Annotated in this window: 106 protein-coding genes, 1 tRNA gene and 1 pseudogene (2 of these 108 only partly in view); 45 read left to right on the forward strand and 63 right to left on the reverse strand. The window is 49.1% G+C overall.

Going from position 1 to position 115,343, the window contains the following annotated elements; genetic code table 11:
- Together IDAT_RS12915 and IDAT_RS01435 are read right to left on the reverse strand one after the other, a co-directional pair.
- Window positions 1-107, reverse strand: partial view of an RNA polymerase sigma factor gene (locus IDAT_RS12915; protein WP_051986496.1) — the 5' end (the start) only. Its footprint begins 394 nt before the window's first position; 107 of the gene's 501 nt are visible here — the first part of the coding sequence; its start codon is at window positions 105-107; its stop codon lies beyond the left edge, outside the window.
- 84 nt (window positions 108-191) lie between these two features.
- Window positions 192-2,018: an ABC transporter ATP-binding protein gene (locus IDAT_RS01435; protein WP_034729536.1), complete on the reverse strand. Its 1,827-nt coding sequence runs from the start codon at window positions 2,016-2,018 to the stop codon at window positions 192-194.
- A 113-nt stretch (window positions 2,019-2,131) separates the two neighbouring features.
- Between IDAT_RS01435 and IDAT_RS01440 the strand changes: the two genes are divergently transcribed.
- Genes IDAT_RS01440 through IDAT_RS01450 form a run of 3 tightly spaced genes read left to right on the forward strand, consistent with a single transcriptional unit; the run spans window position 2,132 to window position 5,090 of the window.
- Window positions 2,132-3,799, forward strand: coding sequence for a carbon starvation CstA family protein (locus IDAT_RS01440; RefSeq protein ID WP_034729539.1), 1,668 nt, complete (start codon window positions 2,132-2,134; stop codon window positions 3,797-3,799).
- On the forward strand, window positions 3,796-4,068 hold the full coding sequence (locus tag IDAT_RS01445) for a cory-CC-star protein (protein WP_034729542.1): 273 nt from the start codon (window positions 3,796-3,798) through the stop codon (window positions 4,066-4,068). Before IDAT_RS01440 ends, IDAT_RS01445 begins: the two co-directional genes overlap by 4 nt.
- Window positions 4,068-5,090, forward strand: a complete 1,023-nt coding sequence (locus tag IDAT_RS01450; RefSeq protein WP_034729545.1) for an ArsA family ATPase — start codon at window positions 4,068-4,070, stop codon at window positions 5,088-5,090. The genes IDAT_RS01445 and IDAT_RS01450 overlap by 1 nt, the downstream gene beginning before the upstream one ends.
- A 17-nt stretch (window positions 5,091-5,107) precedes the next feature.
- On the opposite strand, the gene IDAT_RS01455 is transcribed toward IDAT_RS01450, so the two are convergent.
- From IDAT_RS01455 to IDAT_RS01465, 3 genes are read right to left on the reverse strand one after another with little or no spacing between them, the layout of a single operon-like run.
- A complete protein-coding gene (locus IDAT_RS01455; RefSeq protein WP_034729548.1) occupies window positions 5,108-5,695 on the reverse strand; it encodes a YqaA family protein in 588 nt (195 codons plus the stop codon).
- Between the two features lie 6 nt (window positions 5,696-5,701).
- Window positions 5,702-7,039, reverse strand: a complete 1,338-nt coding sequence (locus tag IDAT_RS01460; protein ID WP_244441588.1) for a M28 family metallopeptidase — start codon at window positions 7,037-7,039, stop codon at window positions 5,702-5,704.
- A 47-nt stretch (window positions 7,040-7,086) separates the two neighbouring features.
- Complete coding sequence (locus tag IDAT_RS01465; RefSeq protein WP_034729554.1) at window positions 7,087-7,521, reverse strand: hypothetical protein; 435 nt, start codon at window positions 7,519-7,521, stop codon at window positions 7,087-7,089.
- Between the two features lie 139 nt (window positions 7,522-7,660).
- Between IDAT_RS01465 and IDAT_RS01470 the strand changes: the two genes are divergently transcribed.
- From IDAT_RS01470 to IDAT_RS01480, 3 genes are read left to right on the forward strand one after another with little or no spacing between them, the layout of a single operon-like run.
- Window positions 7,661-8,806: an efflux RND transporter periplasmic adaptor subunit gene (locus IDAT_RS01470; RefSeq protein WP_034729557.1), complete on the forward strand. Its 1,146-nt coding sequence runs from the start codon at window positions 7,661-7,663 to the stop codon at window positions 8,804-8,806.
- A gap of 3 nt (window positions 8,807-8,809) precedes the next feature.
- Window positions 8,810-11,917, forward strand: a complete 3,108-nt coding sequence (locus IDAT_RS01475) for an efflux RND transporter permease subunit (RefSeq protein WP_034729560.1) — start codon at window positions 8,810-8,812, stop codon at window positions 11,915-11,917.
- A gap of 55 nt (window positions 11,918-11,972) precedes the next feature.
- Complete coding sequence (locus IDAT_RS01480) at window positions 11,973-12,500, forward strand: DUF2937 family protein (RefSeq protein WP_034729563.1); 528 nt, start codon at window positions 11,973-11,975, stop codon at window positions 12,498-12,500.
- Here the strand turns inward: IDAT_RS01480 and IDAT_RS01485 are convergent.
- The 5 genes from IDAT_RS01485 to IDAT_RS01505 form a co-directional block, all read right to left on the reverse strand.
- A complete protein-coding gene (locus tag IDAT_RS01485) occupies window positions 12,484-12,816 on the reverse strand; it encodes a hypothetical protein (protein WP_034729566.1) in 333 nt (110 codons plus the stop codon). The genes IDAT_RS01480 and IDAT_RS01485 overlap by 17 nt on opposite strands.
- A gap of 53 nt (window positions 12,817-12,869) precedes the next feature.
- Window positions 12,870-13,430 (reverse strand): YgjV family protein, encoded by a 561-nt coding sequence (locus tag IDAT_RS01490; protein ID WP_034729569.1) that lies wholly within the window; start codon window positions 13,428-13,430, stop codon window positions 12,870-12,872.
- Between the two features lie 95 nt (window positions 13,431-13,525).
- Window positions 13,526-15,190 (reverse strand): M28 family metallopeptidase, encoded by a 1,665-nt coding sequence (locus IDAT_RS01495; protein ID WP_034729571.1) that lies wholly within the window; start codon window positions 15,188-15,190, stop codon window positions 13,526-13,528.
- A gap of 6 nt (window positions 15,191-15,196) precedes the next feature.
- Window positions 15,197-15,682, reverse strand: coding sequence for a DUF192 domain-containing protein (locus tag IDAT_RS01500; RefSeq protein WP_034729573.1), 486 nt, complete (start codon window positions 15,680-15,682; stop codon window positions 15,197-15,199).
- Window positions 15,683-15,821: 139 nt separating this feature from the next.
- Window positions 15,822-16,799: a DUF4382 domain-containing protein gene (locus IDAT_RS01505; RefSeq protein ID WP_051986497.1), complete on the reverse strand. Its 978-nt coding sequence runs from the start codon at window positions 16,797-16,799 to the stop codon at window positions 15,822-15,824.
- 225 nt (window positions 16,800-17,024) lie between these two features.
- Between IDAT_RS01505 and IDAT_RS01510 the strand changes: the two genes are divergently transcribed.
- Window positions 17,025-17,933, forward strand: coding sequence for a gluconeogenesis factor YvcK family protein (locus IDAT_RS01510; RefSeq protein ID WP_244441578.1), 909 nt, complete (start codon window positions 17,025-17,027; stop codon window positions 17,931-17,933).
- A 24-nt stretch (window positions 17,934-17,957) separates the two neighbouring features.
- Window positions 17,958-20,618, forward strand: a complete 2,661-nt coding sequence (locus IDAT_RS01515) for a M14 family zinc carboxypeptidase (RefSeq protein WP_034729576.1) — start codon at window positions 17,958-17,960, stop codon at window positions 20,616-20,618.
- Window positions 20,619-20,689: 71 nt separating this feature from the next.
- On the opposite strand, the gene dcd is transcribed toward IDAT_RS01515, so the two are convergent.
- Window positions 20,690-21,289: a dCTP deaminase gene (dcd, locus tag IDAT_RS01520; protein ID WP_034729578.1), complete on the reverse strand. Its 600-nt coding sequence runs from the start codon at window positions 21,287-21,289 to the stop codon at window positions 20,690-20,692.
- The gene (gene apbC / locus IDAT_RS01525) at window positions 21,280-22,341 is read right to left on the reverse strand and encodes an iron-sulfur cluster carrier protein ApbC (protein ID WP_081909708.1); all 1,062 of its coding nucleotides are present in this window, start codon (window positions 22,339-22,341) and stop codon (window positions 21,280-21,282) included. Before apbC ends, dcd begins: the two co-directional genes overlap by 10 nt.
- Before the next feature lie 136 nt (window positions 22,342-22,477).
- Here apbC and metG point away from each other — a divergent pair, with 136 nt between their 5' ends.
- The 4 genes from metG to IDAT_RS01545 are packed head-to-tail and all read left to right on the forward strand — an operon-like array spanning window position 22,478 to window position 26,985.
- Complete coding sequence (metG, locus tag IDAT_RS01530; RefSeq protein WP_034729580.1) at window positions 22,478-24,508, forward strand: methionine--tRNA ligase; 2,031 nt, start codon at window positions 22,478-22,480, stop codon at window positions 24,506-24,508.
- 3 nt (window positions 24,509-24,511) lie between these two features.
- Window positions 24,512-25,702: a class I SAM-dependent rRNA methyltransferase gene (locus IDAT_RS01535; RefSeq protein ID WP_034729582.1), complete on the forward strand. Its 1,191-nt coding sequence runs from the start codon at window positions 24,512-24,514 to the stop codon at window positions 25,700-25,702.
- A 59-nt stretch (window positions 25,703-25,761) separates the two neighbouring features.
- Entirely contained in the window at window positions 25,762-26,133 is a 372-nt protein-coding gene (locus tag IDAT_RS01540; protein WP_034729583.1) for a histidine triad nucleotide-binding protein, read from the forward strand.
- A 6-nt stretch (window positions 26,134-26,139) separates the two neighbouring features.
- Window positions 26,140-26,985: a sterol desaturase family protein gene (locus tag IDAT_RS01545; RefSeq protein WP_034729585.1), complete on the forward strand. Its 846-nt coding sequence runs from the start codon at window positions 26,140-26,142 to the stop codon at window positions 26,983-26,985.
- Here the strand turns inward: IDAT_RS01545 and IDAT_RS13090 are convergent.
- The 4 genes from IDAT_RS13090 to IDAT_RS01560 are packed head-to-tail and all read right to left on the reverse strand — an operon-like array spanning window position 26,894 to window position 30,913.
- On the reverse strand, window positions 26,894-27,544 hold the full coding sequence (locus IDAT_RS13090; protein WP_081909709.1) for a CDP-alcohol phosphatidyltransferase family protein: 651 nt from the start codon (window positions 27,542-27,544) through the stop codon (window positions 26,894-26,896). The two genes, IDAT_RS01545 and IDAT_RS13090, sit on opposite strands and share 92 nt — an antisense overlap.
- The gene (locus IDAT_RS01550; RefSeq protein WP_051986498.1) at window positions 27,544-28,203 is read right to left on the reverse strand and encodes an ATP-binding cassette domain-containing protein; all 660 of its coding nucleotides are present in this window, start codon (window positions 28,201-28,203) and stop codon (window positions 27,544-27,546) included. Before IDAT_RS01550 ends, IDAT_RS13090 begins: the two co-directional genes overlap by 1 nt.
- On the reverse strand, window positions 28,194-29,810 hold the full coding sequence (locus IDAT_RS01555) for an ABC transporter permease family protein (RefSeq protein WP_034729587.1): 1,617 nt from the start codon (window positions 29,808-29,810) through the stop codon (window positions 28,194-28,196). The genes IDAT_RS01550 and IDAT_RS01555 overlap by 10 nt, the downstream gene beginning before the upstream one ends.
- Complete coding sequence (locus tag IDAT_RS01560; protein ID WP_034729590.1) at window positions 29,807-30,913, reverse strand: ABC transporter substrate-binding protein; 1,107 nt, start codon at window positions 30,911-30,913, stop codon at window positions 29,807-29,809. The genes IDAT_RS01555 and IDAT_RS01560 overlap by 4 nt, the downstream gene beginning before the upstream one ends.
- Window positions 30,914-30,997: 84 nt before the next feature.
- On the opposite strand from IDAT_RS01560, the gene IDAT_RS01565 reads away from it, so the two are divergent.
- Together IDAT_RS01565 and msrB are read left to right on the forward strand one after the other, a co-directional pair.
- Window positions 30,998-31,720: a DUF1499 domain-containing protein gene (locus IDAT_RS01565; RefSeq protein WP_034729593.1), complete on the forward strand. Its 723-nt coding sequence runs from the start codon at window positions 30,998-31,000 to the stop codon at window positions 31,718-31,720.
- Window positions 31,721-31,735: 15 nt separating this feature from the next.
- The gene (gene msrB, locus IDAT_RS01570; protein ID WP_034729596.1) at window positions 31,736-32,866 is read left to right on the forward strand and encodes a peptide-methionine (R)-S-oxide reductase MsrB; all 1,131 of its coding nucleotides are present in this window, start codon (window positions 31,736-31,738) and stop codon (window positions 32,864-32,866) included.
- Window positions 32,867-32,885: 19 nt separating this feature from the next.
- On the opposite strand, the gene ggt is transcribed toward msrB, so the two are convergent.
- Window positions 32,886-34,652, reverse strand: a complete 1,767-nt coding sequence (ggt, locus tag IDAT_RS01575) for a gamma-glutamyltransferase (protein ID WP_034729599.1) — start codon at window positions 34,650-34,652, stop codon at window positions 32,886-32,888.
- A 106-nt stretch (window positions 34,653-34,758) separates the two neighbouring features.
- On the opposite strand from ggt, the gene IDAT_RS01580 reads away from it, so the two are divergent.
- The gene (locus tag IDAT_RS01580; protein ID WP_034729601.1) at window positions 34,759-35,352 is read left to right on the forward strand and encodes a rhomboid family intramembrane serine protease; all 594 of its coding nucleotides are present in this window, start codon (window positions 34,759-34,761) and stop codon (window positions 35,350-35,352) included.
- 4 nt (window positions 35,353-35,356) lie between these two features.
- Here IDAT_RS01580 and IDAT_RS01585 read toward each other — a convergent pair whose 3' ends face one another.
- The 11 genes and pseudogenes from IDAT_RS01585 to gyrA form a co-directional block, all read right to left on the reverse strand.
- Window positions 35,357-35,662 (reverse strand): ComEA family DNA-binding protein, encoded by a 306-nt coding sequence (locus IDAT_RS01585; protein WP_034729602.1) that lies wholly within the window; start codon window positions 35,660-35,662, stop codon window positions 35,357-35,359.
- An 83-nt stretch (window positions 35,663-35,745) separates the two neighbouring features.
- On the reverse strand, window positions 35,746-36,444 hold the full coding sequence (pyrF, locus tag IDAT_RS01590; RefSeq protein ID WP_034729604.1) for an orotidine-5'-phosphate decarboxylase: 699 nt from the start codon (window positions 36,442-36,444) through the stop codon (window positions 35,746-35,748).
- A 63-nt stretch (window positions 36,445-36,507) separates the two neighbouring features.
- Window positions 36,508-37,602, reverse strand: a pseudogene (lapB, locus tag IDAT_RS01595) (lipopolysaccharide assembly protein LapB); the annotation flags it as partial.
- Window positions 37,595-37,858 (reverse strand): LapA family protein, encoded by a 264-nt coding sequence (locus IDAT_RS01600; protein WP_034729612.1) that lies wholly within the window; start codon window positions 37,856-37,858, stop codon window positions 37,595-37,597. The pseudogene lapB and the gene IDAT_RS01600, both read right to left, overlap by 8 nt.
- A 99-nt stretch (window positions 37,859-37,957) precedes the next feature.
- Window positions 37,958-38,242, reverse strand: a complete 285-nt coding sequence (locus IDAT_RS01605) for an integration host factor subunit beta (RefSeq protein WP_034729615.1) — start codon at window positions 38,240-38,242, stop codon at window positions 37,958-37,960.
- 47 nt (window positions 38,243-38,289) lie between these two features.
- On the reverse strand, window positions 38,290-39,966 hold the full coding sequence (gene rpsA, locus IDAT_RS01610) for a 30S ribosomal protein S1 (RefSeq protein ID WP_034729618.1): 1,677 nt from the start codon (window positions 39,964-39,966) through the stop codon (window positions 38,290-38,292).
- 107 nt (window positions 39,967-40,073) lie between these two features.
- Window positions 40,074-40,778, reverse strand: coding sequence for a (d)CMP kinase (cmk, locus tag IDAT_RS01615; protein WP_034729620.1), 705 nt, complete (start codon window positions 40,776-40,778; stop codon window positions 40,074-40,076).
- Between the two features lie 96 nt (window positions 40,779-40,874).
- Window positions 40,875-42,155 carry a 3-phosphoshikimate 1-carboxyvinyltransferase gene (gene aroA / locus IDAT_RS01620; RefSeq protein ID WP_034729622.1) on the reverse strand — a complete coding sequence of 427 codons (1,281 nt, stop codon included), beginning with the start codon at window positions 42,153-42,155 and terminating at the stop codon, window positions 40,875-40,877.
- Entirely contained in the window at window positions 42,137-43,261 is a 1,125-nt protein-coding gene (gene hisC / locus IDAT_RS01625) for a histidinol-phosphate transaminase (RefSeq protein ID WP_034729625.1), read from the reverse strand. The genes aroA and hisC overlap by 19 nt, the downstream gene beginning before the upstream one ends.
- A 21-nt stretch (window positions 43,262-43,282) precedes the next feature.
- Complete coding sequence (gene serC, locus IDAT_RS01630; protein WP_034729628.1) at window positions 43,283-44,371, reverse strand: 3-phosphoserine/phosphohydroxythreonine transaminase; 1,089 nt, start codon at window positions 44,369-44,371, stop codon at window positions 43,283-43,285.
- A 9-nt stretch (window positions 44,372-44,380) separates the two neighbouring features.
- On the reverse strand, window positions 44,381-47,023 hold the full coding sequence (gyrA, locus tag IDAT_RS01635; protein ID WP_034729630.1) for a DNA topoisomerase (ATP-hydrolyzing) subunit A: 2,643 nt from the start codon (window positions 47,021-47,023) through the stop codon (window positions 44,381-44,383).
- Window positions 47,024-47,191: 168 nt separating this feature from the next.
- Here gyrA and ubiG point away from each other — a divergent pair, with 168 nt between their 5' ends.
- The 6 genes from ubiG (at window position 47,192) to IDAT_RS01665 (ending at window position 53,068) form a co-directional block, all read left to right on the forward strand.
- Complete coding sequence (ubiG, locus tag IDAT_RS01640) at window positions 47,192-47,902, forward strand: bifunctional 2-polyprenyl-6-hydroxyphenol methylase/3-demethylubiquinol 3-O-methyltransferase UbiG (RefSeq protein WP_034729633.1); 711 nt, start codon at window positions 47,192-47,194, stop codon at window positions 47,900-47,902.
- 11 nt (window positions 47,903-47,913) lie between these two features.
- Window positions 47,914-48,567 carry a phosphoglycolate phosphatase gene (gene gph / locus IDAT_RS01645; protein WP_244441579.1) on the forward strand — a complete coding sequence of 218 codons (654 nt, stop codon included), beginning with the start codon at window positions 47,914-47,916 and terminating at the stop codon, window positions 48,565-48,567.
- A gap of 370 nt (window positions 48,568-48,937) precedes the next feature.
- Window positions 48,938-51,277: a class 1a ribonucleoside-diphosphate reductase subunit alpha gene (gene nrdA, locus IDAT_RS01650; protein ID WP_034729639.1), complete on the forward strand. Its 2,340-nt coding sequence runs from the start codon at window positions 48,938-48,940 to the stop codon at window positions 51,275-51,277.
- A gap of 18 nt (window positions 51,278-51,295) precedes the next feature.
- Window positions 51,296-52,426, forward strand: a complete 1,131-nt coding sequence (gene nrdB, locus IDAT_RS01655; protein ID WP_034729642.1) for a class Ia ribonucleoside-diphosphate reductase subunit beta — start codon at window positions 51,296-51,298, stop codon at window positions 52,424-52,426.
- A gap of 5 nt (window positions 52,427-52,431) precedes the next feature.
- On the forward strand, window positions 52,432-52,692 hold the full coding sequence (yfaE, locus tag IDAT_RS01660; RefSeq protein WP_034729645.1) for a class I ribonucleotide reductase maintenance protein YfaE: 261 nt from the start codon (window positions 52,432-52,434) through the stop codon (window positions 52,690-52,692).
- A gap of 109 nt (window positions 52,693-52,801) precedes the next feature.
- Complete coding sequence (locus tag IDAT_RS01665) at window positions 52,802-53,068, forward strand: GrxA family glutaredoxin (protein ID WP_034729648.1); 267 nt, start codon at window positions 52,802-52,804, stop codon at window positions 53,066-53,068.
- Here the strand turns inward: IDAT_RS01665 and hrpA are convergent.
- The 4 genes from hrpA to IDAT_RS01685 form a co-directional block, all read right to left on the reverse strand.
- A complete protein-coding gene (hrpA, locus tag IDAT_RS01670) occupies window positions 53,048-56,773 on the reverse strand; it encodes an ATP-dependent RNA helicase HrpA (protein ID WP_244441580.1) in 3,726 nt (1,241 codons plus the stop codon). The two genes, IDAT_RS01665 and hrpA, sit on opposite strands and share 21 nt — an antisense overlap.
- Window positions 56,774-56,831: 58 nt before the next feature.
- A complete protein-coding gene (locus IDAT_RS01675) occupies window positions 56,832-57,254 on the reverse strand; it encodes a CBS domain-containing protein (protein ID WP_034729653.1) in 423 nt (140 codons plus the stop codon).
- 41 nt (window positions 57,255-57,295) lie between these two features.
- The gene (locus IDAT_RS01680; protein ID WP_034729656.1) at window positions 57,296-58,324 is read right to left on the reverse strand and encodes an isoaspartyl peptidase/L-asparaginase family protein; all 1,029 of its coding nucleotides are present in this window, start codon (window positions 58,322-58,324) and stop codon (window positions 57,296-57,298) included.
- A gap of 88 nt (window positions 58,325-58,412) precedes the next feature.
- Window positions 58,413-59,330: a hypothetical protein gene (locus tag IDAT_RS01685; protein WP_034729658.1), complete on the reverse strand. Its 918-nt coding sequence runs from the start codon at window positions 59,328-59,330 to the stop codon at window positions 58,413-58,415.
- A gap of 163 nt (window positions 59,331-59,493) precedes the next feature.
- On the opposite strand from IDAT_RS01685, the gene sbcB reads away from it, so the two are divergent.
- Both sbcB and IDAT_RS01695 read left to right on the forward strand, forming a co-directional pair.
- Complete coding sequence (sbcB, locus tag IDAT_RS01690; RefSeq protein ID WP_034729661.1) at window positions 59,494-60,927, forward strand: exodeoxyribonuclease I; 1,434 nt, start codon at window positions 59,494-59,496, stop codon at window positions 60,925-60,927.
- 15 nt (window positions 60,928-60,942) lie between these two features.
- Entirely contained in the window at window positions 60,943-62,562 is a 1,620-nt protein-coding gene (locus IDAT_RS01695) for a GMC family oxidoreductase (protein WP_034729664.1), read from the forward strand.
- Between the two features lie 4 nt (window positions 62,563-62,566).
- Here the strand turns inward: IDAT_RS01695 and IDAT_RS01700 are convergent, their stop codons facing one another.
- Together IDAT_RS01700 and IDAT_RS01705 are read right to left on the reverse strand one after the other, a co-directional pair.
- A complete protein-coding gene (locus IDAT_RS01700) occupies window positions 62,567-64,906 on the reverse strand; it encodes an efflux RND transporter permease subunit (RefSeq protein WP_034729666.1) in 2,340 nt (779 codons plus the stop codon).
- A gap of 7 nt (window positions 64,907-64,913) precedes the next feature.
- A complete protein-coding gene (locus tag IDAT_RS01705) occupies window positions 64,914-66,059 on the reverse strand; it encodes a WD40/YVTN/BNR-like repeat-containing protein (RefSeq protein ID WP_051986499.1) in 1,146 nt (381 codons plus the stop codon).
- Window positions 66,060-66,275: 216 nt separating this feature from the next.
- Here IDAT_RS01705 and IDAT_RS01710 point away from each other — a divergent pair, with 216 nt between their 5' ends.
- Complete coding sequence (locus tag IDAT_RS01710; protein WP_034729669.1) at window positions 66,276-67,631, forward strand: DUF1329 domain-containing protein; 1,356 nt, start codon at window positions 66,276-66,278, stop codon at window positions 67,629-67,631.
- Window positions 67,632-67,722: 91 nt separating this feature from the next.
- Here IDAT_RS01710 and IDAT_RS01715 read toward each other — a convergent pair whose 3' ends face one another.
- The 4 genes from IDAT_RS01715 to IDAT_RS01730 are packed head-to-tail and all read right to left on the reverse strand — an operon-like array spanning window position 67,723 to window position 71,033.
- The gene (locus IDAT_RS01715) at window positions 67,723-68,586 is read right to left on the reverse strand and encodes an NAD(P)-dependent oxidoreductase (protein WP_034729672.1); all 864 of its coding nucleotides are present in this window, start codon (window positions 68,584-68,586) and stop codon (window positions 67,723-67,725) included.
- Window positions 68,587-68,618: 32 nt separating this feature from the next.
- Entirely contained in the window at window positions 68,619-69,512 is an 894-nt protein-coding gene (locus tag IDAT_RS01720) for a diacylglycerol/lipid kinase family protein (protein ID WP_034729674.1), read from the reverse strand.
- Window positions 69,502-70,281, reverse strand: coding sequence for a methyltransferase domain-containing protein (locus IDAT_RS01725; RefSeq protein WP_034729677.1), 780 nt, complete (start codon window positions 70,279-70,281; stop codon window positions 69,502-69,504). Before IDAT_RS01725 ends, IDAT_RS01720 begins: the two co-directional genes overlap by 11 nt.
- Window positions 70,278-71,033: a Nif3-like dinuclear metal center hexameric protein gene (locus IDAT_RS01730; protein ID WP_034729680.1), complete on the reverse strand. Its 756-nt coding sequence runs from the start codon at window positions 71,031-71,033 to the stop codon at window positions 70,278-70,280. The genes IDAT_RS01725 and IDAT_RS01730 overlap by 4 nt, the downstream gene beginning before the upstream one ends.
- A 105-nt stretch (window positions 71,034-71,138) precedes the next feature.
- Here IDAT_RS01730 and IDAT_RS01735 point away from each other — a divergent pair, with 105 nt between their 5' ends.
- On the forward strand, window positions 71,139-71,489 hold the full coding sequence (locus tag IDAT_RS01735; protein ID WP_034729683.1) for a hypothetical protein: 351 nt from the start codon (window positions 71,139-71,141) through the stop codon (window positions 71,487-71,489).
- 76 nt (window positions 71,490-71,565) lie between these two features.
- Here IDAT_RS01735 and IDAT_RS01740 read toward each other — a convergent pair whose 3' ends face one another.
- From IDAT_RS01740 to IDAT_RS01785, 10 genes are read right to left on the reverse strand one after another with little or no spacing between them, the layout of a single operon-like run.
- A complete protein-coding gene (locus IDAT_RS01740) occupies window positions 71,566-72,093 on the reverse strand; it encodes a DUF3833 domain-containing protein (RefSeq protein ID WP_034729686.1) in 528 nt (175 codons plus the stop codon).
- Window positions 72,093-72,611, reverse strand: a complete 519-nt coding sequence (locus IDAT_RS01745) for a chalcone isomerase family protein (protein WP_034729689.1) — start codon at window positions 72,609-72,611, stop codon at window positions 72,093-72,095. Before IDAT_RS01745 ends, IDAT_RS01740 begins: the two co-directional genes overlap by 1 nt.
- Entirely contained in the window at window positions 72,604-73,146 is a 543-nt protein-coding gene (locus IDAT_RS01750; RefSeq protein ID WP_034729691.1) for a DUF2878 domain-containing protein, read from the reverse strand. The genes IDAT_RS01745 and IDAT_RS01750 overlap by 8 nt, the downstream gene beginning before the upstream one ends.
- Window positions 73,146-74,381, reverse strand: coding sequence for an SAM-dependent methyltransferase (locus tag IDAT_RS01755; RefSeq protein WP_051986500.1), 1,236 nt, complete (start codon window positions 74,379-74,381; stop codon window positions 73,146-73,148). Before IDAT_RS01755 ends, IDAT_RS01750 begins: the two co-directional genes overlap by 1 nt.
- A gap of 27 nt (window positions 74,382-74,408) precedes the next feature.
- Entirely contained in the window at window positions 74,409-75,140 is a 732-nt protein-coding gene (locus tag IDAT_RS01760; RefSeq protein WP_341871916.1) for a DUF1365 domain-containing protein, read from the reverse strand.
- The gene (locus tag IDAT_RS01765) at window positions 75,130-76,410 is read right to left on the reverse strand and encodes an NAD(P)/FAD-dependent oxidoreductase (RefSeq protein WP_034729693.1); all 1,281 of its coding nucleotides are present in this window, start codon (window positions 76,408-76,410) and stop codon (window positions 75,130-75,132) included. The genes IDAT_RS01760 and IDAT_RS01765 overlap by 11 nt, the downstream gene beginning before the upstream one ends.
- 25 nt (window positions 76,411-76,435) lie before the next feature.
- On the reverse strand, window positions 76,436-77,155 hold the full coding sequence (locus IDAT_RS01770; RefSeq protein WP_034729695.1) for an SDR family NAD(P)-dependent oxidoreductase: 720 nt from the start codon (window positions 77,153-77,155) through the stop codon (window positions 76,436-76,438).
- On the reverse strand, window positions 77,152-77,601 hold the full coding sequence (locus tag IDAT_RS01775) for a nuclear transport factor 2 family protein (RefSeq protein WP_034729697.1): 450 nt from the start codon (window positions 77,599-77,601) through the stop codon (window positions 77,152-77,154). Before IDAT_RS01775 ends, IDAT_RS01770 begins: the two co-directional genes overlap by 4 nt.
- Window positions 77,602-77,654: 53 nt before the next feature.
- A complete protein-coding gene (gene phrB, locus IDAT_RS01780; RefSeq protein ID WP_034729699.1) occupies window positions 77,655-79,058 on the reverse strand; it encodes a deoxyribodipyrimidine photo-lyase in 1,404 nt (467 codons plus the stop codon).
- Window positions 79,058-79,996: a YbgA family protein gene (locus tag IDAT_RS01785; protein ID WP_034729701.1), complete on the reverse strand. Its 939-nt coding sequence runs from the start codon at window positions 79,994-79,996 to the stop codon at window positions 79,058-79,060. The genes phrB and IDAT_RS01785 overlap by 1 nt, the downstream gene beginning before the upstream one ends.
- A gap of 139 nt (window positions 79,997-80,135) precedes the next feature.
- On the opposite strand from IDAT_RS01785, the gene IDAT_RS01790 reads away from it, so the two are divergent.
- The 3 genes from IDAT_RS01790 to IDAT_RS01800 all read left to right on the forward strand — a co-directional run bounded on the left by IDAT_RS01790 (window position 80,136) and on the right by IDAT_RS01800 (window position 82,105).
- Window positions 80,136-80,732, forward strand: coding sequence for an LON peptidase substrate-binding domain-containing protein (locus tag IDAT_RS01790; RefSeq protein WP_034729703.1), 597 nt, complete (start codon window positions 80,136-80,138; stop codon window positions 80,730-80,732).
- Window positions 80,733-80,802: 70 nt separating this feature from the next.
- Window positions 80,803-81,423, forward strand: a complete 621-nt coding sequence (locus tag IDAT_RS01795) for a sigma-70 family RNA polymerase sigma factor (RefSeq protein ID WP_034729706.1) — start codon at window positions 80,803-80,805, stop codon at window positions 81,421-81,423.
- The gene (locus IDAT_RS01800; protein WP_034729710.1) at window positions 81,416-82,105 is read left to right on the forward strand and encodes a ChrR family anti-sigma-E factor; all 690 of its coding nucleotides are present in this window, start codon (window positions 81,416-81,418) and stop codon (window positions 82,103-82,105) included. The genes IDAT_RS01795 and IDAT_RS01800 overlap by 8 nt, the downstream gene beginning before the upstream one ends.
- 62 nt (window positions 82,106-82,167) lie before the next feature.
- On the opposite strand, the gene IDAT_RS01805 is transcribed toward IDAT_RS01800, so the two are convergent.
- The 7 genes from IDAT_RS01805 to thrS all read right to left on the reverse strand — a co-directional run bounded on the left by IDAT_RS01805 (window position 82,168) and on the right by thrS (window position 89,065).
- Window positions 82,168-82,461, reverse strand: coding sequence for an integration host factor subunit alpha (locus tag IDAT_RS01805; protein ID WP_034729714.1), 294 nt, complete (start codon window positions 82,459-82,461; stop codon window positions 82,168-82,170).
- Between the two features lie 3 nt (window positions 82,462-82,464).
- Window positions 82,465-84,852, reverse strand: coding sequence for a phenylalanine--tRNA ligase subunit beta (pheT, locus tag IDAT_RS01810; RefSeq protein ID WP_034729717.1), 2,388 nt, complete (start codon window positions 84,850-84,852; stop codon window positions 82,465-82,467).
- Window positions 84,853-84,866: 14 nt separating this feature from the next.
- A complete protein-coding gene (gene pheS, locus IDAT_RS01815) occupies window positions 84,867-85,847 on the reverse strand; it encodes a phenylalanine--tRNA ligase subunit alpha (RefSeq protein ID WP_034729720.1) in 981 nt (326 codons plus the stop codon).
- A gap of 95 nt (window positions 85,848-85,942) precedes the next feature.
- On the reverse strand, window positions 85,943-86,296 hold the full coding sequence (rplT, locus tag IDAT_RS01820; RefSeq protein ID WP_034729722.1) for a 50S ribosomal protein L20: 354 nt from the start codon (window positions 86,294-86,296) through the stop codon (window positions 85,943-85,945).
- Between the two features lie 16 nt (window positions 86,297-86,312).
- A complete protein-coding gene (gene rpmI / locus IDAT_RS01825) occupies window positions 86,313-86,510 on the reverse strand; it encodes a 50S ribosomal protein L35 (protein WP_034729724.1) in 198 nt (65 codons plus the stop codon).
- A 76-nt stretch (window positions 86,511-86,586) separates the two neighbouring features.
- The gene (gene infC, locus IDAT_RS01830; RefSeq protein ID WP_034729726.1) at window positions 86,587-87,129 is read right to left on the reverse strand and encodes a translation initiation factor IF-3; all 543 of its coding nucleotides are present in this window, start codon (window positions 87,127-87,129) and stop codon (window positions 86,587-86,589) included.
- Window positions 87,130-87,148: 19 nt separating this feature from the next.
- Window positions 87,149-89,065 carry a threonine--tRNA ligase gene (gene thrS, locus IDAT_RS01835; RefSeq protein WP_034729728.1) on the reverse strand — a complete coding sequence of 639 codons (1,917 nt, stop codon included), beginning with the start codon at window positions 89,063-89,065 and terminating at the stop codon, window positions 87,149-87,151.
- A gap of 142 nt (window positions 89,066-89,207) precedes the next feature.
- Between thrS and IDAT_RS01840 the strand changes: the two genes are divergently transcribed.
- Window positions 89,208-90,098 carry a DMT family transporter gene (locus IDAT_RS01840; RefSeq protein WP_034729730.1) on the forward strand — a complete coding sequence of 297 codons (891 nt, stop codon included), beginning with the start codon at window positions 89,208-89,210 and terminating at the stop codon, window positions 90,096-90,098.
- A gap of 50 nt (window positions 90,099-90,148) precedes the next feature.
- Window positions 90,149-90,346: a CPXCG motif-containing cysteine-rich protein gene (locus IDAT_RS01845; RefSeq protein ID WP_034729733.1), complete on the forward strand. Its 198-nt coding sequence runs from the start codon at window positions 90,149-90,151 to the stop codon at window positions 90,344-90,346.
- Between the two features lie 66 nt (window positions 90,347-90,412).
- Here the strand turns inward: IDAT_RS01845 and IDAT_RS01850 are convergent, their stop codons facing one another.
- Complete coding sequence (locus IDAT_RS01850; RefSeq protein WP_034729735.1) at window positions 90,413-91,024, reverse strand: riboflavin synthase; 612 nt, start codon at window positions 91,022-91,024, stop codon at window positions 90,413-90,415.
- A 25-nt stretch (window positions 91,025-91,049) separates the two neighbouring features.
- Between IDAT_RS01850 and IDAT_RS12920 the strand changes: the two genes are divergently transcribed.
- The 4 genes from IDAT_RS12920 (at window position 91,050) to IDAT_RS01870 (ending at window position 94,601) form a co-directional block, all read left to right on the forward strand.
- The gene (locus IDAT_RS12920) at window positions 91,050-92,078 is read left to right on the forward strand and encodes a DUF3080 family protein (RefSeq protein WP_162178383.1); all 1,029 of its coding nucleotides are present in this window, start codon (window positions 91,050-91,052) and stop codon (window positions 92,076-92,078) included.
- A 97-nt stretch (window positions 92,079-92,175) separates the two neighbouring features.
- Window positions 92,176-92,556 carry a DUF6746 family protein gene (locus tag IDAT_RS01860; protein WP_034729739.1) on the forward strand — a complete coding sequence of 127 codons (381 nt, stop codon included), beginning with the start codon at window positions 92,176-92,178 and terminating at the stop codon, window positions 92,554-92,556.
- A 9-nt stretch (window positions 92,557-92,565) separates the two neighbouring features.
- Entirely contained in the window at window positions 92,566-93,402 is an 837-nt protein-coding gene (locus IDAT_RS01865) for an AAA family ATPase (protein WP_034729742.1), read from the forward strand.
- Window positions 93,402-94,601, forward strand: a complete 1,200-nt coding sequence (locus tag IDAT_RS01870; RefSeq protein ID WP_034729744.1) for a vWA domain-containing protein — start codon at window positions 93,402-93,404, stop codon at window positions 94,599-94,601. Before IDAT_RS01865 ends, IDAT_RS01870 begins: the two co-directional genes overlap by 1 nt.
- Here the strand turns inward: IDAT_RS01870 and IDAT_RS01875 are convergent.
- Entirely contained in the window at window positions 94,555-95,022 is a 468-nt protein-coding gene (locus IDAT_RS01875) for an RrF2 family transcriptional regulator (protein WP_034729746.1), read from the reverse strand. The genes IDAT_RS01870 and IDAT_RS01875 overlap by 47 nt on opposite strands.
- Window positions 95,023-95,123: 101 nt before the next feature.
- Between IDAT_RS01875 and IDAT_RS01880 the strand changes: the two genes are divergently transcribed.
- The 6 genes from IDAT_RS01880 to IDAT_RS01905 all read left to right on the forward strand — a co-directional run bounded on the left by IDAT_RS01880 (window position 95,124) and on the right by IDAT_RS01905 (window position 100,799).
- On the forward strand, window positions 95,124-95,345 hold the full coding sequence (locus tag IDAT_RS01880) for a hypothetical protein (protein WP_034729748.1): 222 nt from the start codon (window positions 95,124-95,126) through the stop codon (window positions 95,343-95,345).
- A gap of 336 nt (window positions 95,346-95,681) precedes the next feature.
- On the forward strand, window positions 95,682-96,653 hold the full coding sequence (locus IDAT_RS01885; protein WP_051986502.1) for a cytochrome P450: 972 nt from the start codon (window positions 95,682-95,684) through the stop codon (window positions 96,651-96,653).
- A 79-nt stretch (window positions 96,654-96,732) separates the two neighbouring features.
- Window positions 96,733-97,353, forward strand: coding sequence for a TetR/AcrR family transcriptional regulator (locus IDAT_RS01890; protein ID WP_034729751.1), 621 nt, complete (start codon window positions 96,733-96,735; stop codon window positions 97,351-97,353).
- A 58-nt stretch (window positions 97,354-97,411) separates the two neighbouring features.
- Complete coding sequence (locus tag IDAT_RS01895) at window positions 97,412-99,070, forward strand: isovaleryl-CoA dehydrogenase (RefSeq protein ID WP_034729754.1); 1,659 nt, start codon at window positions 97,412-97,414, stop codon at window positions 99,068-99,070.
- 9 nt (window positions 99,071-99,079) lie between these two features.
- On the forward strand, window positions 99,080-100,570 hold the full coding sequence (locus IDAT_RS01900) for a class I adenylate-forming enzyme family protein (RefSeq protein WP_034729757.1): 1,491 nt from the start codon (window positions 99,080-99,082) through the stop codon (window positions 100,568-100,570).
- Window positions 100,571-100,722: 152 nt separating this feature from the next.
- Window positions 100,723-100,799: transfer RNA gene (locus IDAT_RS01905), tRNA-Val, on the forward strand.
- Here IDAT_RS01905 and IDAT_RS12925 read toward each other — a convergent pair.
- A complete protein-coding gene (locus tag IDAT_RS12925) occupies window positions 100,784-101,644 on the reverse strand; it encodes a patatin-like phospholipase family protein (protein ID WP_051986523.1) in 861 nt (286 codons plus the stop codon). The two genes, IDAT_RS01905 and IDAT_RS12925, sit on opposite strands and share 16 nt — an antisense overlap.
- A gap of 214 nt (window positions 101,645-101,858) precedes the next feature.
- Here IDAT_RS12925 and IDAT_RS01910 point away from each other — a divergent pair, with 214 nt between their 5' ends.
- A complete protein-coding gene (locus tag IDAT_RS01910) occupies window positions 101,859-102,068 on the forward strand; it encodes a cold-shock protein (RefSeq protein ID WP_034729760.1) in 210 nt (69 codons plus the stop codon).
- A gap of 59 nt (window positions 102,069-102,127) precedes the next feature.
- On the opposite strand, the gene IDAT_RS01915 is transcribed toward IDAT_RS01910, so the two are convergent.
- The 5 genes from IDAT_RS01915 to zwf are packed head-to-tail and all read right to left on the reverse strand — an operon-like array spanning window position 102,128 to window position 107,802.
- Window positions 102,128-102,775 carry a bifunctional 4-hydroxy-2-oxoglutarate aldolase/2-dehydro-3-deoxy-phosphogluconate aldolase gene (locus IDAT_RS01915; protein WP_034729762.1) on the reverse strand — a complete coding sequence of 216 codons (648 nt, stop codon included), beginning with the start codon at window positions 102,773-102,775 and terminating at the stop codon, window positions 102,128-102,130.
- A gap of 9 nt (window positions 102,776-102,784) precedes the next feature.
- Window positions 102,785-103,789 (reverse strand): glucokinase, encoded by a 1,005-nt coding sequence (gene glk, locus IDAT_RS01920; RefSeq protein ID WP_244441582.1) that lies wholly within the window; start codon window positions 103,787-103,789, stop codon window positions 102,785-102,787.
- Between the two features lie 21 nt (window positions 103,790-103,810).
- Window positions 103,811-105,628, reverse strand: a complete 1,818-nt coding sequence (edd, locus tag IDAT_RS01925) for a phosphogluconate dehydratase (RefSeq protein WP_034730247.1) — start codon at window positions 105,626-105,628, stop codon at window positions 103,811-103,813.
- Between the two features lie 21 nt (window positions 105,629-105,649).
- Window positions 105,650-106,330, reverse strand: a complete 681-nt coding sequence (pgl, locus tag IDAT_RS01930; RefSeq protein ID WP_034729765.1) for a 6-phosphogluconolactonase — start codon at window positions 106,328-106,330, stop codon at window positions 105,650-105,652.
- Entirely contained in the window at window positions 106,327-107,802 is a 1,476-nt protein-coding gene (gene zwf, locus IDAT_RS01935; RefSeq protein ID WP_034729767.1) for a glucose-6-phosphate dehydrogenase, read from the reverse strand. The genes pgl and zwf overlap by 4 nt, the downstream gene beginning before the upstream one ends.
- A 150-nt stretch (window positions 107,803-107,952) precedes the next feature.
- Here zwf and hexR point away from each other — a divergent pair, with 150 nt between their 5' ends.
- The 4 genes from hexR to IDAT_RS01955 form a co-directional block, all read left to right on the forward strand.
- Window positions 107,953-108,825, forward strand: coding sequence for a transcriptional regulator HexR (gene hexR / locus IDAT_RS01940; protein ID WP_034729771.1), 873 nt, complete (start codon window positions 107,953-107,955; stop codon window positions 108,823-108,825).
- 33 nt (window positions 108,826-108,858) lie between these two features.
- Window positions 108,859-109,863, forward strand: a complete 1,005-nt coding sequence (gene gap, locus IDAT_RS01945; RefSeq protein ID WP_034729773.1) for a type I glyceraldehyde-3-phosphate dehydrogenase — start codon at window positions 108,859-108,861, stop codon at window positions 109,861-109,863.
- A 109-nt stretch (window positions 109,864-109,972) separates the two neighbouring features.
- Window positions 109,973-112,612, forward strand: coding sequence for a glycoside hydrolase family 16 protein (locus IDAT_RS01950; RefSeq protein WP_034729776.1), 2,640 nt, complete (start codon window positions 109,973-109,975; stop codon window positions 112,610-112,612).
- A 28-nt stretch (window positions 112,613-112,640) separates the two neighbouring features.
- A protein-coding gene (locus IDAT_RS01955) for a TonB-dependent receptor (RefSeq protein WP_034729779.1) crosses the window boundary here: on the forward strand, window positions 112,641-115,343 show its 5' portion. Its footprint extends 261 nt past the window's final position; 2,703 of the gene's 2,964 nt are visible here — the first part of the coding sequence; it begins with the start codon at window positions 112,641-112,643; its stop codon lies beyond the right edge, outside the window.

A 115,343-nucleotide genomic window follows, 5' to 3' on the forward strand; every position in this document is an offset into this window, starting at 1 on the left:
CAATCTTCCGCTGAACTTTGGCATTGCAACAATTGCTGTGCCAACAGCTGCGCCCCGCGTAAGTGCGGTTGTAAAAGCTGATAGCGTTGTTGTTGCAGTGTTTGCATGAATCCAGTGCCCTGTTAAGTGGTACGTTCCTCAATAAGACGAAGCAGTGTTAGAGTTTATTCCATTATTGATTCGGCCAGCAGTTATTCCGCAATGAAACCACCCGACTGCCGTGCCCATAATTGTGCGTAAAGCCCGCCCTGCTCGAGTAGTTCGGCATGAGAGCCCTGCTCAACAATACGTCCCTCATCCATAACCACCAAACGGTCCATAGCCGCAATGGTCGACAACCGGTGGGCGATGGCAATCACGGTTTTACCTTCCATCAAGCGATACAGGTTCTCTTGAATTGCCGCTTCAACTTCAGAATCGAGCGCCGAGGTTGCTTCATCAAGGATCAATATAGGTGCGTCTTTTAGCATGACACGTGCAATAGCGATACGTTGCCGTTGGCCACCCGACAATTTCACGCCGCGTTCACCAACGTGCGCGTCAAGGCCACGGCGACCGTGGTTATCTTCAAGCTCTGCAATAAAGTCCGTGGCCTCAGCGCGCGCTGCAGCTTGCTGTATCATCGCTTCGGTGGCATCAGGACGACCATAGGCGATGTTACCGCGCACTGATCGATGCAGCAGCGAGGTATCCTGCGTAACCATGCCAATATTAGCGCGCAGACTGTCTTGCGTGACTTCGGCAATGTTTTGTCCGTCAATTAAAATACTGCCCTGATTTAATTCGTAAAAGCGTAAGAGTACGTTGACTAGGGTTGATTTACCTGCCCCCGAACGACCGACTAAGCCAATTTTTTCTCCCGGTGCAATGTGTAAATCTAAATCGCGCAAAATCGGTTTGTCGTTACTGTAATGAAAATTAACATTGTTGAAAGTGACACCACCTTGTCGCACGACCAGTGGCTTGGCATCAGGTTTATCTTGAATCACTTGCGGTACAGCGATAGATTTGATGCCGTCTTGCACGGTACCAATGTTTTCAAACAACGCGGAAACCTCCCACATAATCCATTGGCTCATCCCCCACAAGCGCAGTACCAACGAGAGCGCCACCGCTATAGCACCGACACTGATAAGCTCACCAAGCCACAACCAAATAGCGAGCGCGGCAATGCCAAACAAGAGTAAAGAATTCAGTAAATAAAGACAGGTATAAAGCTTTGTTACCAAGCGCATTTGAGTATGTACGGTAGCCAAAAATTGCTCCATACCTTCGCGCGCAAATGCACTTTCGCGCTGCGCATGTGAGAACAGCTTCACTGTTTGGATGTTGGTGTAACTGTCGACAATGCGGCCGGTCATGACCGATCGCGCGTCCGCTTGGGCCGCTGCTACTTTTCCGAGACGGGGCACAAAATAGCGTAACAAAATGATGTAACAACCCAGCCAAGCTAATAGCGGCAGGGCTAAGCGCCAATCAGCGCTGGCGACAATCACTACGGTACCGATGAAGTAAACCGCTACGTAGTTGAGCACGTCGAACAGTTTGATCACACTCTCACGGACCGCCAAGGCGGTTTGCATGACCTTAGTCGCAATACGACCGGCAAATTCATCTTGGTAAAACGCCATCGACTGCTGCAGCAAATAATTGTGCACCAACCAACGGATGCGCATTGGGTAATTACCCAGCAATGATTGATAAGTGATTAATGAATGCAGAATCACCAGCGTTGGTAAACCTAACAACACGACTGCCGCCATGCCGATTAACCAGAGTCCTTGCTCAGCCATAAAGGTTTCGCGCGATTGCTCGCTCAACCAATCAACAATGCTACCGATGAAACTGAACAGCCACACTTCGGTAATGGCAATCGCCATCATCAGCAAACCTGCCATAAAAATATAGGGCCAGGCACCGCGACTAAAGTACAAACAAAAGGCCACCAAACCTTTCGGCGGTTGATTGTAGGTCGGCGGTGGGAATGGGTTTAAGCGGTTTTCAAACCAACGAAACATAAGAATCCTTACAGCAAGCTATACTTTGGTCGAATGTCAGTTTTACATCATTTTGCTTTATCATAAGGGCTGACAATAAAGCATTACGCCATCATAAACGAAAAAGGTGTCTTATGAACGCTATTTTACTGATGTTGCTAGGCCTCGGAGGGATGCTCCTCGGTTATTTATTTTACTCCAAATTTGTGGCCGAAAAGATCTACAAATTGGACCCGAATTTCCGCACCCCGGCGCATGAGTTTGAGGATGGCGTTGATTTTGTTCCGACCAATAAATACGTTCTTTGGGGCCACCACTTTACCTCTGTTGCCGGCGCTGCACCTATTATCGGACCGGCAATTGCGGTAATTTGGGGTTGGGTCCCGGCCTTTTTATGGGTCATTTTCGGCACCATTTTCTTCGCTGGTGTGCATGACGCCGGCGCTATTTGGGCGTCAAACCGAAATCGCGCACGGTCCATTGGCGCGCTCACCGGCGACGTTGTTGGTAAGCGTTCGCAATCGTTGTTCATGATTGTGATTTTTCTGGTGTTACTGATGGTAAACGCGGTCTTCGCAACCGCCATTTCTGGTCTACTCATAAACTTCCCGAGCTCAGTGATTCCGGTGTGGGGCGCAATTTTCGTAGCATTGATCATTGGTCAGGTCATTTTTCGCAAATGGATGAATCTTGGTACTGTCTCTATACTCGGTGTGATTGCGCTTTATGCGCTCATTTTTGCCGGTCCGTCAGCGCCACTTAGCCTGCCTGAGACAGTCATGGGGGTATCGGATAACGCCACTTGGATACTCATTCTGTTCTTTTATGCTGCTATCGCGTCCTTGCTTCCGGTTTGGATGCTGTTGCAGCCGCGTGATTACATCAATGGCTTGCAACTCTTTATCGGCTTATTCTTGCTTTACGGTGCAGTGTTATTGAGTGGTCCAGAACTAGTAGCTCCAGCATTCAATACCAACACCCCCGAAGGAACGCCATCAATCGTACCACTGTTATTTGTGACCATCGCCTGTGGCGCAATTTCTGGCTTCCACGGTTTAGTGGCTTCGGGTACCACCTCGAAGCAGCTCGATAAAGAGACCGATGCACGTTTTGTCGGTTATTTTGGTGCCATTGGAGAAGGTTCATTGTCTCTTGCTACTATTATTGCGGTAACCGCAGGCTTCGCAACTTTGGCAGATTGGCAAGCGGTGTATCACAGTTTTGGTCAAGGTGGCGTTACCGCCTTTGTCAGCGGCGGTGCGCGAATTCTACAAGAAGGCTTGAGTCTTGATATAGAGCTATCAGAAACACTCTTGACGGTCATGGCGGTGTTGTTCGCCGGCACGACCATGGACACGGGCCTACGCTTACAGCGTTATATTTTCCAAGAATGGGGCGCCATTTATAACCTCCGCTGGATGCAAAAAGCAGCACCTGCTACCCTGCTCTCGGTTGGCTCGTGTCTCATCTTGGCATTTGGTGCCGGCGGCGCGGACGGTTCCGGTGGCTTGGCGATTTGGCCATTATTTGGCACCACCAATCAACTGCTCGCGGGTCTCACGTTGTTGGTGATCACCGTCATGTTGGTAAAGCTAAAACGCCCGATGTACGTCACCCTTATCCCGCTGGTGTTTCTCTTGGTGATGACCATTTTTGCGCTACTAATACAACTCAAAGGTTTTTACGATACTGCTGACTGGTTCTTGTTTAGTCTTGATTTGTTGGTGCTAGTAGCAGCTATTTGGATTGCCCTTGAAGCTACAGCTGCACTGAATCGTGCGCGAAATTCTGTAAACGAATGAAGATACAAGCAATAAAAAGTTGGCTCGCCAATGCGAGTCAGCTTGCCAATCAATATTACAATGCTCCCTATCGTGCTGCGGTAGCGCGCGCTAAACGCGAGCAAGACGATTTGTTCATGCTGTATGTCTACAGTGAGCTGATGGGAATACCCAACCCAGCAAGTTATTACACGCTAGAGTTACAGCCGCTGCTACTTGAACAATTCCATCAATGGCATTTACGCATGGGCATGGAACACTCACCCTTTGACGAATTTAGGTGTTGCTGATGAAGGATTCATGGCTCAAGCAACTGCCGCCCATTATTTTCTTGGGCGGCAAAGGCGGTGTCGGCAAAACTTCAGTGAGTAGCGCCCTCGCCTTGTTACTTGGGCAACAAGGTAAGCGTGTGTTGTTGGTCTCGACGGATCCGGCGCATAGCCTTGCTGATGCTTTTGGCCGCCCCATAGGGGCGCAGCCAACCGCCATCAATGCGCAAGTCGACGCCTTAGAGTTAGATCCTGATGCTCAAGTCAAAGCGCACATCGATGAGGTGCTGCGTGCCATGAAAGACTTCGCCAAACCAACGATGTACCCGCAAATTGAGCGGCAACTGAAGCTCTCTGCACAATCTCCGGGAACTCAAGAAGCGGCTTTATTGGAGAGCATGGCGAAGTGGATCGACAGTGCTCAGCAACAAGGTTATGACCATTTAATCTTCGATACCGCACCAACCGGTCATACCCTGCGTTTATTGATCCTACCGGAGGCAATGGCAGCTTGGACGCAAGGTTTACTGCAAGCGAGTGAAAAGTCGGCGCAGTTGCAAGGCATGGTTGATCACTTAAGTGCCTCGCGCCAACGCAGTCCGAATCACCCGTTAGCGGAGCCGCAACAGCACGGCACTTCGCAACTTGGCGATCGGCAGGCCAAAATTGCGGCACGGCTGCGTCAACGGCAACAGTTATTCCAGCGTGCGCGCGAGCGAATAAAAGATCCCCAGCAAACAGCTATCGCCTTTGTGTTGACCCCAGAAAAGCTGCCGATGTTGGAAACAGAGCGCGCTGTGCAGCAGTTGCGTGAGGCGAAATTACCCATTGCAGCATTATTTATTAATCGTAATTTGCCAAATAATGCGGATGGCGCGTTTCTCGCGCAACGGCGGCAACAAGAACAAGTTTATCGAGCGCAGATCAACCAGTTGTTCGATGATCTACCAAAGTGTTTTTTGCCATTATTTGCTACAGATTTACAGGAGCTTGCTGGCCTAGAAGCCTTTGCCCAAGTCATTGCGACGGGTCAGTGGTGTTGAACCTGATGAGTCTGAGGTTACGAAAATACCACGATTAAATAGATAGCTAAGCCCGCTACCAAAATCCCTAGTCCGAGACGATTTTGATGGCGCTGCCACCAACCAAGAACACGCTCACCAAACCAATACACCAATAGCGCCAAGCCATAGTAACGCAGACCTCTAGCAATAAAAGCGGCAGCAAGAAATAACAAGTATGGGTACTCGGTGCTACCGGCTGCTAACATGCCCACCTGAAATGGGATAGGTGTAATACCAACGAGCAACAAGGTCGCAAAACCGTTATCTTTGAAATCGGCAGTGAACTCGGAGAATGCCTGCTGATAGCCGAAATAATCAATCAACCACTGGCCACCGGTATCAAAGAAGAACAAACCGAGGTTGTAACCAATCGTGGCCCCTACTAGACAGCCGGCGAGTGTTGCCGTAGCAATTGCAAACCAGCGCTCGCGCTCATGAATAAGTAGCGGGATCAGCACCAGTTCTAATGGGATTGGAATGATGATTGACTCGAGCAATGAGGCAACAAAGATCATCCATAATAGGTGGTTAGATTCAAGAATACGTGCCAACCAACGGTTGGCACGTGCATCATTTAATTTCATGCAAAGTTATTCGCCAAAAGCTCCTGCTGGTCCCGGAAACACTACCGGACTCTCGTAGCCATCTTTACTGATACTTGCGACGCCGAAAAAGTAGTTATCAATGACAATGTTTTCTAGCGTGTATTCAGTGACATTACCGACGTCGCGGCTGAATTCCCAATTTGGCGCATCGGTATGACGCCAGTAAACGCGGTAGCCAGCTACATGGTCCGCTTCGGCCGCGCTTGGTGCCTGCCATTTTAACGTAGTATCGGCACTGACTGCACCGGAAATCTGCACCTGCGCGGGTGGACTTGGAGCCCAGGCCATGCCCGCGAGTGAGACAGCATTCAAAGCGGTCAGTTTAGCGGCATAATCGAAGTCAACGCCATCGAGGGTGTCACCATAGGCAATCCCGTCTTCAACACGCAAATCTTGGTGCTGGCGATTGTAGTTTTCGTTGGTTTCCATGATCCGAACGCCCGGGAAGCCAAGGTCATTGAACGGCCGATGATGACCACCACGAGCAAAGCGGTCGAGACGATAAATCACCATAGTATCTAAGTTTTCGATATAACGATCGGCCATCCAATCGATGTAACGTGCCAGATTACGACTTGGTGAATCGACTTCACCACCGGTAAAACGGCGACGACGCGCATCATCTGCGGTCTCATCCATGCGCGTGCCTTCAGCAAAAATACGTGCGGTGGTGTTATCGATAACACCGTTGATGCCCTCGGTATTACCAATCATATCGTTGTTGAGGACTGCTTTGATACGCCAACCGTCCTGCTGTGCTTGTTTTGCCATGATCCGGCCGCCGAACAAGCCCTGCTCTTCTCCGGCAAGTGCGGCGTAAACGATAGTCCCAGCAAATTCGTATTGACTCAGCACCCGTGCAGCTTCCAGAGTACCGGCCACGCCAGAAGCGTTATCGTTGGCACCGGGTGCATCAGATTCAAAGTCCATAACATCAGTGACACGGGAATCAATGTCGCCCGACATGATGACATAACGACTCGGATCAATTTTACCACGTTGTACCGCTATCACACTGACCACTTCAGTCGCGTCAGGGATACGTGCCTCACCACTTATCACTTCACTTTGGTAATACACCTCGAGACAACCACCGCAAGCGGCAGAAATCTTATCAAATTCAGCCTTAATCCAGCGTCGTGCAGCACCAATGCCGCGGGTGTCAGATTCGGTCTCTGACAAAGTGTGGCGGGTGCCAAAACTCACCAACTTGGTGATGTCTTGCTCGATACGCTCAGCAGAAACTGCCGCGGCGATATCATGCAAGTCGGCTTGGTCTTTATAGGTAATACTTTGCCCTTGCGCAGCAGCAGCAAAACTCATGCCCAGCGCAACAGCAAGAACAGTCAGTTTAGTCATGTGGTGTCCTATCAACAGTCATTTGGTTCAAAGCGTAAGGTAAACAGCCCTAATTCATTTTGATCAAGATAGCGAAATTCGACAAAGTCAGCGCGCTCCCGATAAAACGCTAAAGCCTCGCCCTGACAATACTCTCGCAGCATCTGCGGATAAATTTCAGCTTCGATAGCATCTTCGTCATGAACGAAACGATCAACGCGAACCAAGGTGTAGATAAAACGCATACCATAATTCACAACTTCGGCGCGCTCAAAACGCGTTTGTTCATCGAGTAGACGCGGTAAATCACGGTTCATAATCCCAGAACGCTCTAAAAGATCAGTGTAAAGCTGATTGCGTGCACTTGAACTCGTGCGGTCCGATTGTTGCAGTAAATTAAATACTAACACCGCAAGCAAAACCACCACGGCGGCGAGAATAAGGCTTAAACGAAAACTTTTTGACATAAACTTTTACCTTATTCTTTGCGTAACCCTAATAAATTCGCCATTCGTACTTACAAACATTCATGTATGTATGTATAATTATCAGCGATTGTAAAACGATTCTCTTTACGCAGAAAAACAAATTACGAGGTAGTCCTTAATGCGTCAACGTACCCTATCACCGATTGCCGCTGCTGTCTTTACTGGCGTGCTGTTGCTAGCTGGTTGTAGCGACCAAGAACAAGCACAAGCGCAACCCCAACAACAGCAGCAACAAACGGTCGGTGTTGTCACCTTGCAACCACAAAATGTTGACTTGAACGTGACCTTACCTGGTCGTGCAACCGCTTATCGCACGGCAGAAGTGCGTCCACAGGTCGGTGGTATCCTGCAAGCGCAGTTATTCACCGAAGGCAGTGAGGTTGAGCAAGGTCAATCGCTGTACCAAATTGATCCGGCTAATTACGAAGCAGATGTGGCGTCGGCAAAAGCCTCAGTTGCGCAAGCAAAAGCAACTTTAAGCGCCGCCACCGCACGCTTCGACCGCTTTGCAGGTTTACTTGCCGAAAAAGCAGTAAGCCAACAGGAGTTTGATGAAGCTGAAGCCAGCTACTTGCAAGCTCAAGCGCAACTCAAAGTTGCCGAAGCAGCACTGGAGCGCGCAGAATTAAACCTCGGCTACACCAAGGTGTACGCGCCTATTAGTGGTCGCATCGGGCGTTCGATGCTTACCGAGGGTGCCCTAGTTAGTGCGGGTCAAGCACAAGCTTTAGCAACGATTCATCAATTAGATCCCATCTATGTGGATGTCCAACAGGCCAGCGAAGCTTATTTTCAATTGCAACGTGCCATCGCCAGCGGTCAAGTGACAACAGACGCCGATAACCGCCCTAGCGTGCGCTTGTTTGCGAACGGCAGCGACCAAGTCATTGCCGAAGGTAAGCTGTTATTCAATGAAGTCACCGTTGACCCGAGCACCAGCACCATCACCTTACGGGCGCAGTTTGCAAATCCGGATCGCGCTATTTTGCCAGGCATGTATGTAACCGCTGAAGTTGACACCGGTTCACTGCAAAATGCTTTACTTGCACCGCAAGCAGGTGTGACACGTGATCCTCGTGGACGTGCGGTGGCCTTAGTCGTCAACAGTGAAGGTGAAGTCGAACAACGTTACCTTACTGTCGATGGTACCTCTGGGGACTCTTGGATTGTCCGCGACGGCTTAAGTGCAGGTGACAAAGTGATCGTAGAGGGCTTACAAAAAGTCCAGCCTGGAGCCAAAGTTCAAACCGAAGAAGTGAAGTAAACCATGGCAAAATTCTTTATTGATCGCCCCATCTTTGCGTGGGTTATCGCGATTATTATCATGCTTGCTGGTGGCCTTGCGGTCACCCAGCTGCCCGTTGAGCAGTATCCAGAAATTGCGCCGCCTTCGGTGCAAATTAACGCGTCCTACCCAGGTGCTACTGCCGAAACTCTTGAAGAGAGCGTCACCCAGGTCATTGAGCAAAACCTCAATGGTATTGATAATCTGGTGTACTTTTCATCCACCAGTGACTCTGCCGGTAATGCGAGTATTACCCTAACCTTCGAGGCGGGTACTGACCCTGATATCGCGCAAGTGCAGGTGCAGAACAAATTGCAGCTGGTGGTGCCATTACTGCCACAAGCGGTGCAAGATCAGGGCTTAGTTGTTGCCAAAGCGAACAATTCGTTTCTGATGGTGTTAGCATTGATTTCGAATAATGACGAAATCAACCAAATTGACTTGGGCGACTATATTGCGAGTAACATTCAAGACCCTATCGCACGGACGCCTGGGGTGGGTAATGTACGCTTGTTTGGTGCGCCCTATGCCATGCGTATTTGGCTCGACCCGCAAAAACTCACGCGCTACAACCTAACCACCACGGATGTCGTGCTAGCGCTGCGTGAACAAAACAATCAGGTTGCTGCCGGTCAATTAGGCGGTACTCCTGCCGTTGCAGGTCAACGACTGACATCATCTATCATCGCGCAAACGCGGCTCGAAACGGTCGATCAGTTTGAAGACATTCTGCTGCGCGTTAATGAAGATGGTTCGGCCGTTAAAGTCAGCGACGTGGCACATGTTGAGCTCGGTGGCGAAAACTATTCCACCATCGCACGTTACAACCGCCAAGCAGCCTCAGGCCTTGCGGTTAACCTTGCGACCGGCGCCAACGCACTGGAAACTGCCGCAGCAGTAAAAGAGCGAGTTGCTGAGTTAGAGCAATTCTTCCCGCCGGGCGTTGAGTTGGTGATTCCGTATGACACCACTCCGTTTGTCGAAACCTCCATTACCGAGGTTGTGAAGATTCTTTTCGAAGCCTTCGTGTTGGTGTTCTTGCTCATGCTGCTGTTCTTGCAAAACTTGCGTGCCACACTGATCCCCACACTCGCCATTCCGGTGGTCGTGTTGGGTACCTTTGGCATCATGTCGGCGCTGGGCTTCAGTATCAACACCCTGACCATGTTTGGTTTAGTGCTTGCCATCGGCTTGTTGGTGGATGACGCCATCGTAGTCGTGGAGAACGTTGAGCGCTTAATGCATGACGAAAAGCTCTCGCCACGCAAGGCGACCATTAAGTCAATGCAGCAAATTACTGGCGCGTTGATTGCTATCGGTTTGGTCATGGCAGCGGTATTCGTACCCATGGCGTTCTTTGGCGGCTCAACCGGTGCCGTTTATCGTCAATTCTCGATCACCATTATTTCCGCAATGAGCTTATCGGTGATGGTCGCCATCATCTTTAGCCCATCTTTGTGTGCCACCTTGCTGAAACCGATCGATGACGAGAAAAAGAACAAAGGCATCATGGGCGCGTTCAACCGTGGCCTGAACCGTGTTACCGAAAAATACACAGGTTCCGTGCAGAGCATTATCAAACGCAGCGCACGTTTTATTGTCATTTACTTTGTGTTAGTTGCCGTATTAGCATTTTTATTCCTGCGTATGCCAAGCTCATTCATTCCGAATGAAGACCGCGGTGTATTTTTGACGCAAATGCAGCTGCCTGCCGGAGCGACCCAAGAACAGTCGTTCGAAACCATGCAAAAGATCGAGAACTACTACCTAGACGAAGCGGCCGGCATTCGCTCAGTATTTTCGGTCGTGGGTTTCAGTTTCAGTGGTCAAGGTCAAAACGCCGGACTCGCGTTCGTGCGCATGACGGATTGGTCAGAACGGACGACGCCAGATCTGCAAATCGAGGCCATCATTGGCCGGGCGATGGGTTACTTCAGCCAAGTTCGTGAAGCGATGATCTTCGCCTTCAACCTCCCCTCTATCCCAGAACTCGGCAACGCCAGTGGTTTTAACCTCTACTTGCAAGATCGCGGCGGATTAGGCCATGAGGGCCTATTACAAGCACGCAATCAATTGCTCGGCATGGCGGCGCAAAATAGCACCGTTGTTGGCGTGCGTCCGAACGGCTTAGAGGACACTTCGCAGTTCAAAATCGAAGTGGATTTCCAAAAAGCCAAAGCACTCGGGTTATCCATTGATCAAATCAATGCGACGCTAGCCAACGGTTTCGGCTCGACCTACATCAATGACTTTATCGACCGTGGTCGCGTGAAGAAAGTCTATGTGCAAGGCGTACCTGAGAGCCGGATGACACCTGAGGATCTGAGTCAGTGGTTTGTTCGCAATGACAGTGGCGAAATGGTCCCCTTCTCGTCGTTTACGAGCACCAGTTGGACCTTCGGTCCGCAACGACTCGAGCGTTACAATGGTGTGCCGGCAATGAATATACAGGGTGAAGCTGCACCGGGCTTTGCTTCGGGCGATGCCATGATGGCCATGGAAGAGATGATTAGCCAGTTGCCAGAAGGCATTGGTTACGAATGGTCAGGCATCTCACTAGAGGAAAAAGTCTCTGGTGACCAAGCGCCTATGCTCTACGCCTTATCACTCCTTATCGTCTTTTTGTGTTTGGCGGCCTTGTACGAGAGCTGGTCCATTCCGTTCTCGGTCATGCTCGTGGTGCCACTTGGTATTCTCGGCGCCGTTATCGCTGCCACCATGCGTGGTCTTGAAAACGACGTGTACTTCCAAGTTGGCCTGTTGACTACGGTGGGTGTTTCGGCGCGTAACGCTATCTTGATTGTCGAATTTGCCAAAGATTTACAAGCACAGGGTAAAGAGTTGTTAGCGGCCACCCTCGAGGCTGTAAAACTACGTCTACGCCCGATTCTGATGACGTCACTTGCGTTCACTTTTGGTGTCTTGCCACTAGCGCTTTCCAGTGGTGCGGGTGCGGTAAGTCGGCAAGCCATCGGTACCGGCGTCATCGGCGGTATGATTGGCGGCACGATTCTGGCTATCTTCTTCGTACCCTTACTGTTCTATGTGGTACGTCGGACCTTCCCACCGAAGGTTCGCGCCGAAGACTAGTCGCTGTTCCAACTGCATGCTAAGGTTATCTCTGGTCTCAGAGGTAACCTTACGCATGATCTATCGTTATTTTATTCTTTGTGTCGCCGCTTCAGCCCTGCTATTGGGTATTCAAGCGCCTAATCTATTGACCCAATATCAACAACGCTTGGCTGCACAATATGCCGAAGCCATGGTTTACTATAGAGACTATCAAACCATTGCTGAAACTCATTTTGACGGCGATATACAAGCGCTGATCCGCGCCCATCAAACAAGTGATGAGGCGGCCTTTCGTGATGAGGCACCGATTATTGAAAAACTAGTGGCACGGGTGAACGCGTTCGAGCAACAGTTGCAGCTACAACAACAGAGCTATCCCAATCAATTGTGGGCTCTCGTTTGGCAACATGATGAGGAATTGCTCGCTGGAACTATGGAGCAGTACAGTTTTAACGTACCCTTGACGCAGCAAGCGATAGCTACGGGCGCACTGATTGCACTAGCGATTGTGGTTTTGATCGATTTTATGTGGCTGGTGTTAAAACGTCTATTTCGCCGCCGCGGTGATAAGCCCGGCTTTCGGGCTAATCATCGTTTTTAACTTTGTATTCACCCTCAATCACCGAATCATCGCTGCGATTACGGGTCTGCTCACGCTGCTGCTGATAGCGTTGCTGCGCATCTCGCTGTGCTTGGCGCGCGGCTTTGTTAAATTGCCATACCTGTTTCAATTCGCGGCGTTTGCGCCACATCACCGGTAGTAGCAGTATCCAGCCGACCAGCAAGAAAATAAGACCTAAGCCCAACGCTAATAGCAAAAATAGGCCAAACACGAACCAGCTCAATAGCACCACAAGCGGATTTGCATTGGGCTGCGGCTTCATTTTTTCTTGCCATTGGCGAATATAAATTAACATTACATCGTCTCGTTTAACTGAGTTACTAATACTATTGTGGCGCAAGCATACAATTACAAGTGCTGCGCCTTGCGATCCTGTAACAATTTAAGAATGATACTGCTCAGATTCACGATATTGAAAACAGTTCCCGAAACACTGCCAACAATAATTGCGTAGACCAAGCCCAAGAACTCCGCGAGCAAAAACCAACGCCGAATCAATGTAGGGTCGTTTAATTTGATCGAGCCGACCGTGAAAATTATCGATGAAGCATAAGCAATCCAGATCGACCAATGACTCGGCTGGTCTGAAAACCCGATCGCAACTCCACTTAGCGAGAAATCAAGGGTTGCAATTGGGAATCGCCATTCAATAATGAGAAACACAATATTTAGCGCGACAAAGCCCCACAACACCAGCGGTCCTTGCCAACGCAGCGCGATAAAATTTCGCAATACTGCAATGCCGGTGACGATGCCACCAGCGATGGCATCCAGCATGAAAAAATGGATAGATAATGAACCGAGTGCTATTGCGGATACAATACGATAGCGATTCGCCGTACCTTGACGATAGGCGATAAAATTAAGAATGAGTGCGATAACACCAAAAACTTCTGCAACAGAAAACAACTGGAATCCTCAATACAACTTAGTTTTACTACAACAATAAAAACGGCGGCGACCGCACAGTGTCACCGCCGTCTACCAGGTGTTACCACCGGAGATTATTGGCGTTCGGCCGCAGTTTCTTCACGAATACCACGGAATTCGTTTCCGGCATACCAATTTGGCCACGCATCAGAATTGGCCAGTTCATCACCAATCCAGTAGTACAACCACATGTCTTGCTGCACACCCCGTAAATCCCATTCTGGATCGTACTCATCTGCTGGCTTGTGATACGCCTCTTGCACGTATTGCGCACGTTGTTCTTTACCGTATGCTTCACCGAACTCAATGTGGTCATTGCCACCTTTTGCATAAAGCATAGGGACGCCACGCTTAGCTAGGTTGAAGTGATCTGAGCGATAGAACGAGCCAACTTCTGGAGTCGGTTCCGGCGCTACGTAACGGTCTTGTTTCTCAACATAACGCGCTAAATACTCTTCAAGTTCTGAATTACCATGTCCAACCACGACCATGTCTTTCATCGGTCCATAAACGTTCATCACGTCCATGTTGATGCCGGCAACCGCTTTACTAAGCGGTAACATTGGATGATCAGCGTACCAATCGGAACCCAGCAAGCCACGCTCCTCGGCGGTTACTAAAACAAACACTACCGAACGCTCCGGTTGTGGTTGCGAGGCAAAGAATTCAGCAATTGCCATGACTCCAGCGGTACCCGATGCATTGTCTTGCGCACCGTTGTAGATTTGGTCATCACTCGCAATTGGATTCATACCCATGTGATCCCAATGCGCCATGTAAATCACATGCTCTTCCGGATTGACGCTACCTTCAATATAACCAATCAAGTTCGGTGAGTTGAGGTATTCAAAATCGGTCTGTACGGTCAAAGATACCGACGCATTCAGAGCAACTGGTTCAAACTCAGGTTGTTGTGCCTGCGCGCGCATTTCAGCATAGCTAGAGCCGATGCGTGCAAATAACTTGTCCGCCGCCTCTTGTGTAAGCCAACCTTCAATTTCAGCACGATCCATATTTTTATTGTCACGCGCCAAATCAAAACGGACGGGCGAGCCGCCTGCAACCACGCCCCAACCGTAGCCAGCAGGTCCTGTCTCGTGAATAACGAGGATACCCGCAGCACCTTGGCGCGCTGCTTCTTCAAACTTATAAGTCCAACGACCGTAATAGGTCATGGCTTTGCCGTTAAAAACCTCTGGATCACCACTGTCGTAACCTGGATCGTTTACTAATACCACGACTGTTTTGCCGGCAACATCGAGACCTTCATAATCATTCCAGCCATATTCTGGCGCCACGATACCGTAACCGGCGAACACCATTTCACTGTCCTTGAGTGATACTTCTTCTTGTACCCGCGGTGACCACGCCATCATGTCTTGTTTATAAGCAAAATCAGCTAACTCAGCAGCGCCAAAACTCATATCTGAAACACTGTAGGGCGTCATTTTTACCAAAGGCACTTCTTGGCGATAGCTATTTGATTCTGCGTCATAGGGTTTTAACCCCCACGCGCGGAATTTTTCTTCGACAAAGGCGACGGTCAATTCTTCACCTTTGCTCGCCGGCGCACGCCCTTCGAATTCATCCGAACTTAAGGTCTGCAGATAATCGCGATAGTTTTCGTTAAAACTGTAAGGGTCGACCTCAACCTGCGGGGTTGCAGTCGATTCAGGTTCACTGGCTGGCGAACATGCGACAATCAGCATGCTGGCGGCCAGCACCGAAAGCTTTTTCATCGGTTGTTACTCCTTGTTTTCACATTGTTGTAGTTGGACGCCTTCACGAATACCATGCTCGGCAAAATAGCCTGCTGGCATTTCGAGCGCACTTTTATAATTGGTACCCGGTCGATAACTCGGACAATTACGTGAATTTACACTGGTGCAAGGACGCATGGTGAACGTTTTGACAACGCGCATCTGTGCATCTAAATAAGCAATATCGAGCGCGATTTTAGTGTTGTACATCCAAAATCCGGAGTAGCCAGGACGCTCCTCGTTGTAAACAAACCACATCCCGTGATGCGGTGCTAACTCAGTACGGTGCATCAAACCACGCGCTCGCTTATCAAAATTATCTGCAATTTCAACTTGCATGGGCGGTTGTCCGCTGACCCCAACCTGACAAAGTTGTGTGGTGTCATAACTACACACGTCCTCTGCAGCTGTTGAGCAGGAATCTTGCGCAGTAAATCCAGCAAGTAGCAAAGTAAGTATTGATAGTGTCATAGCTGTCAGCTCGATAGAAAACAAACGAGCTCAAGTATGGCGTGAATTGGACGGAAAAAAAAGCCAAAAAAGCCCCTTACGGGGCTTTAAATTGGAGAACATTTGATAAACACGTACTAACGTATGAACGTCAGGTTGTTTATCCGGAGATATCCACAGTAGTAACCGTTTCATCCCCACTGACGCTCACGTCTACAACTCCTTGAAACGTGATGTCATCATCTGCCTCGGGATCGTCATCCGTCTGGCAGGTCCACGCTGCAGAGTAATCACCTGCCGCAACGTAACCGACAGAAAAGGTGTAGGCAGAGACGTTATCAAAGTACACCGCTGCAACGGCATACGGCTGATGTGTCTCTGCCCCACCTACATCTGCCAGGGCAGTTATCTCTAAATCACTTCCCTCATAGAGATAAACTGCAGCCACTGGCTCTGTCGTGTCGCTTGGTGCGACCGAACAAGAATTCTCAATGAGTAAGGCCTCGGCAATAGTGCCTTCAACGTGCCCCACTTCTAAATTATTCACTAACCGTACACCACGGGGCTTCAAGAAGTAGACATCTTGTCCCACCGGGTTCACCAGCGCCTGACGCAAATCAAACTCAACGGTATAAGCGGCATTACCACCGGCATCGAGCGTAATGCTATCGAATTTCAGTTCATTCGACGGTACTTGGAGTGCAATTTGCTGCTCCCCTACTTGTACATAAGAGCCTTCGCTCATGACCAGCCGCAATTGACCGTAAGTACCTGCTGCGACTTCAACGCCGGCTACTAAATCCAGCGCCTCGCTGCCGGTGTAACTCATCAGATCAACACCATAAGTGTTGGGGATGGTTTCACCGTCGCTATCTTTACAAACATCATTACTTGCTAAGGTGTTATCAGACTCGCCAATGACGAAAGTTTGCTGGCCATCGCCATTACCGACCAGCTCAACGGCATTAAAGCAAGCAATTACAGCGTCTGCCTCGTCAACTGGTGCGTCGCTAATTGCAAGCGTGAAGGTCGCGGTGTCAGCCACCTTGGGCTCATCATCGGAACCACCACACGCAGCTAGAGACAAAGCTGCAACAGAAATTACAAAAGCTTTACACGATTGATGTTTTAGTAACATGTTAATATACCTCTCGATATATGAGTTTAGTGTAAACAATATTTAGCACAGCTTGCAACCCCTGTCTTGCTGTTTACGCTGGCTTTACAAAGAAAAACATGCGCTCATTTATTCGCCAAATTTTTAATTCATGCTTAGTTTGTTGTTATGTTGTTTAAAAATAACAGGATTGATCGCGTCAGCAACTCAGCATAAAGTAGCATTACGATTAAAATGGAGTCGCAAATGACGACCACTGCAGGTGAAATGGACTGTCAATTAACCGAACTTAAATGTGTCACCGCGCTAGGTGGCGGTCACGGGCTTGGACGGGTGTTGTCTAGCTTACAATTTCTACAGCATCGCCTAGTAGGTATCGTCGCCACAACTGACAACGGTGGCGCGAGCGGCCTCCTACGCCGTGCCCATCAAACCATCGCTTGGGGTGACATTCGTAACTGTCTGTCACAGCTTACGGAACAACCGCTTGCAGCTGACGTACTCAATTATCGTTTTAACGAAGAATCTGCATTGCAGGGGCATAATTTAGGCAACCTGCTGCTGTATACACTTGACCAGCTCAGCGCTCGCCCTCTCGATGGCATTCAACTGTTAAGTCGTTTGTTGAATATCAACACACGATTATTACCAATGTCTGAAGTTCCTGTTGATTTAATTGCCGATACCCATGAAGGGCTTGAATGTTTTGGTGAATTGCTGGTTGATCAGCTCCACCACATGCCCAAAAGTTTGCGTCTATCTGCAACAGCGCAACCCACTCCCGAAGCACTCAAACATTTACGCCGAAGTGATTTGATTATCATTGGCCCCGGAAGTTTCTTGACTTCACTCATGCCGCCGTTATTGGTGGACAAAATTGTGGAAACTATCGCTTCGCAGAGCGCACCGGTTATTTTTATTGATAATCTACTCGCTGAACAAAGTCCCGCCGGACAATTGCCGGTGAGTGCAAGAATTCGCTGGCTGGAAGAGAAAGTCGGTTTTCAACTTATCGATATGGTAATCACCAACCATGCTGATAAGGATTTAACTTTGCCACACGTGAATGGCATCGAAGCGGATCGTAATGCGCCGCAAAGACATGACAAAGTAAGCCTGCGGAACACGCTAAATAAAGCACTCGCAGCTTTATAACAACGACAAAAAAGGGGAACTTTAATGAAACGTACCGTACTCGCTGCACTCATTGCTGTAGCGACCTTAGGCTCGACTTCCGTCATCGCCGACACGCTCGGGCTAAACACCGAATACCGCTCAGCAACACCAACGGTCGAGCAAGTCTTAGGCTACCCAATGGGATCGCGGATCTCTAGTCCCGAAGCCATTTATGACTATTTTCAAGCGCTCGCTGAGCGTCATCCTGAGCAAGTGCGCATTATCACGTATGGAGAAACGTGGGAACAACGTCCACTCTATTATGTTGCAATTTCAAGTGCTACCAATATCAGCCAACTGGCTGAATATCGCGCTGGCATGCAAGCTTTAGCCAACCCACAAGCAACAGATAGTGATGAAGCCGAGCGATTACTAGCTGAGTTGCCAAGTAGCATTTGGCTTTCGTATGGGGTACACGGCAACGAGATTTCTTCACCAGAAGCGGCAATGTTGACAGCTTGGCACTTGCTCGCGGCGAACGACGATGCCACCCGTTCGATGCTCGAAAACACCATGGTATTCATCGACCCGGTGCAAAATCCCGATGGCCGCGGTCGCTTTGTTAGCCGTTACTACATGACTGCAGGCCTTGAGCATAGTAGTGACCGCATTTCTGCCGAGCACAACGAGCCTTGGCCAAACGGTCGTAGCAATCATTATTTGTTTGACCTCAATCGTGATTGGTTGGCGTTAACACAGCCCGAAGTTGCCGGACAAGTGGATGCTCTGCTCGAAACCTACCCGCTTATTTTTGTCGATTTGCATGAAATGGGTGGCGATCAAAGCTACTACTTTACTCCTGAGGCGCGTCCTTATAACCCGTTGATTGCTGAGAGCCAACGCGAGTCACTGTGGACAATTGGTGAGAACAACGGTAAATGGTTCGACCGTCACGGCTACGACTACTTTACCCGTGAAATCTTCGATGCTTTCTATCCTGGTTACGGAGCGAGCTGGCCGCTGTATCACGGTACCCTCGCGATGACCTACGAAATGGCGTCTGCTCGTGGGCATCACTTCCGCACTAAAGACGGCGACATTCTCACTTACGGTGATGGTGTCCAACGCCATTTTGTCGCATCGTTAGCCACTATTGAAACAGCCAGTCGCGAACGCGAGCGGTTGTTAACAAACTTCTGGAATTACCGTAAACAAGCTATTGCCGATGGTCGTGATAGCGATGAGCGTTATGTTTTCATCAATGCTGACCGCGATGCTGCTGGTGTGCAGCGCTTAGCTGGTTTGTTGACGCGTCATGGCGTCACCGTACAGCAAAGTAACGCGGCGTTCGAAGCTTGTGGTGAAGATTTCGCTGCGGGAAGCTTGATCATCGATAGCGCGCAACCGGCACACTATATGATCCGCACACTGCTCGATGAGCAAGTGAACATGGCACAAGACTTCCTCGATGAACAGGAACGCTTGCGCGCGAATAACCTGCCGGACCAAATTTATGATGTAACTGCATGGTCACTGCCGTTGATGTTTAACTTAGAGCAGCAACGTTGCGAACGTGCGCCACGCGTTGATACGCGAATTGCCAGTAGCGACATCATTAAACCTGGTACGCTCAATAATGCTGACGCAAAAGTTGCGTTTATAGCAGCATGGGGCGACATGAATAGTGCCCGTTTGCTAGCTGCAGCTTTGCGTGAAGGTTTAGCGGTCAAACAAAGCGACCTCGCTTTCACCTTAAAATCCGGTGAGCGCTACCCTGCAGGTTCGCTTATTTTTACCCTCGCGGAAAATGGTGATGATGTTGCCGCACGGTTGACAACATTAGCGCAGAGTACCGGTGCTACCATAAATGGAGTTGATTCAAGTTGGATTACCGAGGGTCCGAACTTCGGTTCGAATAATGTACAAAAGGTTCATGCGCCGCGTATAGCGATGGCATGGGACGAGCCTTTTAGCAGCCTCAACGCAGGTCACACACGCTTTGTGCTAGAGCGCCAAATTGGTTATCCGGTAACCGCCATTCGTGCTGATCAACTGCGACGCGCTGATTTGAGCCACTACAATGTACTGCTACTACCTTCGAGCTACGGCAGTCTTGCTGGTGCTTTTGGTGACGATGGTGCAGCGAACCTGAAGCAATGGGTAGAACGTGGCGGTGTGTTGATTACTATGGGTAATTCAACTGCTTGGGCGGTAGAACAGCAATTGTTAGCGAGCGCGCTAGAAAGCGAAGCAAAAGAGCAAACAGTTGAAGTGCACCAACAACCTAAAGTCGAAGGCTTATTGTTAGAAACGACCGAACATCTGCACAATTATGTGAATGGTGCCGATACTGACCCCTATTGGACTTCTGGCGTGATCACTAAGCTCGATGTTGACCAAGAGCATTGGCTGACTGCCGGAGTACCAGCGACGGTCAACAGCATTACCGTGGGCAACCAAATTTATCGTCCACTGACTATTAACAACGGTCGCAATCTATTGACCTACGCCAGCGCAGACGAGTTACTCGCAAGTGGCTATTTGTGGGCTGAAAACAAGCAGCAGCTTGCGCATAAGCCTTACTTGATGTGGCAGCCGCGTGGTCGTGGAATGGTGATCAGCTTCGCTCAAGAGCCGACCTATCGTGCCTACTTAGATGGTCTAAACATCACGCTAATGAACGCTATTTTCGGTGGTGCGTCGCACGCGCGCCCCTTGCGCTAATTAACTAACAGGAAGCAAAAAGCCCGCTGCGCGTTATCACCAGCGGGCTTTTTTATTGGGCGCGCAAAAACTCAGCGCGATGAATTGGTTTCGTCGGCACTAATACGCGACGCCACGGCGCCACGTTGATCTTTGTACTTCGCATCTTTGCGCTTGCTATAGGGTTTTTCACAAGGCTCATCAAGCAACTCAAAACTCAGTGCGCCAATTTTCATATGTGGCCGCAAGGCTAAAGGTAGTTTACCGCTGTTGAAAAATTCCAACACGATTTGACCTGACCAACCCGGATCAATACGGTGCGCTGTAACGTGCACCATTAACCCCAAACGTGCCAATGAAGAACGACCATCCAACCAACCGACCATATCAGCGGGTAAAGTAACACTTTCATGCGTTACCGCGAGGGCAAACTCGCCCGGATGAATAAAAAAGGCTTGCTCCGGTTTAAGGACGATCGGATCGCTCATGATCTGATGAATCGCACTCTCGATGGCCTCACGCGGACCACTAATGTCGATATAGGGAGCGGCGTGATCTTCTAACACGCGAAATTCATTACCAAGATGGATATCAACTGTCACGCCACTGATATCCTCTGCCTTAGGGCGAGGTTCAATGCCAATACGCTGAGCATCTAGGTATTGTACAATTTGACCATCGGTTAACCGCATTTTGCTTTCTCCTGCAAATAAAGTTGCCCAGCTACAGCTGCAGCCAAAGCACGAATCGGCTGATTCAGTTCATGTTCGGGCGCGCTTGCTAACAGCGGTTCGCCTTCATCTAAGGCTTCACGTAACGCACTGGCCAGGGGCAGCTGTGCCAATAACGGCACAGTATATTCGGTCGCGACTTTTTGCCCGCCATCACGACCAAAGATAGCTTCTTCGAAACCACATTTAGGGCAATGGTAATAACTCATATTTTCAACCAAACCAATAATCGGAATACCCACCTTACGAAACATCGCAATGCCTTTTTCAGCATCCGCGAGCGCAACATTTTGTGGTGTTGTGACAACAATAGCTCCGGTCACCGGAAGCTTCTGCGCCAAAGTGAGCTGAATATCGCCCGTGCCAGGAGGCATATCGATAATTAAATAGTCTAGGCGCGGCCATTGAGTGTCGCGAAATAATTGTTGTAACGCGGCACTGGCCATCGGCCCACGCCAAATGGCGGCTTCTTTGGCATCTGCTAGATACCCCATGGAGCTTACATAAACGCCATGGCGGTGATGAGGGATGAGTTTGTTCTGCGCTGAGGTAGATTGCTTCTCGTCCGCGCCACCGAGCATGGTCGGTAACGACGGTCCATAAACGTCCGCATCTAATAAGCCGACCGTGGCGCCCGCTTCAGCAAGGGCAACCGCTAATTGCACTGCTACTGATGATTTACCAACGCCGCCTTTACCCGACGAGACCACAATGACATTGCCGTAAACCAAGGGCAAATCCGGTTGTGAATTAGGAAGTTTTTCGACCTGACAATCTACCTGCAGGTTGAAATCGGCGAAACAGGGCAGCGCGCGCAGCGAATCAAGTAATGAGGTGTGCACAGAAAATGGCAATTTTAGGCTGATTTCATGTTCATTCAATTGCCACCAATCAAGGGGCAGCGCTTGCTGCCAACCCGGTAAACGAAATGCAATCAGCGCTTGTTGTTGGGCATCGCTGAACGAGGCTGCGTTGCTGCTAGTTGTCCGTGAGGTTTTCTTGTTCCAGAACATCAACCGCTCCGAGCTGTTTTGAGGCATTAAAATATCGTGGTTATGCCGCATGATACGGTGACTGCAGGTGGATTGCTAGCACTGATTCAGGTACACTTTTACGACTTTCTTAATGGTAGTTAAATGGACGAATTAGATGACCACAGCAACGCGTAAGATTCTGGTGACAAATGCGCTTCCGTATGCCAACGGCCCGATTCATATTGGCCATATGCTTGGCTACATTCAAGCTGATATCTGGGTGCGCTTTCAAAAAATGCGCGGCCATGAGTGCCATTACATGTGTGCTGACGATGCACACGGCACGCCTATTATGTTGAAGGCACAACAATTAGGTATTGCACCAGAGCAAATGATTGAAGAAATGAATCGCGCGCATCAAGCGGACTTTGGCGATTTTCACGTTGCTTTTGATCACTATTACTCCACCCATAGCCCTGAGAACCGTGAACTCGCAGAATTAATTTACACGCGTTTACGTGATGCAGGACACATTAAAACGAAAACGATCAAACAGTTATTTGACCCGCAAAAAGAAATGTTTTTGCCAGATCGTTTCGTCAAAGGTGAGTGTCCAAAATGTGGCGCGGCCGATCAATATGGCGATAACTGCGACGTGTGCGGCGCAACTTATGCACCAACCGAGCTGAAAAATCCAACTTCAGCAGTTTCAGGAGCAACGCCAGAGCTACGTGAGTCTGAACACTACTTTTTTGATTTGCCCGCGTTTGAAGACATGCTCAAGGCTTGGACACGTTCAGGTTCGCTACAAGAGGAAATGGCAAACAAGCTTAACGAGTGGTTCGAAGCTGGATTACAACGTTGGGATATTAGCCGAGACGCGCCCTACTTTGGTTTTGAAATCCCCGATGCACCGGGCAAATATTTTTATGTCTGGCTGGATGCCCCCATCGGTTACATGAGTAGCTTTAAACATTACTGTGCAACTACGGGAAACGCCGATTTTGATAGTTATTGGAAAGCCGATAGCGATGCCGAGGTTTATCACTTTATCGGTAAAGATATTATCTACTTCCACAGTCTATTCTGGCCAGCGATGCTCAAGGGTGCCAACTTCCGCCAACCGACCAATGTGTGGGCGCATGGTTTCATTACGGTCAACGGCACTAAGATGTCAAAATCCAAAGGTACCTTCATTATGGCGCGTACCTATCTTGACCATCTCGACCCAGATTACCTGCGTTACTATTTCGCCGCAAAGCTAACCAGTCGGATTGATGACCTTGATCTCAACCTAACTGACTTCGCGCAACGAGTGAACAGTGATTTGGTTGGCAAAGTGGTGAACATTGCTAGCCGCTGTGCTGGTTTCATTCAGAAAAAGTTTGACGGAAAACTAGCCAATGATTTGGGTGAACATCCACTGTTAGCAGAATTCCAGCAAGCAGGCGAAACCATTGCCGATGCCTATGAAAAGCGTGAATTTTCGCGCGCTATGCGTGACATCATGGCGTTGGCCGATAAAGCGAATTTTTATATTGCTGAAGCCGAGCCATGGCAGCTCATCAAAGATCCGGCAAACAGTGCGCAGGTGCACCAAATCTGCTCAATTGGTATCAACTTGTTCCGCTTGCTGATGATTTATCTCAAACCAGCGGTGCCCGCGTTAACCGAACGAGTTGAAGCATTCCTCAATGAGGAACTCAGCTGGAATAGCCATCAACACTTACTCACTGACCACGCAATTGAGCCGTTTAAGGCTTTGTTGCAGCGTATCGAAATGGAAAAAGTAGAACAAATGATTGACGACTCCAAAGCTGCTAACGCAGAAGCAACTGCGAAACCTGATAATGGTGAATTAAAGAAAGACCCAATTAGTGCCGAAATTAGCTACGAGGATTTTGCCAAAGTTGACCTACGCATCGTGCGTATTGCCAACGCTGAGCATGTTGAAGGTGCAGATAAATTACTTAAATTGACCCTCGATTTGGGCAGTGAAACACGGCAAGTCTTCGCCGGCATCAAATCTGCTTATGATCCGGCCAAACTGATTGGTCAACACACAGTGATGGTGGCCAATCTAGCACCCCGTAAGATGCGTTTTGGTATGTCAGAAGGCATGGTACTGGCAGCGGGGCCTGGCGGTGCGGACTTGTACATTCTTAACCCACACGATGGTGCTAAGCCAGGCATGCGAGTTAAGTAACTGATGCCGGCAACCGTTCATCTAAAACCCGCAAAATGTAAATCTTTGCGCCGCTTGCACCCTTGGGTGTTTAGCGGCGCGATTGCCAAAGTCAAAGGTCAACCGGAAGCGGGAGACACTGTGAGTGTTCACAGTGCCGAGGGCGATTGGCTTGGCTACGCAGCTTGGTCACCCCACTCGCAGATTCGCGCGCGCATCTGGAGTTTCCAGCAAAGCGATGTCATTGATGCTCGGTTTTTCTATCAGCGGATCAGGGCCGCTGTCGAGCTACGGGCAAGTCTGGCGATTGACAGTAACGCCTGGCGCGTGGTTGCCGCTGAAGCCGATGAACTGCCCGGGATTACCATTGATAAATACGACAACTGGTTGGTTTGTCAGTTGTTAAGCGCCGGTGCAGAGCGTTGGCGGGATGCCATCGTTGCAGCATTGCGCGCGTTATTTCCCGAGTGTTCTATCTATGAGCGCTCCGATGTGGATGTGCGTCAAAAAGAGGGACTCACCAGCGTGACCCAAGTGCTCTACGCGGCGAACAACGAGTTGCCCCCAGAAGTCCTTTGGATTAATGAGAATGGCATAGCGCTTGGGGTCGATATCCAACATGGGCATAAAACCGGTTACTACCTCGACCAACGCGATAGCCGCCACGCCATGCTCCGTTACTGCAAAGGTAAACGCGTGTTGAACGCTTTTAGTTACACTGGCGGCTTTGGTCTGTTTGCGGCCCAAGCAGGTGCAACTGAAGTGGTCAATTTAGACGTTTCAGCGCCAGCGCTTACGCAAGCAGCGCAAAATCATTTGCGCAATGGCTTTGCTGAGGAACAACAAAGCAATTTGCAGTTAGATGTGTTTCAAGCGCTGCGAGACTTTCATCATACCGGCGAGCGCTTCGATGTGATCATTCTCGATCCACCCAAATTTGTCGATAGCAAAGCGAATTTGATGAGTGCTTGTCGGGGCTATAAAGATATTAACCGCATGGCCTGTAAACTACTGAACCCAGGCGGTACCTTATTGACTTTTTCATGCTCGGGCTTATTAAGTGGTGAATTATTTCAAAAAGTCGTCGCCGATGCCTGCCTTGATGCCAAGCGCCCTTTACACATTATCGAGCGCTTATTCCAAGCGGCCGATCATCCAGTGCGAACCAATTTCCCAGAATCTTTGTATCTGAAAGGACTGGTTCTAAGAGGTTGAGTTCTCTAGTATGAATGCCATTGGAAACATTTGCGAAAAACGCTAAGGAAGACAGCACCATGAGTACTGAAACTATTTTCGATAAAATCATTTCGCGTGAAATTCCAGCGGAAATTGTGTACGAAGATGAACACAGCTTGGCCTTTAAAGATATCAATCCGCAAGCGCCTGTCCATTTGTTGATTATCCCGAAAAAACCTATCGCAACCATTAACGACATCGAAGAAGACGAACGTGAGCTCGTCGGCCACCTGTTTGTGGTCGCTAAAAAAATTGCGTTGCAACATGGTTTCGCGAAAAACGGCTATCGTGTGGTGATGAACTGTAACGAAGACGGCGGTCAATCGGTCTATCATATTCATTTACACTTGCTAGCGGGCAAAACCCTCGGCTGGCCACCTTATGCTAACGAACGCGCTAAACAAGGGTAAGCGATCATGACCGCAGAAGTGTGGTGGCGTTTAGGCTGCTTTATCGGCATTCTTGCTATCATGCTGCTGTGGGAACGGCTCGCGCCGAAACGCCAAGCGCAACTGAGCCCGAAAAAACGCTGGCCAGCAAATCTTGGCATTGTAGTCATCGATAGTATTGTGTTACGACTACTAATTCCGGCTGGGGCCGTAGGCGCGGCACTGTGGGCTGAACAACAGTCAGTTGGCTTACTCCAGCAGTTTGACTGGCCAATATGGCTCACTGGGATCTTAGGTTTCTTAGTGCTTGACTGCGCTATCTATTGGCAACATCGACTCTTCCATCGAGTTCCCATTTTGTGGCGCATCCACCGCATGCATCATGCCGATACCGACTTTGATACCACCACAGGTTTGCGTTTTCACCCCATCGAAATTGTCCTGAGCATGCTCATCAAAATCGCCGTGGTCGCGGTGTTTGGCATTGGTGCACTTACTGTTTTAGTGTTCGAAATCATTCTCAATGCGACGTCTTTGTTTAATCATGGCAATGTTGCCTTACCACGGCGTCTCGAAGGTCCGGTGCGCGCGCTCATTGTTACGCAAGAAATGCATCGTATTCATCACAGTCAAGTGCAACGAGAAACCGATAGTAACTTCAGCTTCAACTTGTCGCTTTGGGACCGCTTATTTGGTAGTTATACTGCCAAGCCAACAGCTGGCTCAGATGGTATCGCGATTGGTTTGAACGAGTACCCTGCGACGCCACAGAGTACCAAACTCACCTATCTGTTGATGATTCCCTTTCGGCAGCCACAGCATTCAGCCCATGCAAAGTCTGATACCCAAGATAAAGACGTGTCAAAGCAGTAAACCAACACAGACCGGCGAAACTAAACGCGAGTACGACGAAATGCTGCGGCCATAAACAGAACAAGATAAAAGCAACGATGGTTTCAAAGCCCTCGGTAATACCACCCATATAATATAAAGATTTGGTTGGATAACGCGGATTTTCTATCCCATGCTTACTGGCGAATACAGCGAAGGCTAAGAATGATGCTGCGGTTGCCATAAAACTCAGCATTAAAAAGCCTGCCGCCACTGCGTTACTGGCGGGGTCTGCTAACAGGAAACCAAATGGCACACTACTGTAAAAGATAAAGTCAAAAACACTGTCAATAAACCCACCGGCATCGGTGCTATGATTTTGCCGTGCAATGGCACCATCTAAGCCATCACAAAAACGGTTCAACACAATCGCTAGTAAGGCCCACAGATACGCTTGAAAATACAGCGCCGGAAGCACGCCAAGACCGCAAATAAAGCCAATCATCGTAACTTGATCTGCCTTAATGCCCAACTTCACCAACGGCCGCGCCAAAGCGCCAAGCAGTGGGCTCAAGCGTCGATACAACACCGCGTCTATCATCATGTTTCCTTTTGCATAGCTGGCCAATCCCAATGTTGATGTGCACGCTCTAAATCAGCCGCGTAATGACTGACAATAATGGCGGGTATCTGATGCTTCGCCAAAAAATCAAAGGTCCAGTCACGCACCTGTGTCCGGCGCTCACTATCTAAGGCGTTAAAAGGTTCATCGAGAAGTATCAGCTTTGGCGCAGCAAGTACGGCGCGTAATAAACCTATGCGCGCGCGCTCGCCACCACTCAGTTGGTCCGGGTACTTGTGCTTGGTATGCGCCAAACCCACAGCCGTTAGGGCCTCCTCCAATACCTCACACGCTTGCTGAGCTGAGTGGCGACGTAAAGCAAAGGCTAAGTTGTCAGCAACGCTGTAATGTGGGAACAAAGCTTGGTCTTGCATTAGCAGACCGATCCCCCGCTGCTCTATCGGTAATTGCTGTACTTCTTGACCTGATAAACGAATAGTTCCACTGATTTCGACATGCGGTTGTGGAACGCCGAGCAACCAACGCAACCAAGTTGACTTACCACAACCACTGGGTCCCATGACCGCAAGACTCTCACCTGCGCTGAGCGTCACCGCAGGTAAGTCAGTGTACTGTTGAGCAGTCCAAGTTAGACGACATGAAGTTAATTGAACTGCTGCTGTTGTGGTTAACGCCATTTTTCGACCACCTTTACTTTTGTACTCAAAACAATGGCGATACTCGCCAATAACCAAATGACGCTGGCCCAGACTGCCGGAGCCATCCGCTCTGCACCACTACTTAACACTACTAATTCGGTGGTCAAGGTTTGCCATAGACCCGAGCTCAATAACAATGTCGGCACATACTGCGCAACACTGACCAAAAATGTAATGAGCACACAATAACTTATGGCGCTTTGCAGTCCCGGCCGCTTAAACCGCCACCAACTGCGCCAATAACCGTAGCCTAAGCTCTGTCCACTGATGAGATGTTGCTGGCTAACATTGCGTTCGCTTGGAGCATAAACCAAATAACCATAGGCAAATGCAAACCATACATGGGCCCAGAGCACGGCGACACCCAACCAGGTTTCCGAGAGTTGATTTGACCAAGAGAGCCAAGCCAGTACCAACACCAGCTGCGGTACAAACAATCCAGCCAAAAACCAACTATCCGCAAAACGCTGGTTGCGGCTGCGCTGCCACTCACAGAGTAACACTACCATCGCAGTTGCCAACAATGCCGTTAATGCTCCCAGAGCAACGGTCAATACCAGCGCATCGAGTAAGGCTTCACCATTTATCGACCACGCCTCGAGAGATACGCGCTGCGGCCACAGTGCTGGGTAAAACCAACTGTGACTTACTGACAGCGTCAATAATGTCAGTAGACTCAGTAGCGTAAGCCAGACAAATAATTGTCGAGTTAGGAGTGTTACTCCCTTCACCATCAGCTGTTGCCGTTTTTTTGCTGTTTCACGGCCAAGTCTACGAAGGCGCTGCCGTAGCCATTTACATGCGATTCCTTCTTGTATACGTACCCAAACCAGACCCAATAAACCGAGCGTTAGTAATAACCAAAAACCTTGCGCGGCTAACAATTGCGCCGCTTCAGTGAAATCTAATTGCCATTGCAATACTAATGGCGCTAACAAGGGTGGATTCATCGGCCCTGCGACCAGAGCTAAATCAACCACCGCCACACTGTAAATTGCTACCACATAAAGTGCCGGACGCATTGCCCGTAACCAAGCTGGGTAAACGAATAACCACCAAGCGCGCCATGGTGACTCGGCCAGTGATTGTGCCTGTAATAACCAATTTCGCTGCGGTAGCTGGCGTAGTTGCAAAACACCAAAGACCAGTAAAAACGGGGTTTCTTTGAGGATCAAAATCATACTCAAGGTAAACCAGGATTGTTGCTCAAACCAACTGAAGGAAAACGGTAACAAACGATCGAGCCAACCAAATGGCGTCAACAACCATAAAAAAGCGATTGCGAATGCCAAGTGTGGCGCGGCAAAGGTCGCACCGATGCTAGCGTCAATCGGCGTTGGCCGCTGCTGTGTGAGGTCTCGGTTGGCAAAGCTCGCGATCAAGCAACTCGCCAACAGTGTACTGATTAGGGTAGCGAAGACACCAACACTTAGGCTCTGTAATAATGCTTGAAAAATGCCGGGATACTGCCAAACACCTGCATCGATGAGCGGCAACGACAGCGGCATGCCGGGCACTGCCATGAGCCATGGCAACACGAGTAACAATAGTGCTACGGCAACAAGCCAGTGCCATGCTCTATTCATCGTTGGTACCTTGCTAACCATTGTGCTTCGAGTAACTCCGTCCACGCCACATGGGGCTCTGGATGAGCAGGAAAAATAACTGTCGTCGCGGCATCCGCGGTTTCGACAACGGGCGGATCCCCCCAAACATCGAGCGCGGCTTTTTGTGATTGAGCCTCTGGACTAAGGAAGAAGTTGATAACCTTAAGGGCAGCTTGCTGACGCTCGCTCTGCGCAGGAATCGCAAGGTAATGAAAATTACTCAATGCGGCAGCGCCAAGACTGGCGGCTTGCGCGTCAGGTCGTAGCTTACCTTGTTGTTGCAGCGCTGGCACTTCGCTTGGATTAAAGCTGACGCTATTCAGCAAAACGCCTTGATTAAATAGTAAGCGTTGGCGCTCTGCTGAAGTAGGAAATTCATCACCGGCGCGCCACAAATACGGATGTAGCTGGTCCAAGTATGCCCACAGTGGAGCCAACACCTGCTCCACCTCAACAGTTGCGGGCGCTTGCTGCAGCAGTTGTGGCTGTTCGCTCAAATGATAAGCCAAAGTTTTTAACCAACTGGTGCCGTGAAATGATGGCGGTTTTGGATAACTCAAACGTCCCGGATAGCGTTGGGCTAAGGCAAGTAACGCCGCTGGGCTGACCTGCTGCTGTGCGTTATCGTCTGTTTGCTCAGCACCCACCTCGGCGGCCAACAGCAATTGAAATTGCGCCATACCCCAGGGCAGTTCATAGCCATCTACAGCCACTCCAAAGTCGTATTGCCACTGTAAATCACGACGAATCAACGCACTATTTGCAACTTTCTGCGGTAGGTCGCCGAGTAATTTATTTTGCTGCTTCAAGATATGAAAGTTTTCTCCGTTAACCCATAGCAAGTCAATCGGTGTACTGTCTTCAGTTGCCAATATCAGCGCCACAGCTTCGCTGATATCGGCGACCTTAACATGTTGCAAGCGAATCCCGTGCTGTTCAGCAAGTTCCGCACTGGCCCACTCAAGATAACGATTGACCGCATCAGAACCACCCCAAGCATAAAAATTGACGCGTTCTTCGGCAGCAAGGGGGCTTACAAGCAAAGAGCCCAGCAGCGATAGCCAGCAGAGTAAAACTTTCATCGTGACTCATTAGAGGTTGCGCGTATGATGATCTAGAGTATAAACAATTACGTACCCTGACAAACCACTTTCTCGGAGCCTATCATGTTGAAAAAACTCGCAAGCGTTCTTATTGTGCTCGGATTTGCAGCACTTCTTCTACTCCTCGTTGCAGGACCTCTTTATCGTTGGCAGGTCGTCGAGCTAGGGCTAGCTTTCAGCCTTTTGCGTTGGGCGGCTTATCTCGGCATTGCTGCAGTAGTACTCATTATCGTTTATCTAATCTGGCAACGCCCACGCGGTGGCAAGTTAGCCTTGCTGACAGTTGCCGCTTTGGCCGCGTTCACAAGTTTCTACTTACCTTATCAGCAACTGCAAACCGCCCAATCGGTGCCGGCAATTCATGATATCAGCACCGACTTAGACAACCCACCTCCGTTCGTCGCCGTGGCACCATTACGCGCAGATGCGCCAAACCCCGTAGAATATGCGGGTGCGGAAACAGCTGAGCAACAACGCAAGGCCTACCCTGACCTGCAACCTAAATATTTCGTACAAGACCGCGAACGCGTTTTTCAAGCCGTGCTAAGCACAGTGAACGATATGGGCTGGCAATTAGTCGCTAGTGATTTACCAGAAGGTCGTATCGAAGCTACTGACACCACGTTTTGGTTTGGTTTCAAAGATGATGTGGTCGTGCGTTTACAACAAGAAAACGATCAAATTCGCGTCGATGTACGTAGTAAATCTAGATTGGGTCGTAGTGATGTTGGTAAAAACGCTGCTCGGATTGAAGCCTTCTTTGAAGCTTTGGAGCAGCGCCTATAAATAATGGAGGTTGTAATGCGTTTTCTCATTTGGTTAGTTCCGCTAACGGGACTGTTGTTACCACTTTCTGCTGTGGCGGAAGAACGCGTTGCAACCTTTGCTGGAGGTTGCTTTTGGTGTGTTGAGAAAGCCTTTGAAGAGGTCCCGGGAGTGCGTCAAGCTGTATCCGGCTACGCTGGCGGTACAGAGGTTGACCCAAGCTACGAAGAAGTCGCAAGTGGGCGCACCAGTCACACTGAAGCCGTGCAAGTTTATTATGATCCTGAAGTGGTCAGTTACACCGGCCTTTTACAAGCTTTCTGGCGGATGATGGATCCGACCGACCTTGACGGTCAATTTGTCGATCGCGGTCAGCAATACCGTCCTGCTATTTTTTATCACAATGAACAACAGCGCCAGATTGCCGAGCGCGAGAAAGCGACTTTGCAAGCGAAAAAGATTTACGCTGAACCCGTCACAGTGCCAATAGAGCCGTTTACCACTTTTTATAAGGCTGAGAGTTATCATCAGGATTATTATCGCAAGAATCCAGTAAGGTACTTCATTTACACCTCTAACTCAGGCCGTTTTCAATTTACCGAAGCGGCTTGGGGCGATGAATACCAAGTTGATTTTACTCAGTTTAAGGATAAGCAACCCATGACAAAGTCGGAGCCCAACACAAAGATAACCGCAGCTAGTTTTAGTAATTTTGAAAAGCCTGCAGAGAGTGAACTTAAAGAACGTTTGTCGCCATTACAATTTGCAGTCACACAAAAAGCAAAAACCGAGCGAGCTTTTGCCAATGAATATTGGGATGAGCATCGCGCAGGCATTTATGTCGATATCGTCAGTGGTGAACCGTTATTTTCATCGGCAGATAAGTTCGAATCAGGAACCGGTTGGCCAAGTTTTACCAAACCAATCGATGAGGACTTCGTGGTGACCAAAACTGACCGGTCTTGGTTTATGACGCGGACTGAAGTATTAAGCCGCTTTGCCGGCTCCCATTTGGGCCATGTTTTTGAAGATGGTCCTGCGCCTACCGGTCTGCGCTACTGTATGAATTCAGCTGCGATGCGCTTTATTCCTCTTGAGGAGATGGCGGCAGAGGGCTACGAAGACTATATTCCGCTGGTGCAACAAGGCTCGAGTGAGCGCGATTAGCGCTCACTCGTCTGTGACTTTAATTACGTTCGCCCAACGCAACACCTTCTCGACGCGGATCCGCCCCACCAAGAAGAGTCCCATCAGCCTCGATGGTGATGCCGTGTAGGCCACTGTTCAACCCTGTCACGCGCGCATCATGCCCCTTGCGTTTGAGTTTTGAAACCAGTTCAGCCATCGGCGTGTCTGCCTCTAACGCAGTGTAATTATTAAGGTTAGTAAAATGTGGCTGATCAATTGCTTGCTGCATGTTCATATTCCAATCCAGCAGTCCTATAAGTGTTTGCGCCACATAGTTGATAATACGTGCGCCGCCGGGTGAACCTACAACATGAATGAGTTGTTCACCAGAACGATCAAAGACCATGGTTGGCGACATCGAGCTACGCGGGCGCTTGCCGCCTTCGACACGGTTCGCTACTAAGGTACCGTTAACTTCAGGTACCAGCGAAAAGTCCGTCAACTGGTTATTGAGTAAGAAGCCACTTGCCATAACTGCAGAGCCAAAGCCCATTTCAATACTTGTTGTCATCGAAACAGCGTTACCCTGTGCATCAACGATAGAAATATGGCTAGTGTTTGGAAATTCAGGCGACTGATCATCAGCATAGCTATAACTTGCAAACACGCCTGGTTGTGCCTGTGTTAAGTCGCTGGTTCCGATCAAGCGCGAACGCTCGGCCAAATAACTCTTTTCGAGTAAGTTTATCACCGGCACATCGACATAATCACTGTCGGCAATATAACGATTGCGATCAGCAAAAGCCAAGCGCGAAGCTTGCGTGAAGTGATGGACAGTTTCGATACTTTGCGGCTCCCATTGCGCAACTGGGAAATTTTCTAGTATTCCGAGAATCTGCAATACCGTTAGACCGCCAGAGCTTGGTGGACCCATACCGCAAACTTTATAGGAGCGATAGCCATTACAAACAGGCTCGCGCACAACAGCTTCGTAGTTGGCAAGGTCTTCGGTGGTCAACAAACCAGGTGATACTTCACTGGACTGTACCGCTGCCACGATTTTTTCACCAACCGGACCACGATAGAAAGCATCTGTGCCTTGCTCCGCAATCAAGCGCAGCGCCCACGCTAACTCAGGATTTTGTTTAACTTCTCCCGCCTGCAAGGCTTGACCATTAGGATAAAAGTAGTCCGCGCTCGCTTGTAGCTTACGTAAGCCAGGGTTCAAATCCATCTCAAGTAGTTGCTCTAAGCGAGGTGACACTTCAAAGCCCGCTTCGGCAAGCTCGATCGTGCTCGTGAACAGTTCCTGCCATGGCCGTTCACCCCAACGTTTATGTGCAAGTTCTAGACCTTTTAAGACACCGGGTGTCCCCACTGAGCGACCGCCTACGACCGCATCCCAAAATTGTTCTGGAGGTTGACCATTGGCATCCAAGAATAAATCGGGTCCCGCCGCGGTTGGCGCTTTTTCGCGCGCATCAATGGTGTATAGCGTTTGACTTGCGTTATCCCAGTACAAAATAAACGCGCCACCACCGATCCCCGATGACTGCGGCTCGGTCAAGGTTAACATCGCCTGAACCGCAACTGCGGCGTCGATTGCATCACCACCCTTGGCTAATATTTCACGGCCCGCAGCGGCTGCTTGCGGGGTTGCCGCTGCCACCATATATTCACTGGCGCGAACGGCTTGTTTAGCGATGATACCGGTTGCCGCTTCTGGTTCACGCTTATCGCGTTGCTGCTGATCACTAGGTTCACTACCACAAGCACTAAGGAGAGCTGTACTGAGCAGTGCGATTGCCCATGCATTGCGTGTCATATCGGGGTCCTTTACTTCGACTCGGTGTGTTTACAGTATTAACGTATCACCCTATCATAATGCTCACGCTCATGAATCACAATGTAGGAATCAATAAGTTAGACCTATGTCGAATCGCTATCAAACACTGATTACCGCCTTGCTACTCGCCATTATTTCGATATGGGCGTATTTCTATCAGTTCGAAACTACCGGGCTACTAGATCGATTCGACTTTCATTATCCAGTCATCTGGCAAGAACCATGGCGTCTTGTGACTTCACACTTTATGCATCTGAGCCAGCCACATGTGCTGGCAAACGCTATTGCATTGGTGTTTATCACTTGGCTGTTTGTGCGCTTTTTTAGTGTGCGTACCTATTTAAACGCGCTGTTGGTGATAACGGTAACGACCAGTGTGCTGGTGTGGCTAAGTGGTTTTGAAGAACGTTTTGTGGGGCTATCTGCAGTTAATCACGGTATGCTGGCTATGGGCTTACTGTTGGAGTGGTTTGACCGCGAGCAACCGCGCTCAGGTTACTTGGTGATTGCTGCGGCGGCCATCTTAGTACTGAAGCTCGTGTTTGAACTGCTTGGTTGGTGGCAAAACACTTTGGTCGCAACGACTGACAAAGTTTGGCTACTACACAGCGCCGGAACGTTGAGCGGCATCCTTGCCTGGTGGCTACACCAACGACGTCTCGCCAAACTTGCCAGTTGATAACTTAGAGTTTCATTTTTGCTTTATTGATTTCAAGCATTCGCGGGCCAATTCCTTTGACTTGCATAAGTTGATTGATATCACTAAAGCCTCCTAACTTTTCACGCAACGCAATAATCGCTTCGGCTCTTTTCGTACCGACCCCCGTCAGTGCTGCCGAAAGTTCGGCGACCGATGCGGTATTTAAATTAACAGTGACTTCTTGTGTTTGCGCGGCGGTTTGTTGACTCTGGTTCGGTACGGCGTGTGCTACCGGAAGCGTCGACAGAGCGCCAATAAAAAGACTAAGTACTGCGGTTTTCCGTAACATAACTAAGCTCCTTTAAAATCCTGCATGTGCAGTATCTGAAGCTTAGCTGGCGACACTATAAAGTGATAGTGTCGCCGCTCGGATTATGTTGTAAGAGAAGCTTGAATTGCAGTGAGCGCAGCAGCTGGATCAGGTGCTTGCGTAATCGGCCGACCAATCACAAGCACTTGAATACCTTGCTGTGCCGCTTGCTCAGGTGTCATAACTCGGCGCTGATCACCTTGTTCACTACCGCTTGGCCGGATGCCCGGGGTGACTAAGACGAAATCTTTGCCGCACGCCTGTTGAATCATTGCTGCTTCTTGCGCTGAACAAACCACACCATCAAGACCTGCTGCTTGGGTCATTTTTGCAAGATGTAAGACATGTTCTGCTGGCGTTACGGTAATCCCTACTTCGGCTAGATCTTCTGCATTCATGCTGGTAAGCACAGTTACCGCAATCAATAACGGCGGATGCTCTAAATCGCTCAACGCTTGTTTTGCTGCTTCCAACATGCGACGACCACCGCTGGCGTGAACGTTGACCATCCATACGCCGAGTTCAGCAGCTGCACGTACAGCTTTTGCAACTGTGTTCGGAATATCATGGAATTTTAAATCCAAAAAGACTTTAAAACCCAAGCCAATGACTTCACGAACAAACTCAGGGCCCGCTGCGGTAAACAGCTCTTTGCCAATTTTCAAACCACACTGTCGCGGGTCTAATTGGTGAATCAGTGGCCATGCGTGCGCAGCGTCAGGGTAATCAAGAGCTACAAAAATAATCGATGACTGCTTCATTTAATCTCCATCGAGTCCGGTGATCGGTTTAATTTCACCCCAAGTGCGGCATGACGGGCAATGCCAATACAATGTAGAACCAGCAAAGCCACAGTGGCGACAGCGATATTTCGGACGTTGCTGCATCTGCTGCTGCACCAACCTTTGCAGCATTAACAGGCTGTCTCGCGCTTTACCTACATCAGCCGCACGAATATGAAAGTCCATCAATTTATGAAAGCCTTTCATCGTTGGGTTTCGCAATAGCGCCGCTTGCATAAAGCGTTCTGCTTCTTCAATGGTACCCGCGGCGGCAACAGCTTCAGACAACAGCATGGCAGCTGAGGTTGAATTGGCCTCACTCACACACTGATGTAAATACTGCACAAAACCAGCTTCATCGCCTTGCGCTTTGTAACACGCTTGCAATGTCGGCAAAGCTTCAGAAATAAAAGCGGGGTCTGCGTCCTTAATGGTTTTCAAGATGCGTTGCGCTTTCTCGTAGTCGCCCTGCTCAAACCACATACGGCCTAATGACAGCGCCGCACGAATATTATCAGGGTCATGCTTGCGGGCTTTTTGATAAAACTTTTCTGTGATTGTCGGATCATCCTGTAAACTAGCTAGCTCACAATACAGTTGCGCAACTACCGGCTGGGCATTAGCGTCAATACGCGCTAACTTGAGAGCCACTTTTATCGCTTTATCCCACTCATGAGTCGCTTCATAGAGTTCTAATAAATGGCGCTGACAGGGCTCAGCAAACTCTTTGTCAGTTTGCAAAGCTAACAGCATTTCTTCAGCTCGATCGAAAATACCCGCAGCGAGATAATCCAAACCCAATTCAAACATCGCATGTCGACGTTGCTGTTCACTTATAGCAGGCCGCGATGTCAGGTTTTGGTGAATTTTAATCGCGCGATCAAATTCGCCTCGGCGGCGAAATAATTTTCCCAGCGCCCAATGCGTTTCGAGCGTATCAGAATCAACGTCTAATAGTTGAATAAAGAGGTCAACCGCCTTATCGGGTTGATCAGACAGCAGTAAATTTAAACCCGTAACATATTGTTTTGAAAACTCTTCCTGTTCACGCCGTTCTTCATTACGGACGCTATTACGCCCCATAAACCAGCCGTAAGCGGCGGCTACCGGCAATAACAGGAACAACAATTCAAGCATTAGGCGTTTCTCGTGCGCTTAGCTCTTTACGTAGTTTACGGTTCTCCGTTCGCAAACTGAGTTGCTTTCCAAGCATACTCAGAAGGCCGAGTAGAAATCCGATAAAAATAAATAAACCGGTAAGAACAGCGACTGGAAGTGTGACTTCACCAACCAGAAAATCAAACGGGATCGCTTGCTTGTTCAGAGCACCGAAGGCTACGGCGATGAGAAAAAGAATCAGTAAAGGGAGACCAATTAATAAGAATCGCAACATCGCATTTCCTTTTTGCTGTTCGCATGCGTAGCTATAAAAAAACGGCATGCCATAACTATAGCATGCCGTTTTGCTGAACTCGACGCGAAAATCGTTCCGTTAACTTAGGTTATCTACGCGCTCACGTAGTTCCTTACCAGGTTTGAAATGGGGCACATGTTTGCCTTCAAGTTCAACCTTTTCACCTGTCTTCGGATTACGACCTATACGTGGTGCTCGATAGTGCAGTGAAAAACTTCCAAACCCCCGGATCTCGATACGATCTCCGCTGGCCAATTGCTGAGCCATTTGTTCGATAAGTTCTTTCACCGCATCCTCAACTTGACGCGGAGAAAGCTCTGGATACAACTTCGCTAACTGTAAAATCAGCTCCGATTTTGTCATCTTAAGCTCCTCTTTGTTTGCGTCGCTACCGAGCACACCAATAGTTCTTAGTCGTCGTTCTTAGCCGCTTTGAAGGCTTCTGCCATCGCGTTGCTGAAGTCAGCTTCGTCTTGCTGCTTGTTCACGCTTTCGATAGCTTCTTTCTCTTCAACTTCGTCTTTAGCACGAATCGACAGGCTCAACGTACGGTTCTTACGGTCAACGCCCATGAAGCGCGCTTCAACTTCGTCACCTACGTTCAGAACAGTTGTTGCATCTTCAATGCGATCGCGTGAGATATCAGCTACACGGATGTAACCTTCTACGCTGTCAGCTAGTTCAACTTTAGCGCCCTTGGCATCGACTTCGATGACCTTACCAGTAACAATAGCACCTTTTTTGTTAGCTGCTAGGTAATTGTTGAACGGATCTTCTTCTAGCTGTTTAACACCTAGAGAAATACGCTCACGCTCAGCATCGACTTGCAGAACTACAGCAGTAATTTCTTCGCCTTTCTTGAAGTCACGTACCGCTTCTTCGCCTGGAGCATTCCAGCTAAGGTCTGACAAGTGAACCAAACCATCGATACCGCCATCAAGACCGATGAAGATGCCGAAGTCAGTGATTGACTTGATCTTACCTGATACTTTCTCGCCTTTGTTGAAGTTCTTCGCGAACTCTTCCCAAGGGTTAGGTTTGCACTGTTTCAGGCCAAGTGAAATACGACGACGTTCTTCGTCAATTTCGAGCACCATAACTTCAACCACGTCATCCAAGTTAACAACTTTAGATGGGTGAACGTTCTTGTTGGTCCAATCCATTTCAGATACGTGTACCAGACCTTCAACGCCTTCTTCGATTTCAACGAAGCAGCCGTAATCAGTTAAGTTAGTAACACGACCTTGCAGGCGGTGACCTTCAGGGTAACGCGCTGCGATATCTGACCATGGATCTTCGCCCAGCTGTTTCAAGCCAAGAGAAACACGAGTACGGTCACGGTCAAACTTCAATACTTTAACGTTGATTTCGTCACCAACATTAACGACTTCGCTAGGATGCTTCACGCGCTTCCAAGCCATGTCAGTGATGTGCAATAGACCGTCTACGCCGCCCAAGTCAACGAACGCACCGTAGTCAGTAAGGTTCTTAACGATACCCTTAACTTCTTGGCCTTCTTGCAAGTTCTCAAGCAATTCTTCGCGCTCTGCACTGTTTTCAGTTTCGATAACAGCACGACGTGAAACCACAACGTTGTTGCGCTTCTGGTCAAGCTTGATAACTTTGAATTCGAGATCTTTGTTTTCGAGGTGGGTCGTTTCACGAACTGGACGAACGTCTACCAATGAACCTGGTAAGAACGCACGTACGCCACCTAAATCAACTGTGAAACCGCCTTTAACTTTACCGCTAATGATACCGGTAACAGTTTCTTGGTCTTCGTACGCTTTTTCGAGCACCAACCAAGCTTCGTGACGCTTCGCTTTCTCACGAGAAAGGATGGTCTCACCAAAGCCGTCTTCAACTGCGTCAAGTGCTACGTCAACTTCGTCACCGACGTTGATTTCGATTTCACCTTCAGCGTTACGGAATTGCTCGACTGGGATTGCGCTTTCAGATTTCAGGCCGGCATCAACCAATACTACGTCACGGTTAATCGCAACTACAGTACCTTTAACAATCGAACCTGGGCGGGTTTCTACCTCTTTGAGGCTTTCTTCAAACAGCTGTGCAAAATTTTCTGTCATATGAGTTAACTTACTTCAGTTAAGTACATCCACCAAACTTCCCGTGAGATGGGGTTGTGAATATTCATCTGCAAGCATCCTTACTGCAGACCGCTAAGCTAGCAAACTTAAGTGTTTGCTTTCTCAGAATGAGTTAGCTTGCCATGGGCAAACCGGAGAATCTGGTCAACGACTTCGTCAATGGCCAGATTCGTTGAATCTAGTACCAGCGCATCGGCCGCTGGTTTCATCGGCGCTACCGCACGATTCGCATCGCGTTCATCACGTTCTTCGATTTCGGCGATTAATTGGTCGATTTTAGCAGTAAAACCCTTCTCGAGCAATTGTTTGTAGCGGCGTTGCGCGCGTTCCTCGGCACTCGCGGTCAAAAATACTTTTACTGCTGCCGACGGAAACACGACTGTGCCCATATCACGACCATCAGCAATCAACCCTGGAAGCTCACGAAAAGCGCGTTGGCGGCGCAACAAAGCCTCGCGAACCCGCGGCAATGCTGCAATTTTGGATGCCATATTGCCTACTTCTTCGGTGCGAATTGTCATAGTGACATCTTCACCCTCAAGTATGATGTGGGTCAGTTGTTGTTCCTGCTCTACCTCGAACTTAACGTCAAGGTTCTGGGCCAGTGCTACAAGGCTTTCTTCGTCTTCAGCAGAAAAATCGTGATGAATTGCTGCCAACGCAAGTACACGATAAATCGCACCGCTATCGAGTAAATGCCAGCCTAAGTTTTCTGCCAAAATGCGACTGACAGTACCTTTGCCAGCTCCACCTGGGCCATCAATAGTGATCACTGGAATCGTTTCGGTCATAGCATCCTCTAGCCAATAAAAGCGCCGCAATTATACGGATCTGGCAGAAAATTGCATCTTTATTAAGTGAATGTTTGACGACGTGTTACTGACAATTCAGCGACAGAGCTGTTGCAGCACCGTGAAATATTCCGGATAAGTTTTCGCACAACAGTCAGGATCTTCGATGCTGACGCCGGTTTCCGTGAACGCCAGCAACGAAAAACACATGGCCATACGGTGGTCATCATAGGTCGCTATTTGCGCATGCTGCAGATGCTGTGGCGGATCAATCACGAGATAATCGTCGCCCTCTTCAACCGTTGCCCCAGTTTTTCTCAGCTCGGTCGCCATCGCGTGCAGGCGATCGGTTTCTTTGATACGCCAGTTCGCGACGTTGCGGATACAGGTTCGACCTTGCGCGAACAACGCCAGTGGTGCGAAAGTCATGGCCGCATCGGGAATCGCATTGAAGTCTGCATCTATGCCCTGCAAGCTGCCGCCTTCGACCACTGCAGATTCGTCATGCAAGGTAACCTTAGCTCCCATCTGCTGCAAAAAGTCAATAAACTCGATATCGCCCTGAATACTGCTTTTGCCGATACCGTTGATGCGCAGTGGACCACCGCCTAACACGCCCGCCGCAAGCCAATAACTAGCTGCACTAGCATCACCCTCAATCCAATAGCGTCCAGGTGAGCGATACAACTGTCCACCTTTAATACTAAAGCTTTGCCGGCCGTGGACTTGGATGTCGATACCAAAACTCGCCAGCATTGCTAGGGTAAGCTCTATGTACGGCCATGAGACCACCTCACCAACCAGCTCCAGCGTTGAGTCCTGCTGACACAGTGGTAACGCCATCAACAACGCCGAGATATACTGACTGGAAGCACTGCCGTTCACCTGCACTGTGCCGCCAAGTAAAGAGGCTTCGATGGTGAGCGGTGGGAATCCGGCTTGCTGTTCATAGCGAATTTGAGCACCACCGGATTGCAGCGCACTGACCAGATCACCAATGGGCCGTTCTTGCATACGTGCATCGCCCGTTAACCGCACTGGTTCCGACAAAGTTGCAGCCAACACTGCCGTCAACGGCCGCATTGCTGTGCCTGCATTGCCTAAGTACAACTCTTGCGGGTGCTGCGACCAAACTCCGCCGTTGCCCTTCACGTGCAAGGTTTCACGATCGATTTCTGTAATTTCAACGCCGAGCGCGCGCAATGCCTCGAGCATGCGGGCAGTGTCATCACTGCGTAGCATGTGGGTCAGTTCAGTGACTTGCCCTTGTGTGCACAAGGCTGCCATCAGTAAAGCACGATTCGCAATACTCTTTGAGCCCGGCAAATCGACCGTACCAGCGCACTGTTTAAAGCCTTTTAGCGAGAGGACTTGCATAAGTTGGCGATTATCTCTTTCATGGCTTGAATGAAGGCTTCATTTTCTTCTGGTAGGCCAATACTGACACGCAAATGGCGCGGCAGTTCATAACCTGCCACCGGCCTAACAATAATACCGGCATGCAGTAATTGCTGATAAATTTCACCAGCATTTTCGCCTACTTCTATGGTCAAAAAGTTACCGCGACTTGGTATGTAGGGAAGCCCGTGTTGCTCGCAAAAATTGACCAACTGTTGCATCCCTGCTTCGTTGACCGCGACTGATTGTTGCAGATAATCGTCATCATCGAGTGCAACTTCTGCAGCACGCAAACTCAGGCTATTCATATTGAATGGCTGGCGAGCACGATTCATTAAATCGGCAATCGCTGGATGTGAGACCATATATCCCGCGCGCAAACCCGCAAGCCCATAAGCTTTTGAAAAAGTTCGGCTCACTACCAAGTTAGGATACTGTTGCACCCATCGAAACGATGGCGCACGCTCCGCTTCAGACACATATTCAGAGTAAGCCTCGTCGAGCACGATCAACACGTTTTCCGGCACTTTGGCTAAAAACGCAGCAATCGCCTCAGTGGTTAAAAAGGTACCCGTTGGATTGTTTGGGTTAGCAATAAATATCATCCGCGTTTTCGCAGTGATAGCGGCCAACATTGCGTCTAAATCATGGCCATAATCTCGTGCCGGAACCGCAACTCCTTTGGCGCCGATGGCTTGGGTCACCAGTGGATACACAACAAACGCGTGTTGCGAGTAAATAACTTCATGTTCCGCGTTTACAAAAGTACGAGCAATCAGCTCCAATACATCATTCGAGCCGTTACCTAGGGTGATTTGCGCAGTATCTAGAGCAAATTTTTTCGCCAGTTTACTCTTCAGGTAAAAGCCGTTTGCATCAGGATAACGGGCTAATCCCGCCAGCGTATCTTGTAACGCAGCCCGAACCTTCGAGCTCAATCCCAGTGGATTTTCGTTAGATGCAAGCTTAATAATGTCGCGAATACCAAGCTCGCGTTCAAGCTCTTCAATTGGCTTGCCGGCTTGATAAGGTTGTAAATTGCGCACGCCGACATTGGCGAGTTGCATCGGGTCAAATGTTGTCATAACGGATTACTTCACTTGTTGTTACGTATGTTTTTGTTCGAATTCTTGCATAAAGCTGACCAGCGCTTGCACGCCTTCCAGCGGCATTGCGTTATAGATGCTCGCACGCATACCACCGACAAATCGGTGGCCTTTCAAACCAAGCAAACCTTGTGCTTCGGCGAGTTGCAAGAACTTACCATCTAAGGCGCTGTCTGCAAGCAAGAATGGTACGTTCATTTTGGAACGATAGTCAGGGTGAACAGGGTTTGAATAAAATGCTGAACTGTCAATGTAACGGTACAATAGGTCAGCCTTTTGTTGATTGATAGCGCCCATTGCGGCTACACCACCCTGCTCCTTCAGCCACTCAAACACCAGCCCAGACAGATACCAGGCCCAAGTATTGGGGGTGTTATACATTGAGCGGTCTTGTGCTTGAACGGTGTAGTCCATAATGGTCGAAGTGCTGCCCTGTGCATGCCCCAGCAAGTCTTCACGTACAATCGCAATGGCAAAACCCGATGGACCGATATTCTTCTGTGCACCAGCATAAATAATGCCGAACTGCTCGACAGCCAGAGGTTCTGAGAGAATCGTTGAGGACATATCAGCAACTAACGGTGCTTTAATATGACTGGGAATTTGATGTAAAGCTAAACCGTCAACCGTTTCATTGGGGCAATAATGAAAATAAGCGGCGTCTTCGCTGACCTGCCAACTATTAGCTGGGGCAATCGCGCGACCTTGATCGGTATCTATGACACCTGCCACCACGTTTACCTTGGCGACATATTTTTGCGCTTCACGAATGGCAAAATCTGACCAGATACCACAATTTAGATAGTCGACTGTGGCGTTTGGCGCGGCAATATTTTGTGGCACTGCGGAGAACTGCCCGCGGCCACCACCATGCATAAACAAGACTTGGTAATTTTGCGGAATCGCCATTAAATCACGCAAGTCTTGCTCGGCCTGAAAGGCCATTTGCATAAAGGCTGGATCGCGGTGACTGATTTCCATCACCGATATCCCCGAGCCCCGCCAACTTCTCAATTCTTCTTGCGCACGTTCAAGTACTGCACGCGGTAACATCGCTGGACCAGCGGAAAAATTAAACGGGGCTGTCATGTGCCTTACTTACTCCTCAACTGTACCTTCGCCATCGGCGCTATTGTCCATTTCATTATCAACTTTACCGTCGTTCTCTCCGTCCATAAGAACGTCGTCTAATTCTTCGTGTTCATCAATATCGTCGATGCGTTGCATACCGACCACTTTCTCGTCACTTCCAGTTCGGATCAAGCGTACCCCCTGCGTATTACGACCGACAACAGAGACTTCGTTGACGCGTGTACGCACCAAGGTGCCCTTATTACTGATGAGCATGATTTGGTTGCTATTGACGACTTCCATCGCGCCGACTACGGCACCGTTACGCTCACTTACCTTGATCGAGACAACACCCTTGGTGGCGCGGCTCTTCGCCGGATAATCAGTGATAGGCGTGCGTTTGCCGTAACCATTTTCCGTAACTGTCAGCACGCATGGAACTTCTTCCTCGATCAGCCGCGGCACAATCAACGACACCACGCGCTGTCCGGGTTCTAAGCGAATACCCCGAACGCCGGTCGCGGTGCGGCCCATCGAGCGAACTTGATCTTCGCTGAAACGAACCACTTTGCCCGCATCTGAGAACAACATGACTTCGTCACCAGCAGAGGTCATATCAACCCCGATAAGCTCGTCGCCATCGTTAAGGTTCAAGGCAATGATACCGCCGTTACGCGGGCGTGAGTAATCGACCATTGGCGTTTTCTTCACCGTGCCATTCTTGGTCGCCATTAAGATAAACTTATCTTCTGGGTAATCACGGGTCGGTAAGATGGCGGTGATGCGCTCGTCAGCCTCTAGCGGTAACAGGTTCACAATAGGTCGTCCACGCGCAGTGCGCGTCGCTAACGGTAATTGATACACCTTCATCCAATAAATGCGACCACGGGTCGAGAAACATAAAATAGTGTCATGAGTGTTGGCAACCCAAAGTCGCTCAATGAAATCTTCATCTTTCATTTTGGTCGCTGACTTACCCTTGCCACCGCGGCGCTGTGCTTCGTATTCGGTCAATGGTTGATACTTGACGTAGCCGTGATGCGACAGAGTCACCACCACGTCTTCTTCGTTGATCAAATCTTCCATTGAGATGTCATGCGCTGCTGCGGTGATCTCTGTGCGACGTTCATCACCGTATTCGGCTTTGATTTTTTCCAGTTCTTCACGAATCACTTCCATCAAGCGCTCAGAACTGCTCAAAATCAACAAGAGTTCTTCGATTTGGCTCAATAGGGCCTTGTATTCATCAAGAATTTTTTCATGCTCTAAGCCGGTCAACTTATGTAGACGCAAATCGAGAATTGCTTGCGCTTGTTCTTCGGTGAGATGGTATTGACCGTCGCGAATACCGTATTGCTTATCCAAATGATCAGGGCGCGCGGCATCAACCCCTGCCCGTTCGAGCATTGCCGCTACATCACCTAACACCCAAGCGCGACTGATTAAACCAGCTTTCGCTTCAGCTGCAGTTTGCGAGCGACGGATGAGTTCAATGACTTCATCGATATTTGCCAATGCAATGGCAAGACCTTCAAGGATATGAGCCCGTTCACGCGCCTTGCGCAGCTCATAGACTGAGCGGCGTGTGACCACTTCACGGCGGTGCAAGATAAAGCAATCGAGCATATCGCGCAGATTGAATAGGCGCGGTTGGTTTTTATCGAGCGCCACCATATTGATGCCGAACACTACTTGCATTTGGGTGTTCGCGTACAGGTGGTTGAGCACTACTTCGCCAACTTCGCCACGCTTCAGTTCAATAACGATGCGCATACCGTCTTTGTCAGACTCGTCGCGCAGCGCGCTAATGCCTTCAAGACGTTTTTCTTTCACCAGTTCAGCGATTTTTTCGATCAGCTTGGCTTTATTGACCTGGTACGGAATCTCATTAACGATAATGGTTTCACGACCATTGCTGTCGGTTTCGATTTCCGCTTTAGCGCGCAAATGAATGCGGCCACGGCCCGTTTTATAGGCTTCGACGATACCTGAACGCCCTGAAATGCTTGCTGCCGTCGGAAAGTCAGGCCCCGGGATATACTCCATCAGTTCTTCAACTTGGATATCCGGGTTGTCGATCATAGCTAAACAACCATTCACGACTTCAGTTAGGTTATGCGGTGGAATGTTAGTTGCCATACCCACCGCGATGCCCGAAGAACCATTCACTAGCAAATTCGGTACGCGGGTCGGCAGCACATCAGGAATTTGTTCAGTGCCGTCGTAGTTCGGCACAAAATCGACCGTTTCTTTGTCGAGGTCTGAGAGTAATTCGCCAGCAATTTTAGCCATACGAATTTCGGTGTAACGCATTGCTGCTGCAGAGTCGCCGTCAACCGAACCGAAGTTACCTTGACCATCGACCAGCATGTAGCGCAGCGAGAACGGTTGCGCCATACGCACGATAGTGTCATAGACCGCGCTGTCACCATGGGGGTGATATTTACCGATCACGTCACCGACGATACGCGCCGACTTTTTATATGGTTTATTGAAATCATTGCGCAATTCATTCATCGCGAATAACACACGACGATGCACAGGTTTTAAGCCGTCACGAACATCGGGTAACGCACGCCCGACGATAACGCTCATTGCGTAATCGAGATAAGAGCTTTTCAGCTCATCTTCAATATTGACTGGAACGACTTCTCTGGCGAGATCACTCATAGTTATATCCCTAAACGATCTGTCTTTCTTATAATTGTCTGAGTGGCACCATTGTACCCTTAGCGCTACGCCCTCGCATCCTTTTTTCCGCCGCTTTTACGCGGCTGCTTTTTTTATCAGCGCAGCTTGAGTACACTGTACCGAGTTTTTCCGCCGAGCAGAAGTACCATGCAGCAAACTAATAATGTAGATCCACAAGAAATCGAGAAATTTAGCGCCCTTGCCGCACGTTGGTGGGATCCAGAAGGCGAATTCAAACCCTTGCACCAGATCAATCCTCTGCGACTCGATTTTATTCAGCGCCAAACCGCTGGTGTGTTTGGTAAACAAACCTTAGATATCGGCTGTGGCGGTGGCCTGGTCACCGAAGAACTTGCCAAGGCTGGGGCTAAGGTTACTGGCATTGACCTTGCAGAGAAATCGCTGAAGGTCGCGCGGTTGCATGCGCTTGAGAGTGGTCTGAATATCGATTACCAATGCGTTGCTGCAGAAACCTTTGCCGAGCAACATGCGGGACAATTTGATCTAGTAACCTGCCTAGAAATGCTGGAACACGTGCCGGACCCTAAGAGCATCGTTCGCGCCGCTGCAAAATGTGTAAAGCCAGGCGGCACTTTGGTATTCTCTACACTCAATCGTAATTTCAAGTCATGGTTACTCGGGATTGTTGCCGCTGAGTATGTATTGCGCTGGGTGCCCAAAGGCACGCATGAACACGCGAAGTTCATTCAGCCCGCTGAACTTTTGCAAATGACCGATGCAGTCGGTGCCAAACCCCTAGCAATCACTGGTATTCACTATCTACCGTGGCGTGGATTTTACCTTGACCACACCAATGTCGATGTGAACTACATCGTTGCCTTGCGTATGCCAGCATGAGCAATACCCACATGAACCAAGTCAAAGCCGTATTGTTTGATCTCGATGGTACTCTACTAGACACCGCACCAGATATGGGCGCTGCACTGAATGCTGTGTTGCGCGAAGAAGGACGCCCTCCGGTTGGCCCAGAAGTCGCAAAGAGTTTTTCTTCGCACGGCTCTCGTGGTCTTCTGGAATACGCTTATGCGGCTGAGTTTCATGCCAGACGTGAAGAATTACGCGACAAGTTTTTACGCTACTACGCCGCTAACATTGCCGCTGATACACAACTCTATAACGGTATTTCGCAGCTGTTAGCGCAATTATCTGCCAATGGCATTGCCACCGCCATCGTCACCAACAAACCACAAGCGATGACCGAGCAGCTCATGCCCTATTTTCCTGAGTTGGCCGCTTTACCGGTGCGCGTCAGCGGTGATACCTTGGCCGTTGCTAAGCCACACCCCGATCCAATCTTATATGCCGCAGAGCAGTTGGCGATCGACCCGACGCACTGTTGGTACGTGGGTGATGCGGAGCGGGATATTCAGGCAGGCCGCGCGGCGGGTATGAAAACAGTGCTAGCGCGCTACGGTTATATAGCTGCACATGAGCAACCAGAACATTGGGGTGCAGACTATAGCATCGAGCATCCATTGCAACTGCTTGAATTATTACGTTAACACTACATCTAGTGCCTGCAATTTTACATTCGCACTAGATGTTGTGAGACTCCTTTGTTTACCTCTTAGATTTTTGCAGCATTAAATAGCTATTTTAAAGAGCAAAAAATTATTTAAAAAAAATTTGTACCGCTTGCTTTTTCTAAGTCGCTAGTGGGACAAGGCTTTTCGCTTTGTCGACCCTATTGAGTCGTTCAATTGCCACAAATTTTTCATCTCTTCGCGCTTGATCAACGTAGGATAAGTGCTAGCATACAAACAATCTTACCAACCCAAGATATTGTGTAGTTTTCGCGCAGAAAACCCTATCAATACCCATATCTTGTGGTGCCATATAAAAAACAAAACGATAAATGGATGGGTGCGCCGCATGAATCAAAAGCTCTTCGTAACGAAACGTAGTGGTGAACGTGAACCACTCGATCTCGACAAAATCCATCGTGTAATTAGCTGGGCCTCTGAAGGTTTAGATAACGTTTCAGTCTCGGAGGTTGAAATTCGCTCACGAATTCAATTCTACGATGGCATTAAGACTGAAGATATTCACGAAACCATCATCAAAGCTGCGGCAGATCTCATTTCAGAAGACGCGCCTGATTACCAGTATTTGGCTGCGCGCCTCGCTGTATTCCATCTGCGTAAACTCGCTTACGGCCAGTTTGAACCGCCTCATCTCTATGACCAAGTGAAAAGCATGGTTGCAGCAGGCCGTTACGACAAGCATTTACTTGATGATTACACTGCGGAAGAATTCGAAGAGATGAATAGCTTCATCGATCACGGTCGTGATTTAAACTTCTCATACGCTGCAGTCAAACAGCTTGAAGGCAAGTACTTGGTGCAAAACCGCGTCACCGGAGAAATCTTTGAAAGCGCGCAGTTTTTATATGTCCTCGTTGCCGCTTGTTTGTTTGCAAATTATCCGCGCGAAACGCGCATGAGCTACGTGAAGCGCTTCTATGATGCGACTTCATTGTTCAAGATCTCTCTGCCTACCCCGATTATGTCGGGCGTACGTACCCCTACTCGCCAGTTCAGTTCATGTGTTCTGATTGAAGCGGGTGATAGTCTTGACTCTATCAACGCGACCGCAAGCGCTATTGTTAAATATGTATCACAGCGCGCCGGTATTGGTATCAACGCAGGTCGTATCCGCGCCTTGGGCAGCCCGATTCGTGGCGGCGAAGCTTTCCATACCGGTTGTATTCCGTTTTACAAGTACTTTCAAACTGCCGTAAAAAGCTGTTCACAAGGCGGCGTCCGCGGCGGTGCAGCGACATTATTCTATCCGCTTTGGCATCTTGAAGTTGAAAGCCTGCTAGTGCTGAAAAATAACCGTGGTGTTGAAGAAAACCGCGTGCGTCACCTCGATTACGGCGTGCAATTTAACCGCTTGATGTATCAGCGCTTGGTTAAAGACGACTTTATTACCCTGTTCAGTCCATCCGATGTACCTGGGCTTTACGACGCGTTCTTTGCCGACCAAGCAGAATTCGAACGGTTGTATGTACAGTATGAGAACGACGACTCGATCCGTAAGAAACGGATCAAAGCTATCGAGCTGTTCAGCCTGTTCATGCAAGAACGCGCAAGTACTGGCCGGATTTATTTACAGAACGTCGACCACTGTAATACGCATAGTCCGTTTGATCCAAAGGTTGCACCGATTCGACAAAGTAACCTATGCCTAGAAATCGCATTACCAACTAAGCCTCTTGCGCACGTCAACGACGAAGAGGGGGAAATTGCACTCTGTACACTTTCCGCCTTCAACCTTGGCGCGATTGAGAAACTAGAGGATTTAGAAGAAATGGCAGACCTCGCCGTGCGGGCGCTCGATAGTCTACTGGACTACCAGGAATATCCTGTACCGGCGGCACGCAATGCCACCATGGGCCGTCGTACGCTGGGAATTGGTGTTATCAACTTCGCGTATTACCTTGCGAAAAACGGAGTTCGTTATTCTGATGGTTCAGCGAATGGTCTGGTGCACCGCACCTTCGAAGCCATTCAATATTACCTGATGAAAGCATCGATGCAGCTCGCCCGCGAATTGGGTGCGTGTCCGAAATTCAATGAAACTACGTATGCACAAGGCATTATGCCAACCGATACCTACAAAAAGGATTTGGATGCCGTCTGCAATGAGCCGTTGCACCTCGATTGGGATCAATTGCGTGCCGATATCAAAAAATATGGCATGCGCAATTCAACCTTGTCGGCGTTGATGCCTTCGGAAACATCCTCGCAGATATCAAATGCGACCAATGGTATTGAACCACCGCGCGGTCATATCAGTATAAAAGCATCGAAGGATGGCGTTACTAAACAAGTTGTCCCCGACTACGAACACCTCAAAGATGCTTACGAGTTGTTGTGGACCATTCCAAACAATAAAGGCTACTTAGAGTTGGTGGGAATCATGCAGAAGTTTGTGGACCAGACAATTTCTGCCAACACCAACTACGACCCGAGCAAATTTGAAGCCGGCAAAGTGCCAATGAAGCAGCTGCTACAAGACCTGCTCTATGCATACAAGCTAGGTGTAAAAACGTTGTATTACCACAACACGCGCGATGGCGCTTCTGACAACCAAGTCGACTTACGCGACAAAGTTGATGCCAAACAACGTGAACAAGAAAATCAGCAGGCAACTGTAGCAATCACAGAAGAAGACGACGATTGCGCCGGTGGTGCGTGTAAAATCTAAACTAAAGGCAAGAAAGCTATGAGTTATTCAACCTTTAACAAAAATCAGATTAATCCGTTGCACGAACCTATGTTCTTCGGCAATTCGGTCAACGTAGCACGTTACGATCAGCAAAAACATAATGTGTTTGAGAAGCTCATCGAGAAACAAATCAGCTTTTTCTGGCGCCCAGAGGAAGTTGATGTGAGTCGCGACCGCGTTGACTTCCAGAATCTGACCGATAGTGAAAAGCATATTTTCATTTCGAATTTGAAATATCAGACATTGCTTGATTCGGTGCAGGGTCGTAGTCCAAACATTGCCCTGCTCCCTATTGTTTCTATTCCTGAATTAGAAACTTGGATCGAAACTTGGTCATTCTTCGAAACCATCCACTCGCGCTCGTATACGCACATTTTGCGTAACCTGTTTACCGATCCGAGCCAAGTTTTCGAAGATATTGTCATCAATGAAGAGATACAAAAGCGCGCAATTGATATTTCACAATATTACGACGACCTGATCTTCTACACTCAGTTATGGCAAACCCATGGCGAAGGTGACGTTGAGATTGATGGTGAGACACATACAGTCACCATGCGTGAGTTGAAGAAGAAACTCTTCCTCTGCATTAACTCGGTCAACGCGCTAGAAGCCATTCGTTTCTATGTAAGTTTCGCCTGCACCTTTGCCTTCGCTGAGCGTGATTTAATGGAAGGTAATTCTAAGATTATTCGCTTGATTGCCCGTGATGAGAATTTGCACTTAGTTTCAACGCAAAACATTCTCAATCTTTGGCAATACGGCAAAGACGATCCAGAAATGAAGGAAATTGCCGAAGAACTACGCGAGGAAGCGCTGGCGATCTTCATGAAAGCGGTCGAACAAGAAAAGGAATGGGCACATTACCTGTTTCGCCACGGCTCAATGATCGGTCTAAACGAAGAAATCTTGTGCCAGTATGTTGAGTACATTGCCAACATGCGAATGGAAGCGATTGGGTTTGACGCCCCCTTCAAGCAACGTAGTAACCCACTGCCGTGGATGAACAAATATTTGGTCTCTGACAACGTGCAAGTGGCACCGCAAGAAGCTGAAATCAGTTCTTATCTGGTCGGTCAAATCGATAGTGCAGTAAGTGCTTCCGATTTAGGAGACTTTGAGCTGTAAGCGACATGAGCAAAACGTTCAAAGTAATCGTCAACGGTCAGCACACGCTGACCGTTGATCCATCTAAAGGCTCGTTGCTGGAGGCAATGGAAGCAGCTGGCATCGAAACTCGTTACCATTGTCGCGACGGCTTTTGCGGTGCCTGCCGAACACAAGTCACAAGCGGCGATGTCGATTATATTAATGAACCTCTCGCAATTGTGCGGCCCGGTGAGTGTCTTGCCTGCTGCTGCATCCCAGCATCCGATTTAGAGATAGACCATTAATCGATATTGTCGATTGCGACTATAGACTCAGATCATTAGCGCTGAAAGTCTTTTTCAGGCAAAATATTGAGCAATTATTCATTTCAAATACCTAGATGTGGGAGTCACTATGTTTACAGTTATTTTTGGCCGTCCTGGCTGTCCATTTTGTGTACGTGCCGAGCAAATCGCAGAAAAGCTCAGCAATGATCGCGATGATTTTGAATATCGCTACATCGACATGCACGCAGAAGGTATTACCAAAGCCGATCTAGAGAAAACAGTCGGCGCGCCTGTACTGACTGTGCCACAGATTTTTATTGATGAAAAACACATTGGCGGCTGCACTGAATTTGAAGCCTATGCCCGTGCGAACTTAGGCCTTTACGCTGCTTAAAGCTTGTTGGACCCGCTTTTCCGAAATGGGATAGCGGGTTCCTAATGTTTGAGCAAAGAAACTCACCCGCAATTCCTCTAGCATCCACCGTATCTCCGCAACTTCCTCAGTTAATGGCATATGCTTGGGCCACTTCGCGAGTAATTCTTGATACGCGCCTTGAAGTTTTTGCAAAGTAATGACATGCAAACGATCGCGATTGGGATCAACTGGCAGCTTCTCAAGACGCCGCTCAATGGCTTGGAGATAGCGCTCGATATCAGCTAGACGGCCACTGCCACTGACACTTACAAAACCCGGAAAAACTAAAGCATCTAACTGCTCTTTGATATCTGCGTGAGCTTGAATTTGATCGAGCGGTACGTTTTTTCCTTTCAACTTTTTGCGTATGCTCTGGGTTCGCACTAAACAGGGTTCAACTTGCTGCGCGATTGCGGTAACACGCTCGTTTAATTCGCCACGGGCATGCTCAACCAAAGTGCGGAAGCTTGCTTCGTCACGCACCTCTTGCTGGCGAATGAACTCATCGAGTGCCGCATGAATACAATCTTCGATCAGTGCATCGACTTTGCCCCACGGATTGTAATACATCGCCAACTTGGCTTTATTTGACAGGTGCTGCTGTAGGTAACGCACCGGTGATGGCAATTGTAACTGGAGCAGTTTACGCAGTGCCTGATGATGCGCCCTAGCCGCTTGTTCCGGTTGATCAAACAAACTTTCTTTAACGCCGTCGTCGCTCACTTCCAAAGCTGGATAAGCTTTCACTGCATAACCACGTTGCTTGCGTTCACGAATTTCAGGTAAACGACCAAATTGCCAGTCGGTCGCACTTTTTTGCTCTGGAGCTTGGGCCACCGCTTGTCTTAATGCGTGCTGAACACGTCCCTGCAACTGTTGTTGAAGCTGCTCAAGGTCACGCCCATCCGCAATTGGCTTTCCATGCTCGTCTTCAATCACAAAACGCATACGTAAGTGGTTAGGTAGCTGCGTGACATCCCAGGCTTCGGCTGGAACCGTAACACCTGACATTTTCCGCAACTTCTCAGTAAGCATCGTAAGCAAGGCTTTGGTTCCTACTTCATTCGCTGTGAGCGCTTGCAGAAACGCCTGCGCATAATTAGGTGCCGGCACAAAGTGACGTCGCCAGCTTTTCGGTAGCGACTTAATCCACGCCACCACCAGAGGTTCCCGCAGAGCCGGAACTTGCCAATCAAAGCCTTCTGCCGTGACCTGATTCACCAACGTAAGGGGTATGTGCACTGCCACACCATCTTGCGGGTCATTGGGCTCAAAGTGGTAGCTAAGCGGTAACCGCAGGTTGCCTTGCTGCCAAATATCGGGGTAATCCAACGCCGTGATATGATCAGCTTCTTGCGCCATCAAATCACCGCGCTCAAACATCAACAAATTGGGTTGCGTTTGTCGGGCTTTATGCCACCAACCGGCCAATAGCTGCTCGTTATAAATACCTGCCGGAATATGTTGATCGTAGGCTTGATAAAGCGCTTCGTCATCTATCAATAGATCACGCCGACGCGCTTTGTCTTCTAAATCACGAATCGCCGTGATTAATGCAGTATTGTGCTTGATAAAGGGCAACTGGCGTTTTAGTTGCGCGCCAACCAAACCTTCACGGATAAAAATTTCACGTGCCACGACAGGATCAACTGGACCGTACTGTACTCGACGGCGCGGAACTATTATCAAGCCATACAAGGTTACCTGCTCATCCGCTAACACCGAGCCTGACTTTTTACTGAAGTGCGGATCAAAATAGTTACGCTTCACCAAATGCTCTGCCGCTGGCTCAACCCACTCTGGTTCGATGCGCGCATTGACCCGCGCAAAGAGTCGGCTGGTTTCAACTAACTCTGCTGCCATGACCCACTTCGGTGGCTTTTTAAATAAACCTGAGCCGGGGAAAACGTAAAACTTGCGGTTGCGAGCACCAAGAAACTCATGCCCTTCTTGTTTATTACCTAAATGCGATAGCAATCCGGTCAATAGCGCGCGGTGAACGGCTTCGTAAGGTGCAGGTTCTTGGTTAATTCGGTAACCCAAAGTGCGGACGGTTTGCCGCAGCTGACTGTAGACATCTTGCCATTCACGAACCCTCAAAAAATGCAGAAACTCTGCTTTCAATTGCTTGCGAAATTGCGATTTCGAAAGCTCTTTTTGACGTTCTTGCAGGTAATCCCACAACTTTAAATAGGCGGCAAAATCAGAATCTTTATCGTGAAATCGTTGATGCAGCTCATCGGCTTTTTGTTGCGCTTGTTGCGGGCGTTCACGCGGATCTTGAATGCTCAAGGCGGCAGTGATGATCATCACCTCTTGCATGCAACCAAACTCATTGGCAGCCAGCACCATCCGCGCCAAGCGTGGATCGATCGGCAACTGCGCCAGCTGCCGACCCAGAGTGGTCAATTGCGGGCCATTGCTACCCTTACGTTTACGCTTAGTAGAAGCTGATTTAAGCGCATGCAATTCCTGCAATAAATTCATCCCGTCTTTGATAAAACGCTCGTCGGGACGATCAATAAACGGAAACTTACGAATATCACCTAACTTCGCAGCGGTCATTTGCAGGATGACAGCGGCTAAATTAGTGCGCAATATTTCTGGCTCGGTATACTCCGGGCGTTGCAAAAAATCTTCTTCGCTGTAAAGACGAATACAGATGCCCGGTGCGACTCGTCCACAGCGGCCCATGCGCTGATTAGCGCTGGCTTGTGATATCTTTTCTATGGGTAGCCGTTGAACTTTGGTGCGATAGCTATAGCGACTAATCCTTGCCGTACCTGGGTCAATGACATAACGGATGCCCGGAACGGTAAGTGAAGTTTCCGCCACGTTAGTGGCAATCACGATGCGGCGCTGCCCATGCACCTGAAATACACGATTTTGCTCCGCGGCTGACAACCGCGCAAATAGTGGAAGAAGCTCGGTATTGGGTAAGTCTAATTCGCCAATAGCCTCAGCAAAGTCACGAATTTCACGTTCACCAGAGGCGAAAATCAAGATATCCCCACTGGCTTCCTGATAGAGTTCTTGTACCGCATCGCACACACCCTGCACCGTATCACCACTATCATCGTCGGTCTCTAGCGGCCGATAACGCAACTCGACAGGATAGGTACGGCCACTGACCTCAATAATTGGAGCATCGTGAAAATGTTTAGCAAAACGCTCCGTTTCGATGGTGGCTGACGTAATGATCAGCTTCAGCTCAGGACGTTTCGGTAATAACGTTGCGAGTACACCAAGAAGAAAATCGATGTTAAGACTACGCTCGTGTGCCTCATCGATAATAAGCGCATCATATTGACGCAACATACGGTCGTTTTGTAACTCGGCGAGCAACATTCCATCAGTGACCAACTTGATCGCAGTAGATGGCGCTGTTTGATCTTGAAAGCGGACTTTATATCCTACTTTGTCGCCAAGCTGGGTATTTAACTCTTCGGCAATACGCTGCGCTACACTTCGAGCGGCCAGTCTGCGCGGCTGGGTGTGACCAATAAGCGTACCTTCAGTATGGCGGCCGTAACCCAGTTCCAGTAGCATTTTCGGTAACTGCGTGGTTTTCCCTGAACCCGTTTCACCAGCTACGATCACCACCTGATGTTGGCGAATCGCTTGCTGGATTTCTTGTTTGGCTTGAACGACCGGTAGGTCTTGAGGAAACTGAATGCTGTGCACGCGCAATCCTGCTTAACAACTTGAGAAGCGCTGATTTTAACAGTGTGGCGTCTGCTTGTTAACGACGACGGTAGGAATCTTGAAAATAACTATCGATCGCGCCTAACACATCTGTTCGTGAAATCACGCCAACGAGTTGTTTGGTATCCATGTCGATGACTGGATAAATCTTTGGCTTGCCGATTTCCATGCGTTGCGCAAGGTCCGCAATGGCTTCATCAGCGCCTACACACAACACTTCACCGCGATACATACAATCACTCACTGTGGCGGTTTGCTCCTTGTGATAGGTGTCTCGCAGCATTGCTGCGAGACAATCTTGCTCCGACAAAAAACCTATCACTTTGCGGTGTTCATCTAGTACAGGACCACCCCGTTGCTGAGTTTGCAACAAACGTTCAACCGCCGATTCAATGCTTTCATTCGGTGTGAACGCGACTGGATGACGACTCATAAAATCGCTAATCTTCATTCCTTGCATAGTGATTACCTCAGGTTTCAGCCAAGCTTTTATCAGTATAGTCAATCTCGATAAATGGCAACTTCTGCTTGTCCATCACCAACTTTACTCGCACGGTACATGCCTTCAGTGTTAAATGGCATGTGCACGTTACCATCCGCATCAACAATGATGACACCGCCAGTACCGCCTTGTGGTAGAAGGACGTCGTGGATCACAGTATCACCTGCGACTTGTATCGATTCACCAAGATATTTCACGCGACTACAAATATCTGCAGCAACGTGGTAACGGATAAAATATTCACCGTGCCCAGTAGCTGAAATGGCGCAACTTTCATTATCTGCCCAAGTGCCTGCGCCAATGATGGGTGAATCGCCGATACGACCATAACGCTTAGCAGTCATTCCACCGGTCGATGTCGCGGCCGCAAGGTTGCCGTGCTTGTCGACGGCAACAGCACCAACGGTACCGTATTTGAATTTTTCATCCAGTGCTAAATAGGCTTGCTTATCTGCTTCACCTAGTTGTTCACGCGCGCGCTGCAACTGTTGGTGACGATGTTCGGTATTAAAGTAGTCATTCGTAACCTGCTCTAAGCCCTGCTCTTGCGCAAATTGTTCCGCACCGGTACCGCTCAGCATTACATGTACCGACTTTTCCATAACTGCGCGTGCTAGCGCGATGGGACTTTTCACGGTCTTCACACCGGCGACAGCGCCAGCTTCACGGGTTTTACCGTCCATAATAGAAGCATCAAGCTCATGTTCACCATCAAAGGTGTAGACCGCACCGATACCGGCATTGAATAATGGCGATGCCTCCATAATCTGCACTGCAGCGATGACGGCATCCATACTTGAACCGCCATTCGCTAAGATTGCGTGGCCGGCATCAATCGCCTCAGTAAGCTTGGCGCGGTAGGCTTGTTCTTGCTCGGGGTTTAAATTAGCGCGGGTAATGGTTCCGGCACCACCATGAATGGCGATGGCAATAGGGTTGTCGTTGGCGGCGTGATCATCGAAGGCAAAACTCGCACTGCTGGTACAAAATGCGAGCAGTGCGAGTAATCTGGTAACAGAACGAGACATAGCAATATTCCTTGTTGTTTAAAACCATGTCTCAATCCTGCCATGCAAAGTTCCAACTGACCAGTCCGTTGATCGCAGAATATAAGCACTAGCCCCCAAAACTCGGATCAGGTAGCAGACGACAGTTGCGATCCATAAAGTAATAGCCGCCTTCACCGTTCGGGAAACGCCATGTTTCACAAATTTGAATGTAACGAATACCATTCGCCCACACCCAACCATTGGCTAAGTCGCCCACATGATACCAATTGCGGGTACCCGACATGCATTCTAGCCATGAATCGTCTTTGCCTTCACAGAACGAAGCATAAGCGGAATCATCGCTGGAAATAATGCCGTAGAGCGCTTTTGCTTTGTACTCAAGAAACTCTTCCATGATGTAACCTGCAACCAGCCCTTGTAGACTCAAATAACTTTGTACCTCAAAGCTCTCTAGGTCATTCATCATCTCGATGAAAAACCATTCATCACAGGCTTTTTTGGTTAGTTCACCATCGGCATAGCAACGGGCATGCACATCACAGGCCTCATAAAAAGGAAAATTAATTGAGTTAATCAGCCAAAACTCAGAAAAGGTTTCGGCATGACAACCATCACCTGTGATCCCTTCGGTGGGTTGCCCCAAAAAGTTGGTACTGGTAAACGTCAGCATACCAGCAATGACACTTTGAAATGCTTGATCAAGTTCTACCAGTTTTTCCTGCGCCTGGGCGGCAGAGGTCGGTAAGCTAACGTTGAACGCATACTTAACACGTTGGCCAGAACCCGACTTATCAAAGCCATAAACGACCTGAAAAGCTTTTACTTCAGTTCTCACCATGTTGAAAATGACATGTTTACCCGGCTCGAGTGTCAACGCGTAGTTCTGATACATCGTTGAACTATCGCATTGGTCGCAAAAGGAGATGGCGTAATCTCCGGCATCGTATTGTTGTGCTGTTGTCTTAGTACTTATCGTGCTGAGTACGATAAATAGTACTACCGCAAGTAAACGTAGGTGGTTCATGAGTCTTCCTTAGTTGTGCTTATTATCTGATGTAATATTACAGCTTTGATATTAAAGCGTTTTTACAGAATTAAAACAAACGTTTTCTAAACCTCGACCACCGCAGACGATTCGTATATCGTGGATACTAAGATTTTTATAAACAAGACACATAGATAACGACATGGCAGAAGCTACTTTTTATTGGCACGATTACGAGACTTGGGGCGCTCATCCGCAGGTTGATCGCCCCGCTCAATTTGCAGGTTTAAGAACAGATCTAGAATTGAATCCCATAGGTCGTCCACTGACAATTTTTAGTCAGCCAACTCCAGATTTTTTACCGCATCCGCAAGCGGTATTGATTACCGGCATTACGCCACAGCAGGCATTGCAACAAGGTATGCAAGAATGCGTATTTGCTGAAAAAATCGCCGAACAATTTAGTCAGCCGCATACCACTATTATTGGTTACAACAACCTTGCCTTTGACGACGAGGTGACGCGCCATTTATTCTACCGAAACTTTATTGACCCATATGCGCATACTTGGCAACAACAAAACTCACGCTGGGATTTAATTGATGTCGTGCGCGCCTGCTATGCGCTGCGCCCCGATGGCATTGTTTGGCCGGAAAATGACGCCGGAACAGTTAGTATGCGCCTAGAGCATCTCACGCAAGCTAATGGCATTGACCATGGCCAAGCTCATGATGCAACCGCAGATGTCTACGCTACCATTGCATTAGCGCGCTTGTTAAAAACGCAGCAGCCAAAGTTGTTTGACTACGCCTATTCAATTCGACAAAAACAGCGCTTACGCGACATGATTGACTTGGTTAATTTTAAACCTTTGGTGCATGTCGCCGGTTTTTATGGAGCTTTGCAAGGCTATCTATCCCTTATAATGCCTATCGGCTTTGCTGATGATAACCCAAATGCTTTGATTTATTGGAACCTACGCGAAGACCCCGCAGAGTTACAGGAACTCAGTGACGAAGAATTACAACAACGCCGTTTTGCCAAGCGCGATGAGCGTAACGCGAAGGGTTGGCCAGTATTTGGTGCACAACAACTTGCGCTCAATCGTTGCCCCTTTTTAGCACCAATGGCCGTCCTTACTGATGAGGTACAACAACGCTGGCAATTAGCCACCGAGCAAATGCTGCAACGGGCGCAATGGTTAGTTGAACATCCTGAATTACGTGAACGCCTGTGTTTAGCATTGCGCTATCAAAACGCTACCGATGGGCCACAAGATCCTGAATTACAGCTTTATAGCGGCGCGTTTTTCTCAGACCAAGATCGCTCCAACATGGCGATCATTCGGCAAACTCCACCGGATCAACTCGCGGGATTAGAACTCAATTTCGTCGATGAACGCTTACCTGAAATGCTCTTTCGCTATCGCGCCCGCAATTATCCGGCGACACTAAATGATGCAGAACTGCAACGTTGGCGCGCTTTCTGTCAACAGCGGTTGTTAGACCCACTGCCAAAAGCACTATCAGCAGAAGACTTTTTGTTTGAACTCGAACAAACCGCAAGCTTAGTTGGCGAGGATACCCACAAACAGCGCTTGCTAAAGGATTTATACCGTTACGCGCAGAGCCTTTGAGTAGGATAGTTGTCTATGATCAATCGAGAAACATTCGATTTTATTATTGTAGGTGCTGGTAGTGCCGGGTGTGTACTAGCAGAAAAACTAAGTCGTTGCGGTCGATACCAAGTCGCATTGTTAGAAGCTGGCGGCCACAATAATTCACCACTTATCAATATGCCCGGCGCCGTTGCCGGTCTGATGCATTTGCCTACCTATAACTGGATGTTACGAAGCCAAGATCCGGCGCCTTTACGCGCCGGCCGAGGTATGTATACGCCGCGTGGTAAAGGCCTTGGTGGTAGTAGCGCCATCAATGCAATGATATACACCCGTGGCGCGGCTTCTGATTATGATGGTTGGGCGCGCAATAGCACTGACGATTGGGCCTGGCATGCTATTCTGCAACGGTTTCGTGCGCTCGAAAATAATCAGCGCGGTGCGAATGATTTTCATGGTGCTGACGGTCCATTGTATGTCAGCGATATCGAACCCTATTACGAAGTTTCAAAGCAATTTATCACTGCTGGCGTGCAAGCGGGAATACCCCATAACGAAGATTTCAATGGTGCTGAACTCTACGGTGTCGGCGCGTTTCAATTTACTATTCACCAAGGCCAGCGCTGGAGTGTACGTCGAGCATTTTTACAGCCCGCACTTGACCGCCACAATTTGACCGTTTTCACGCATACCCAAGCGGCCAAGATTTTATTTAATGATCAACGAGCAACAGCTGTAAAAGCCTATCGTCGTGGTCGTGAACTTGAACTCACGGCGAATCATGAAATCATTTTAAGCGCCGGTTCATTTCACTCCGCCCAGTTGCTTCTGCTGTCAGGTGTTGGGCCACGTGAAGAATTGCAAAAGCATCATATCCAAGTTATCGCAGAACGTGATGAGGTGGGCGCCAATTTACAGGAGCATGTCGACGTCATGGTGCATTATCGCAATGCTCAAAAAGACAGCTTAAGTCTTAATCCTCGTGGCTTATGGCGCTTGAGTAAAGCAAGTTTCAGCTACCTGAAAGCTCGTGACGGGGCACTGGCCCATCCGCCAGCAGAGGTTGGCGGATTCTTACGTAGTAACGCTGATATCGACACGCCAGACTTGCAGTTGCATCTGGTCCCGACACGCTTTGACGACAGCGGATATGATTTACGCGGAGCCTTCAGCGATGGCTATGCCTGTCATGTCTGTATCTTGCGGCCACAAGCGACCGGACGTTTGTTTTTACAGTCCGCAAACCACCGTGACAGGCCGGGCTTTGTTTATGACTTTCTCAACAATAGCGATGATGAACAAAAAATCCTCTCTGGTGTAAAACAAGTACGCGAGATCATGAACCAGTCTGCGCTGCATCAGCATAATGGTGGTGAACTGCTACCTGGAGAAAGTGTCGATGACGATGAGTTACTGGCACGTATCCGGCAACACTGCGGTTTAATTTATCATCCTACATCCACTTGCCGTATGGGGAACGATAACGATGCTGTGGTCGATGCACGATTGCGAGTGAATGGTGTGCGAGGTTTGCGGGTGGTGGACGCATCCATCATGCCGAAAGTGATTAGCGGCAACACCAATGCGCCAACCATGGTCATTGCAGATCTCGGTGCCGACTTTATTCTTGCCGACACCGAAACTACAGTTTAATCGCTTAATGAATACGCTTACCAAAGCGCGCGAACAGGCGCGCTAAGGCTGGTATGAGAATCAACGCACCTAGCATATTCCAGATGAACATAAAGGTCAGCAAAATGCCCATATCCGCTTGGAACTTAATCGGTGAGAAGATCCACGTGGCAACGCCTATAGCCAGTGTCAAACCAGTAAAACCAACCGCTTTACCAGTATTGTCCAGCGCATACTTGTAGCACTCGTTCAGGTGCATACCACGCTCTAAACCTTCCTTCATCTTCGCGTAGATATAAATACCGTAGTCGACACCGATACCGACCCCAAGCGCGATAACTGGCAAGGTCGCGACTTTAACGCCGATACCAAGCATTGCCATCAAGCCTTGACTCATGATCGTCGTGAGCATCAACGGTAAGACAATACATGCAACCGTGCGCAAGCTACGGAAAGTGATGAAGACCAACACGATGACGACGCCATAAACCCACATCAGCATTTTGTACTGCGCGGATTCGATGACCGAGTTAGTAGCAGCTTCAATCCCTGAGTTACCACTTGCCATCAATAAATCGAGACCTTCTTGCTGATACTCTCTATTAAATTCTTCGACTGCTGCAACTACGGTTTTCAGCGTTTCCGCTTTGTGATCATTCAAGTACACAATGATCGGTGCCATAGAACAATCAGGATTAATTAACCCCGGCGGAGTACGACCTGTATTTGCATTAAGTACATATTGGTTGCGGTTGAGACTGAACCACTTGAGGTTGCCCTCGTTCAAGCCAAAGCCGCCCATTTTTGCCACATAAACCACTGATTTCACGTCTTGCACACCTGGCGTATTTTCCATGTGCCAGCTGAAGCGATCCATGATTTCTAAGTTATCATAAGCAATACATTGCGATGGCTCAGTTGCCGCCATCACGACAAAAATGTCGGTACTTGAACTGTAGTTATCGACAATGAATTGATTATCCAAGTTGTAGCGACTATCAGGACGTAACTCAGGTGCACCAGCGTCAAGGTCGCCGATTTTCATCTGTTGACCTTGCACAAGGCCCCAACTTAGCCCAATGACCCCGACAATAAGCGCACTATAAGCCCACTTGGGTTCTGAAAAACGCTCAAAGAAAGTCAGAATTGGATGACGTTCATTTTGAATCTTAGCGGTGTATTTACGACCCCGCTCAGACACACCGATGTACGACATCACAATAGGTAGCAAACCAAGATTTGTCAGTACAACGACGGCTACACCAATACTCGCTGCGATGGCGAGCTCCTGAATCACCGCGATGTCAATCACCATCAAGGTAGTGAAACCAATCGCATCAGAAATTAGTGCAGTCAATCCAGCGATATACAATGAGCGAAATGCCAGTCGCGAAGACATCAACTTGTCATGACCGTCCACCCGATTGTGCACCATCGCATTGATGATTTGTACACCATGGCTCACACCAATAGCGAATACCAGAAAGGGTACCAACATCGAATATGGGTTAATACCACTGCCAATCAATTTAATGATACCTAACTGCCAAACCACCGCGATGATTGAACATGCCAGCACCGCAAACGAACTACGCCAGCAGCGGCTGTACGCAAAGAGCATGACCAAGGTGATAACAATAGCAATCAAGAAGAACATGCCAACTTGAATGGCACCCTCGATCAAGTCACCGATGATTTTAGCGAAGCCTGTAATATGAATTTTGACATTTTCTGACTGGTATTTGTCGCGAATCCGCTCTTCTAACTGTTCTGAAAACGCTTGATAATCCAGTGGCTCGCCGGTGTCTGGATTGATTTCGTTAAGCGGTACATAGATAAGCGCCGACTTAAAATTGTTGGCGACGAGATTACCTACTTCGCCTGAACGTAAAACGTTTTCTCGCAATTTATCGAGAGCCTCTTGCGAAGCATCCCAGTTGTCGGGAATCACCGGTCCACCCACGAAGCCCTCTTCGGTTACTTCACTCCAGCGAACATTGGGGGTCCATAAACTTTTCAAGCCAGAACGGTCGACCCCCGGAATGAAAAATACTTCATCGGTGATCTTTTGTAATTGCTCTTGGAAGTCAGCAGTGAAAATAGTCTCGTCGGTGGTTTCCACGGCAATCCGTACCACGTTTCCTAGACTTGCCAAATCATCCTGATATTCAAAATAATTCTGAATAAATGGGTGATTGGTCGGGATCATTTTTGCCAGACTTGCTTCGGGTCGAACTTGACTCGCATGCCAGGCCAAAAAGACCGTCAACAAGGCAAAAATTACCAGCCACACTGGGCGCGTATTAAAAATCAAGCGCTCAAGGAAAACGCTTTTATCTGTAGTTGTTGTTTTTACGTCAGACATCGCGTCGTTATTCCTTTTCGCTTAACACACTGCTTGGCATGGTAAGTACACCACGTTGACCTACTAAGGTCAGACTACCATCCTCATCAACGATAAGATCGGTCAGTACAGCACCACTTGCATGGGTCTGTTCAATTAATTCACCTGCGGCATTAAGGTAGGCAACGACGCCCGCGTTGCCGGCAAAATATAATCCGTCATTAGGTGCATCGATCGCAGCGTTGATGTTCACCGCATCACTCAAGCTCAATTGGGTAAAATTATCACCCTTATCTTCGCTAACAAAAATATTGCCGCGTAAGCCAAATACCCACAGCCGCTGCTGTTGGTCAACGTGGGCGCCGAACAACGAGCCATAATAAGGAGATTCAAGCGTATCCCAATTGACTCCGTTGTCAGAGCTGCGGAATAGCAAACCGGCCTCACCCACCATAAATAAAGTGTCGTTGTCACTGACTATCGCGTTGAGGTGATACCCGTCAGGATTCTCGACAGCTGCATCACGCACCTGCCAAGTTTTGCCTGCATCAGACGATTGCAGCAAAGCACCATAAGCGCCGGTGACCCAGATAGTACCGTTTGTTGCAACGTGCACGTCTAAAAATGGCTTAGTTGGCCCCTCTTCCTTGGCGAAGGTGGCATTATCTAGGCGGAACAAAGCATCGTCTAATTGAAATTCTAGTTCTGAACGCAAATCATCATCGAGTTCATCATCTGCAAGCGATTCTTCAATATCCGCGACCAGAGATTCAAAGTAGGAAATTTGTAATTCAATATACTGGAAACCATCGAGTTGGCGGTGCCATGTATGACCGCCGTCAGTGGTATGCAAAATGACACCATGGTGACCCACAGCCCAACCGTTGGTGTCATCAGCGAAGTCGATACTGGTCAGAAATACGCTACTCGGGACATCAGCTTGTTGCCATTCATCGGCGCCCCGTTCGCGGGTCACGATGACTCCGTAATCACCCACAGCAATCACGCGGTCAGCGGTTTTATCGATTTCTGTTAGAACTGCGCGTGTCGCTTCTGGTGCAGGCATCGCTGCCGCGTAAATGACGTCATAGCCGTCAGACGGCGCGTCTTGTGCTGTTGCGACTGCGCTGAAAGCCAGCGCTATTGCAGTTGCACAGAACCTTGTTCTCGTCATGGAACCCTCATCTTGTTTCAGTGTCTTAGAATTGTGTTTTTTAATGTTGCAAAATTTTCTTAAGCCGTACATGCTATGGATAATTTAAGACAGGTCAAACCAGCTGATACCTTACCGCGAGATAGGGCTAAACGCTAGTAGGACTTGGGCATTTAATTTAGAATGTTTTTAATGTAGCTTGAACCAAGTACATAGAACAAACAAGGAAAAGCAAACATGAATAAAATGATGCTTAAAGCTGGGGTTTTCGCACTTTCTGTTATTTCAGCAAGTGTAATGGCGAAAGTCACTCCAGAAGAAGCCGCGCGCTTAGGTCAAGATTTAACGCCAGTCGGTGCCGAGATGGCAGGCAACGCTGACGGTTCAATTCCTGCATGGGACGGTGGTTATAGTGTGACAGCTGATGGTGAAATCCCAGCCCGTCCGGCGGACCCATTTGCCGATGATCAGGTTCTTTTCACCATCACGCACGACAACCTCGATGAGCATAAAGACATGCTTTCCGCAGGCCAAATCGCGATGTTTGATAAGTACCCTGAGTACAAAATGCACATCTATCCAACACGTCGTTCAGCGGCTTATCCGCAAGCAGTATATGATGTCATCAAAGAGAACGCGCTGAATGCAGAGCTGGTTGCCGGTGGTAACGGTCTTGAGAACTTTAAGATGCACGTGCCCTTCCCGATTCCTGAAAATGGTTTGGAAGTGATCTGGAATCACATCACCCGCTATCGCGGTGGTGCTGTTGAACGCTTGGTAAATCAGTTCCCAGTATTAGAAGACGGTAACTTCGTTCCGGTCTTGTTGCGTGAGTCGCTGGTATTCCCTGAGTATATGGCAAGCGGTCGCGAAGCAGCAGACGACAACATCTTGTTCTATTTCTTACAAGAAGTTCTGGCTCCTGCACGTCAAACCGGCACCGTATTGCTGGTACACGAAACCATTAACCAAGTTAAAGAAGGTCGTCGCGCTTGGCTATACAATGCCGGCCAACGTCGTGTCCGTCGCGCACCAAACGTAGCTTATGATGGTCCAGGTACAGCCTCTGATGGTCTACGTACTTCTGACGGTCTGGATATGTTTAACGGTGCACCGAACAAATACAATTGGGAATTGGTCGGTAAGCGCGAAATGTACATTCCGTACAACAACTACAAGTTGATGGATCCGGAACTCTCGTATGACGACATCATCAACCCTGGTCACATGGATCAAGACTTGGTGCGCTATGAGAAACACCGCGTTTGGGAAGTGAAAGCTACGTTGAAAGACGGCGAGCGTCACATTTATCAAACGCGTCACATGTTCATTGATGAAGATACTTGGACTGCGAGCGTCATCGACCATTACGATAACCGTGGTGAGTTGTGGCGTGTTGCTGAAGCGTACAACACTCAGTTCTACTATCACGATACTCCGTGGATGGCGGCAGAGGCGCTGTATGACTTGAACTCTGGTCGTTTCATTGTGCTAGGTCTTGCGAACGAAGAGTCCGAGTATATGAACTTTGATATCGAGCCAGAGCGTAGTGATTTCAGTACTTCTGCGTTACGTCGCATGGGTATTCGATAAAAGAGCCGATATTCGTTATTCGATATTCGTTATTCGGAAAAACGAAAAGCGGAAAAGAAAAAGCCCCGGGTTCGGGGCTTTTTTGTGGGCGCTATTTTTCGAGGCGAGCGAGCAGACTTGAGGTGTCCCAGCGACTGCCGCCCATTTGCTGTACTTCGGCGTAGAATTGATCGACTAAGGCGGTAAGCGGCATGCTCAAACCATGACGGTCTGCTTCAGCCAAAGCGATTTTTAAATCCTTGCGCATCCAGTCCACCGCAAAGCCATGTTCATAATGTCCCTGCCACATCGTTTTATAGCGGTTTTGCATTTGCCATGATCCGGCGGCACCTTGGCTGATCGCGCGAATTAAAGCATCCGGGTCTAAACCAGCTTTACGCGCCAGTTGTAAGCCTTCAGACAGGCCTTGTACAACCCCAGCAATACAAATTTGATTGACCATTTTTGCCAACTGACCATAGCCTGCCTCACCCATGTACTCACGGGTTTTGCAGTAACACTGCAGGGCTTCTTCAGCGGCTTCAAATGCTGCTTTATCACCGCCGATCATCGCTGTCAGTACAGCGTTTTCTGCTCCCTGTTGGCCACCTGAAACAGGCGCATCTAGAAACAACGCAACGCGATCATGAACTTGTTCACTTAACTCACGCGCCAGTTCTGCTGATGCGGTAGTGTGGTCAATAACAATAGTGTTTTCACGGATACTATTAAGCAGTCCATCATCGCCATAAAAAACGCTACGTACGTCATCGTCATTGCCAACACACACCATAACAATATCGGCATCTATCGCGGCTTCTCTTGGCGTTTCGGCGAGTTTTCCGCCATAGGTTTTAACCCATTGCTCTGCTTTACTGGTGGTACGGTTATAAACGGTTGTTGCGAAGCCGTTTTGTTGAAGATGTCCAGCCATGGGATAACCCATGACGCCTAATCCAATAAATGCACATTTCATAAAAGACCTCGTTATTCGTTAGTCGTTATTCGTTATTCGTTAGTGACAACTTTGGGGTGGCGGACGGTAAGGCCGGCGCGAACAATTCTTGCTTCGGCTGGACCATTTAACGGGATGCTATCGCCGTCGAGTTCAATACCATTCTCAGTATCGCCAATGGTAAACGACTCTGCTTCTGCTACCACAATAATGGCACTACGCTTGGGCTGACGGCGTAACAGCCAGTACAGCGCATTCAATTGTTTCAGCCGTGGCAGTCTAGGGACTGCCAAATAGCCCAACAGTTGCTGTTCTCGCTGCGCCTCAGGATAGACCACAATGCCGCCACCGATTGCTTTGTTGACACTAACAACCTGGAATTCAAGCTCATGGTCATGGTCCATAATGCAACAACGTCGACTCGGACGGGTGAATAAATAGCGACACAGTGCTAGCAAGTAACTCGAACGCCCTAACCAACGTTTAGTATAATCACTCTGCAGCCGTTGCAAGGCGACGCTGATGCCGGTTCCGGCATGATTAATAAAATAATGTTCACCTATTTTGCCAATACTTCGCACGCTGGTCTCAGTCGTGCCCTGACGTCGCCATAGGGGATCTTTTAGCGCTAAAGCGGTGGCAAAATCATTACCTGTACCAGCAGGGATTACACTGATGACTACTGGCGTTTCAGCAAACACCTGTGCGGCAATATTGATACTGCCATCGCCGCCAATCACCAGACATTCGCTTTCGTTGATATTTTCGACTTGCTGCAGCCAGCTGCGCATGGCAGCAATATCCTGTTCACGATCAGGATTACTCGGAACAAGACATACGTGGGCGACGCCCAACTGGGCCGCAAAGAAGCTTTGGTAGTCATCGGCGAGTGCACGCGCGCGCGCACTGCAGGACTTGTAATAAATCAAAACTTGTCTAGTTGCCATGTTGAATTTGCCAATGTTGATAACGCCCAAGTGCGGCAAAAGGCTGGGTTTGATTGTACCGCATCTCTAATTCGACCAATTGTTCAAAGTGTTCGAGCGCATCTGCCGGTTTACGCAGGTAATCGTGGAAACACCGTACGCCGGTCTTCTGCATAACCGCTAACTGATATTGTTCCAGCCAAGCTTCCATCGCGGCCGGCGCAATTGGTTGCTGAGGGCTCATTCGCACTCGTTTTTTCACCTGCAGATCTGCTGCCACATAATCAAAATTACCAAAGACCATGTTGGCCATAATCTTTGCATCGCGGTTGTAAAACATTAGCGACAATAAGCCATCGTTTGCCATAAATTGTTTAAGTATCGGCAGCGCTAATTGTGGCTCCGCGAGCCATTCAAGCACCGCATGACACAGCACCACATCGTACTGCTGCGTACCGAGTACCTTTGGCAATTGTTGTAGCGACGCAGTGTGATATTGATACTGTGCTGCTACGCCATGCGCCGCGTGCTGCTGTTGTGCAGCCGCCACCATGTCTGCAGCAATATCAGTGTGTGTCACCTTGTGGCCGCGGTGCGCAAAATTTTCACTGAACTGACCTAATCCTGCGCCGATATCGAGTACGCGCAAAGGCGTTTGCCGTTGAAACCATGGCGCTAAATCCCGCTCTAATACCGCTAGGCGTAATTTGCCTTTGGGTGTGGCGTAGATATTTTTCGCAAACTTACCCGTCAATCCGGCGAAACTCTGGTCTCTCTTTGGTGCACTCATGCTGGACTATCGATATCAACAAAGGTATGACGAATTCCAAAGCGCTCGGCTAAATGCTCGCCTAATGCCTGAATACCATAGCGTTCAGTTGCGTGATGGCCGGCGGCATAGAAAGCAATCCCCTGCTCGCGTGCGCTGTGTATGGTTTGTTCCGATACCTCTCCGGTAATAAAAGCATCGCAGCCAGCCGTTGCAGCAGCATCGATGAAACCTTGTCCGCCTCCGGTGCACCACGCAATTTTACGCACTTGCTGTTGCTCGTACACGGCACAAAAAAGGCTGCGTCCTAAGCGTTGTTCAAGTTGTTGCGCCAATTGGTCTGCCGTCATCGATGTAATCAACGTTGAGGTCATCACCACTCCTTGCGGTTCAATTGCAGCAAGCACTTCAGGCTCAGGCCAATCCATCAGCCGCGCAAGTTGCGCGTTATTGCCGAGCCTTGGATGAATATCGAGCGGCAAGTGATAGGCAAACAAACTCACTTCATGTTGTAGCAGCGTTTGTAGGCGTCGTTTTTTCATTCCGGTTACTACTACCGGCTCACCCTTCCAAAAATAGCCGTGGTGCACCAACACTGCGTCCGCCTCTAACTCAATCGCTCTATCAAGTAACGCTTGGCATGCCGTGACACCAGTGACAATATGTTGAATCGATGGGCGCCCCTCAACTTGCATACCATTGGGACAATAGTCTTGACAGCGATCAACCGTTAGTAGATCCGCTAAATAGTGTCCTAACTCGTCACGATTCATGACAAAACCTCATTTTTTGTAGCTAATGCGCTGAAAATTAGACAATCTGCGCAAAAAACGGTATAAAAACGGAGAACTTTTACTCAATATGCAAAGGATTTTTCCATGAGCAAACTTGATAAAGACCAAGTCATCGCTGATTTTACCGCAGCTTACGAAAAGGCTCACGGTAAAAAACCAACGATCGAAGCCAGCAACGGCTGGTATAGCGTCGATGGTGGCAAAAATATGCGCTTGGCACAACTTGCTGAAGAAACCAAAGCTCTAGCCGGTGCTAAAGCTGAAGCTAAACCTGCAGCAAAAACAAAAGCAGCTGAAAAACCTGCAGCTAAAAAACCTGCTGCAAAGAAAGCCGCTGCGAAAAAATCAACGTCAGGTGGTTTAACTGCGCGTGAATTATGGCGCAAAAAGCTTGAAGATGATGCGACTTTATCACGCTTACCGCGAGGCTATTAAGTCGCAACGCAAGTGCTGTAAAAAATTAAAAGCCCTGCACTTGAGCAGGGCTTTTTAATTATGACTTTCGAGCTATCTACTTCTTACCGATATACAAAGTTATTTCACCAACGTTGATACCAAACTTGTACATTTGCGTTCGGTTAATCATGTTGTCTTCATCGACTAAATAGAGCCAATCATCTAACTTCACTGCAAAAGGTTCGCCGTCTAATTCAATGTTTAAGACATAGGTCCAGTTAAGCACATTACCTGCAACCTTACCTTCAGCAACGCCCTCAACATCACTGGCGCGCCCTTCATAAAGATCCGGGCCAGTCTTGGTAAGGTACCAAATACGCTTTTGCTCGCTACCATCGGCATAATAAAAAGTTTCGTCGAGTACTCCTTCATTGCCATCCCAGGTGCCGATCAAATCAGCGCGGAACCGTTGAATGACCTCGCCACTGTAATCCTGCACCATTCCATAAGCAACGAGCTCACCGTTAAAGAACTCCTCTAACTTTAAATGTGGCTCAGTGTCTTTATACGTATCAAGCGAAGTTGAACAACCTACCAGCAAGAACAAACAACTCGCAGCTAAAATTAAGCTTAATTTTTTCATCAAGAGGCTCCAATGAGTTCATCGCGTTCATCGCGAAACCGTGATTGAGGACTTAGCCAAATCGCGAGAAAATCCTCGGTAAAGGTGGCCGATGGAATTTCACCTAATTTGCTATCGGCATTATAGAATTCACTGTAGCCGTCCGACGTTTCGAACAACATCAGACAATCACCTTCACGCACATCAGGCCACATGTCAGCTAGCTCGGTCAGCCATTGCTCATGCTCAGAGGTTATTTCGATATCTAAGCGTTCCCATTCTTCACGAGTGGTGTCGACCAAATCTTGTGCTTCAATGTCGCGCAAGTAACTGAGTCGCAATGCGCGCTGTTGGTAGCTGTCATAATTGCCCGAGTCAGTAAATAATTCGGCATCATAAACATCCCAAAATAGAACACTTAGGCGAGTCTTCCCGACAGCATCTAGCGTGCTTAGTCGATCAGCTTGACAGCTCGCGTAAGCATTAGCATTGAGTCCAAGCAGAAGCGCAGTAGCCACTGCGTAAGCGACTTTAACCATTTGCAACCTCCATCTTTTGTGTGCCACCCCAACGCTGCATAAGCCAAGCGAATAGGACCATATAAACTCCCCAGAGTACGCCGTAAGTGACCCAGAGCAGCCACTCGGTGACTAAGATCTCTGCTGCACCAAGGCGCGCACCTACAGCGTAGGTTAAGGGACCCGAAGCAATACCGATAACTGCAGCGACCCAATAGCGTCCAGCTAACCAATCCAGCGTTGTGGTGACCATAGCGGCAAAACCCAACCACAGAACAATCAACCATAACGGTAGCCAACCACCGGTAAAGTCGAGCACGCCAAGGCTTACCACCAAAGCTTCCAAACCCAGTCCCAAGGCAAGCAGAACGCTATAAAGACGCCAATTAAAACCAGGTCGCGTACTACTTAAAAATATCTGCACTGCCACTATTGGCAAAGCCAGTAACAACCAATCGCCACGTCCAGCTACGGTACTGAACCACACTAAGTCAAACCAGAGTAAGCCAGCTAAACGTCTTAGAGTGACTGATTTTAGCCAATTCGGCAGCGTCATTAGCGCGCCGCCGGCTTGGTTGCGACTAGTTGGACTGCTGAGCAGGTACGCTCCAAGAAACCGCCTTCGCAGTAACTCAGGTAAAAATTCCACAACCGACCAAAACGATCGTCGTAGCCAGCTTGCCGCAACTGCGGATGCGCCGCATTAAACTTGAGCCGCCAGTCGCGCAGGGTCTTAGCGTAGTCAAAACCAATATCATGGACTTGCCGCACAACCATGTCAGTGTGCTTAGTAAACATTTCGGTGATCATCGTTAACGACGGCAAAAAACCGCCCGGGAATACGTGTTGCTGAATAAAATCAACCGAGTAGGCATAACTCTTCATGCGTTGATCAGCGATAGTAATAGCTTGCAGCGCCATTTTGCCATTCGGCTTTAATAATCGGCTGCAAGTCTTAAAATAAGTCGGCATAAACTGTCGTCCAACCGCTTCGATCATTTCTACCGAGATTAATTTGTCATATTGACCTTCGAGATCCCGATAGTCCTCAAGCAGCAAGGTCACTCGATCACTTAGACCTGCGTCTGCGACCTTTTGTTGCGCATGTTTGAACTGTTCTTTCGAAATCGTTGTGGTGGTCACACGGCAGCCATAATGCTGAGCGGCGTAAAGCGCCAAGCCACCCCAACCGGTGCCAATCTCGATCAGATGGTCGGTGGGCTTCAACTCGAGGCTGTCACACAAACGTTTGAGTTTGTATTGCTGGGCTGCAGTCAAATCAGCATCAGCAGTCGGATAGACTGCGCTTGAATACTGCATCGCTGGGTCGAGGAATGCTTCGTACAAGTCATTGCCCAAATCGTAATGCGCTGAAATGTTTTCTTTGGCTTGTTGCTTATGATTGCGACGACGCCAATGCTGAAACTTTTGATACGGCATGAGTAACCAGCTGAATTTCGCTTCGAAGGCGTCAAGCGCTGGAAGGTTCCGTGCAAATACTTGAATCACAGCGGTCAGATCCGGAGTTTCCCATTCCTGATCGATAAAGGTTTCCCCCGAAGCAATGCTACCGCCAAATAGTAACTTACGATAAAAACTCGGTTTCAATACGTTAATTTCAGCGCGCAATTCGCTTAACTCGTTGCCAAAGTGTCCGACGACCTCGCCATTTTCACGCAAGGTAACGAAGCCCTCACGCAACTCCTGTAGCAGGCGTAATACGGCACGACGCGCCCATTTTTCTGTAGTTTTCGCTTGTGCCATAATGGCCATCGCAGTTTCTGTACTCATAGCTGCCCCAAAACTTCCTTAATATTGTTATGGATGGTCATAAACAGGTGTCTTTTTCAACCACAACCGCAACGCTTGCCAATAGATTGCTGCAACGGTAGTGATGGTATTTATCGGATATCTCAATAATACGCCACGAATGCTCTTGCGGTTCAATTCAACACGACGTAATCGTAACGTGGCACTAAAATGGCGTTCCTCTTTCACGGCCGCAAGGTGAATTGTGCAGCGATTGTCAGGTTGCTGATACGGCGGAGTTATTTGCCATTCGTAGCGCATATCTATGGGATTAAATGGCGATACGTGAAAGGCTTTGTCGTGACTTAATGGCTGGGTCAGATCAAGTAAATAATAATGCCGTTCGTTCCACGGGGTATTGCTGACTTCGGCAAGCATGTGGCTATACTCCGTCGCCCCTTCAGGTAGCAAAAAATAACAATTGATAGGACTAAAATAGAGACCCATGGTACGTAAGTTACCGAGAAAAAAAACGCGTCCGGTTAATTTGCGACCGGCAAGAGCTGACATTTTGTCTCGCACTGCAGTGGCCAAATCGCCCTCGGTGCCGCGTAAATAATCCGCTCGACGAAACCAAATCGGTGCGAAGCCTCTACAGGAAAAAGCCCAACTTTGTTGGGCTACTTCGGGTAACTCATCTAATGCCAACCACCACTGAGCGGTTGGGTAAGCAAAACTGTGCTGCGTAGGTCGCGTTCGTTGGTGAAAAACGCGACCACGCAAAATGGCGCTACTCAGCATGCCACTTGACTCCAAGGCGTTGGGTTACATCGAGCGCACTACGCACGCCATCCTCGTGGAAACCGTTGTACCAGTACGCACCACAGAAATGCGTATGCTGTTGCCCACAAATCTCGCTTCGGCATTGCCGGGCGGCCATCGAAGCAACACTGTAAACAGGGTGAGCATAAGTGAATCGACGCAAAATCCGCTCCGGTTGAATCGCATCTGTGTTGTTTAAAGTAACACAAAAAGTTTCAGGTGCATCAATGCCTTGCAAGATATTCATGTCATATGTAACCGAGCTTGGTCGGGTGCGCGCATCATCGCCATGATGCAATAAATAGTTCCAACTTGCCCATGCCCGCCGTGCCCGCGGTAATAAACGAATATCTGTGTGCAGCACAACATCATTGTCTTGATAAGGAATCGCACCTAACACCTGCTGCTCTTCAGCACTTGGATCTGCTAATAGCGCTAGCGCCTGATCGCTATGACAGGCAAAGATAACCTCATCGAAATCCTGCAACTCACCGTTGCCGAATTCAAGCGTTATATTGCCTTCACGATGCGCCATGTTGCGGTGCACCTTAGCGATGTCGCAGTTGCTATGGATACGATCTCCTAAGTGACCGATAAGAGGCTCGATATAAGCTGAAGACCCACCCATAATCGTCGCCCACTGAGGTCTATCGCTTACATTCAAAAGGCCGTGGTTCTCGAAAAAACGCAAAAAGAAGTCGAGGGGAAAGTCAGCGGCATCATCTATACTCGCCGACCAAATCGCTGCGACCATAGGTAGTAAATACAAATCCGCAACGTCTTGCGATAACTTTTGCTGCGCAAGGAATTCCCCTAAAGTCTGCTGATTCGAGCCGAGCCCTTGCGCATGTGCTGCTTTGGCTTGCTTGTTAAATTTCACAATGCCGCTCAATAATCGGTAAAAAGAAGGTTTCAGCAGATTTTTACGCTGAGCAAACAAGGTATTCAATGAATGCCCGTTGTATTCAAGGCCGGTGGCCGGATCACGCACACTGAAGCTCATTTCGGTATCGCGCCACTGCACTCCGATTTTGCGCATCAACGCGCGAAAATTCGGATAGGTCCGGTCATTAAAAACGATAAACCCGGTATCGATGGCATAGGTTTTGCCTTGTACTACTACTTCTACGGTGCGGGTGTGGCCCCCGATGTAGTCATTCTTTTCAAAAAGTTGTACGTCGTGTTGTTCGTGCAACAAATGTGCACAAGTCATGCCGGCGATGCCACTACCAATAATTGCTATCTTCATTCAGTTCCCTGCTGTACTACATCGGTTATTTGGAAAAGCGTCGCGACAACGCAACTTGCCACGATTGCGGTAGCCGTGACGAAAATTTGAGGAACCAACCAAAGGTTCGTGGAAAAGTAATATCGAGTGTATTTTTCTCAATACCTTTACGAATCGATGCCGAGGCAAATTCTGGCGTCACTTGCATCGGCATTTCGAAGTCATTTTGCGAAGTCATTGGAGTTTCAACAAACCCAGGTGACACGCTCAAGACTTTGATACCTCGCGGCGCAAGGTCCACTTGCAAACTGCGGGTAATGTAATGGATTGCAGCTTTCGAGCCACCGTAAGCTTCAGCTTTGGTAAACGGCAATAGACGTGCGGTACTGCCGACGATGACCAGCTTACTACCCGCTTTAAGATTTGGCAGCAAAGCTTCAACACAGCGCATGGTGCCAACCACATTGACGTTGAACACACGCGCAAACATATCAGCTTCGAAATGGTCGATGTCAACGTATTCGCACACTCCAGCGCTCAAGATAACCACATCAAGATCGGTATACGGCCGCAAATTTTGCAATGTTTCATCGGCATGGGTGATGTCTAGTTGTTGCCCTGCAATGGTATCAGGGAACTCCTGTTCGAGCGCCTGTAAAGCTTCTTTATTGCGGCCGCAGGCAACCACGTGATGCCCGGCTTTGGCATAATCCATGGCAAGCTGCTTGCCAATACCAGAAGTCGCACCAGTAATAAGTACATTCATGCGGGAATCATCCTTGCTTTAATTTTTTTGATGACATAACCAAGTACGGCTACATGCTCATAAATCATCGCGCCTAAATCATAATAATCGCGTTGCTGAATGATCTTGTCGTCTTTCATTTCCAAATGGCTGACACCGGGCAACACGATTTCTTGTCCGTCGGCCAGCTTTGGGTGCATCAGACGCATCTGCCAGTTAACAAAGAAGTGTTCACCATTCTCGGCGTATTCAGTAAAGGCGAAATGACACTGTTCAACATTTTCCATAGTTGCTTTGAAATACTTTTGCAGGTCTTCGAGGCCATGAACTTGATGAATCGGGTCGATAAAAGTGACTTCTTTGTGGTACAAATCGCCCAATTTATCGATGCTTACATCGGCAAACTCGTCGTAATGTTTGCGTAAGCGTTTGATGATGTCGTGCTGTTCTTGCTGCTCGTCTGTCATGTATTACCTCCGCGTTCCCATTGTGAGTTTTGTTATCATTATAGTTGCTACCACTACAATGCCTTGAACTTGCGTAGAAAGCCTTCCCTTGCCTCTTTGTGATCGACTATCGGTGTCGGATAATCGACATCGCTTAATTTTAGCCACTGTTCCGGTGCGTGAATTTCGCGCTGCGGACAATGCGCTAACTCTGGCACATACTTACGAATATAGCTGCCGTCGGGATCAACTTTTTGACTTTGTGAAGTAGGATTGAACACCCGAAAGTAAGGCACTGCGTCCGTGCCTGTTGATGCACTCCATTGCCAACCGCCATTATTTGCAGGGAAGCTACCATCGATAAGGTTTTGCATGAAGAACCGCTCACCTTTACGCCAATCAATATGTAAGTCTTTTACCAAGAAATTAGCAACGATCATTCTTACCCGATTGTGCATCCAGCCTTCTTGTTGCAACTGCCGCATTCCTGCATCGACAATCGGATAACCTGTGCGCCCCTCACACCACGCTTGGAAATCGGTCGCGCTGTCATTCCAAGGAAATGCATCAGTGTGAGGCTGAAATGCTTGTCCCCAACTCAAACGTGGCTCTGCATCCATCAGGTGTTGATAAAATTCACGCCAAGCTAATTCACTTAGCCAAGTATGCGCACCTTCATTCAGACCATCCGGAAACTCAGGTGCAAGTTGCTGCAATCTTCGGGCTGCAGTAACCGGACCCAACGCCCCCAGTTCAAAATACGCAGATAATTTTGACGTGCCATGAATTGCCGGCAAGTCGCGATCAGCGTTGTAGTCTCTGACCTGTTCCGCAACAAAAGCATCTAGTTGTTGCCACACGGCATGCTCACCAACCACCCACGCCGAGCTGTCCCGTCGCGCATAATCAACGGTTTCAGGAAAACTCGGACACTGCACAGCAGTCCTATTTGGTTTTTCATACGGTTTTGGCAACCCCGTGGTTCGCAAATGCTGCTGCCATGCTTTAAAGTAAGGCGTAAATTTTTTGTAGTAAGCACCGGCTTGTGTTCGCAGAATCGGCGGAACTAAGACTTCCCCGTGAAAACTAGTCACCGCCACGCCATTGTCGGTAAGCCAATTGCGGGTTGCACGATCGCGTCGTTGTTCGTGCAACGGATACTCACAGTTCCAATAAACCTGCTGGATCTCATGCTCAGCACAAAAATCACGCACTACGCGCGGTACTGTTTGCCAGTCGCGTACACTTTTAATGTGCAGTGCAATCCCCCACTGCGCAGCTTCTTGCTGGAGTTCCTTGAGATGACGGAGCAATAAATCGACTTTTATTGGTGCCCAATCGTGCGCTTGCCATTGCGCTTCGCTATATAAATACAGACCGAAAATCGGCTCGTTATTGGCGCAAGATTGCAACGCTGCAGCGACCGTCGGATTATCGCGTAGTCGCAGGTCATTGCGAAACCATATCAATTGTTTCATTAGAGGCCGTACCTAAGTTTTAAGTCGTTTGGATAAGGATTCAAATAACGTTGCCCCGCTAAATAGTTATTGGGGAACAGGCGTTGGTAATGCCGCAGCAGTGTAAGCGGCACTAATAAAGGTTCAAGTCCATTGCGATAAGCTAGCACCGCTTCACTGAGTTCGGCGCGCTCATCATGACTCAATTGGTCAGAAAAATAGCCCTGAATATGCTGCAACACATTGGTGTGATTTGCTCGTGTAGCAGGCTTTGCAAGCGCAGCCATGAGCGTCTCGATGTAATGGCGCAGAAACTCGGTGGTCATCTCTTGTTGCTCGGCCAACTCACGACCGATGATGCGGTAAGCTTGTTGATTATGAGCTAACAAAAGTAATTTAAGGCTGGTATGGAACGCTAGCACAGCTGATTTTTTCGGTTGCGAACCAAGTGCTTGCCATGCAGCATACACAAAAACACGCATGACAAAATTTTCACGCAACAGCGGATCGTTTAAACGCCCGTCTTCTTCCAGCGGCAACGCAGGGTAGCGTTGCTGCAGTTGCGCCGCAAAAATACCAGTCGCCTCTTTTTGCGCATGCCCAGTTGCAGGATCATATAGTTTAACCCGCTCCATACCGCAGCTTGGCGACTTCGCACACAGCACATAACCGCTGATTTGCTGCAAGTGTGGCGTGGCGCGTTCGGCAAAATCAATTAATCGTTCGGTGACATCCTCACCCGTTTTTGGCACCACAGCACGGGTACCCTTTGCATGAGCCTCGAGTCGAATCGTCGGGCGCGGCACCGGCATCCCGATACCTACTTCTGGGCATAGCTTGACAAACTCTACGTGCCGGCCAAGCTCGCTGGCGCAAAAAGCCGAACGTTTGTGGCCGCCATCGAAGCGTACTTCATCGCCCAGTAAACAGGCACTGATCCCAACCTTTATCGTTTGCATATATCCCTCTACAACATTGGTCTTCCGAGCATTACGAAAAGTGTTAAAAAAAGTTCATTACCACAGATCTAATTAAAGTTATACCACGTAACCACATCAACTAATGATAAACAAGCGCTGAAATCTAGAGGCAATCGATATGCATCGTGCACTCACCAACATTCCACTATTTCCACTATCGGGCCATGTTTTGCCTGGCGGTGTGATGCGATTACGCATCTTTGAACCACGGTACATCCGTATGGTTCGAGAAGTGTGCGCGCAAGACGACGGTCGCATTGGTATGTGTATGTTCAATGAACATGGTTCCATTGAAGCCAACTCGCATATCCATCCAATCGCAACGCTGGCACGCGTGATCGACTTTGAACATCGCGACGACGGTTTACTTGGCATCACCGTCGAAGGTATGGACGCTTGTCAAATCGACGCGATTAAATCAGACAGCGACGGCTTACGGCGTGGTAACGTCCGTATTATTGATCACTGGCCACCGACGGAGCTACCGCCGCAATTTCAGCATTTGGCCGATCGCTTGTGCCAAGTTTATGCAGAATATCCGGAATTGGGCTCTTGCCCCGGTGACGACCGTTTAGGACGCGCTGATTGGATATGTCAACGCTGGCTAGAGTTATTACCGGTGAATGCAGAAACTAAACAAGAATTGTTGCGCGAACCGTCTTGTGAACGCACATTGGATTACCTCTCTGGTTTGATAAATGAAAGCGAACAGTAGAGTGTGATCCATACCTATACAAGTTGCGTAGTAGGAAAGTAACTTGAGGAATTATCCAACAGGTAATACTATGCAGACAGTGACTACACCAAAACTAGAACGGAAACATATGTCCTCTGCGCAGCCTGATGATCCAGACCATGCTGCGGCTTTGCTCGCCCTAGTAGCAAATGAACAATCGCGTCAAGCCTTTAGCGAATTGTTTCACTACTTCGCTCCGCGCCTAAAAGCCTATGCAACTCGTCAATTCGGAAATGAACAGACAGCAATGGATTTGGTTCAGGAAACGATGACGAATGTTTGGAACAAAGCACATTTATTTAAACCAGATCGGGGTTCTGCTTCGACCTGGATATTTACTATTGCAAGGAATATCCGTTTTGACTTCTTACGGAAGAATAAACATCGCCAGCATGATTTGAGCGCTGACGAATTGTGGCCCGTATTAGCTGAAACGAACGATAGTCTCGATGACGACTACGCACTTGATGATGATTTGTTAATGCAGCAGCTCGCTGGCTACTGCGAATCATTACCGAAGGCGCAACGCACGGTTATCGAACTGATTTATGTGGAAGGGAAATCACAACAAGAGGTGGCGGATGCACTTGGCATTCCTTTGGGAACTGTCAAATCACGCACTCGCCTTGCGTTACAGAAGTTACGAGAGTTAATTAACAGCGATGATTAAATTTCACCCAAGCGAACAGCACCTCTTTCATTACGTTACTGGTGACTTAACACCAGCAATGTTAATGATGGTAGGTACGCATGTGGATATGTGTCCGCATTGCCAAAACGAGATTCAGCATATTGAAGAATCTCTGGCCCAGAAGGTGTTTGGACAAGCACAAGTACCAGCAGAGCTCACCGAACAGGTCAGTTTTTTTGATGGTGAAAGCATGCTTGCTTCTATCATGTCGCAAACACCCAAGCGTATTACGCCAGTGATGCGACAAGATGTGCCAAATGAATTAGTATTGGAAGGCAAACGCTTCCAACTACCAGGCACTCTTGCACGGAATCAACACCGCGTTGGTGAATGGCAGAAAATTCTCGGCCAGATGTGGCGTGCGCCAGTGCACGTTGGCGGCGAAGATGTACTTACCTTCATCTACATGGATAAGGATACCCGTGTGCCAGAGCACACGCACAAAGGTCGTGAAGCGACCTTAGTGGTGAACGGTGTCTTTAACGACGAACGTTCTGAATATCGCGATGGCGATTTCATTTTCGTTGATGATAGCGTGATTCACACCCCAGAGACGCGTCATGAAGATTGTCTAACCTTGTCGGCGCTAGATGCACCGATGCACTTTACGTCTGGTTTGAGCCGCTTGCTCAACCCGTTTAGTAGCTTATTCTTTAAGTAATTCTTATCATCATCGCTGTAAACCCAAAAAAGCCGCTCAATGAGCGGCTTTTTTCTTGGGTATTACTTTGGTTTAGCGTTGCTGACCCTTTGCTTAAGCTTTTGTCCGGGCCGAAAAGTCACTACGCGTCGCGCCGAAATCGGAATATCTTCACCGGTTTTCGGGTTGCGACCTGGTCGCTGGTTCTTGGTGCGCAACTCGAAATTACCAAAACCTGATAATTTGACTTCCTCACCTTGTTCTAAGGTACGACGTATCTCTTCAAAGAAGTTTTCGACCAAATCTTTTGCATCACGTTTATTGATGCCAAATTTTTCGAACAAGTGTTCTGCCATTTCTGCTTTGGTCAGCGCCATAGCTTACTCCCTCAGGGTTGCCCCAAATTCGTTTGTCAGCATCTCTACCACTGCCTTAACCGCGGTATTGATTTCATGATCTTCAAGCGTGCGCTCGGGATGCTGTAGCGTCAGCGATAAAGCTAAACTGCGGTATCCGTCAGCAACGCCCGCTCCTTCGTAAACGTCAAATAAGTTTAGGTCAACCAAGTGATTTACGCCAATATTTTCAATAGCCTTGAGGATCTCCCCTGCGGCAAGTTGGGTTGGCACCACAATTGCTAAATCACGACGAATCGATGGAAAACGTGAGATTGCTCGAGCTTGCGGTAACACCTTTGGCTGGATCGCGGCTAACTCTAATTCGAATACGAAGGTGCGCCCATTCAGGCCCAATTTCTTCTCGAATTGTGGGTGAATGGCGCCGACATGACCGACACATTTACCATTTTTGAAAATCCCTGCTGACTGACCTGGGTGCAACGCTGGATGGCTATCTGCAGTAAAGGTAAACGCGTGAGCCTCACCGGTACGGGCAAGCAATGCTTCTACGTCGCCTTTGATGTCATAGAAATCAACCGCGCGTTCACCCTCTTGCCAATGTTCAGTATGCGCTTTACCCGCTCGAATACCGGCGATCATCGGTTGTTGTGCCACGCCATTTTCTGCTTTGTCTTGCGGTAAAAAGCGCAAGCCGGTCTCAACAAACGCGAGGCTTTGCTGTTGGCGTTTTTGGTTATGCGCCACGGCGCCAATAAGGCCTGGCCATAAACTCACACGCATAGAAGACATTTCGACACTAATCGGGAATGGCAACGTCAACGCGGCCGCATCATCAAACAACAAGGCTTGATGCTTAGGATCGACGAAGCTGTAGGTAATGGCTTCTTGGTAACCACGGTCAATCAGCAACTGCTTCAGTTTACTGACCGGTAACTGCGCTTCTTTGCGCGGTACCATACGCAGCGAAGCTGCCGGAGCGGCTGCCTCGATACGGTGATAGCCATAAACGCGTGCGACTTCTTCAATTAAATCTTCTTCAATCGCAATGTCGAAACGGAAGGTGGGAACGATGACATCCCAGCCCTGCTCGGTAACCGTAACATTGAAACCTAGACGTTCGAGGATCTCGCTGACTTCAGTGTCGGCAATAGTAATACCAAGCACTTTGCTCAGCCGCGCAGCGCGCAATTGCACATGTGTCGGCTGTGGCAAATGACGCTCATCTTTAGCTTCTACGATTGGGCCCGCTTCACCGCCACAAATCTCCAGAATCAGCTGTGTTGCGCGTTCCATTGCAGTGCGCTGTAGCTCAGGATCAACGCCGCGCTCATAGCGATGCGACGCATCAGTATGCAAGCCGAAGCGGCGTGCGCGGCCAGCAATTGCGTCTGGCGCAAAGAATGCGCTCTCGAGAAAGATATCGCGGCTGCTAGTGGTAACGCCACTGCCTTCACCACCAAAAATACCTGCCATTGCAAGTGCTTGTTGTTCATCGGCAATCACTAAAATGTCACCGTCAAGCGTCACTTCATTGCCATCTAGCAGGGTCAGTTTTTCGCCTTGTTGCGCCATCCGCACATGCACACTACCTTGTAACTTATCGTTATCAAAAGCGTGCATCGGGTGACCCAGCTCTAACAACACATAGTTCGTCACATCGACCACCGGGTCGATAGCACGGATACCACTGCGACGCAGGCGCTCGCGAAGCCACAATGGCGTTGCTGCGGTGACATCCACGTTGCGGACCACACGGCCTAAGTAACGTGGGCATGCAGCCGGCGCGTCTAGCACAATAGCACGTTGCCCATCGTGCGTTGCGGCAACAGCCGCTATCTCTGGTTCATTGACAGTTAAACGATTCAACACGCCAACTTCGCGAGCGATACCGCGCAAACCTAAACAATCAGCACGATTTGGCGTTAAATCAACGTCGAAAGTTGCATCATTCAGTTCAAGATACTCACGGTAATCCATACCCACTGGCGCATCGGCCGGTAACTCAATGATACCGTCGTGATCATCGTTCAAACCAAGTTCAGCATTGGAACACAGCATGCCATTTGAAGGCTGTCCACGTAACTTGGCTTTTTTAATCTTAAAATCACCTGGTAAGACGGCGCCAATGGTGGCAACTGCTACTTTTAGACCGGTACGGCAGTTTGGTGCACCACAGACGATAGTCGCCGGTTCGTCGGCACCGATATCAACTTCAGTCACTTGCAATTTATCGGCATCAGGGTGCTGCCAACACTTGATGACTTCGCCCACCACAACGTTATTAAATGCCGGAGCTACGGGCGCGACATCATCAACTTCTAAGCCAGCCATACTCAGCTGTTCCGCCAAGCCAATTTGGTCTAGCGCTGGATTCACCCAGCTACGCAGCCATTTTTCGCTAAATTTCATTTGAGCACCCGAACTTAATTAAACTGTTTCAAGAAACGCACGTCGTTCTCGAAGAACGCACGTAGGTCGTTTACGCCGTAGCGGAGCATCGTCAGACGCTCAACACCCATACCAAAGGCAAAGCCGGTATATTTTTCGCTATCAATACCTACTGCCTGTAGCACTTTTGGGTGCACCATACCGCAGCCTAAGACTTCCAGCCATTGACCGTCTTTACGACGCACATCAACTTCAGCTGAAGGCTCTGTAAACGGAAAATACGAAGGTCGGAAACGCACTTCCAAGGACTCTTCGAAAAAGTTAACCAGGAAGTCTTCAAGAATGCCTTTGAGCTGGGTAAAGCTGACATCGGTATCGACCATCAAACCTTCGACTTGGTGAAACATCGGTGTGTGGGTTTGATCGTAATCGTTACGATACACGCGACCGGGGGAAATAATCCGCAGTGGTGGTTGTTCGGTTTCCATAGTACGGATTTGTACGCCCGAGGTCTGCGTACGCAACATCGTTGTTGGGGTGAAATAAAAGGTGTCATGATCCGCACGCGCCGGATGATTCGCCGGAATATTGAGCGCATCGAAGTTGTGGAAATCGTCTTCGACTTCAGGTCCTTCGACCACACGGAAGCCCAAATCACCAAAGAACTGCTCAATACGCTGAATGGTTTGCGTCACCGGATGAAATCCACCCACCGCAGAACGCCGGCCTGGTAAGGTCACATCAATGCGCTCAGCGGCAAGTTTCTCTGCCAACTGTGCTTGTTTCAACGCTTCGTTGCGCGCATTTATTGCTTGCTGAACTTGCTGTTTAGCCACGTTAATAGCCTGACCAGCAGCTGGACGCTCCTCGGCAGAAAGTTTACCTAAGCTTTTCAGTTGCTCAGTTAATAGACCTTTCTTACCCATGTATTCGACACGCACTGCGTCGAGCTCTTGCGGTGTGGTTGCTGCAGCAATGGCCGACTCGGCTTGTGCAACAATGTCATTTAACTCCATGACTTTCCTCGTTTACCCCTGTAAAGGCGCTTATCATAGCGAAAAACCATAAAAAAAGGGAGCAATCTTGCTCCCTTTTTCAACTTCTTCGTGGCTTACAGAGAGCTTTTTGCTTTCTCTACCAACGCAGCAAAACCATTTTGGTCGTGAACTGCGATGTCCGCCAGAATTTTACGATCGATTTCAACAGATGCTTTTTTCAAACCGTTGATAAAGCGGCTGTATGACAAACCGTTTTGACGTGCCGCAGCATTAATACGCACAATCCACAATTGACGGAATTGACGCTTTTTGTTGCGACGGTCACGATAAGCATATTGACCTGCTTTAATAACCGCTTGCTTCGCTACGCGATAAACGCGTGAACGAGCACCATAATAACCTTTCGCCTGCTTCAGGACTTTCTTGTGACGCGCTCGCGCGATCACACCACGTTTTACTCGTGCCATTTGCTATCTCCTTCCCTTACGCGAATGGTAACATACGCTGAACTAAGCCAACATCAGACTCGTGCACCATGCTCTTAGCACGTAGGTGACGCTTCCGCTTTGAGCTCTTTTTGGTCAGGATGTGACGCAAATGAGACTGTTTACATTTGAAGCCGCCTGAAGCGGTTTTCTTAAAGCGCTTTGACGCGCCTTTTTTGGATTTCATTTTCGGCATGAAAATTACTCCGCATTGTTAATTGAAAGTGTAACAGGGTGAGGACAACAAAAGTTGGCCTACTTGTGTACCACAGTTACTTCTTAGCAGGGGCCAGCACCATAATCATCTGGCGACCCTCAGCCCGTCTCGGGAACGACTCAACAGTAGAGATTTCTTGCAAATCGTCTTTGATACGATTTAGCAATTCAATGCCCAACTCTTGGTGCGCCATTTCACGGCCACGGAAACGAACGGTGACTTTAGTTTTGTCACCTCCCTCGAGGAAGCGAGTCAGGTTGCGCAGTTTTACCTGGTAATCGCCCTCATCTGTGCCAGGACGGAATTTGACTTCCTTGACCTGAATCTGTTTCTGATTTTTCTTTTGCTCTTTCGCGTTCTTAGCTTTTTCGTAGAGGAACTTGCCATAATCCATCAGACGACATACTGGTGGCTCCGCATTTGGGCTAATTTCCACCAGATCAACACCGGCCGTTTCGGCCTTTTCAAGAGCTTCTTGAATACTTACGACACCAATCTGTTCACCTTCAACGCCGATTAAGCGCACTTCGTTCACGCGAATATCTTCGTTGATACGATTTTTGTCAGCAGGTTTCTGAGTTCTTTTTCCGCCTTTAATGGGTCATTCCTCCAATAAATTAACTAATTTTGCGACTACGCACTTCGTCTTGCAGCTCAGCAATAAATTGCTCAAGGCCTTTTACGCCTTGGTCTTCGCCGCGACGCGTACGTACCGCAACCGCTTGGTTCTCGACTTCTTTATCGCCAACAACCAACATATAAGGAACACGTTTTAATGTGTGCTCGCGAATTTTAAAGCCTATTTTCTCATTTCTCAAGTCAGCTGTCGCCCTAAATCCGAGTTTATTCAACTCTTTTACGGTATTTTTGACGTAATCTGCCTGATTATCGGTAATATTCATCACCACGACCTGCGTTGGCGCAAGCCATAATGGGAAATAGCCCGCATATTCTTCAATCAAAATCCCCATGAAGCGCTCGAGTGAACCGAGAATCGCACGGTGAATCATGACTGGGGTGTGACGTTCATTGTCTTCGCCCACGTAAGTTGCGCCTAAACGCCCTGGTAGGGCAAAGTCCAACTGAATGGTGCCACACTGCCATGCGCGACCTAAACAGTCATGCAAGGTAAATTCAATTTTCGGACCATAGAAAGCGCCCTCACCCGGCAAGTAATCGAATTCGATGCCGTTGTTTTTCAATGCTTGTGCCAAAGCTTGCTCGGCATGATCCCACACCGCATCATCACCCAAACGTTTTTCGGGACGGGTCGAAAGCTTCACAACGATGTCTTCGAAACCAAAAGTTTTGTAGGTTTCGTACACCATCTTAATACAGCCGCTGACCTCTTCTTGGACTTGGTTATCAGTACAGAAAATATGAGCATCGTCTTGGGTAAAACCACGTACCCGCATTAACCCATGCAATGCGCCCGACGGCTCATTACGATGACAGCAACCGAACTCGGCCATACGCAGTGGCAAATCACGGTACGATTTCAAACCTTGATTAAAGATTTGTACGTGTCCGGGGCAGTTCATCGGCTTAATGGCGTACTCGCGATTTTCTGAAGCCGTGGTGAACATGAGTTCAGAGAATTTCTCCCAGTGCCCGGACTTCTCCCATAGTACGCGGTCCATCATAAACGGACCTTTCACTTCTTGATACTTGTACTCACGTAACTTTTCGCGAATAAACATTTCAAGCTCTTGGAATACGGTCCAACCGTTATGATGCCAGAACACCATACCTGGCGCTTCTTCTTGCCAGTGGAACAAGTCTTGTGCTTTACCGATTTTGCGGTGATCGCGCTTTTCCGCTTCTTCTAAGCGCTGTAAATAGGCTTTCAGCTGCTTCTTGTCTGCCCAAGCAGTGCCGTAAATACGCTGCAACATCTTGTTATTCGAATCGCCGCGCCAATAAGCGCCCGCCGACTTCATAATTTTGAAATGTTGGCAAAAACGCATGTTCGGTACGTGCGGTCCACGACACATATCAACGTATTCTTCGTGATGATAGAGGCCAGGACGGTCATCTTGGCTGATATCATCATCTAAAATTTCAACTTTGTAGGGCTCATGCCGCTCGACAAAGACTTCACGTGCTTCTTTCCAGCTGACTTTCTTTTTAATCACGTCATATTCAGTTTTTGCCAACTGCAACATACGCTTTTCGAGAGCATCCAAATCTTCTTGGGTGAGCGCACGATCTAAGTCGACGTCGTAGTAGAAACCGTTATCAATGACTGGCCCAATTGCCATTTTCGCTGCTGGAAACAGCTGTTTTAATGCATGCCCAAGCAGATGCGCACACGAGTGACGGATGATGTGTAGACCCTCTTCGTCTTTCGGTGTGATGATATGCACGGTGGCGTCATCGGTGATCAGATCACAAGCGTCAGCAAGCTGACCGTTGATTTTGCCGGCAACCGTTGCCTTGGCAAGACCAGGACCGATATCTTGAGCTACTTCGAGAATGGAAACGGGTTTATCGAAAGCGCGTTGACTTCCATCAGGGAGCGTTACTACAGGCATGCTTACATGTTCCTTTAACAGTGGTGACACCTACCAAGTGCCACTTGTGATTCAACGAGAAGCCGCAACTATACCGTACTGAACGAAGTGACGCAACGCGCCTATTGGCGTGGTCTAGAAGCACAGTTACAATAGCCGCCCTATGGACATTTTTATCGGCCCACTTGCCGCCCTCCTCGCTGCCTTATTTTGGGCCTGTGCCACGCTTCTTTATAGTCGCGCGGGCAGCTATTTGAATGCCGCCCAACTGAATTTAGTCAAAGGCTTTGTTGCGGTGCCGCTGCTCGCATTGTTTGCGCTGCTTAGTGGCGAATTACTTGCGTTCGATGGCAGCGCAGCCGCTTGGCTCTTGCTCGCCAGTGGCGTGATCGGTATTACTCTTGGCGATACGCTGTACTTCGGTGCATTGCGGCGGATTGGCCCATGGTATGCCATGCTCTTCGAGTACTTAGCTCCACCGTTTGCCGCGCTCATTGCTTGGTGGTGGCTTCAAGAAGCGATGACCTTGCGCGAGCTCGGTGCAGCGCTAGTGGTTTTAGTCGGTATTTTTGTCATCATTAGCGAACGCTCGCCAGAGCCACGTGCGCAACAGCTATCGCTGAGCGGCATGGCCGCAGGTGTCGGCGCAGCGCTCTGCCAAGCCCTTGGTTTGGTAATGGCTTTTGAGGCGCTCGCCAGCTTCGCCGTTAGCCCGTTGCAAGCGGCACTGGTGCGCCTTACGGCAGGCACGCTAGCGCTGACTGCAGCCCTGCTATTGTTGAAACCGAAAATCATCGGCCAAACCAAAGCAGCACTGCGGCACACCTCTATACCCTGGTTATTGGTGGCGATCATCATGGGCACTTTGCTGGCCATCTGGCTGCAACAAACCGCCATCGCCTACCTCCACCCGGGTCTCGCCCAAACCCTGCTTGCCACCGCGCCACTTTGGTTGATCCCAATTCAATGGTTGCGTGGCGAACCACCAAGTTTACGCAGTATTAGTGGTGCGTTAGTGGCTGCTGCAGGCATTACATTGTTATTTTGGCGCTGAGCGCATTCATCGATCATACTGCTATTAAGTACTGCGGTTACGAGGTAGCTATGAACACAGAGAAATTGCATGACGCGGCAGTGCGTTGCCCGCACTGCGGCCATAACATTCACCTCGCGATTGATGCGTCACAAGGCGCTCAAGATTATCAAGATGAATGTCCGGCCTGCGGGAGTGATGTGCATTTGGCGATTGAGGTCGACGAGTTGCACGATAAAATCATCGTCAAAATCGATCCCGACGAATAACCTCGTTATTCGTTATTCGTTAGGGGTGCTCGTTGCTAGCTCTCCCTAACGATTAACGAGTAACGGTTAACCTTTGTTTTGGGCTAGGTAGCGGTTGACGGTGTCGACGATAGTAATGGTCTGCTGATCGAACTCTAAATTGACCCGCGTTCCAGGCTGCGCTGACTTTAAATTCGTTAAACGCAATGTTTCTGGAATTAAATGCAACGAAAACTGACTGTCGTGAACCTGACCAATGGTGAGACTTGCGCCATTGACGCTGATAAAACCTTTTGCGAATACATAGGCTTGAAATTCTGCCGGAAACCGAATCCACATGGCCCAGTTATCTGCAGTTTCGGTAATGGTTTCGACCACCCCGGTGGCATGAATATGCCCCGAAACATGATGTCCACCAATTTCGTCCCCTACTTTTAATGAACGTTCGAAATTGACTTCAGCGCCGACTTCGAGCTCACCTAAATTGGTCAGACGCAAGGTTTCATCGATCACATCAAACTGCACCGTGTTTGTGTTAAATTGAACCACTGTCAGACAAGTTCCGTTTATAGCGATACTGGCACCAATTTCTAGCTTTTCTAGAAACCGTGGTTCAACTTGCACGGTTAAACGACGAAAGTCAGGTTTATTTTCGATAGCAACAACTGCTGCTTGGCATTGCACGATACCGGTAAACATGATGCGACCTTATGTTCAGCTTCAAATGACGTCGATTATTGTAAGACTTCGCCGCGCGCTTGGCTATATATGTGCGGCATTAGTACTCAGTGGCTGCAGTGACTTACCCGACAGCCTAAAAAGTCTCAATGATTATCAGCAACGCGTTACCAACACATTGGAACGACCGGCGGTGCGCTTTACTGTGCCGAACTACCCGCGTTTGCCCGCGAGTCGTGATCTGCAAGTGGAAGTGCCGCGAGTGAGCATTTCGCTGTTAGATGCTTGGCGCATTGAAAGTTGTCCAGCCGCGCAACTCATCGCTGAGCGTAACAGCGCACTAGGCAAACTCAGTCAGGGCGTCACTCGTTACTATGGTGATTTGCTGTTACTTGATGCGGGTAGAGAATGCGTCGCCACAGTACGCGCGGAAGATCCTAACTTAGCAGAGCGTCTAGCTGCCGCCTTGCAACAAAAGGCAGCCACTCTTGCTGCGGCTCGGCAACAAGCCATAGCCAGCGATGACGCCCTGCGCCATGCGCTGCGCATGGGGGCAAATGGTCTAAGAGAAGTCGATGACGCAGTTTTTGCTGAACAACTCGCAGCCCTTGAACAAGTTGTTTACGCTCTTGAGCAAAGCCAACCGCAAAACGATGAAGCGCGCGTGGAAGCTGCGCTCCAAACCATCCATCAAAGCGACTATCTACCGCGCTTATGGCGTACCTTGCAAGAACAATCGGCTTACCTCACGCAATTAGCAACTATCACTGATAACCTTACTGAACGCGCCGGTTGCGATGCGCCCACGCGCCCCAATCGGGCAGAAGTATTACATACAGTTTTCTTAAAGTTTTTTATTGGTGAAGTGCAGCCACAATTAGCCGCTGTTACCGCACAAGGACAACGAGCAGCGAACGTATTGCAACGCTTACAGGCGCTCACGTCGCAGCCATTGCTGCAGGATTACTTGGCACAGCTTGTCACCAGCGTTGCACAACTACGTGAAGCGACTAAAGCGCATGTACAGCCGTGGCAAAGTTTCTTTACTGCATGTGAGTTCACTCCCGGCGGCTAAGGCGATGCAACGGGATTACCTCTCTTGGTGTATCGACAATCATAGAGTATTATTGATAATAATTCTTATTCACAAGTTAATTTAATGAGGTGTTTGAATGAAAACTTTGATGATGTTGAGTGCAGCGGCTTTGTTAAGCTTTACCACAACTAGTTTTGCAGACGATCAAGAGCGTTATGAGCACTTTTCAGGGCAGCCGGCTAAAAACCTTGACCAAGCATTGTTTAACCTGAAAAATTTTAACGCCAAAATGGCGGAAATCATGGCGAAAGATGAGCTGACACCGCAAGATATGGCGACCATCCACCAGCTCAGTTATACCCTTGAAAATGCATTGCAGCGCCTCGATGAAGAAGTAGATGTTATGCAAGCTGTGTTGGAAGAAGTGCACTTAGCTTCGGAAAGCATGGACTACGAAACGGTGCAGAAGCAAGGTAAAGTGTACCTAGAAAGCACTGGTAAAATCGTTAAAGAATAAGGACCTATCATGCAATTTAGCAGTACATCGAGTTATATCGTTGCGGATGAATTAGCCCTTGCCGTCAATGCTGCGGTGACACTGGAAAAGCCCTTACTGCTCAAAGGTGAGCCAGGTACCGGTAAAACCAAGTTAGCTGAAGAGTTGGCCGCAAGTCTCGGTGTACCGCTATTGCGCTGGCAAATTAAATCGACGACCAAAGCCCAACAAGGCTTGTACGAATATGACGCAGTGTCACGATTGCGCGATAGCCAACTGGGCAGCGACAAAGTACATGACATCAGCAACTACATTAAGCCGGGCAAGTTATGGCAAGCCTTCACTGCTGCACAGCGCCCAGTATTGTTGATCGACGAAATTGACAAAGCCGATATTGAGTTTCCTAATGATTTGCTGCACGAGCTCGATCAAATGGAATTTCATGTCTACGAGACCGGCGAGCAAATTACTGCACAGCAACGCCCTATCGTGGTGATTACGTCGAATAACGAAAAAGAGCTACCTGACGCGTTTTTGCGCCGCTGCTTTTTTCATTACATCAACTTCCCTGATGCCGCCACGTTGAGCGATATTGTTCGCGTCCATTATCCAGACATTCAGCGCGAGTTACTACAGACTGCACTCGAAGTCTTTTTTGATGTACGAAAGTTACCAAACTTGAAGAAAAAACCATCCACTTCAGAACTGATTGATTGGTTGAAACTGTTACTAGTGGAGGATATCGGCCCACAACAGTTAAGAGACAGCAAGGGCTTGATGCCTATGTTTGGCGCACTGTTGAAAAACGAGCAGGACGTACAGTTGGTCGAAAAACTGGCATTCATGGCACGTCGCCGAGAAAGCTAATGCTAATTGAATTCTTTTTTTGTCTACGCAAGCACGGCTTAAAAACCAGCATCACTGAACTGCTCGATTTATTGGCCGCACTTGAACAGCAGGTGGTGTTTGCCGACATTGAAGCCTTCTATTTTTTAGCGCGATTGACCTTGGTAAAAGATGAAAGCCAATTTGACCGTTTTGACCGCGCCTTTGCTGAGTACTTTGAAGGCGTGGAACAGGTCGATCTGGCCAGTGCAATTCCAGAAGACTGGTTGCGGCGCTCGCTACAACGTCAACTTAGTGATGAAGACAAAGCCAAACTGCAAGCTTTGGGTGGCCTTGACGAATTGTTAAAGGCCTTTCAAGAACGGCTGAAGGAACAACAAGAACGCCATGCCGGTGGCAACAAATGGATCGGCACCGGCGGTACCTCGCCATTTGGTGCTTATGGTTTTCATCCGGAAGGTATTCGCATCGGCCAAGAAGGTTCGAATGCCCGGCGGGCAGTCAAAGTTTGGGATAAACGCGAGTTCCGTGACCTCGACACCGAGGGCGAACTCAACAATCGCACCATGCAGCTTGCTTTGCGTAAACTACGTAAGTTCGCTCGTACCGGCAGCGCCGAAGAACTCGACTTAGATGAAACCATTCGTGCCACTTCACAAAAAGCGGGCTTACTCGACTTGAAATGGCGTCCGGAACGTCACAATGCGGTGAAGGTCTTGCTCTTGTTTGACGTAGGCGGTTCGATGGATGATTTCATTTACGAGTGCCAGCAACTCTTTGCTGCAGCGCGCAGTGAATTCAAACACCTCGAGTTCTATTACTTCCATAACTGCGTTTATGAAGAAGTTTGGCAATCGAACGAGCGCCGTTTCAGCGAGAAAACACCGACTCGTGAACTCATCAATAAATATGGGCGTGATTACAAGCTGATTTTCGTTGGCGACGCCACCATGGGGCCCTATGAGATCGCCTACCCCGGCGGCAGTGTTGAGCACTGGAACGAAGAACCTGGTCAAGTGTGGATGCGGCGCTTATTGAATCATTTTGACAACGCGGTATGGCTTAATCCGCAGCCGTTGGAGCACTGGAAGTGGCATCACTCAATCGACATGATGCACGAACTCATGGGCGGCCGCATGTACCCCATGACTCTCGACGGCATCAGCGGTGCAATTACGACGCTGTTGAGAAAATCTGCTGCAACTGCCCCCGTTTCTTGAGTAAGTCAGCCAAAGTGAACTCTCGCAAGTAGTCGTAAAAGAGTTCCTTGCCCCGCGCCACAATCCCATTAAGCTCACAAGCTGGCAGTGCCACACAATAAGGGTTGTGGCACTCAATCCATGGCTCATCGCCTTCGAGCTGACGAATCACATAATCCAAACGAATCTCATTAGGAGCCTTGGCTAAGAAAAAGCCACCGTTTTTGCCACGGCGTGTTTCAATCAATTGCAGACGGCCCAAGTGGTGCACCACTTTGTTGACGTGATTGCTAGATAAACTGAAGGTTTCGCAGATGTCTTTGATGGTGGTTAAGCGCTCCGGCGCTTCCGTCCTATTGTTCGAACTTTCTTTAGCACCCTCTTTAGCACCAAGGTACATCAAAATTCGTAAACCATAATCGGTATATTTTTTTAATTGCATGACGCCCGCCTGCCCTTGCGAAATTTACATCTTCAAACTTGATCTTCGTCAAAGATACATGAATAATGCATATTATAAAACATGCATTGGAGATGTAGGTTATGACAGCACACACCTTATTGCGTAGCGCCAACACTGCCATGGTGGTTTTTCTGACCCTCTTCTTGATTGTCGCTTATCTGGCGTGGGGCATGGAAGCGCAACTTCCCTTAATGTTGATCGCGGTCTTACATTTTCTACAAATACTGCTGGCCGGACTTTTTAAAATTTCTTACGTGATTCGGCTGATCGCCCAGAATCAGCTTGGTCAGCCACTGCGCTAGATACTTAGACCGCGCTAATAGCCGCCGCTTTCAAGGGCGGCCATACCAATGCCAGCAATAATTGCCATTAAGAAGAAAAGCACGAATGCAACCAGTATCCAAATCAACATGGACCGCGCCCAGTTACGCTTACTCAACGGCGTTGAGTGGCTAAATGCCCAAACTAGTAACAAAAATGAAGTTCACCAACGGAATACTGGTTAAGAAAATGGTCAAAAAGCAACCCTTTTGTCGCTCAAAACCGATTTTGGGCAATTGGTTTGACCAAAGTCAAAGGAATTGACAACCAAGTTGGTATTCTAACCCTGCCTAAAATTCTCAAATCGGGAGGTTGTTATGTCCCCTGTCATTCGCAAACACGCTGACGTTGTCGCCATTCTTCATGCGCCCGAAGCATGGAGTAATCAGGTATCTTCGCACCTCAACGTACCCAACGGTATGGATGCGCCGGAACACACGCGGTATCGCAAGCTAATCGAACCATTTTTCGATGCGCAAACCCTGCACCGATTTGAGCCAGTTCTAAAGCAACTCGTGACGCGATTATTTCGTGACCTGCCCGAAGAGTTTCATGTTGAAAGCGAGCTTGCTTACCCATTTGCGTTGCAAGCACAATGTGCATTTATGGGTTGGCCACGCGAATTAGAAGCCGCCCTGTTGCAGTGGATACAGCGCCAGAAAAAAGCCAGTGCGGCAGGCGACAGAGAAACCATGCGCCAATTAGCCGCTGAGTTTAGCCAACTGATGGTGGCCGAATTTAATCGCGCTCGTTCCGGCGAATACCCAGGTGATAGTGTGACTTCAAGGCTGGTTCATCTGAGCATCGAAGGCGAGCCGTTATCCGACGAATACCTAGTAAGCATTGTGCGTAATTGGACTGTCGGCGAACTTGGCACCATAGCCAACGCAGTAACGGCTATCGTGAATTTTTTGCAAGCCAACAACGTGGTGCGCAAACAGTTACAGCAAGCTACAGAACATATTGATCACGCTGTCGACGAAATACTGCGTTTTAACGCGCCGCTGGCAAGTAACCGCCGCCGTGCTGTATGCCCTATGCACATGAGAGGCCAAGCTGTCGAAGCCGACACCGTTGTGACACTCGACTGGGGTGCCGCCAACACTGACCCCGAGGTATTCGAGCAACCGCACCAGTTTCGTTGGGATCGCGACCCGCGCGACAACTTATTGTACGGCGCCGGCATTCATGTCTGCCCCGGCGCCCCACTAGCGCGCCTAGAACTGCGCGTATTCACCCAAGCCCTGCTCAGCCACAAAACCCGCAGCCCGGCCCACGCATCACCGTAACCCTCAAAAAATATTCATTGATCCAAAAAATGAATCATGGTTCACTTCTTGCTATCGATAATTAGATAGCAAGAACACCATGGCCTATCGCGAAACAACTCAAATACGCCAGCGTAAGCAGGCAACCCAAGAAAACATTCTCAGCAATGCCCTAACGTTGCTGAACGAAGTAGGATTCAGCGGCTTACAAATGGCCTCTTTGGCCAAGCGCTGTAACCTAGCTACAGGCACCCTGTATCGCTACTTTGCCAACAAAGAAGCTTTATGTACCGCCATATTTGAACACGCCACAAATATTGAAGTAAGCCAGGTTCAGCAACAGCTTAGCGCTACCGCAAAACCTATACCCGAGCGCATCACCAACGCATTAACCACATTTGCAAAACGTGCCCTTCGCGCACCTGTCACTGCATGGGCTTTAATTGCAGAACCCGTTGAGCCTGCGGTTGTTGCAGCTCGTTTAAAATATCGAGAGCGCTACGCAGACTTATTCGCCCAAGCGATTGAGCAAGGCATTAGCGAACAAAGCTTACCACCACAAAATAGTGCGTTGAGCAGCCGCGCTTTAGTTGGAGCCATTGCTGAAGCTTTAATTGGCCCCTTAGCCCATCAGCATGAACGCGAACCGAATAGCGCAATTTATGAAAGCGTGCGCTTTTGTCTTCAAGCAATAACAGCACGACCTCACTCATGTGTGTAAAGCAAAGATGTGTAGAACAAAAGATGCAGAACAACAAATTTCATGCAGGAGAACAAGAATGACTATTCCAGACCAGTATCTCGCTCAAACCCACACGGTAGAAAACCAACCACCAGAGCTTGAAAACTATAACCTGTACGCCGAAGATAAAGCATTGCAAGAGGCGGTAAAGCGCGAAGGCGCAAGCTGGGCTGAACAAGACATTGCGCGCTTTGGTGCTGAATGCGGGCTACCTGAGCGCATAGCGCTGGGTTTTGCGGCTAACGTCAATAAGCCGCTACTTGTTACCCACGACCGTTTTGGCAACCGCGTTGATCAAATCGACTTTCATCCCAGCTATCACCAGCTAATGGATATTGCGATAACTGAAGGTTTACATGCCAGCCCATGGGCTGCTCCCAAACTGGGAGCCCATGTCGCGCGTGCCGCCAAATATTACTTGCACACCCAAGTAGAGGCGGCTCATGGCTGCCCTATCACCATGACTTTTGCCGCCATTCCGGCCTTGCAACATCAACCAGATTTACTGGCTAAATTTGGTCCTAAAATAATGGCGCCCGAATACGATAGCCGAAACGTACCCGACAGCATGAAACGCGGGCTCACCATTGGAATGGCAATGACTGAAAAGCAAGGCGGCTCAGACGTGCGCAGCAATAGCACGCGCGCCTACCCTATTGCAGCCGAAGGTCCTGGCGAAGCATATGAGTTAGTGGGTCATAAGTGGTTTGTTTCAGCACCAATGTGCGATGCCTTCTTAGTTCTGGCCCAAACAAACAAGGGCCTATCATGTTTTTTACTGCCACGCTGGCGCCCAGACGGCACTAAAAATGCACTACAAATTCAGCAATTAAAAAACAAAATGGGCAACGTCGCCAATGCCTCCAGTGAGTGCGAATTACGTGGCGCGTTGGCGTGGATGGTTGGCGAAGAAGGCCGTGGCATCCGCACGATTATAGAAATGGTTTCTATGACCCGCTATGACTGCATGATTGGTTCATCGTCAGGCATGCGTCAAGCCACTGTTCAAGCTTTGCACCATGCGCGCCATCGCAGCGCATTCGGCGCCAAACTTAGTGAGCAACCCTTGATGCAAAACGTGCTCGCCGACTTGGCCCTTGAGAGCGAAGCTGCAATGACGCTAACGATGCGCATGGCGCGCGCCATGGATCAACAAGATCAAGAGCATGAACGGCTACTTGCCCGGATCGCCACTCCCATTGGTAAATATTGGATCTGCAAACGCACCCCTAATCACGCTTATGAAGCAATGGAAGTTATTGGCGGCATGGGCGTTATGGAAAACACGATTATGCCTAGGCTATTCCGCGAATCGCCGGTAAACGCGATATGGGAAGGCAGCGGCAACGTACAGTGTCTCGATATTCTTCGCGCGGTGCAAAAAGAGCCAAAGGTACTGGAAGCTTATTTCGCCGAGCTTGCAAAAGGCACTGGTGCTGACCGCCGCTTTGATAGCTTCGTGAGCGATTTAAAAACGCACTTTAGCCAAACACCGCAACAAGAATGGCAGTATCAAGCACGCTATTTCGCCGACCACATGGCGCTCGCGTTACAAGGGGCACTGCTCATCCAACATGCGCCCAATGAGATTGCTGATGCATTCTGCGCCTCGCGCTTAACCGCTCACACTAGCACCAACTATGGCTGTTTGCCCCGTGGGATTGATATCCAAGCAATAGTATCGCGCGCATTTTAAGGAGAACTTATGATTATCCCAGCTTACGTGGCACGTAACGCCAGAAAATACCCATCTCACGAAGCAGTAATAGATGGCTCATTACGTGTCAACTGGCAACAACTGAATCAACATATCGAGTATTTCGCTGCTCATCTCACCCAAAAACATGACATACAACAAGGGGATCGTGTCTGTTTGGTGCTGCCCAATAGCTACACTTTTATTGTGGCGCATTTCGCAGTGCAGCGTATAGGCGCTATTGTCGCCCCCATCAACGTCAAACTCACCGCAAGTGAACTCAAGTATATTTTTAATGATGCCGAAGCAAGCTTAGTGATCACTTGCGCAATGACCAGTTCCCAAGCGCTGCAAGCGTGTGCCGAGTTGCAATTGGCAAACCTTAGTATTGATGATATGCCTGAGTACATCGACAGACATTGCACAGATGGCTCATTGATCGAGCTAGACGAACAAGCGATCGCTACGCCGGCGACCTTACTTTACACATCGGGCACTACTGGACGTCCAAAAGGCGTGCTCTTCGACCATAAAGCATTGTTATTTGTCGGCATGATGTTTGCCACCGAAATGCAGTATCGCCCTGAGAGTCGCTTGCTCTCGCTGATGCCTTTTACTCACTCAGCACCGCTTAACTTAACATTGGTTGGGGGCACGATTATGGGCAGCACACATGTGGTCGCCCCCACATTCACCCCTGACCTACTGTTGAATCTAGTTGAACAAGAACGCACCACACACTTCTTCGGTGCCCCCGTCGCCTACTTGCTCACCGCACAACACCCGCAAATTGGCGCAGCCGATCTGAGCAGTATGACCCACTGGATCTATGGCGGCGGTCCGTTGGCTGGCGATCATGCTCGGCGCGTGCAAAAAGCCTTTGCCAGTGATCAGTTTTACTGTGTCTATGGACTGACTGAAGCAGGTCCAACAGGAAGTTTGTTGTTACCTCATGAGCACCGTGACAAAGCTGGTTCCGTGGGCAAGCGCGCTGCGGCATTTACCGAGATACGTGTCGTTAACGAACATGGCGAGCTCGCGGCGGTCGACGAACCAGGCGAAATTCATATTAGTGGCGAAGGTGTCATGCGTGAATACTGGCGCAATACGAGTGCAACTCATGAAATCTTTACCAGCGATGGATGGCTCCGTACTGGCGACATTGGGGTACGCGATGCCGATGGTTTTTATTGGGTCAAAGATCGCATCAAAGACTTGATTATTTCGGGTGGTGTCAACGTTTACCCGCGCGAAGTCGAGGATGCGCTTGCCAGCCACCCGGCGGTGCTCGAAGTCGCAGTAATTGGCGTACCTCATGAGCAATGGGGAGAATCAGTAAAAGCTTGTATCGTGCTACGCGAGCCAGTCGACGAGAGCGTTTTGCGGGCGCATGTAGAAGAGCGCCTTGCAGATTATAAGCGGCCGCGTGAATACCAGTTTTTTGATGAACTACCACACAATGCCAATGGCAAAATCTTGAAACATTTATTGCGTTTATAGCGGCTAGAGATTTTGTAGCTGGGCGCTATAGTGAGGTTACTGTTCGATTCTTACGCAATCGAGCTGCGAAACGGCAAAAAGCACTTGCACCACCGCAGCGGAATGACTAATATAGCGCCCGTTCGCTGTTCGCGAACTTCTATTTAAAATGTGCGTCCGTAGCTCAGTTGGTTAGAGCACCACCTTGACATGGTGGGGGTCGGTAGTTCGAGTCTACTCGGACGCACCATTTTCTCGATATGCATCCACATGATCCAAGCCAGCCCTTAAGCCCGAGTTGTAGCCTATTTCTAACTTTTCGAGTTGCCGAGTGAAGCGTCCCACGGGAAAGTATTCCGGTGGCGCGAGCACATGTACCGTGCAATCAGCGGGTGGATTGGCAATAAAGTCGAGCGCATCGTTGTAAAGCTGGGCGCGTTTCTCGATAGCGGCATACAACGCTGGGTACTTGCCTAGCAGACGTTCGGTGATACCCAGTGTTCGACCGATTTTCTTGCGGTAGCCGATACCGCGTGACAATACCACGGTGATTTCACGAGCACCCTGCTCATAGGCGCGAATCACTGGAATCGAGTCAGCAACGCCACCATCTGTCATAGCTTCGCCGTCAACTTCTGGGAAATCCCTAAACACTAGAGGAATCGCACATGATGCGGGAAATAGTTGATGCATATTGGCTTCGTTGACCTCCAGGTACGCAGCTTGTCCGTCACTAATTCGCGTGGTCACAACAAATAATGGTATGCCCCCGTTCAAGTAACGCTCAAAGTGCAGTTCAACCTGATTAAACGACTCGCGCCATAACCATTCAACATCACAGAAATGACCTCCGGTAAGTCCCCGTATAGGGTCAATAAACTCTTTAGCTTGTGCAAGCTCGGTTAAAATGCGGTAGCTACGTTGGTAATCATGGGTCAGATAGCCAATAAGATTCGTGGAGCCGGCAGACACACCAATAGTAAAGTCAAAAGGTTTGAAGTTTTCACGCATAAAGCCATCGAGCACTCCGGCGGCAAAGATCCCGCGCATGGCGCCGCCTTCGACCACTAATGCGCGTTTTGTTTCTGCAACCATGCGGACTCCTTAAAAAATAAACGTTGACTTGCCTAGGAATAGGCGTATGGTAGGCGACGTTGGATAAGAAACAGCAAGTTAAATCTCCACTACGTCGCATTACCAAGCAGTAAATCTTCGTCCTGTAGCTTTAAATTTCCATTTTTTACCCCGCATGACCGCGTTCAGGCAAGCATGTCTTTGCGCAAAACTTTTAAATCTTAGGATGAATATTATGTCTAATACTGTAAATGGTACTGTTAAGTGGTTTAACGAAGCTAAAGGTTTCGGTTTTATTGAGCAACAAGGTGGCGCAGACGTATTTGCTCACTTTAGCGCAATTACCGGTAACGGTTTCAAAACCCTTGCGGAAGGTCAACGTGTATCGTTCACCATTACCCAAGGTCCTAAAGGACCACAAGCTGAGAACATCACTGCTATCTAAGCCGCAGTTCTAACGCTTTGAAAAAGCCGTGCAATGCACGGCTTTTTTGTATCTGAAATTCAACCTTTTGCTTGGCTTGTCGCTGCTTTGGCAGCCGCAGTTACCGCCGTCCAATCACCTGCATTTATTGCCGCTTTCGGTAAAATCCAAGAACCACCGACACAACGTACATTTGGCAGCGCCAAATATTCGCGGTAATTATCTTGATGAATCCCACCAGTCGGGCAAAAACTGATATCCGGAAACGGACCCGCAATGCTTTTCAGCATAGCCGTACCACCCGCAGCTTCCGCTGGGAAAAATTTCAAATGGTCGTAGCCGATATCGCGCGCCATCATTAGCTCTGAAATAGTCGCTATACCGGGAATGAGCGGGACATCACCGTGCGCGCCTGCACGCAACAAGTCGTTGGTAACACCAGGACTAATGGCAAATTGCGCTCCCGCCGCCTTCACCTGCTGCAGTTGCGCTGGTGTAGTCACAGTGCCAGCGCCGACAATCGCTTTGGGAATGCGCTCGCGCAAGCGCTCAATCGCACTCAAAGCAACCTCACTACGCAAGGTGACTTCGAGTAAACGAATGCCGCCGGCCATCAGTGCTTCGGCCATTGGTACCGCGTCCTCTAAGCGTTCAATCACCATCACCGGTACCACGGGAGTGATTTTGAAAAGATCTTTTGGCGCCAGTTGCCAATGCGAAAAGCTCATGTCCAGTCCTTATTTCTTGGTCGCGCTTTGTTGCAACGATTGTTTTAAATACTGCCCCACGCCGCGCAGGCCTGCATGTTCAGCGGTAATGACAAAACAAGGAATCGCCTCTGCGACTTTGCAGAAACGCCCTTTGTGCTCAAACCTTGCGCGGAAATTAGAAGTCGCCATCAGTTGCATTAGCTTTGGAACAACACCACCTGCGATATAGACACCGCCGTAAGTATTGAGATTCAACGCCAAGTTGCCAGCAAAGCTGCCAAGGCTAGCGAAAAACTGATTGACGGTCTCTAACGCTAACGTATCGATGCCGCTAATCGCGCGTTGCCCAATTTTAGCGGCACTTAAAGGCGCAACAGGTTTACCGTGATAATCAGCTAAGGCTAAATAAATGGTTTCAAGCCCGGGTCCCGACAACACCCGTTCGGCAGAAACACGTCCAAAGCGGTTATGAATAAAACGGTGAATGGCCCATTCTTTTTCGTTGGTGGGCGCCCAATCAACATGTCCGCCCTCCCCCGGTAATGGCATCACCTGACCGTCAGGCAGCGTAATTAAATGACCGACACCCAATCCCGTACCAGCGCCAAGGACAGCTTTCGGCGCCCCTGGTTTAATCTTGCCGCCGCCAATTTGTTTAAGTTCGTGCGGTTTACAGGTGACGATGCTCATCGCCGCGGCCGCAAAGTCATTCAGCACAATAAAGGTTTTCAAGCCCATTGATTTGCGTACGCCGCGAATCGAAAACTGCCAGTGATGATTGGTCATATTGATTTCATCACTATCCACCGGACAGGCGATCGCGATGGCAACGTGTTCTAACTCGACTTTTTGTTCGTCACGATAGGCTTCTAACACATCGGTTAAAGTTGGATAGTCAGCGCAGGCGAAAACTTGCACACGATCCATTTCAAAAGTTTCGAGATGCAGTCGGCTGAAGCGCGCATTGGTGCCGCCAATGTCGGCCACGACGGCGTATTCACCGCCGTTCATTTCGGTCGTATCAGTTACCATAAGTAGCTCTGTAGTCGTTTATTATTGCTTTACAAAAAGCGAGCACGCACCTTCTTCGGCACCACTCAATTGTCCCCGCAAGGCACCGAATAACTCACGGCCCATGCCATGATGATCAGCTGTCAAATCGAGTGTTGCTTGCGCACGTTTGTCGAGTTCCTCGGCGGCGACCAACAATTCAATCACGCCCTTTTCGGCATCTAACCGCACCAAGTCACCAGCTTGAATTTTCCCAATCAAGCCACCATCGACCGCTTCTGGCGTCAGATGAATCGCGGCCGGTACTTTACCAGAAGCACCTGACATTCGACCATCGGTTACCAGTGCGACTTTATGCCCACGTTTTTGCAGCACTCCGAGCGGCGGCGTTAATTTATGCAATTCCGGCATACCACAGGCTTTTGGCCCCTGAAACCGCACCACTACCACGCAATCTTTATCTAGTTCACCGGCTTTAAAAGCAGCATCAAGCTGATGCTGACTTGAGAAGATGACCGCTGGAGCGGTTATCTGCTCAGTACCTTCGGGAATCGATGAGGTTTTCATCACCGCCCGACCGAGGTTGCCACTTAATACGGCTAAGCCGCCGTGGTCGCTGAACGGCTCGGCAGCACTGCGTAAGACGTCAGTATCGAGGGATTCGCTCGGCCCCTCCACCCATTTCACTTTGCCATCGACCAAGGTTGGACGTTGGGTGTAACGACGCAAGCCGTCGCCCGCAACGGTTTTCACGTCTTCGTGCAGCAAGCCAGCATCGAGTAAAGTGCGGATCAGGTAGGCCATACCACCAGCACGTTGAAAATGATTAATGTCAGCGTCGCCGTTTGGATAGATCCGCGTCACCAAAGGTGTCACCGCTGAAATATCAGCAAAATCATCCCAGTTAATGCGGTAACCCGCTGCTCGCGCTACCGCAATCAAATGCATGGTGTGATTGGTGGAGCCGCCGGTCGCAATCAGACCCACCAAGCCGTTGACGATGCTTTTCGCCGTCACAATCTCGCTCATGGGCGTATAGTCAGTGCCTAAATCGGTCAGCCGGGTCACTTGCTGTGCGGCAACACGGGTTAACGCATCACGCAGCTCACTGCCAGGATTAACGAACGAGGAACCCGGTAACTGCAAGCCCATCATTTCAATCACTAACTGATTTGAGTTGGCGGTACCGTAAAAGGTACAGGTGCCGGGGCTGTGATAGGAAGCAGACTCAGCTTCGAGCAACTGCTCTTTATCCACTTTACCTTCGGCATAAAGCTCGCGTACGCGTGCTTTTTCTTTATTGGTGATCCCCGATGGCATCGGCCCTGCAGGCACAAAAACAAAGGGCAAATGACCGAAACTGAGTGCCCCAATCAACAGGCCCGGGACAATTTTGTCGCAGATACCGAGCAGCAGACCGCCGTCAAACATGTTGTGCGATAAACTGACCGCGCTCGCCATAGCGATCACGTCGCGGCTGAGCAAACTCAAATCCATTCCGGGTTGGCCTTGGGTCACACCGTCACACATGGCGGGTACGCCGCCCGCAACTTGCGCCACACTGCCTACTTCACGAATAGCAGCTTTAATTTTGTCGGGGTAGTCGTGGTACGGCTGATGCGCCGAGAGCATGTCATTGTAAGCCGTGACAATCGCGATGTTGGCTTTGGTTAAACTGCGTAGTTCCTGCTTGTCGCCTTTGTTACAGGCAGCGAAACCGTGGGCTAAGTTACCGCACGACAAAGCACCGCGATGCGGACCTTGGCGCCGCGCTTCTGCCATGCGTTCCAGATAGTGCTGGCGATCAGCTTTACTGCGCTGTTCGATACGTTCGGTAATTTCCGCAATCCGCGCGTTCAGTGGCGTTGTCATAGAATTCTCCTACTGCTCTGCCAGCATTACCGTCACCGGTGTCTGCTGTTGCTGCAAAAAGTCATTAACCGGCAAGTTTTGCTGTTGCGCTCGCTCAAGGGTAGCTGCTTTGTTTGCTCCCACTAAGTGAAAGTAGATTTGGCGACTATCAAGTAAGCGTTGCTTCGACAAGCTAAGACGCTGCTGCGGCTGCGATGGTGTAGTCACCGCTAGTGCAGGAAGCGTGGTGGTCATACCAATCGCCAGTTGTGGACTGTCGGGAAACAAGGAAGCGGTATGGCCGTCTTCGCCCATCCCGAGAATCACCACATCAAACGTAGGTAAATCGGCCAAACGCTGTTGCACCGCAGCTTCGCCGGCAAAAGCATCGTCATCATCGGTGAGCAAACTGACAAAATTTGCCGCCGCAGCTTGCCCTTGCAGCAGTTGCTCGCGCACCATTTTTTCATTACTCGCGGCGTCAGTGGCCGGGACCCAGCGCTCGTCAGCTAATAAAATAGTAATCTTCGGCCACGGCAATACTTGTTGTGCTAAGCGTTTGAACAAAAGCAAGGGTGTGCTGCCACCCGAAACCACCAAAAAAGCTTCACCGCGTTCATGCACTGCCTCTTCGAGACGGCGACAAATACGGCGACTAAAATCATCGATCAACTCAACGTGGTGTTGAAAACGTTGGACTGCAAAACTCATGCGTCATCATCCCATTCACGACCGTCTTGCGCGAGCAAGGTGACCGAGGCTGACGGACCCCAAGTACCAGCTTGGTAACTGCGTGGACCTTCGGCAACTTGTTCCCAAGCAGCTCGGATACCATCAATCCAGCGCCAAGCGTATTCCACCTCATCACGCGAAACGAATAAATATTGATTGCCTTGCATTGCCTCTAACAACAGTCGTTCATAGGCGTCGGCAATGCGCTTGTCTTCAAAGGTTTCATAAAATGACAGATCCAGCGTAGTTGGCTTTAGCTGCATTTTTTTGCCGAGACCCGGCACCTTATTCATCATTTGTATTTCAACACCCTCGTCGGGCTGCAAACGAATAATCAGGCGGTTCGGCGGTAACTGCGCAACCGTTTCATGAAAAATATTGTGCGGCTGGCGTTTGAAAGTAATCACCACTTCTGTACGCTTCTGTGGCATGCGCTTGCCAGTGCGCAAGTAAAATGGCACGCCTGACCACCGCCAGTTATCAATGTGCGTTTTTAATGCAACAAAGGTTTCCGTGTTGCTGTCTTGCCGTGCGCCTTTTTCTTCAAGATAACCGGGGGCCGTTTTATCGCCGACGAAGCCTTTGGTGTATTGACCACGCACAGTGTCTTCATCTACGTTGCGATCGGTAATCGGACGCAACGAGCGCAGAACTTTTAATTTCTCTTCACGAATACATTCAGTATCAAGCCGTGACGGTGGTTCCATGGCTATCAGCGACAGCACTTGTAACAGGTGATTCTGCACCATGTCGCGCAATTGCCCAGCGTCATCGTAGTAGCTCCAACGACCTTCCACACCCACCTGCTCGGCTGCAGTGATTTGAATATGGTCAATGGTGTTGTGGCTCCAATGATCGGCAAATATCGAGTTGGCAAAGCGTAGCGCCAACAGATTCAACACGGTCTCTTTGCCTAGGTAATGATCGATACGATAAATCTGCGATTCATCGAAGTGCTGAGCGACATGATTATTGATTTTTTGCGACGATTTAAAATCGTGACCAAGCGGCTTCTCTAACACCACGCGCGAAGGCTGTTGATTCAACCCAACCCGTGCAAGGCCATCGCAGATTAATGGAAAAAGTGCAGGTGGCGTAGCGAAATAGCTGATGGGTGTGCGCCCTTTGGTGAGCGGCGCGACCTTGGCCAGCGCGTCGTACGCACTTAAATCCGACAGATCAATCTCGCAGTACTGCAGTTTACCGACAAAGCGCTGCCAAATTTCCTCATCTACCGGATCTTTGGTCATAAACTGCTGCAAACTTTCCAGTACCTGCTGTTTAAAAGCTGCATCAGTCAAACTATCACGTGCCACACCGATGATACGCGCATCCGCATGCAACAGGCCTGACTTTTCGAGTTGATACATCGCGGGAAGCAGTTTGCGGCGCGCTAGATCGCCGAGCGCACCAAAAAGAATCAAGTCACAACAGGCAGCAGAAGATGTCATTATTGGCCTCTGTAGTTTTGTAATTTTCCAACAATTCGGCTTGGATACTAACAACCAAATTTGATTTTTTCCAATTTTTCGTAATTTTATTACAAAAATAATTTCTCTTTGTGTATGCTTGCTACGTAAACCGAGCGTAGGACGCCCACTATGAACTTAATTGAAAAACTTCATACCGAGCTTTCCGGTCTTAGCAAGTCAGAGCGTAAAGTCGCTGCTGTCATCTTGGCTGATCCTGAAGCTGCCATTCATAAAAGCATAGCTAGTTTGGCAGAACTTGCTGATGTCAGTGAGCCAACCGTCAATCGCTTCTGCCGCAGTTTGGGGGCTAAAGGTTATCCGGATTTTAAACTGCAACTCGCACAAAGCTTGGTCAAAGGTGTGCCCTTTGTAAACCGCCATGTCGAGCAAGGCGATGAAATCGCCGATTACACGGCTAAGATTTTTGAGTCTTCGATGGCGGCACTCAATGTCACACGGCAGCAAGTCGATACCCAAGCACTCGATGCAGCTATCGATAAGCTTGCGGCAGCACGCCAGATTAGTTTTTTCGGTTTAGGTGCATCGGCCTCCGTGGCCCACGATGCGCAAAATAAGTTTCTCCGTTTCGACACGCCGGTGCAATTTTCTGATGACGTGCTGATGCAACGCATGCAAGTGATCAACGCACGCCCCGAGGATGTGATTGTCTTTATTAGTCATACCGGTCGCACGCGCGCTTTAGTGGAAATTGCGCAACTGGCGCAGCAAACCAAAGCCACTTTAATCGGCGTCACCGCCGCGGACAGTCCACTCGCGGAGCTATGCAGCTTGGTGCTTTCGACTCATGTGCCAGAAGACACCGACGTATACATGCCAATGGCATCACGTATCGCACAACTAGTGCTCATCGATGTGTTGGTCACCGGTTACACCCTGCGCCGCGGTCCAGACTTCCGCGACCGCCTGCGCTTGATCAAAGAGTCCCTCAAAGACTCCCGCATCACCAAAAAGAGTTCACATAAAACTCCTCCTAACGAATAACGATTAACGATTAACGATTAACGAGGCACTAACATGACCATTAAAGTCGCCATCAACGGCTTCGGCCGCATCGGCAAAAACATCGTCCGCGCTTGGCTTGAACGCGACCTTTGCGACACCATCGAGATTGTCGCCATCAATGATCTGGGCGATCCAGCCACGCACGCGCACCTGCTCAAATACGATTCCGTGCACGGAGTCCTTAACCACGACGTCAGTTACGAAGACGGCTACCTAGTGGTGAACGAGAAGCGGATTAAACTCTGTAGTGAACGCGACCCAGCGCTGTTACCGTGGCAGGCACTCGAAATTGATGTGGTCTATGAGTGTACGGGTTTATTTACAGAACGGGACAAAGCGGCCTTACATTTGCAAGCCGGAGCGCGCAAAGTGCTCGTTTCAGCACCTGCGAAAAACGCCGATGCAACCATTGTTTATGGTGTAAACGACCATTTGCTCAACGACTCCCTTGCAGTTGTATCCAATGCTTCGTGTACCACTAACTGTTTAGCACCTTTAGCGCTTCCGCTGCATCAAGAGCTAGGTATCCAGAATGGCCTGATGACCACGATTCATGCCTATACCAACGATCAAAACTTGATGGATGCCTATCACAAAGACCCACAGCGCGCCCGCGCTGCAGCGTTATCTATGATTCCTTCAAAGACCGGAGCCGCCGCCGCGATTGGTCTTGTTATTCCTGAATTACAAGGACGTTTCGACGGTCTCGCTGTGCGCGTTCCAACGCCCAATGTGTCCTTGGTCGACCTGTCGTTTATTGCCAGCCGTGATACGACCGTTGAGGAAGTGAATGCGATTATCGCCAAGGCCGCAAGTAGTGACCCGTTGCGACAAGTCCTTAGCGTCAATCGCTTGCCTCTGGTGTCGAGTGATTTTAATCATCACCCTGCCTCGTCTATTTTTGACGCTAGTCAAACCCGCGTAAGTGGCCGTCTGGTCAAGGTTATGGCGTGGTACGACAACGAATGGGGTTTCAGTCAGCGGATGTTAGATAACACAATTGCTTGGTTGAATTAGCGAATGATCATTGACGCTAAAAAAATATTGCACTATGTTATGAAAGCGCTTTCATAAAGCAGCTAAAACAAATACAAAACAGCATGTGTGAACAACCAGGAACACAGTTATGTACAACAACATCATGAAAAAGAGCCCCATCGCGGCGCTCTTCCTTACGCTCGGCCTTGTCGGTTGCGGCGGTGATGACGTCAAAACGAATTCTAATTTTGACGCCATCGACCCAAGCGAACCCGTAAGCGACTGGCAACTTGTTTGGAGTGACGAGTTCAATGGCGATGAAATCGATGACCGCAAATGGTCATTCGAAGTCAATTGCTTAGGCGGTGGCAACCAAGAGAAACAGTGTTACACCGACAGCGAAGCCAATGCCTACGTGTCTGAAGATACGTTAAAGATCGTTGCATTGCCTGCCGCAGAAGGCGCTGAGCAACCTTACACGTCAGCCCGTATTAACAGTCGCTTAAAAGGTGACTTCAAATACGGTCGTATCGAAGTCCGCGCCAAAATGCCATTTGGCCAAGGTGCTTGGCCGGCAGTATGGATGATGCCGACCGACTCGGTGTACGGTGGCTGGCCGAAATCGGGCGAAATCGATATTGTTGAAGCTGTGAACCTGAAGGCAGACACTGCTGCAGGGACTCCTGAGAACCACGTTTACGGCACTTTGCACTACGGCCGTGATGCACCGAACAATTCTTCATCAGGTAAAGCCTATGCGCTACCTGAAGGCATGAATCCTGCCGACGACTTCCACACCTATGCGATTGAATGGCAAGAAGGTGAGATTCGTTGGTATGTGGATGGTTATCTCTATGCCACGCAAATGGCATCACAGGAGCGCTACAACAGCCGCGGCGAAGTGGTTGGTTTACGTCATCGTGGTTGGTTCACTGAGTATTACGATCAAACCACTGGCGAATTAACGGTCGATTACGGTCCCGCACCTTTTGACCAGCGCTTCTACCTGATCATGAACCTTGCGGTAGGCGGTAACTGGCCGGAAAGCGTGAACGAAACAGGAATTGACCCAGAAGCCTTTGCTAATGGTCAAACCTTTGAAATTGATTACGTTCGCGTTTACGAGTGTGCACAAAACCCGAACACCGGTCGTGGTTGTGAAACCATTCGTGCCGGTTACAAAGACGAAGACACCTTGGTTGAAGGCGAAGCTCCTATCCCTTCACCGCCTTCTGATGGTGTTGCGCGTAACCTAACCATTTTTGACGGTACGCCAAATCCAAACTGGCCGGCGTGGGACTGCTGTGGTGGTTCAACGCCAGAGTTAGTAGATGACACAGAAGCTGGCCCTGCGTACAAATTTGTTGTGGGTCCAACACCAACGGTAAACGGTTTCATAAGCCGTTCGGCTTTCATTACCGATCCGAATGGCACGCCTTCACCGTTTGACGCGTCGCCGATTGTTGCAACAGGCGCGATTTCATTCGACATGAAAGTGCTTTCACAACCGTCAAACCCTGATTCTACTTGGCTGTTTAAAGTCGAAAGCAACGAAGGCTCAACTGCCGTCGAATTGCCGCTATCGGCAAGCAGCGAAGGCCTGTCTCCGGTTGCTGGTGAATGGCAGACCTTTACCTTCCCCCTACAACCTCTAGCGGATGCTGGCCTAGATGTATCGGGTATCGACGTCATCATGGTCTTCCCTGCTTGGGATACCGGTAATGGCGCAGAATACCTATTGACCAACGTTGAGATTGCCGCACCTGAAGGTCCTTCACCTGAACTGGTCTTGTGGGGTGATGCAGAAAACCCTGATTGGCCAATGTGGGATTGCTGTGGCGGTACCACACCACAGACCGTACAAGACGAAGAACGCGGCCCCGTTGCCGAATTCACCATCGGTGCTACACCTACGGTCATGGGCTTTAAGCCACCAGAAAATAGCGGCATTCAGTTTGACGCCACGAGCATCATGGTTGAAGGTGTCGTGCAGTTTGATATGAAAGTTGTCAACGCACCAAGCAACCCTGATTCCGTATGGAAGTTCAAAATCGAAGCAGACGGCGCGAGCTCGGCGGTTGAAGTTGATCTCAACACCGGTAACGCCGGCGTCGACCCGGTCACGGGTGAATGGGCGACCTATACCTTCCCATTACAGCAACTGTCTGATGCAGGCCTTGATGTCTCAGCCATCGATGTACTGATGATCTTCCCAGCTTGGGATACGGGTAACGGTGCAGTCTATCGTGTTGACGAGGCACGTATTTACAACCCAAGTGCGGGTGAAGACGGTTTAACCGTGTTTGCAAATAACATCAACAGTGACTGGTCACTGTGGGATTGCTGTGCTGGAACGACCCCTGAAGTGGTTGATGCCGGCGCTCCTTATGGTTCGGTCGCGCAGTTTTCGATTCCTGGCTGGCCGGAGACTGTACTTGGTTTCCTCGCGAATGAAGGCGTGTCGTACGATGCCTCAAGCATGGTTGCCAATGGTGCGATTAGTTTCGACATGCGCATTGTTGAAAACCCGACGGGCGGCCCTACGGACTGGTTCTTCAAAGTGGAATCCACCGGAGCTGCGACTGCTGTTGAATTGCCGCTCAGTGCTGGTAACTACGATACCGCACCGGTAGTGGGTGAATGGGCGCGTTACAATTTCCCATTGCAAGAACTGTTCGATGCCGGCCTTGATATCAGTGATATCAACGTGCTGATGATCTTCCCTACTTGGGGCACCGGGCAAGGTACGGTGTATCAAATCGACAACGTGCAAATTGCGAACTTTTAACGCGTACGACAAAACGGAAGCATAGATTATGAAAAAGCTAACTTTTATGAAGTCACCCGTTGCTGCCGCTGTATCCGTCGTACTCGCTGCTGGGTTCGCCCAGCCGCTTTACGCGCAAGAACAAGAGCCGCAACAACAAGAACAAGCTCAAGAAGAAACAGAAGTTATTGAAGTCAAAGGTATTCGTGGCAGTCTCGCCCGTTCTGCTGATTTTAAACGTAACAGCAGTGGCGTCGTCGACGCTATCAACGCGGAAGAGATGGGTAAGTTCCCTGACACCAACCTGGCTGAATCGTTACAACGGATTACCGGTGTATCGGTCAGCCGGGTCAATGGTGAAGGTAGCCAAATCACCGTGCGTGGCTTTGGTCCAGACTTCAACTTGATCACCTTAAACGGGCGGCAAATGCCTGGTACTGGTAATACCCGTTCATACAACCTAGAAAACCTCTCTTCAGAAGGCGTGAGTGCACTTGAAGTCTACAAGACAGCTCGCGCAGCCTTGCCAAGCGGCGGCTTGGGCGCAACGGTGAATATCGTCACTACGCGTCCACTGGCACGCTCTGGTGAAGCCTTCTCGATTATGGGTAAAGGCATGCACGACACCTCGGTGGAAAAAGGTGACGACGTTACTCCTGAAATCGCTGCGGTGTACAGCAACACTTTTGCCGACGATACGTTCGGTTTGGCGTTTTCGTTCTCGAATTACCGCCGTGATTTTCAAATCCAGCGCGCCAACATCCAAGGCTGGCAGGCGAACGTAGGCCTCCCGACGCTCGAAGAAGGTGAGTTTATCGATCCGCGTCCTATCGATGAAGAAGGTAACCGTGTCGGTAACCATTTCTTCCCGAAAGACATGAACTACGGCATCGAAGACTTGAGCCAAGAGCGTACCAACGGTCAGTTGACGCTCCAATTTGCCCCAATTCGTGATTTGATGATTACTGCGGATTACACCGCTAGCCGCTCGCTGACCGGCCGTACTGCATTTGGCTGGGGGATCTGGAACGAGTTTGGCGGCAACATCAACGCGTATGAACTCGACGAGAATGGTACCGCAGTGTATGCCGATATTTCTGGCAACGACGGTTCATTCACCGCCGAAAAAGGCACCACCGAAGTCAAAGCGCAATCAGTTGGCTTGAACATTACGTATGATGTGAACGACGACCTGCGCTTCTGGTTCGACGCCCACGATTCAAGCAATGAAACCGACGATGGCGTTGACCCAGGAAGTAACTTCTTTGGCCAAGTCATTTTGGGCTCAGACCAGCTTGATTCGAAAATTTACGATTATCGTACTGGTGAAATTCCTCAGGTTCTGATCAACTGGGCGAATGGCACGAACGAACTCATGCCAAGTGAAATCGACTCGAACTTTAGTCAGTTCTTCCGTCGCCCTGGCGAGTCAACGGTTAAGCAGTATCAATTTAAATCGGACTGGTACAACAACGGTACCTTCAACGCGCCGCTAGTGAAGATTACTGCCGGTATCTCACGTACCGACCAAACGTTCGGTGGTTACGAGGCGTGGAGTGGTCTTGAAGGCGGTCCTGGCTTTAATCCTGCGTTCGCCTTTATTTTCCCGGACGGTATGTTTACCCGTAACAGCACTGGCGACTTTCTCGACGAATTTGTCGGTGGTGGTGCTGACTTACTCACCAACTATTACTACACCTATGATTTCGATGAAGCAGTTGCGCGTCAGCGTGCCTACTTGACCGAAGCGTTAATGGGCGACGATGCCTACTTAGCTGACCCGTTCCGCAGTGGTATTGATAGCCAGTCCGGGGTTAACGAAGTGACTGATGCGGTGTTTATTCAATCGGATTGGGACTTTGATTTGTGGGGCTACTACTCACAGTTAAACGTGGGCGTGCGCTATGAGCAAACCGACGTGACCAGCACCACGCAGCAGCGTGTCGAGCAGCAAGTTAATTGGGTCAGCCCGTCTGAGTGGATCATGCAATACGAGCCTGCAGGCAGCCAGAACTTCCTAACTCTGACTGGTGAGCACGACGTCGTGTTGCCAATGTTCGACCTAAAAGTTGAATTGACCCCTGACCTACTTGCCCGCTTCTCGTACGGCAAATCCATTACCCGTGCTCCTTTGGGTGCATTGGCCGGTGGGCGTTCGTTGAGTGGTAGTCCGAAACCAGGTTCACGTGTCGGCGGCCAAGGTAATACCAACCTGTTGCCGTTCGAATCCACTAACTTTGACGTGTCGTTGGAATATTACTATGCGCCGGCAAGCTATGCGGCCATTGGTTACTTCCGTAAAGATGTGGACAACTTCATTCAAAACACCATCACGCAAATCACCATTGAAGGCTTGCGCGATATTTTTGAAGGGCCACGCTACAACGCAGCCATTGCCTCTCTAGAATCACGTGGTGAGCAGGCAACCAGTACCGCTATTTTTGAAGAAATGCTGGCACTGGGGTATGGCAACGAAGACGGCGTCATTGAGCCAAACGCAGATGACCCATTGATGGTGTGGAACATCACCCAACCAAGCAACACCGACAGCAAGAAAGTTGACGGCCTGGAAATGGCAGTGCAACACGTGTTCGGTGAATCTGGCTTTGGTTTGGGTGTGAATGCCACTATCGTTAACGGTGATGTTGAATTTGATGTGGATAGTCTGACCCAACAAGCGCCGCTTACCGGCTTGAGTGATTCAGCTAACTTCCAAGCTTTCTACGAGAAAGACGGCTTGTCAGTGAAATTC

Origin of the sequence: Pseudidiomarina atlantica, from assembly GCF_000753735.1 — a bacterium.
Taxonomy (GTDB): domain Bacteria; phylum Pseudomonadota; class Gammaproteobacteria; order Enterobacterales; family Alteromonadaceae; genus Pseudidiomarina; species Pseudidiomarina atlantica.

Bases quoted from the DNA above. Each gene is read 5' to 3' on its own strand.
- IDAT_RS01580 (WP_034729601.1), top strand. From the start codon at position 34,759: ATGTCGAATCGCTATCAAACACTGATTACCGCCTTGCTACTCGCCATT.
- IDAT_RS01720 (WP_034729674.1), bottom strand. From the start codon at position 69,512: ATGGCAACTAGACAAGTTTTGATTTATTACAAGTCCTGCAGTGCGCGC.
- IDAT_RS01725 (WP_034729677.1), bottom strand. From the start codon at position 70,281: ATGAGTGCACCAAAGAGAGACCAGAGTTTCGCCGGATTGACGGGTAAG.
- IDAT_RS01445 (WP_034729542.1), top strand. From the start codon at position 3,796: ATGAAGATACAAGCAATAAAAAGTTGGCTCGCCAATGCGAGTCAGCTT.
- IDAT_RS01455 (WP_034729548.1), bottom strand. From the start codon at position 5,695: ATGAAATTAAATGATGCACGTGCCAACCGTTGGTTGGCACGTATTCTT.
- IDAT_RS01870 (WP_034729744.1), top strand. From the start codon at position 93,402: ATGCTAATTGAATTCTTTTTTTGTCTACGCAAGCACGGCTTAAAAACC.
- IDAT_RS01680 (WP_034729656.1), bottom strand. From the start codon at position 58,324: ATGTCTCGTTCTGTTACCAGATTACTCGCACTGCTCGCATTTTGTACC.
- IDAT_RS01510 (WP_244441578.1), top strand. From the start codon at position 17,025: ATGACGACCACTGCAGGTGAAATGGACTGTCAATTAACCGAACTTAAA.
- IDAT_RS01765 (WP_034729693.1), bottom strand. From the start codon at position 76,410: ATGAAGATAGCAATTATTGGTAGTGGCATCGCCGGCATGACTTGTGCA.
- IDAT_RS01585 (WP_034729602.1), bottom strand. From the start codon at position 35,662: ATGTTACGGAAAACCGCAGTACTTAGTCTTTTTATTGGCGCTCTGTCG.
- gyrA (WP_034729630.1), bottom strand. From the start codon at position 47,023: ATGAGTGATCTCGCCAGAGAAGTCGTTCCAGTCAATATTGAAGATGAG.
- cmk (WP_034729620.1), bottom strand. From the start codon at position 40,778: ATGACCGAAACGATTCCAGTGATCACTATTGATGGCCCAGGTGGAGCT.
- IDAT_RS01440 (WP_034729539.1), top strand. From the start codon at position 2,132: ATGAACGCTATTTTACTGATGTTGCTAGGCCTCGGAGGGATGCTCCTC.
- rpmI (WP_034729724.1), bottom strand. From the start codon at position 86,510: ATGCCGAAAATGAAATCCAAAAAAGGCGCGTCAAAGCGCTTTAAGAAA.
- IDAT_RS01555 (WP_034729587.1), bottom strand. From the start codon at position 29,810: ATGAATAGAGCATGGCACTGGCTTGTTGCCGTAGCACTATTGTTACTC.
- pheS (WP_034729720.1), bottom strand. From the start codon at position 85,847: ATGGAGTTAAATGACATTGTTGCACAAGCCGAGTCGGCCATTGCTGCA.
- IDAT_RS13090 (WP_081909709.1), bottom strand. From the start codon at position 27,544: ATGATAGACGCGGTGTTGTATCGACGCTTGAGCCCACTGCTTGGCGCT.
- rpsA (WP_034729618.1), bottom strand. From the start codon at position 39,966: ATGACAGAAAATTTTGCACAGCTGTTTGAAGAAAGCCTCAAAGAGGTA.
- IDAT_RS01900 (WP_034729757.1), top strand. From the start codon at position 99,080: ATGATTATCCCAGCTTACGTGGCACGTAACGCCAGAAAATACCCATCT.
- apbC (WP_081909708.1), bottom strand. From the start codon at position 22,341: ATGTTCTGGAACAAGAAAACCTCACGGACAACTAGCAGCAACGCAGCC.
- IDAT_RS01805 (WP_034729714.1), bottom strand. From the start codon at position 82,461: ATGGCGCTGACCAAAGCAGAAATGGCAGAACACTTGTTCGAAAAATTT.
- IDAT_RS01950 (WP_034729776.1), top strand. From the start codon at position 109,973: ATGTACAACAACATCATGAAAAAGAGCCCCATCGCGGCGCTCTTCCTT.
- IDAT_RS01600 (WP_034729612.1), bottom strand. From the start codon at position 37,858: ATGTTGCGATTCTTATTAATTGGTCTCCCTTTACTGATTCTTTTTCTC.
- IDAT_RS01840 (WP_034729730.1), top strand. From the start codon at position 89,208: ATGGACATTTTTATCGGCCCACTTGCCGCCCTCCTCGCTGCCTTATTT.
- IDAT_RS01535 (WP_034729582.1), top strand. From the start codon at position 24,512: ATGCCGGCAACCGTTCATCTAAAACCCGCAAAATGTAAATCTTTGCGC.
- IDAT_RS01860 (WP_034729739.1), top strand. From the start codon at position 92,176: ATGAAAACTTTGATGATGTTGAGTGCAGCGGCTTTGTTAAGCTTTACC.
- zwf (WP_034729767.1), bottom strand. From the start codon at position 107,802: ATGACATCTTCTGCTGCCTGTTGTGACTTGATTCTTTTTGGTGCGCTC.
- IDAT_RS01790 (WP_034729703.1), top strand. From the start codon at position 80,136: ATGCATCGTGCACTCACCAACATTCCACTATTTCCACTATCGGGCCAT.
- IDAT_RS01745 (WP_034729689.1), bottom strand. From the start codon at position 72,611: ATGGTTAAAGTCGCTTACGCAGTGGCTACTGCGCTTCTGCTTGGACTC.
- yfaE (WP_034729645.1), top strand. From the start codon at position 52,432: ATGAGCAAAACGTTCAAAGTAATCGTCAACGGTCAGCACACGCTGACC.
- IDAT_RS01460 (WP_244441588.1), bottom strand. From the start codon at position 7,039: ATGAGTTTTGCTGCTGCTGCGCAAGGGCAAAGTATTACCTATAAAGAC.
- IDAT_RS01605 (WP_034729615.1), bottom strand. From the start codon at position 38,242: ATGACAAAATCGGAGCTGATTTTACAGTTAGCGAAGTTGTATCCAGAG.
- sbcB (WP_034729661.1), top strand. From the start codon at position 59,494: ATGGCAGAAGCTACTTTTTATTGGCACGATTACGAGACTTGGGGCGCT.
- nrdA (WP_034729639.1), top strand. From the start codon at position 48,938: ATGAATCAAAAGCTCTTCGTAACGAAACGTAGTGGTGAACGTGAACCA.
- IDAT_RS01685 (WP_034729658.1), bottom strand. From the start codon at position 59,330: ATGAACCACCTACGTTTACTTGCGGTAGTACTATTTATCGTACTCAGC.
- IDAT_RS01545 (WP_034729585.1), top strand. From the start codon at position 26,140: ATGACCGCAGAAGTGTGGTGGCGTTTAGGCTGCTTTATCGGCATTCTT.
- IDAT_RS12920 (WP_162178383.1), top strand. From the start codon at position 91,050: ATGACGTCGATTATTGTAAGACTTCGCCGCGCGCTTGGCTATATATGT.
- IDAT_RS01890 (WP_034729751.1), top strand. From the start codon at position 96,733: ATGGCCTATCGCGAAACAACTCAAATACGCCAGCGTAAGCAGGCAACC.
- IDAT_RS01735 (WP_034729683.1), top strand. From the start codon at position 71,139: ATGAGCAAACTTGATAAAGACCAAGTCATCGCTGATTTTACCGCAGCT.
- IDAT_RS01485 (WP_034729566.1), bottom strand. From the start codon at position 12,816: ATGTTAATTTATATTCGCCAATGGCAAGAAAAAATGAAGCCGCAGCCC.
- gph (WP_244441579.1), top strand. From the start codon at position 47,914: ATGAACCAAGTCAAAGCCGTATTGTTTGATCTCGATGGTACTCTACTA.
- IDAT_RS01435 (WP_034729536.1), bottom strand. From the start codon at position 2,018: ATGTTTCGTTGGTTTGAAAACCGCTTAAACCCATTCCCACCGCCGACC.
- IDAT_RS01565 (WP_034729593.1), top strand. From the start codon at position 30,998: ATGTTGAAAAAACTCGCAAGCGTTCTTATTGTGCTCGGATTTGCAGCA.
- IDAT_RS01785 (WP_034729701.1), bottom strand. From the start codon at position 79,996: ATGCAAACGATAAAGGTTGGGATCAGTGCCTGTTTACTGGGCGATGAA.
- dcd (WP_034729578.1), bottom strand. From the start codon at position 21,289: ATGCGGTTAACCGATGGTCAAATTGTACAATACCTAGATGCTCAGCGT.
- IDAT_RS01875 (WP_034729746.1), bottom strand. From the start codon at position 95,022: ATGCAATTAAAAAAATATACCGATTATGGTTTACGAATTTTGATGTAC.
- IDAT_RS01755 (WP_051986500.1), bottom strand. From the start codon at position 74,381: ATGAGTACAGAAACTGCGATGGCCATTATGGCACAAGCGAAAACTACA.
- IDAT_RS01665 (WP_034729648.1), top strand. From the start codon at position 52,802: ATGTTTACAGTTATTTTTGGCCGTCCTGGCTGTCCATTTTGTGTACGT.
- thrS (WP_034729728.1), bottom strand. From the start codon at position 89,065: ATGCCTGTAGTAACGCTCCCTGATGGAAGTCAACGCGCTTTCGATAAA.
- rplT (WP_034729722.1), bottom strand. From the start codon at position 86,296: ATGGCACGAGTAAAACGTGGTGTGATCGCGCGAGCGCGTCACAAGAAA.
- pgl (WP_034729765.1), bottom strand. From the start codon at position 106,330: ATGAGTTTTGCAGTCCAACGTTTTCAACACCACGTTGAGTTGATCGAT.
- IDAT_RS01760 (WP_341871916.1), bottom strand. From the start codon at position 75,140: ATGCTGAGTAGCGCCATTTTGCGTGGTCGCGTTTTTCACCAACGAACG.
- IDAT_RS01700 (WP_034729666.1), bottom strand. From the start codon at position 64,906: ATGTCTGACGTAAAAACAACAACTACAGATAAAAGCGTTTTCCTTGAG.
- aroA (WP_034729622.1), bottom strand. From the start codon at position 42,155: ATGCAAGTCCTCTCGCTAAAAGGCTTTAAACAGTGCGCTGGTACGGTC.
- IDAT_RS01710 (WP_034729669.1), top strand. From the start codon at position 66,276: ATGAATAAAATGATGCTTAAAGCTGGGGTTTTCGCACTTTCTGTTATT.
- IDAT_RS01845 (WP_034729733.1), top strand. From the start codon at position 90,149: ATGAACACAGAGAAATTGCATGACGCGGCAGTGCGTTGCCCGCACTGC.
- hexR (WP_034729771.1), top strand. From the start codon at position 107,953: ATGAACTTAATTGAAAAACTTCATACCGAGCTTTCCGGTCTTAGCAAG.
- hisC (WP_034729625.1), bottom strand. From the start codon at position 43,261: ATGACAACATTTGACCCGATGCAACTCGCCAATGTCGGCGTGCGCAAT.
- IDAT_RS01865 (WP_034729742.1), top strand. From the start codon at position 92,566: ATGCAATTTAGCAGTACATCGAGTTATATCGTTGCGGATGAATTAGCC.
- gap (WP_034729773.1), top strand. From the start codon at position 108,859: ATGACCATTAAAGTCGCCATCAACGGCTTCGGCCGCATCGGCAAAAAC.
- IDAT_RS01550 (WP_051986498.1), bottom strand. From the start codon at position 28,203: ATGGCGTTAACCACAACAGCAGCAGTTCAATTAACTTCATGTCGTCTA.
- IDAT_RS01770 (WP_034729695.1), bottom strand. From the start codon at position 77,155: ATGAATGTACTTATTACTGGTGCGACTTCTGGTATTGGCAAGCAGCTT.
- IDAT_RS01470 (WP_034729557.1), top strand. From the start codon at position 7,661: ATGCGTCAACGTACCCTATCACCGATTGCCGCTGCTGTCTTTACTGGC.
- IDAT_RS01560 (WP_034729590.1), bottom strand. From the start codon at position 30,913: ATGAAAGTTTTACTCTGCTGGCTATCGCTGCTGGGCTCTTTGCTTGTA.
- IDAT_RS01730 (WP_034729680.1), bottom strand. From the start codon at position 71,033: ATGAATCGTGACGAGTTAGGACACTATTTAGCGGATCTACTAACGGTT.
- IDAT_RS01495 (WP_034729571.1), bottom strand. From the start codon at position 15,190: ATGAAAAAGCTTTCGGTGCTGGCCGCCAGCATGCTGATTGTCGCATGT.
- IDAT_RS01740 (WP_034729686.1), bottom strand. From the start codon at position 72,093: ATGAAAAAATTAAGCTTAATTTTAGCTGCGAGTTGTTTGTTCTTGCTG.
- IDAT_RS01850 (WP_034729735.1), bottom strand. From the start codon at position 91,024: ATGTTTACCGGTATCGTGCAATGCCAAGCAGCAGTTGTTGCTATCGAA.
- IDAT_RS12925 (WP_051986523.1), bottom strand. From the start codon at position 101,644: ATGGTTGCAGAAACAAAACGCGCATTAGTGGTCGAAGGCGGCGCCATG.
- ubiG (WP_034729633.1), top strand. From the start codon at position 47,192: ATGCAGCAAACTAATAATGTAGATCCACAAGAAATCGAGAAATTTAGC.
- phrB (WP_034729699.1), bottom strand. From the start codon at position 79,058: ATGAAACAATTGATATGGTTTCGCAATGACCTGCGACTACGCGATAAT.
- IDAT_RS01500 (WP_034729573.1), bottom strand. From the start codon at position 15,682: ATGACACTATCAATACTTACTTTGCTACTTGCTGGATTTACTGCGCAA.
- IDAT_RS01465 (WP_034729554.1), bottom strand. From the start codon at position 7,521: ATGTCAAAAAGTTTTCGTTTAAGCCTTATTCTCGCCGCCGTGGTGGTT.
- IDAT_RS01450 (WP_034729545.1), top strand. From the start codon at position 4,068: ATGAAGGATTCATGGCTCAAGCAACTGCCGCCCATTATTTTCTTGGGC.
- IDAT_RS01705 (WP_051986499.1), bottom strand. From the start codon at position 66,059: ATGACGAGAACAAGGTTCTGTGCAACTGCAATAGCGCTGGCTTTCAGC.
- IDAT_RS01475 (WP_034729560.1), top strand. From the start codon at position 8,810: ATGGCAAAATTCTTTATTGATCGCCCCATCTTTGCGTGGGTTATCGCG.
- IDAT_RS01915 (WP_034729762.1), bottom strand. From the start codon at position 102,775: ATGAGCTTTTCGCATTGGCAACTGGCGCCAAAAGATCTTTTCAAAATC.
- IDAT_RS01505 (WP_051986497.1), bottom strand. From the start codon at position 16,799: ATGTTACTAAAACATCAATCGTGTAAAGCTTTTGTAATTTCTGTTGCA.
- pyrF (WP_034729604.1), bottom strand. From the start codon at position 36,444: ATGAAGCAGTCATCGATTATTTTTGTAGCTCTTGATTACCCTGACGCT.
- IDAT_RS01775 (WP_034729697.1), bottom strand. From the start codon at position 77,601: ATGACAGACGAGCAGCAAGAACAGCACGACATCATCAAACGCTTACGC.
- IDAT_RS01515 (WP_034729576.1), top strand. From the start codon at position 17,958: ATGAAACGTACCGTACTCGCTGCACTCATTGCTGTAGCGACCTTAGGC.
- IDAT_RS01480 (WP_034729563.1), top strand. From the start codon at position 11,973: ATGATCTATCGTTATTTTATTCTTTGTGTCGCCGCTTCAGCCCTGCTA.
- IDAT_RS01675 (WP_034729653.1), bottom strand. From the start codon at position 57,254: ATGCAAGGAATGAAGATTAGCGATTTTATGAGTCGTCATCCAGTCGCG.
- IDAT_RS01895 (WP_034729754.1), top strand. From the start codon at position 97,412: ATGACTATTCCAGACCAGTATCTCGCTCAAACCCACACGGTAGAAAAC.
- IDAT_RS01695 (WP_034729664.1), top strand. From the start codon at position 60,943: ATGATCAATCGAGAAACATTCGATTTTATTATTGTAGGTGCTGGTAGT.
- IDAT_RS01540 (WP_034729583.1), top strand. From the start codon at position 25,762: ATGAGTACTGAAACTATTTTCGATAAAATCATTTCGCGTGAAATTCCA.
- serC (WP_034729628.1), bottom strand. From the start codon at position 44,371: ATGACAGCCCCGTTTAATTTTTCCGCTGGTCCAGCGATGTTACCGCGT.
- msrB (WP_034729596.1), top strand. From the start codon at position 31,736: ATGCGTTTTCTCATTTGGTTAGTTCCGCTAACGGGACTGTTGTTACCA.
- IDAT_RS01800 (WP_034729710.1), top strand. From the start codon at position 81,416: ATGATTAAATTTCACCCAAGCGAACAGCACCTCTTTCATTACGTTACT.
- IDAT_RS01795 (WP_034729706.1), top strand. From the start codon at position 80,803: ATGCAGACAGTGACTACACCAAAACTAGAACGGAAACATATGTCCTCT.
- IDAT_RS01885 (WP_051986502.1), top strand. From the start codon at position 95,682: ATGTCCCCTGTCATTCGCAAACACGCTGACGTTGTCGCCATTCTTCAT.
- IDAT_RS01715 (WP_034729672.1), bottom strand. From the start codon at position 68,586: ATGAAATGTGCATTTATTGGATTAGGCGTCATGGGTTATCCCATGGCT.
- glk (WP_244441582.1), bottom strand. From the start codon at position 103,789: ATGGTAACTGATACGACCGAAATGAACGGCGGTGAATACGCCGTCGTG.
- ggt (WP_034729599.1), bottom strand. From the start codon at position 34,652: ATGACACGCAATGCATGGGCAATCGCACTGCTCAGTACAGCTCTCCTT.
- IDAT_RS01880 (WP_034729748.1), top strand. From the start codon at position 95,124: ATGACAGCACACACCTTATTGCGTAGCGCCAACACTGCCATGGTGGTT.
- IDAT_RS01910 (WP_034729760.1), top strand. From the start codon at position 101,859: ATGTCTAATACTGTAAATGGTACTGTTAAGTGGTTTAACGAAGCTAAA.
- nrdB (WP_034729642.1), top strand. From the start codon at position 51,296: ATGAGTTATTCAACCTTTAACAAAAATCAGATTAATCCGTTGCACGAA.
- pheT (WP_034729717.1), bottom strand. From the start codon at position 84,852: ATGAAATTTAGCGAAAAATGGCTGCGTAGCTGGGTGAATCCAGCGCTA.
- metG (WP_034729580.1), top strand. From the start codon at position 22,478: ATGACCACAGCAACGCGTAAGATTCTGGTGACAAATGCGCTTCCGTAT.
- IDAT_RS01750 (WP_034729691.1), bottom strand. From the start codon at position 73,146: ATGACGCTGCCGAATTGGCTAAAATCAGTCACTCTAAGACGTTTAGCT.